Consider the following 114,916-nt stretch of genomic DNA (forward strand, 5'->3'; position numbering starts at 1 on the left):
CTACCTGTCGAGCATGCTGTTCAGCGATTTGTTCACCGACCAGGAAACCCAGGCCTGATCGGTTCTTCGTGGCAAGAAGGCTTGTTGTGGCGAGCGGGCTGGTTGTGGCGAGCGGGCTGGTTGTGGCGAGCGGGCTTGCCCCGCGTTGGGCTGCGAAGCAGCCCCCAAAACCTGATGCCGCGGTTTATCAGTTGCACCGCGGCGTCTGAAGTGGGAGCGCTGCGCGCTCCAACGCGGGGCAAGCCCGCTCGCCACAACAAGCCCGCTCGCCACGACAGCCTGCAAGCCACAACCAGCCCGCAGGCCACGACAAACCCGCCAGCCACAAGGCCCCCAGGGTGTTGATTTATGTCAGCCGGTCGGCCTGGGCCTTCTGCATAATGGCCCAAGTGTTTATCATGGCCGGCTGCTACGTCTGGTTCCCGTCGACGGGAGGCTGTTGGCCAGGCGCTTATTTCCAGGAGTTGCTGCATGACCTTTTCTTTGGCCGCCAAACTGTCGGTGTTGCTGTTGTTTATCGGCAGCACGCTGTATGTGCACCTGCGTGGCAAGGCGCGTTTGCCGATGTTGCGTCAGTTCGTCAACCATTCGGCGCTGTTCGCACCCTATAACGCCCTGATGTACCTGTTCTCGGCCGTGCCGTCCAAACCGTACCTGGACCGCAGCAAGTTCCCGGAGCTGGATGTGCTCAAGGACAATTGGGAAGTGATCCGCGAAGAGGCCATGCACTTGTTCGACGAGGGTTACATCCGCGCCGCCGAAAAGAACAACGACGCCGGTTTCGGTTCGTTCTTCAAGAAGGGCTGGAAGCGTTTCTACCTCAAGTGGTACGACAAACCGCTGCCATCGGCCGAGGCGCTGTGCCCGAAAACCGTGGCCCTGGTCAGCAGCATCCCCAACGTCAAGGGCGCGATGTTCGCGCTGTTGCCGGGCGGCAGTCACCTCAACCCGCACCGCGACCCGTTTGCCGGTTCCCTGCGCTATCACCTCGGGCTGTCCACGCCAAACTCCGACGATTGCCGCATCTTCGTCGATGGTCAGGTCTATGCCTGGCGTGACGGTGAGGACGTGATGTTCGACGAAACCTACGTGCATTGGGTGAAGAACGAAACCGACCAGACCCGCGTGATCCTGTTCTGCGACATCGAACGCCCGCTGAGCAATCGCCTCATGACCCGCGTCAACCGTTGGGTCAGCATGCAGTTGGGCCGCGCAACTGCGCCGCAGAATCTGGATGATGAACGTGTTGGCGGGATCAACCAGGCGTATGCCTGGAGCAAAACCTTCAGCGACAAGTTCAGCGGCGTGGTCAAGCAATGGAAACGCAAGCACCCCAAGGCCTACCGCATTGCGCGGCCGGTGCTGGCGGTGGTGGTGCTGGTGCTGCTGTGGAAGTGGTTGTTCAGCTGATTTGAAAGGTTAAACACAGGTTGATATGTGGGAGGGGGCAAGCCCCCTCCCACATTGGTTTTGCAGTGTTGCTTAAGAGGCGATCAACTGGCGCAGCACATAGTGCAAGATGCCGCCCGCCTTGAAGTATTCCACTTCATTGAGGGTGTCGATCCGGCACAGCACCTCGACCTTCTCGCTGCTGCCATCCTCGCGCGTAATCACCAACGTCAGGTTCATGCGCGGCTCGATCTCGGCATGGGTCAGCCCAAGAATGTCGATCTTCTCTTTGCCGGTGAGTTTGAGCGCCTTGCGGTTCTGATCCAGCTTGAACTGCAACGGCAGCACGCCCATGCCTACCAGGTTGGAACGGTGAATCCGCTCGAAGCTCTCGGCGATCACCGCCTTGACCCCCAGCAGGTTGGTGCCCTTGGCTGCCCAGTCGCGGCTGGAACCGGTGCCGTATTCCTGGCCGGCGATCACCACCAGCGGTGTGCCCGACGCCTGGTATTTCATGGCCGCATCGTAGATCGGCATCTTCTCGCCGGTGGGGATGTACAGCGTGTTGCCGCCTTCTTCGCCGCCGAGCATTTCGTTGCGGATACGGATATTGGCAAACGTGCCGCGCATCATCACTTCATGGTTGCCCCGGCGTGAGCCGTAGGAGTTGAAGTCACGCGGCTCCACGCCCTGCTCGCGCAGGTAGCGCCCGGCGGGGCTGTCGGCCTTGATGTTGCCAGCAGGGGAGATGTGGTCGGTGGTTACCGAATCGCCCAGCAAGGCCAGTACATTGGCGCCTTTGACGTCCTCGATCACCGGCAGTGGCCCGGCGATGTCGTCGAAGAACGGTGGGTGCTGGATGTACGTAGAGTCTTTCTGCCATACGTAAGTCGCCGCTTGCGGCACTTCAATCGCTTGCCACTGCTCATCGCCGGCAAACACCTCGGCATATTCCTTGTGGAACATGCCGGTGCTGACTTGGGCCACGGCGTCGGCGATTTCCTGGCTGCTTGGCCAGATGTCTTTCAGGTACACCGGCTGGCCGTCTTTGCCTTCGCCCAGCGGCTCGCGGCTGATGTCGATGCGCACCGTGCCGGCCAACGCGTAGGCGACCACTAGGGGCGGCGAGGCCAGCCAGTTGGTTTTCACCAGGGGGTGTACGCGGCCCTCGAAGTTACGGTTGCCGGACAGCACCGAGGCGACGGCGAGGTCGGCTTTCTGGATGGCTTTTTCGATCGGTTCAGGCAATGGCCCCGAGTTACCGATGCACGTGGTGCAGCCGTAACCCACAAGGTCGAAGCCCAGTTGGTCAAGGTATTGGGTGAGGCCCGCTGCCTTGTAATAGTCGGTGACCACTTTGGAGCCAGGCGCCAGCGAGGTTTTTACCCAGGGTTTGCTGGTCAGGCCTTTTTCCACGGCTTTTTTTGCCACCAGGCCTGCGGCCATCATTACGCTGGGGTTGGATGTGTTGGTGCATGAGGTAATCGCGGCAATCACCACGGCGCCGTTTTTCAGGCGATAGGTGTGGCCGTCGTATTCATAGTCGGTTTCGCCCACCAAGTCGGCGTTGCCCACGGCGACACCGCCGCCGCCTTCGCTTTCCAGGCGGCCTTCTTCTTTGCTGGTTGGTTTGAATTGCAGGTCGAGGAAATCGCTGAAGGCCTGGCCCACATTCGGCAGCGACACACGGTCCTGCGGGCGTTTCGGCCCGGCAAGGCTGGCTTCGACGCTGCCCATGTCCAGCGCCAGGGTGTCGGTGAACACCGGCTCCTGGCCGGCGTTGCGCCACAGGCCCTGAGCCTTGGTGTAGGCCTCCACCAGCTTGACGGTTTCGGCAGGGCGGCCGGACAGGCGCAGGTAGTCCAGCGTCACTTCATCCACCGGGAAAAAGCCGCAGGTGGCGCCGTATTCAGGAGCCATGTTGGCGATGGTGGCGCGGTCGGCCAGCGGCAGGTCGGCCAGGCCGTCGCCGTAGAACTCGACGAACTTACCCACCACGCCTTTTTTACGCAGCATCTGGGTCACGGTCAGCACCAGGTCGGTGGCGGTGATGCCTTCCTTGAGTTTGCCGGTGAGCTTGAAGCCGATCACTTCCGGAATCAGCATCGACACCGGCTGGCCGAGCATCGCCGCTTCTGCTTCGATGCCGCCCACGCCCCAGCCGAGTACGCCCAGGCCGTTGATCATGGTGGTGTGCGAGTCGGTGCCTACCAGTGTGTCCGGGAAGGCGTAGGTGCGGCCGTCTTCGTCCTTGGTCCACACGGTGCGGCCCAGGTATTCAAGGTTGACCTGGTGGCAGATGCCAGTGCCCGGTGGCACCACGCTGAAGTTGTCAAAGGCGCTTTGGCCCCAACGCAGGAAGGCGTAGCGTTCGCCGTTGCGCTGCATTTCTATGTCGACGTTTTGCTCAAACGCGCTGGTGCTGCCGAATTTGTCGACCATCACCGAGTGGTCGATGACCAGGTCCACGGGGAGAGCGGGTTGATGCGCTGCGGGTCGCCACCGGCCTTGGCCACGGCGGCGCGCATGGCGGCCAGGTCGACCACGGCGGGCACGCCGGTAAAGTCTTGCATCAGCACGCGGGCCGGGCGGTATTGGATTTCGCGGTCGGACTGGCGCTCTTTGAGCCAGGCGGCGATGGCCTTGAGGTCGGTGCCGGTGACGGTTTTGCCGTCTTCCCAGCGCAGCAGGTTTTCCAGCAGCACCTTGAGGGACATCGGCAGCTTATCCAGGTCACCCAGGCTCTTGGCGGCTTCGGGCAAGCTGAAGTAGTGGTAAGTCTTGTCGTCGATTTGCAGGGTTTTAAGGGTTCTCAGGCTATCAAGGGATGACATTACATGACTCCTTATGGTCCGCACGGCTACGGACCTGACGGGACGAACAGAGCTTTCAACTTAGCCCTGTTTTCATTAGCAGGCTAATAACTGGACTCTATCGTTAAGTCCAAGGTTCCGAACTCGGCTATCATGCGCGCGTTTTCATGACAGGTAGTGCGATAGCGCAATGCCGGTTGATTCACCAGGAGAGTTGATGAACACCCTTTTTATGCACTGCCGGCCGGGTTTTGAAGGCGAAGTCTGTTCCGAGATCGCGGAACACGCCGCGCGCCTGAACGTTTCCGGCTATGCCAAGACCAAGACCGGCAGCGCCTGCGCCGAATTTGTCTGCACCGTCGAGGACGGCGCCCAGCGCCTGATGCACGGCCAGCGCTTTGCCGAGCTGATCTTCCCGAGGCAGTGGGCGCGCGGGGTGTTCATCGACCTGCCGGAAACCGACCGTATCAGCGTGATCCTCGCGCACCTGCAAGGCTTCCCGGTGTGCGGCAGCCTGTGGCTGGAGATGGTCGACACCAACGACGGCAAGGAACTGTCGAACTTCTGCAAGAAATTCGAAGTGCACCTGCGCAAAGCCTTGTTGAATGCCGGCAAGCTGGTCGATGAACCGAGCAAGCCGCGCCTGCTGCTGACCTTCAAGAGCGGCCGCGAAGTGTTCATGGGCCTGGCCGAGTCGAACAACTCGGCGATGTGGCCGATGGGCATCCCGCGCCTCAAGTTCCCGCGTGAGGCGCCCAGCCGCTCCACCCTGAAGCTGGAAGAGGCCTGGCACCACTTTATCCCCCGCGACCAGTGGGATGAGCGCCTGCACAGCGACATGACCGGCGTCGACCTCGGCGCAGCGCCCGGCGGTTGGACCTGGCAACTGGTCAACCGTGGCATGCTGGTGACCGCCATCGACAACGGCCCAATGGCCGAAAGCCTGATGGACACCGGCCTGGTTCAGCACCTGATGGCCGACGGCTTTACCTTTGTGCCCAAGCAGCCGGTGGACTGGATGGTCTGCGATATCGTCGAGAAGCCGGCGCGTAACGCGGCCCTGCTGGAAACCTGGATTGGCGAAGGCTATTGCCGTGAGGCGGTGGTGAACCTGAAATTGCCGATGAAGCAGCGTTACGCCGAGGTGAAGCGTTTGCTGGAACGCATTGAAGACGGCTTCAAGGCGCGTGGTATTCGTGTTGAGATCGGCTGCAAGCAGCTGTACCACGACCGTGAGGAAGTGACCTGCCACTTGCGTCGGCTGGTGGATGTGAAGAAGCAGAAGTCCCGCTGACACCTTGAGGTAACCACAAGACCAATGTGGGAGCGGGCTTGCTCGCGAAAGCGGTATAACAGTCGAAATTTATGTTGAATGTGCCCGCGTCTTCGCGAGCAAGCCCGCTCCCGTATGTTGAGCGGCGCCCGTTTCAGGAGTGATGTATGAATCAGCCCCTCGATTTGCCGGCAGACGCCGTGCTCGACGCCACCGGCCTCAACTGCCCGGAGCCGGTGATGATGCTGCACCAGCACATCCGCGACTTGCCGCCCGGCGGCTTGCTCAAGGTGATCGCGACCGACCCGTCCACCCGCCGCGATATTCCCAAATTCTGCGTGTTCCTTGACCACGAACTGGTGGATCAGCAGGAACAGGCTGGTACGTACCTGTACTGGATTCGCAAGAAGGCCGATTAAACCAGGCGAATCCGCCGGCGCGCGCTGCGTGTCAGGCGGATCACCAGCATCGCGGCGGCGCAGCTCAAGCCCACGATCAGTCCCTGCCACAGGCCGCTGGGTCCACTGGCGGCGCCCAGCCAATCGGTCAGCCCCAGCGCGTAACCCACCGGCAACCCCACGCCCCAATACGCGAACAAGGTCAGCACCATGGTCACCCGTGTGTCCTGATAACCCCGCAGCGCGCCAGCGGCCGTGACCTGGATCGCGTCCGAAAACTGGAACAGCGCCGCAAACACGATCAGCATCGACGCCACGTGGATCACCGACGGGTCAGGCGTATAGATCGTGGCAATCTGCTCGCGAAACAGCAGCATCAGGCTGCAGGACAGGCACGCGTAAGTCAGTGCCGTGCCCATGCCGACCCCAGCGGCAAAACGCGCTTCACGCGGCTCACCACGGCCCAGGGCCTGGCCGACTCGCACGGTAACGGCCATGCTCAGCGAGTAAGGGATCATGAACACCAGCGAGCTGAAGTTCAGCGCGATCTGGTGCCCGGCCACTACGCTGGCGCCCAGGCTGCCGATCAGCAGGGCGATCACCGCAAAGATGCTCGATTCGGCAAACACCGCAATGCCGATCGGCAGGCCAATGCTCAGCACACGCTTGATCACCGACCATTTTGGCCAGTCGAAATGCTTGAACAACTCGCTGCTCTGATAGGCCGGTGCCCAGCGGGTCCAAGCGGCCAGGCCGAGCATCATCACCCACATCACGATTGCCGTGGCCCAGCCGCAACCCACGCCGCCCATGGCCGGCACGCCGAAGTGGCCATAAATGAACACGTAGTTCAGCGGAATATTCAGCGCCAGCCCGCACAGACCCATGACCATGCTCGGCCGCGTGCGACCCAGGCCGTCGCTGAAGCAGCGCAGCACGTAATACAGGGCGATGGCCGGCATGCCGGAGGCGATGCCGTGCAAGTAGGCCATGCACGGTTTGATCAGCTCGGGGTCGACATTCATCGCATGCAGGATCGGCTCGGCGCTGACCAGCATCAGCAGCGCGGTGAGCCCGACCACCACGGCCAGCCACAACGATTGACGCACCAGCGGGCCGATCTCGGAGTAGTGGCCGGCACCGAAGCGCTGGGCGACCTTGGGCGTGGTGGCCAGCAAAGTGCCGGTCATCAGCAGGTACACCGGAATCCAGATCGAGTTGCCCAGGGCCACGGCTGCCAGGTCTCGCGGGCTCACACGCCCGGCCATGACCGCGTCGACGAAGCCCATGGCGGTGGTCGCGAGTTGGCCGATCATGATCGGCAGGGCCAGGGTCAGCAGGCTGCGCACCTCGCGGCTGACGCGGGCGGGGCGGGAGAGGGCGGTGGTGGCGGTGTTCACGTGCGAGTGTCCAGTAAAAGTGTTGCAAAGGACGGCGCAGTCTACGCGCTGACGCACCGGTCAGGAAAAAACCTGTGTTAGCGATTTGTAAGCGCTCCTGCGGCAGCCGCATTAATCCTGTGTGGACTGGCTTATGTGGGAGCTGGCTTGCCTGCGATGCAGACGCCTCGGTCTATCAGCTGTACCGAGGTGATGCTATCGCGGGCAAGTCTGGCTCCCACATCAGCACTGCTCACCCGGCATCTGCGGTGTTACACAGATCGCATCCCTGTACACTGCTGGTCCGCGAAAGGAGCCTGCCATGCTGATTGTTGCCGACGAAAATATCCCGCTGCTCGATGCATTCTTCGAAGGGTTTGGCGAGATTCGCCGGGTGCCAGGCCGGTCCATCGACCGCGCCACGGTCGAGCAGGCCAACGTGCTGCTAGTGCGCTCGGTGACCAACGTCAATCGCGCGTTGCTGGAAGGCACACAGGTTCGGTTTGTCGGCACCTGCACCATCGGCACCGACCATCTGGACCTCGACTACTTCAAGCAGGCCGGCATCACCTGGTCCAGCGCGCCGGGCTGCAATGCGCGTGGCGTGGTGGACTATGTGCTGGGCAGCCTGCAGACCCTGGCCGAAATTGAAGGCGTCGACCTCAATCAGCGCACCTACGGCGTTGTCGGTGCCGGTGAAGTCGGCGGGCGGCTGGTCAAGGTGCTCAAGGGCCTGGGCTGGAACGTGCTGGTGTGCGACCCGCCGCGCCAGATCGCTGAAGACGGCGATTACGTCAGCCTCGAACAGATCATCCAGCAGTGCGACGTCATCAGTCTGCACACGCCGCTGACCAAATCCGGCAACGGCTCCACCTGGCATTTGTTTGACCGCGAGCGCCTCAACCGCCTCAAGCCTGGCGCCTGGCTGATCAACGCCAGCCGTGGCCCGGTGGTGGACAATGCTGCCCTGCGTGAAGTGTTGCTGGAGCGTGAGGACCTGCAAGCGGTGTTGGACGTGTGGGAAGGCGAGCCCGAAGTGGATGTCGATTTGGCTGACCTGTGTGTGCTGGCAACCCCACATATCGCCGGTTACAGCCTCGACGGCAAGCAGCGCGGCACTGCACAGATTTATCAGGCGTTCTGCGCCCATCTGGGCCAGGCGCCGAGCATCCAGCTAAGTGATCTGCTGCCGCAGCCGTGGCTGGCCGAGGTGCACTTGAACGCTTCGACCGACCCGGCCTGGGCGTTGGCGACCTTGTGCCGCAGCGTGTACGACCCGCGCCGTGATGACGCGGATTTGCGCCGTAGCCTCGTAGGCTCTGTGGACGAGCAGCGCAAGGCGTTCGACCTGCTGCGCAAGCATTACCCGCAGCGCCGAGAGATTGACGGCTTGAAGGTGCGAATCAATGGCGACTCTGCCGCGCTGTCGGCGATCGTCACCGCCCTGGGCGCCGAACTGCTCTGACGCGCGGCGCCGGCAAGGGGCGTGCGCATACGCGCGGCATAAAAAACCCGGCCACAGGGGCCGGGTTTGAAAGAGCTCGGGCGTATCAGCCTTGCTGCGCAGGCTTGACCAGGCGCTGTTCCAGTTCGCGGCACGCTTGCTGGATCATCTCTTCGGTAATCTGCACTTCGCGGCCTTGAGCGTCGATCACGGAGCAAGGCAGATGCTGCGGTTGGCGGATCACTTCAATCTTGGCATCGCTGCTGTTTTGCAAGGTCATGGCCTGTCTCCTCATCAGGTTGTGTACCTACTGTGTTTCTTACATTAAGCCCCCCCCGCGTGACCAAGCTATTACAACTCCTTACAAAGTCACCGGTTCGAACAACCAGTCCACCAGAAAGCGATACAAATTTCCAGCGGGGGGTTAGACCGATAACCTCTAGGGATCAGCATCGGCGGGCATAATTAACCTGACTCATTGTTATTTACTCAAGTTCCCCCAATGTTGTGGTGTAGATACTTATCTCCCCTGCGCAGGTGATGCCCTCCATGTTCTCAGTCCGTCAACGCCGTGCGATCCGCTTGGCCAGCCGCTTTATCGCGCCCTACCGTTGGCAGGCACTGGGTGCCTTGCTGGCGCTGATCGTCACGGCGGGCATCACCTTGTCCATGGGGCAGGGCATTCGCCTGCTGGTCGACCAGGGCTTCATGACGCAATCGCCACACCTGCTCAACCAGTCCATCGGCCTGTTCATGATTCTGGTGCTGGGCCTGGCCGTGGGTACGTTTGCGCGGTTTTACCTGGTGTCGTGGATCGGCGAACGGGTGGTGGCGGATATTCGCCGGCAGGTGTTCAACCATTTGATCTACCTGCACCCCGGCTTTTACGAAAACAATCGCAGCTCGGAAATCCAGTCGCGGTTGACCACCGACACCACCTTGCTGCAATCGGTGATCGGCTCCTCGCTGTCGCTGTTCCTGCGCAATGCCCTGATGGTCATCGGCGGCATCGTGCTGTTGTTTGTCACCAACCCCAAGCTCACCAGTATCGTGGTGATCGCGCTGCCACTGGTGCTGGCGCCGATCCTGATTTTCGGCCGGCGTGTGCGCAGCCTCTCGCGCCTGAGCCAGGACCGCATCGCTGACGTCGGCAGTTATGTGTCTGAGACCCTCGGCCAGATCAAGACCGTGCAGGCCTACAACCATCAGGTCCAGGACGAGCAGCGTTTTGCCGTTACCGTGGAGGAGGCCTTTGCCACGGCGCGCAAGCGTATCGTGCAACGCGCCTGGCTGATTACGCTGGTGATCATGCTGGTGCTCGGCGCCGTTGGCGTGATGCTGTGGGTGGGCGGGATGGACGTGATTGGCGGCCGTATTTCCGGCGGTGAGCTGGCCGCGTTCGTGTTTTACAGCCTGATCGTCGGCAGCGCGGTCGGCACGTTGAGCGAAGTGCTTGGCGAACTGCAACGCGCCGCCGGTGCTGCCGAGCGGATTGGCGAGTTGTTGCAGTCGAGCAACGAAATCCAGGCCCCCGCCGATGGCACCGTACAGTTACCGGAGCGCGTCAGCGGCCGCATGGAACTGCAAGACCTGCGCTTTTCCTACCCGTCGCGCCCGGACAGCTACGCCATCGATGGTTTGAGCCTGACCATCCATCCCGGCGAAACCCTGGCACTGGTCGGCCCATCCGGCGCCGGTAAGTCCACGATCTTCGACCTGCTGCTGCGTTTCTATGACCCCCAGCACGGCCGCATCCTGCTCGAAGGCCACCCGCTGACAGCGCTCGACCCGATGGACCTGCGCCGCCACTTCGCATTGGTGTCGCAAAGCCCGGCGCTGTTTTTCGGCAGCGTCGAAGAAAACATCCGCTACGGCAACCCGTCCGCCACCACCGCGCAGGTCGAGGCCGCGGCGCGCATCGCCCATGCGCACGACTTCATCCTGCAAATGCCCCAGGGCTATCAGACCCACCTTGGCGACGGCGGCATGGGCCTCTCCGGCGGCCAGCGCCAACGCCTGGCCATCGCCCGTGCGTTGTTGGTGGACGCGCCGATCCTGCTGCTGGACGAAGCCACCAGCGCACTGGATGCCCAGAGCGAGCATTTGATTCAGCAGGCGTTGCCGCAACTGATGCAGGGCCGCACCACCTTGGTGATTGCGCATCGATTGGCAACGGTGAAAAACGCCGACCGCATTGCGGTGATGGACCAGGGCAAACTGGTGGCGGTTGGCACGCATCAGCAGCTGATCGCGAGCAATCCGCTGTATGCGCGGTTGGCGGCGTTGCAGTTCAATGAGGGTGATGAGGTCGCGAAAAGCGAGGGCTAGCCGGCCTGCATTGTGCTGTTTTTGTGGCGAGCGGGCTTGTTGTGGCTAGAAGGCTTGGTGTGGCGAGCGTGCCTGTTGTGGTGAGCGGGCTTGCCCCGCGTTGGGCTGCGTAGCAGCCCCAAAACCTTTGTACTCGGTTTGAGCGGTTATACCGAGGCGCCTGAATGGGAGCGCTTCGCACTCCAGCGCAGGGCAAGCCTGCTCGCCACATCAAGCTTGCTCACCACAACAGGCCTGCTGGCTACATTTACCCCGCTGGCCACACCAAGCCCCCGCACCAGAAAACCCGCCACAGGCTCTTCGTCAGTCAGCCTTACTGATCATCAAAATACCGCTCATGCCAATCCACCAGCGGCTGCGGTGAGTTGAGCTTTTGCCCGTAGATCACCGAATAAGACAGCACGTTCTGCACGTACTGGCGGGTTTCGTCGAACGGGATGCTTTCCACCCACACATCAAAACTCAGGTGATCAGCACCGCGCAGCCATTGGCGTACGCGCCCTGGGCCCGCGTTGTAGGCGGCGGAGGCAAGCACGCGGTTGCCGTTGAACTGGCTGTGCACCTGGCTCAGGTAGGCGGCGCCAAGCTGGATGTTTTTGTCCGGGTCCAGCACTTGGGCCGGGGAGGCCAGCGGGATGCTGAACTTGCGCGCGGTTTCCTTGGCGGTGCCGGGCATCAGTTGCATCAGGCCGCTGGCGCCGACGCCGGAGCGTGCGTCGTCCATGAAGGCACTTTCCTGGCGGGTGATGGCAAACACCCAGCTGGAATGCAGGCCACGCACCTTGGCTTCGCGCACCAGGGTGTCACGGTGGGCCATCGGGAAGCGGATATCCAGGTCATCCCAGTATTGGGCCTGGCTGATGGTGCGGATCGCCGGGAAGTACCACTTCATGTCGTAGGCCAGCTTGGCCTGGGCGACCATTTCATCGCGGTTGAAGTGGCGGCTCACGTGGTACCACTCGCGGCGGCCATCGACAATCTGGCCACGTGCATAAAACTCCAGCGCGCGGCGTACACCGGGCGTGTTACGGACCTTGTTGACCAGCGCCTGGCTCATCACCAGCGGCTTGTTTTTCAGCTGATAGGGCGCTTTGGAGCGGTCGGCGGCGAGGAAACCGTAGAAATCCCGTTCCTGCGCGAGGTTTTTGTACAGCACCAGCGGCTGCGGGTTTTTCGGCTCGGCCAGCTCCAGGCTGCGCGCTTGCCAGTAACGCCAGCGGTTGGTGGTCGCCAGGTCTTGTGGGAGTTTGCGGGTCAACTGGTAGGCATCTTCCCAGCGTGCCAGGCGCAGCAGCAGGCGCAGGCGCCATTCAGAGACGGTGTTATCACGCAGCTCCGGGTCGTATTTGGTCATCACGTCCAGCGCGCGCGGGTCGTAGCGGCGTGCCAGGGTCAAGCCGATTTCGCGGGCGATCGACACTTTTTCGTCACGGGAGAAGTGCATGCTGCTGGCGTAGCCGTCGAGCAGCGCCATGGCCTTGTCCGGGTCCTGGCGTGCCAGGCGACGCAGGCCCAGGCCGACGGCGTCAGACATCGCCTCGTTGGCCGGCAGGAAGCGCGACGGGTCGCTGAGCATGTCCGGCTTTTGCGCCACGTCGACCATCAGGCGGCCTTGGGCGCCGAGGGTTGGCAGGGTTTTCACCAGGCTGTTGGCCAGGGCGTAGTTGCGTGCTTCGGCGGCGAGCTTGGCGCGGTCCCAGATTTTTTGTTCAGTGAGTTGACCGTCGGCGGCCCACTGGCCGAACGTGGCATCACACGCGGCGGGTTGGGATTTGCCGGTCAGCCAGAGTTTTTCGGTGGTCTTGTAGCCTTCGGCTTTCAAGTTATGGGTGAGCTGGTACTGACCATGCAGGCAGTCCAGTTCGACGAAATTGAGTTTGGCGTCGTAGTACTTTTCAAACGTCTGCCAGTCGCCACGGTCGGCCAGCCAGCGCAACCAGCGCAGCTTCATCCAGTTGGCCTGGGCAGGTCGCCGTTTTTAGCGAGGAACTGTTCGATTTCCTCGTTGCTCGCGGTTTTCAGGCGCGCGGTCAGCTCGTCATAGGCCAGGTACGGCGTGAGCGGGTAGTCGGCCAGGGCCTGGCTGTATTGCATGTAAGGCCCGCTGTCGCCTTTGGCGAGGGCGCGTTTGGCTTCATCGTAATATTGACGTTGGGTGGTGAGGTCCACGGCCTGGGCGGATTGAACGGCGGTGGCGGAAAGAAGCAGACAAGATAAAAAGTTGAAAAGGCGACTGCGCATGAGACGTCCGTGCAGAGAAATCACGACTAGCACCGGCACCGCCGACACTGATTGCCCCTAGCTTAGCCTTTTGCCAGCGACCGGCGAAAGCTTTGCCGGCCGGCTGGCTGAAGTTCATCGTAAATGTCCTGCAGAACGTGTCGCCAGCGAAAATGCCGGCCGCATCCCACCCTCAAGTCAGGTAGAATGCGCGCCCAGTTTTTGGAGAAGCGTATGACCCTGCTCAAATTCAGCGATGTGTCCCTTGCTTTCGGCGCTATGCCGTTGTTGGACAAGGTGTCCTGGCAGATCGCCCGTGGTGAGCGGGTGTGCATCATCGGCCGCAACGGCACCGGCAAGTCCAGCATGATGAAGCTGGTAAAAGGCGATCAGAAGCCCGATGACGGCTCTGTTTGGCGTGCCCCGGGCCTGAAGATCGGCGAATTGCCGCAAGAATTGCCGGTGGCCGACGGACGGACAGTGTTCGACGTGGTCGCCGAAGGCCTGGACGGCGTCGGCGAGTTGCTCGCGCAATACCACCACCTGGCGCAGAACTGCGTCACCGAAGAGGACCTGGACAAGCTGATGCACGTCCAGCAAGACCTCGAAGCCCGTGACGGCTGGCGCTTGCAGCAACTGGTCGACAGCACCCTGAGCCGCCTGCAACTGCCGGCCGACAAGACCCTCGCCGAGTTGTCCGGCGGCTGGCGTCGTCGCGTGCTGCTGGCTCAGGCGCTGGTGTCCGAGCCGGACTTGTTGCTGCTCGACGAACCAACCAACCACTTGGACATCGGCGCAATCGCCTGGCTGGAAGAAGCCCTCAAGGATTTCCAGGGCGCCGTGCTGTTCATCACGCACGACCGTTCCTTCCTGCAGAACCTGGCCACGCGCATCCTCGAACTGGACCGTGGCGGCCTGATCGACTGGAACGGCGACTACGCCAGCTTCCTGGTGCACAAAGAGGCCACGCTGGCCGCTGAAGAAACTGCCAACGCGCTGTTCGACAAAAAGCTGGCCCAGGAAGAAGTCTGGATCCGCCAGGGCATCAAGGCCCGGCGCACCCGTAACGAAGGCCGTGTACGCGCCTTGAAAGCCCTGCGCGTTGAGCGCAGCGAGCGCCGTGAACGCACCGGCAAGGCCAATATCCAGCTGGATACCGCCGATAAGTCGGGCAAGCAGGTGATGGTCCTGGAAAACGTCAGCTTCCATCACCCGGACGGCCCGTTCCTGATCAAAGACTTCTCGATGGTCCTGCAGCGCGGCGACCGTATCGGCCTGCTGGGCGCCAACGGCACCGGCAAGACCACCTTGCTCAAGCTGATGCTCAATGGTCTGCAACCGACCAGCGGTACGGTGGAAGAGGGCACGCGCATCGACGTGGCCTACTTCGACCAGCTGCGCCATCAGTTGGACCTGGAAAAAACCGTGATCGACAACGTCGCCGAAGGCCGCGACTTTATCGACATCGACGGCCAGAGCCGCCACGTGCTGAGCTACCTGGGCGACTTCCTGTTCAGCCCACAACGCGCACGTACGCCGGTGAAAGCCCTGTCCGGTGGTGAGCGTGCGCGCCTGCTGCTGGCCAAGCTGTTCAGCAAGCCGGCCAACCTGCTGGTGCTCGACGAGCCGACCAACGACCTCGACGTGGAAACCCTCGAATTGCTGGAAGAGGTCTTGCTGACCTTCAACGGCACCGTGCTGATGGTCAGCCACGACCGGGCATTCCTCGACAACGTGGTCACCAGTACGCTGGTCTTCGAAGGTGAAGGCAAGGTGCGTGAATACGTCGGTGGTTACCAGGACTGGCTGCGTCAGGGCGGCTCGCCGCGCCTGCTGGGCGTGACCGAGAGCAAGTCCGGCAAGGCCGACCTGACCTCCGCCGTCGTTGCGCCAGTGGCTGCCGCTGCTGCTCCGGCCCAGGACGCTGCACCGTCGACCAAGAAGAAGCTCAGCTACAAGCTGCAACGTGAGCTGGAAGCCTTGCCGGGCGATATCGACGCCAAGGAACAGCAGATTGCCGCAGTAGAAGCAGAAATGGCTGACGCAGGTTTCTACCTGCGTCCGGCGGCGGAAACCGCCAAGGTCATTGCGTCCCTGGAAACGTTGAACCAGGAGCTGGAAGTGTTGGTTGAGCGTTGGGCCGAGCTGGATGCCTGATTGATTCAAGCGCACTAAAAAAGCCCGGCGCCCATCTGTATGAACGCCGGGCTTTTTATATGGAATGCGATTAAAAATGTGGGAGCGGGCTTGCTCGCGAAATCGGTACATCAGTCGCCAGATGCGTCAACTGACAGAATGCTTTCGCGAGCAAGCCCGCTCCCACAGTTGTTTGGCGCCGTTCTTAAGTATTTTTTACCAGTTTTACCGCCAGCACATCACACGGCGCGCCGTGCAGTACGTCATTGGCGGTCGAGCCCAGCAGCAGCGCCAGGCCATGACGGCCGTGGCTGCCGACCACGATCAGGTCGCAGCCCTGTTCCTTGGCCAGGTGGTGGATTTCCTGACGAGGCTGGCCGTAGGTGAGGTGGGAGTTTTCCTTGGTCACTTCCGGGTACTTGAGGATCAACCGGTCCAGGCGCTCTTTGGCCTGGTCAAATTGTTGTTGCTGCAACTGGGAAAGGTCCATCGGCACGTCGCCACCAAACGCCATGGCCATAGGCTCGACGATATGCACGAGTGACAGCTTGGCGCCGTTGGCGATTGCTGAAGCCTGCGCGCGCTTGATCACTGGGTCGCACTCTTCGGTCAGGTCGACAGCGACCAGGATATGTTTGTAGGAGTGTTCGTTGGACATGGCGCGTTCCTCCAGGGGACTGCAATAAGTTCAGTATGGCTGCTTTCAAGCGGATGGGGTTGCGTCAGGTCAAATCCGCTCATCTAGAAATTCGGGAGTACACATATGACGGTCTGGATAGTGGTGTCAATCCTTCTCGTGGTACTGAGCCCTCTGGCATGGTTGCGCCCCTCGCGCCATCAGAGCGGGCGCATGGCCCTGCGGATGGAGGCGCGCCGCATCGGCCTGGCCATGCAATTGGCGCCGCAGGACTGGCCGTACTGGCTCAAGCACGAGCCGCCAAGCCCTTGCGCGCAGTACTGCCGACCGCGCCGCGCAAGTGCGCCGGCCCTTTGGTGTTACTGGCAGCTGGAGCCCGGGGTTTGGGTCAATCAGTGGCGCGAAGTGTGCGTCGATGAGACGTTGTTGGCGCACTTCGCGACCCTGCCGGATAACGTCTACAAGGTCGAGGCGGACAAGCAGATGATCGCCCTGTACTGGGGCGAGAAGGGCGAGGCGAGTGTGTTGAAGGACATTGATGCGCTGCTCAAGGCCCTGGCTTGATGCCTGTCGGATAAAACGCAGGCAATAAAAAGCCCGACATCATCATCGGGCTGGAGTTGGCCAGGCAGGCCGGTAAATCTGTGATGCATGCGTCGGATGTTCATCCAGGCGCATTAAGGTTGTCGCTAGCCTAGCGGCATATCCTGTTCTGTACAGCCTTTTCCTACAAAATTTCCATTATTGATTTCGTGAATAGTTGAATATTGGCCAGGCGTAAGCCGTGGGCCTGGGTTCTGAACTGACTGGAAAGTCGCGTTTTTCCTAGCCTTTCGAGCGATTGACAATTGCCCGGAATTGGATGAAGGTGACGTACCCAAATCAAACGGGCGTATGAATTGAGCGTTTGTCTGTCAGACCGCTCATACAGAACCCCGACTAGCGCGTTGGCGGGTGTGCCTGGCGGATTGGCATGAGCATTGACCCAATAATCAATGTCCAACCAGAGGCCAGCGTCCAATGTGTACTGTTCAGCTTCCATATCGTGGAGATCAGTTGATGATTTACGAAGGTAAAGCCATCACGGTTAAGGCTCTTGAAAGTGGCATCGTCGAATTGAAATTCGACCTCAAGGGTGAGTCCGTCAACAAGTTCAACCGTCTAACCCTGAATGAATTGCGTCAGGCCGTAGACACCATCAAAGCAGATGCTTCGGTCAAGGGCGTGATCGTCTCCAGCGGCAAGGACGTGTTTATCGTCGGCGCTGACATCACCGAATTCGTCGACAACTTCAAGCTGCCCGATGCCGAGCTGGTGGCTGGCAACCTCGAAGCCAACAAGATTTTCAGCGATTTCGAAGACCTCAACGTGCCAACCGTTGCCGCGATCAATGGCATCGCGTTGGGCGGCGGCCTGGAAATGTGCCTGGCCGCAGACTTCCGTGTCATGTCGGCGACCGCCAAAATCGGTCTGCCTGAAGTCAAACTGGGCATCTACCCAGGTTTTGGCGGCACCGTGCGCCTGCCGCGCATCATCGGTGCCGACAACGCCATCGAGTGGATTGCCGCCGGCAAGGAAAACAAAGCCGAAGACGCGCTGAAAGTCGGTGCCGTCGATGCTGTGGTTGCCCCGGACAAACTGGCCGGAGCTGCACTGAACCTGATCAAAGGCGCCATCAGCGGCGAATTTGACTACAAGGCCAAGCGTCAGCCAAAGCTCGAAAAACTCAAGCTCAACGCCATCGAACAAATGATGTCGTTCGAAACCGCCAAAGGTTTCGTGGCAGGCCAGGCCGGCCCGAACTACCCGGCGCCGGTTGAAGCGATCAAGACCATCCAGAAAGCCGCGAACTTCGGTCGCGACAAAGCCCTGGAAGTGGAAGCTGCAGGCTTCGTCAAACTGGCGAAAACCTCGGCTGCCCAGAGCCTGATCGGCCTGTTCCTGAATGATCAGGAGCTGAAGAAAAAGGCCAAGGCCTACGACGAAATCGCCAAAGACGTGAAACAGGCTGCCGTACTCGGCGCCGGTATCATGGGCGGCGGTATCGCCTATCAGTCGGCCTCCAAAGGCACGCCGATTCTGATGAAAGACATCAACGAACACGGCATCGAGCAAGGCCTGGCGGAAGCCGCCAAGCTGTTGGTGGGCCGCGTTGATAAAGGTCGCATGACCGCAGCGAAGATGGCTGAAGTGCTTAACGGCATTCGTCCTACGCTGTCCTACGGCGATTTCGGCCACGTCGACCTGGTGGTCGAAGCGGTTGTCGAGAACCCGAAGGTCAAGCAAGCCGTACTGGCCGAAGTAGAAGCCCAGGTTAAAGAAGACACCATTCTGGCCTCGAACACTTCGACCATTTCCATCAGCTTGTTGGCCAAGGCCCTCAAGCGTCCGGAAAACTTCGTCGGCATGCACTTCTTCAACCCGGTGCACATGATGCCGCTGGTGGAAGTGATCCGTGGCGAGAAGTCCAGCGAGCTGGCGATTGCTACTACCGTTGCCTACGCCAAGAAAATGGGCAAGAACCCGATCGTCGTTAACGACTGCCCGGGCTTTTTGGTCAACCGCGTGCTGTTCCCGTACTTCGGCGGTTTCGCGAAGCTGGTCAGCGCCGGTGTGGACTTTGTGCGTATCGACAAGGTCATGGAAAAATTCGGCTGGCCCATGGGCCCGGCGTACCTGATGGACGTGGTCGGCATCGACACCGGCCACCACGGTCGCGACGTCATGGCTGAAGGCTTCCCGGACCGCATGAAAGACGACCGCCGTTCGGCGATCGACGCGCTCTACGAAGCCAAGCGCCTGGGCCAGAAGAACGGCAAGGGCTTCTACGCCTACGAGGCCGACAAGAAGGGCAAGCAGAAGAAAGTGGCCGACCCTTCGGTGCACGAAGTGCTCGCGCCGGTCATCTACGAGCAGCGTGAGGTGTCCGATGAGGACATCATCAACTGGATGATGATCGCCCTGTGCCTGGAAACCGTGCGTTGCCTGGAAGACGGTATCGTTGAAACCGCCGCCGAAGCCGATATGGGCCTGGTGTACGGTATTGGTTTCCCTCCATTCCGTGGTGGTGCGCTGCGTTACATCGATTCGATCGGTGTGGCCGAGTTCGTTGCCCTGGCTGACAAATACGCTGATCTGGGCCCGCTGTACCACCCGACCGCGAAGCTGCGTGAAATGGCCAAAAATGGCCAGAGCTTCTTCGGTTAAGCGCCCAGACGACTAGAGCGAGAATATTTATGAGCTTGAATCCAAGAGACGTGGTGATTGTCGACTTCGGTCGCACACCGATGGGCCGCTCCAAGGGCGGCATGCACCGCAACACCCGCGCCGAAGATATGTCGGCGCACCTGATCAGCAAGTTGCTGGAACGTAACGTCAAGGTTGACCCGAACGAAGTCGAAGACGTGATCTGGGGCTGCGTCAACCAGACCCTGGAGCAGGGCTGGAACATCGCGCGCATGGCGTCGTTGATGACCCAGATCCCGCACACCGCCGCTGGCCAGACCGTCAGCCGCCTGTGTGGCTCCTCGATGAGCGCGCTGCACACCGCTGCCCAAGCGATCATGACCGGTAACGGCGATGTGTTCGTGGTCGGCGGCGTGGAGCACATGGGCCACGTCAGCATGATGCACGGCGTCGACCCTAACCCGCACATGTCGCTGTACGCGGCAAAAGCCTCGGGCATGATGGGCCTCACCGCAGAAATGCTCGGCAAAATGCACGGCATTACCCGCGAATCCCAGGACGCGTTCGGCCTGCGCTCCCACCAGCTCGCCCACAAGGCGACGGTGGAAGGCAAGTTCAAGGATGAAATCATCCCGATGAACGGCTATGACGAAAACGGTTTCCTGAAACTGTTCGACTACGACGAAACCATTCGTCCGGACACCACCCTGGAAAGCCTGGCGGCCTTGAAACCTGCCTTCAATCCAAAGGGCGGCACCGTGACAGCCGGTACTTCGTCGCAAATCACCGACGGTGCTTCGTGCATGATCGTGATGTCGGCGCAGCGTGCCCAGGACCTGGGTATCCAGCCGATGGCCGTGATCCGTTCGATGGCCGTGGCGGGTGTGGACCCGGCAATCATGGGCTATGGTCCAGTACCGGCCACACAAAAAGCCTTGAAGCGCGCGGGCCTGACCATCTCCGATATCGACTTCTTCGAGCTCAACGAAGCTTTCGCCGCACAGGCCCTGCCAGTGCTGAAAGATTTGAAAGTACTCGACAAGATGAACGAGAAGGTTAACCTGCACGGCGGTGCGATTGCCCTGGGCCACCCATTCGGTTGCTCCGGTGCACGTATTTCCGGCACTTTGCTTAACGTGATGAAGCAAAATGGCGGCAACCTTGGGGTTGCAACCATGTGCATTGGTCTCGGCCAAGGCATTTCCACCGTCTTCGAACGCGTCTAAGCGTTGGGTTGACGGAAGCCGGGGCCCAGTGCCCCGGTTTTTGTTTTTTGGAATTTTTAATATTTTTTTTCAACAAATTTTACAAGAGGGCCAGAGCATGAAAGTCGAACCAGGGCTCTACCAACATTATAAGGGGCCGCAGTACCGCGTTTTTAACGTGGCGCGGCACTCCGAGACCGAAGAGGAAGTGGTGTTTTACCAAGCACTGTATGGCGATTACGGCTTTTGGGTGCGCCCATTGAGCATGTTCCTGGAGACTGTCGAAGTTGACGGCGAGCAGGTCCCGCGCTTTGCTTTGGTCCAGGCCGAACCCAGTCTTTTTTCAGGGCAATAACGGCAGGTCGCGCAGAATGCTGCGCTTGACCTCACCTTGTTGCCACTATATATAGCGTTGCCGCGACAGGCGCCAACTGCCTTTCACTTCTCGAATTCAGGAATTTTCCGATCCATGGGCAAATCGCTGGTCATTGTGGAATCCCCGGCTAAGGCCAAGACCATCAACAAGTACTTGGGCAACGAGTACGTGGTGAAGTCGAGTATCGGCCATATCCGAGACCTGCCCACCAGCGGTTCGGCTAGCGCCAGCAAGGAGCCTGCCGCCAAGCGCGGCAAGGCGGCTGCGGGCGAAGGTCCGGTGCTCACGCCTAAAGAGAAAGCGCGCAAGCAGCTGGTCTCGCGCATGGGTGTAGACCCGGAACATGGCTGGAAGGCCAAGTACGAGATCCTTCCCGGCAAGGAAAAGGTTATCGAAGAGCTGCGCCGGCTCGCCAAGGATGCTGACACCATCTATCTCGCGACGGACTTGGACCGCGAAGGGGAAGCCATTGCCTGGCACCTGCGCGAAGCCATCGGCGGTGATGACAGCCGCTACAAGCGTGTGGTGTTCAACGAAATCACCAAAAAAGCCATCCAGGAAGCCTTCTCCAAGCCGGGCGAACTGGACATCGACCGTGTAAACGCCCAGCAGGCCCGTCGTTTCCTCGACCGCGTCGTGGGCTACATGGTCTCGCCACTGCTGTGGGCCAAGATCGCCCGTGGCCTGTCGGCCGGTCGTGTGCAATCGGTGGCGGTAAAGCTGGTGGTGGAGCGTGAGCGCGAGATTCGTGCGTTCAACCCCGAAGAATACTGGGAAGTCCACGCTGACCTCGGCACCGCCAAGGGCGCCAATGTGCGCTTTGAAGTGGCCCGCGAGAAAGGCGAGGCTTTCAAGCCGCTGAACGAAGCCCAGGCCATGGCCGCGCTGGAGAAGCTCAAGGCTTCCAGCTACAGCATCGTCAAGCGTGAAGACAAACCGACCAGCAGCAAGCCGTCGGCGCCGTTCATCACGTCCACCCTGCAACAGGCCGCGAGTAACCGCCTGGGCTTTGGCGTGAAGAAAACCATGATGATGGCTCAGCGTCTGTATGAAGCTGGCTACATCACGTATATGCGTACCGACTCCACCAACCTGTCGCAAGACGCGGTGGCGATGGCGCGTACTTATATTGAAACCGAATTCGGCAAGAAGTACCTGCCGGAGAAGCCGAACGTCTACAGCAGCAAGGAAGGCGCACAGGAGGCTCACGAAGCGATTCGTCCTTCCGACGCCAATACCGAGCCAAGCAAGCTGACCGGCATGGAGCGCGACGCTGAGCGCCTTTACGAGCTGATCTGGCGCCAGTTCCTGGCCTGCCAGATGCTGCCGGCGCAATACCTGTCCACCACCGTCAGTGTCGGTGCGGGCGACTTCGAGCTGCGTGCCAAGGGCCGTATCCTCAAGTTCGACGGCTACACCCGCGTAATGCCGCAAATCGCCAAGCCAGGCGATGACGATGTGCTGCCGGACATGGCCCAGGGCGACACGTTGAAGCTGATCAAGCTCGACCCGTCCCAGCACTTCACCAAGCCGCCGGCGCGTTATTCGGAAGCCAGCCTGGTAAAAGAGATGGAGAAACGCGGTATCGGTCGTCCTTCGACTTACGCGGCAATCATTTCGACCATCCAGGACCGTGGCTATGTCGCGCTGCACAACCGTCGCTTCTACTCGGAAAAGATGGGCGACATCGTTACCGAGCGCCTGTCCGAAAGCTTCTCCAACCTGATGGACTACGGCTTCACCGCCGGCATGGAAGAGAACCTCGATGACGTGGCCCAGGGCGAACGCGACTGGAAAAACGTACTGGATGAGTTCTACGGCGACTTCAAGAAGAAGCTCGAAGTAGCCGAAAGCCCTGAAAGTGGCATGCGTGCCAACCAGCCGGTGATGACCGACATCCCGTGCCTGACCTGCGGCCGTCCGATGCAGATTCGTACCGCGTCTACCGGCGTGTTCCTCGGTTGCTCGGGCTACAGCCTGCCGCCGAAAGAGCGCTGCAAGGCCACCGTCAACCTGGTGCCGGGCGATGAAATCGCTGCTGACGACGAGGGTGAATCCGAGTCGCTGGTATTGCGTGGCAAGCACCGCTGCCCGATCTGCAGCACGGCAATGGATGCCTACCTGCTCGATGAGAAGCACAAGTTGCACATCTGCGGTAACAACCCTGACTGCGACGGCTACGAGATCGAAGAGGGCAGCTACCGCATCAAGGGCTACGAAGGCCCGAGCCTGGAATGCGACAAGTGCGGCAGTGAGATGCAGCTCAAGACCGGCCGTTTCGGCAAGTTCTTCGGTTGCACCAACCCGACGTGCAAGAACACTCGCAAACTGCTGAAAAGCGGTGACGCGGCGCCGCCGAAGATGGACCCGGTGAAGATGCCTGAACTCAAATGCGAGAAGGTCAACGACACCTACATCCTGCGTGACGGCGCCTCGGGCTTGTTCCTGGCCGCCAGCCAGTTCCCGAAAAACCGCGAGACCCGTGCGCCGCTGGTGCTGGAAATCGTGCCGCACAAGGACGAGATCGATCCCAAGTACCACTTCCTGTGTGAAGCGCCGAAGAAGGATCCCGACGGTCGCCCGGCCGTGATCCGCTACAGCCGCAAAACCAAGGAGCAGTACGTGCAGACCGAAGTGGACGGCAAGCCTACGGGCTGGAAAGCGTTCTACGACGGCGGCAAGTGGAGGGTCGAGGACAAGCGCCAGGGCGCTTGATCGACTACGTTGCGAAATACAAAGGCCGCCTGCATAGGCGGCCTTTTTTTGCGCTTGCAGGAGTCTCGGCTGATCCGTGACACTGTTGAGCCAGCATCCGGCTTATTTCGTTGTGGAGACTGCCGTTATGGCCAACGAACTCTATACCCGTACCAATCAGAAAATTTACTTCGCGGGTTTGTCCCTGGAAGCCCTTGGTCGTGCCGAGGTAGGGAAGGAGATGAATGCCATCGCGCTGGTGCAGGCGGGACGCGAGGCTGCATTGTTCCATCTCTACGGCGCTCTGTTGGGGCTGTGCCATGAAATCGCCGGGTTCTACCGTTTGCCCCAGGCCGGTTCGCCGCGTGCAGAACTGATCATGAACCGCGAAGTGCTGGAAAGCATGGCCATTCCTGAGCTGGCCGAGCTGGTGGAAATGGCCCAAAGCCCCGACAGCTGGGTGGCCCGCCTGCTCAAGGCACATGCCGACATGTTCCAGCCGCCACGCGTGCCGCATGTGCCCAAGGGGGACGTGACGCAGCCGCTGATTGTCGCTGTTGCGGTGGAGGAGGATGAGCCCAAGCCGTTGAGCCGCGAAGAACTGGAGAGCTGGCGCCAAGAGCTGAAGAAGATGGCGTTGCGGTTTCGCGAAGGTTTGAACGAGTGCTAAGAAGCCGTCACTGACGTATGCGATCAAAAATGTGGGAGCGGGCTTGCTCGCGAAAGCGGTCTATCAGCTGGCCTATGCATCAACTGACAGATTGCTTTCGCGAGCAAGCCCGCTCCCACAGTTGAACCGAGTTGCACAGAAAGTCCAGCACGCGGCTCAATGAGCACCATTCATCAAGCCGTAGAGAAACCTGTTCAGATCCTCTGCGAGGCTGGGTGGATGACTGATATAATCCCGGCCTTTCGTGGAGAACAGACTTTTATGCCAACGTCCTTTCTGGAAATTGTTGAATTGCCTGACGGCCGAATCGAGCTGCGTCGGGCTGAGGACGAGGGTTCTCTGGTTATCTTGGATTTTTCCGAAGACGCAAAAGCATTCCTGCAAGGCCAGCACGTGGAAGTGGCGAAAGCCATGTTGAGCGTCGGTGTGCAGATGGCGGGTCGCCTGGCAGAAGGCGAACCGGAGAAGGACGACGGGCCGCGGGTTCTGCACTGAGTTTTGCAGTTAAGTGCACTTTTCGTTGTAGGCGGGCTTGTTGTAGTGAGCAGGCCTATGCAGCAAGCAGGCCTCTGAGGTGAGTGGGCTCGCTGTTGTGGGCGGGCTTGTCGTGGCGAGCGGGCTTGCCCCGCGTTGGGGCGCGAAGCGGCCCTGATGGATTAACGCGGTATATCAGGTATTCCACGGTGCTTGGTTTTGGGGCTGCTTCGCAGCCCAACGCGGGGCAAGCCCGCTCGCCACAACAAGCCCGCTCGCTACATAAGTCCGTTTTGCCACAGAAGCAAGCTCTGCACAGATACCTGTCTGTCACCTACGCAATCAGCCAGTTCCCTGTTACCCCAATCGAATATTCAAGCTCTGCGCATCGCCCGTCCGTGCAGCGCTGATCAGTTGTTGCTTGGCCGCAGTGTTCAGCGGGTTCAACCAGCTCACCACCGTATGGCTACGGCCCAGACGCAAGGCTTCGCAGGTCAACTGTTGAGCACTTTGCGCGCCGCGCGGTTGCAGCAGCAGGATACGCTCGCGGTTGAGGCCGGCGTCTCGCAGCCAGGCCTGGGTCAGGCTGGCAGGTGGAGCGATCAGCGTCAGCCAGCGTGCGTCCTGCTCCTCGCTCAGTTCACGAAGGATCGGCGCCAGCAGGCTCAGGCAGCTTCCAGCTGCACCGCGCAACGACAATTCACTGAACGCCTCAGGTTCGGAGCCCCACGGGGCCTCGACCGTTTCCTTGAGGATAGGCGCAAGAGGTTGAGCCATGAAGGCCTCGAACAGCGACAGTTGTGTGTGTTGTGGGGTGTGCACGAGCTGCATGGTGCCTCCTTTAGCGGCGAATGACGCCGACGCTCAAGCCTTCGATCACCAGGTCCTGATCTTTCAGGTTCACTTCAATCGGGGCGAACTCAGGGTTTTCGGCCATCAGCCAGACCTTGCTGCCTTCGCGCTTGAAGCGTTTGACGGTGACTTCATCGCCGATACGCGCAACGACGATCTGGCCATTACGGGCTTCACGGGTGGTGTGGACGGCCAGCAGATCGCCGTCGAAAATGCCCACGTCCTTCATACTCATGCCGTGTACACGCAACAGGTAGTCGGCGCGCGGATGGAAGAAGGTCGGGTTGATGTTGCAGGATTCCTCGACGTGCTGTTGCGCCAGAATCGGCGCACCGGCGGCGACGCGGCCAATGATCGGCAGGGTCGATTCGTCGGCCTTGGCTTCAAAGCCAGGGATGCGAATACCGCGAGAAGCCCCTGGGGTCATCTCGATCGCGCCTTTGCGAGCGAGGGCCTTGAGGTGTTCTTCAGCAGCGTTTGGGGACTTGAACCCCAGCTCCAGCGCAATTTCTGCTCGTGTCGGCGGGTAGCCGTTGTCATCGAGGCAGCGCTTGATAAAAGCCAGAATCTCAGCTTGGCGTGGCGTCAGTTTTAGCATGTTGATCGCTCTGTCTTTTTATACAGTGACTGGGATTATATACAGTGAACTGCGCTTGGCAATCATCCTTTTTGAGCACACCGCTGGACGGTCATTCGTCAGCCGTCCTACAAGGCAGAAACAGCGCTGCCTACAGACCAGGAAGGATGTGATTAAATAGCGGTTAAATAGATGACTGCCCGGCCGGAAAACGGACTCGCAGGCTTGACAAGACACACACTGAAACGTATGTTTCAAACAAGTGTTTGTCAGGCGGAGTAGCCATGGCCCAGTCGGAAACCGTTGAACGCATTCTCGATGCTGCCGAGCAATTGTTCGCGGAAAAAGGATTTGCTGAAACTTCATTGCGGCTGATCACCAGCAAGGCTGGGGTTAACCTTGCCGCAGTGAATTACCATTTCGGCTCAAAGAAAGCCCTGATCCAGGCGGTGTTTTCGCGCTTTCTGGGGCCGTTCTGCGCCAGCCTCGACCGTGAGCTGGAGCGCCGCCAGACCAAGCCTGATAACAAGCCGAGCCTGGAAGACTTGCTGGAAATTCTGGTTGAGCAAGCGCTGGTGGTTCAACCACGCAGCGGCAATGACCTGTCGATCTTCATGCGTTTGCTCGGCCTGGCGTTCAGCCAGAGCCAGGGTCACTTGCGGCGTTATCTGGAAGACATGTACGGCAAGGTGTTCCGCCGCTACATGTTGCTGGTCAACGAAGCCGCCCCGCGTATTCCGCCGATCGAACTGTTCTGGCGCGTGCACTTCATGCTCGGTGCTGCGGCGTTCAGCATGTCCGGGATCAAAGCCTTGCGCGCAATTGCCGAGACCGATTTCGGTGTGAACACCTCCATCGAACAAGTGATGCGCCTGATGGTGCCGTTCCTTGCCGCCGGCATGCGCGCCGAAACCGGTGTGACCGACCAGGCCATGGCGGCCGCGCAGTTGCGCCCACGCAGCAAATCCACGCCGGCCGTCGCCAAGGCGTGATTGCCCCGGGTGTGCGCGGCCGCTTGCATCCGCTAAGCTAGCCGCCATGCCGATTTCAGCTATTTACTCGCAACCCGTTGTGCTCACTGCGCTTATCGCGCCAGGTGAGGGCAACGGGTTGTGTGCGTTATTTAAGGAAGGTTTATGACTGCTGCCCTGCAAGGTTCTTTGATGGTTGATGTGGCCGGTACCTGGCTGACGGCCGAGGATCGTCACCTGTTGCGTCAGCCGGAAGTGGGCGGCCTGATCATTTTCGCGCGCAACATCGAGCACCCACGCCAGGTGCGCGAGTTGAGCGCGTCGATCCGTGCCGTGCGTCCCGACCTGCTGCTGGCCGTTGACCAGGAAGGCGGGCGCGTGCAGCGCCTGCGCCAGGGCTTTGTGCGTCTGCCGGCCATGCGTTTGTTGGCGGATAAGCCGAATGCCGAATACCTGGCCGAGCAGTGCGGCTGGATCATGGCCACAGAAGTGCTGGCGGTCGGCCTTGACCTGAGCTTCGCCCCGGTACTGGATTTGGATTACCAGCGCAGCGCCGTGGTCGGCACCCGCTCGTTTGAAGGCGACCCCGAGCGCGCCGCCGTGCTTGCCGGTGCCTTCATTCGCGGCATGAACAGCGCGGGCATGGCCGCCACCGGTAAACACTTCCCGGGTCACGGCTGGGCTGAGGCCGATTCCCACGTCGCCATTCCCAATGACGAGCGTAGCCTGGAACAGATTCGCGCAAATGACCTGGTGCCTTTCGCACGGCTGAGCAAGCAATTGGCCGCCGTCATGCCCGCACACGTCATCTATCCGCAGGTGGATGCCCAGCCGGCTGGTTTCTCGCGGCGCTGGCTGCAGGACATCCTGCGTGGCGAGTTGCAGTTTGATGGGGTGATTTTCAGTGATGACCTGTCCATGGCCGGGGCGCATGTGGTCGGTGATGCGGCCAGCCGGATCGAAGCGGCGCTGACCGCGGGTTGCGACATGGGCTTGGTGTGTAACGATCGTGCAGCTGCCGAGCTGGCACTGACGGCGGCGCAGCGCATGAAGGTTACGCCTTCGGCGCGGATTGCGCGGATGCGTGGGCAGGCGATTGCTTCGACGGACTATAAGCAGGATCCGCGTTGGCTGGCGGCGCTTACCGCGTTGCGGGATGCTCAATTGATCGGCTGAAAACCGTGGTGCGCCTATCGCAGGCAAGCCAGCTCCCACACTTGAATGTATTCACACATCAGAATGTGGGAGCGGGCTTGCCCGCGATAGCAATCTGAAGGTCAGCGCTTCTCTTGCTTATTGGGCAACGGCGCAAACAACGCCTCGATATCCTCGTTGCCCAGCTGCCAATCTCCCGTCGTACGCCCATCCAGTACGCCCGCCGCCAGGTCGGACTTTTCCTTTTGCAGGTGTTGGATTTTCTCCTCCACCGTGCCCCGCGCAATCATTTTATAGACGAACACCGGCTTCTCTTGACCGATGCGATACGCGCGGTCAGTCGCCTGGTTCTCCGTGGCCGGGTTCCACCATGGGTCATAGTGGATCACTGTATCGGCTTCTGTCAGGTTCAAGCCCACACCGCCAGCCTTCAAGCTGATCAGAAAAATCTGCAACTTGCCGCTCTGGAAGTCCTTCACCGGTGTGCGGCGGTCGCGGGTCTGGCCGGTCAGCAGTGCGTAGGCCACGCCGCGCTTTTTCAGTTCGACTTCGATCAGGCTCAGCATCGAAGTGAACTGCGAGAACAGCAGAATCCGGCGCCCTTCGGCAAACAGCTCTTCGAGCATTTCCATCAGGCTGTCGAGCTTGCCCGAGCTGCTGCCGCGCGCGGGCAGGGCGGCGTCGTTGACCAGGCGCAGGTCGCAGCACACCTGGCGCAACTTGAGCAGCGCTTCAAGAATAATGATCTGGCTACGCGCCACGCCCTTGCGGGTGATTTCGTCGCGCACCTTCTTGTCCATGGCCAGGCGCATGGTTTCGTACACATCACGCTGGGCTTCGTTGAGATCGACCCAGTGGATGATTTCAGTCTTGGGCGGCAATTCCGTGGCCACCTGTTCCTTGGTACGGCGCAGCAAGAAGGGTTTGATCCGACCGTTGAGGTGCTGCAGTCGTACATCACTGGCGCGCTTTTCAATGGGCACGCGGTAATCGCGGTTGAAGCTTTTTACGTCGCCCAGCCAGCCCGGCAGCAGGAAGTGGAACAGCGACCACAGCTCACCCAAGTGATTTTCCAGCGGTGTACCACTCAGGCACAGGCGCTGGCGCGCATTGAGCTCGCGCGCGGCCTGAGCGGCCTTGCTGTTGGGGTTCTTGATGTACTGGGCTTCGTCGAGGATCAGCACGTGCAAGGGCAGGGCGGCGAGTTGCTCGATGTCTTTGGGCAGCAGCGCATAAGTCGTCAGCAGCAAGTCGTAGTCCTGCAGGTTGGCGAAGTGCTTTTTGCGTGTCGCGCCATACAGCGCCACTACCTTGAGTTGCGGCGTAAAGTGCGCGGCTTCGTCGAGCCAGTTCGGGATCAGGCTGGTAGGCATCACCACCATGCACGGACGATCCAGGCGCCCGGCGATTTTTTCACTGAGGATATGCGCCAGCGTCTGTAGGGTTTTGCCCAGGCCCATGTCATCCGCAAGAATCCCGCCCACGTCGAGTTGGCGCAGCGACTGCATCCAGCTCAAGCCTTCGAGTTGATAAGGGCGCAGTGTCGCGTTCAAGCCTTCGGGCGCCATGCAGGTGAAGTCCTTGATGTCGCGCAGGCGCTGGGCGAAGTTGCGGATCTTCTCGCCGCCTTCCCATTGCAGCGGCAGGTCTTCCAGCGGGTTGAGGCGAATCGCATCGGCCTTGGCCAGGCGCAAGGTGGTGGTGCCCGCTTCCTGCAGGTAAAACTCGCCAAGGGTGGCCAGCACCGGTTTCAAGCGGCCGTAGGGCAGCGCCACTTGCAGCGGCCCGTGGCCGTTGGGCAGGCCGGGGATGTTCACCAGGATCAGCTCGTCATCGCGGCGCCGGGCGAGCTTTTCCGGGTTGAGGATCTCGGTGTGCGAGCGCATCAGGTTCAACAGAATCGGCAGCAGGCTCAGGCGCTCGCCGTTGACGATGATGCCCAGTTCCAGGTCAAACCAGTCGCGTTCCGGGCCTTCATCGACGGTCGCGTACCAGTCATCGACGGCGCTCAAGTCGAAACCGAAATCCTCATCGATCTGCAACTCCCAGCCCTCGGCGCGCAAGGTCGGCGAGGCGTTGAGGGTGAAGTTCAGCCAGGCGCTGTCGTTGACCATCTCGAACAATTCGCCGGCGCTTTCCGGCAATGCCTTGCTCTGGCGCGTGGCGATCTTGAAGCCGAGCAGGCGCAGTTGCTCTCGGTACGGTTGCTCCAGCTCCGGATGGCGCTTGATGCGCAGGCTCTGAGTTTCCTGGCGCACGACGATGTCGGCATTTTTTTGCCCGCTGACATAGTTGCCCAGGTAGTTGAACGACAACGCCGCACGGTGCTGGATGTAACGCTGCATCTTGCCATTGCGCGGTTCAAACGCGCTGAACTCGACACTCGCCAGCCACAGGCGCGGCACCGGTCGCACATCCTCCATCACCACCTGCGGCAGCACCACGCGGTTATCCAGCACGGCCTGAAGTTTTTCCAGCAGCTCGGCATCTTGCGCAGCCGCCGGGTAAGCCAGGGTTTCCTGGACCTTGAGCAGCACCGCCGCGATGTGCTTGCAGTTGGTGTGCACCGGGCACGTGCAGCGGCTGTCCACCAAAATCAGCATGCCCTTGGCTGATTCGCGCAGCGAGATGGTCTGCCGGTAAACGTTGCCGGCCGAGCCTTCGCAGCTGGCAACAATGGTGCTGTCGCCGGACTCGACGATACGCACGCGGTTTTCCAGGGCGTAGCGGCGCCCGCGCTCAAGGCTTTGCTCTTTAAAGCGATTGGCCCACGAAGGGGCCAGGGGTTTGGTCAGTGACGATGTCAGGGGCATGGCGCTGGATCAGTCCTGAGCGTCGGGCGGTGGTGCGCTGGGTGGTTTGGCGGTCAGCGAGGTGATCTTGATCAGCAGGGCCAAGTGGCCGCCGTCCAGGTAGTTGAGCTGGTTGTTCTTGGTGCGCACGCCTTGCTGGCTCAAGTGTTCGCTGGCGATGACGCTGCCGTTGGCGTCGAACTGGTTGATCCAGAAGTCTGCGTCGATATCGGTAAAGCGCCCCAGTTGCAGGTTCAGCGTGCCTTCGATGGGAAACTGGCCAAACTGCTCCTGGCCATCGCTGATGGCCAGCTTCACCGGCTGCTCGCCCAGGTTCTGGTCCCAGGCCCGGTGCAGCAGCACCGTGTAACCGGTGTCGGCACTGAGCTTGTCGACGATGTTGCCCAGCCGCGGCGGGCTGATTTTGTCCGCCGGCAGCCGTGGTGCCCCGGCGTCCCAGTTTTCCGGCGCCGCGCGGCTATTGATCACCGGCTCGGCGTTCTGGCGCACCAGAATCATTTCCACCAGATAGGGGCTGTCGGCAAACGCCGAAGGAGCAACGACCACCAACAACAAGCTCAAAATGCGGAACAGGCGCATTGGGGCGTCCTTCAAGCAGATTTCGGGATGAGGCGCTCAAACAGCGCCTCTAATGTATTAAAGCGTTCTTCGGCACGTTCCATCGGCACCATGAACTTGAACAGCGTAGCCCCTTCGAACTTGTAGCGGTTGGGCTGGCCCTGAATCAGCTTGATCAGCACCAGTGGGTCCACCGGCGTTTGCGCTTCGAACTCGATACGCCCGCCTTGCGGCCCGGCGTCGACCTTCTTGATGCCCAACTGCTCGGCCTGCAATTTGAGCAGGGTCAGGCGCACCAGGTTCTTGGTCGGTTCCGGCAACAGGCCGAAGCGGTCGATCATCTCCACCTGCAGGTCCTTGAGACCTTCTTCGTCGGTGGCCGAGGCGATGCGCTTGTACAGAATCAGCCGCGCGTGCACATCCGGCAGGTAGTCTTCGGGAATCAATGCCGGCAAGCGCAGATTGATTTCCGGGCCGCCACCCAAGGGTTGATCGAGGTTCGGTTGTTCGCCCTTGCGGATGGCTTTCACTGCACGCTCGAGCATCTCCATATAGAGGGTGAAACCGACGGCCTGGATCTGCCCGCTCTGGCCGTCGCCGAGCAGTTCGCCGGCGCCACGGATTTCCAGGTCGTTGGTGGCCAGCACAAAACCGGCACCCAGGTCCTGGGTGTTGGCGATGGCTTCCAGGCGCTTTTCAGCGTCGGAGGTAATCTGCTGGCGCGGCGGCGTCAGCAAGTAGGCATAGGCCTGGTGGTGACTGCGCCCGACGCGGCCGCGCAACTGGTGCAGCTGCGCCAGGCCGAACTTGTCGGCGCGCTCGATGATGATGGTGTTGGCGCTCGGCACGTCGATGCCGGTCTCGATGATGGTTGAGGCGATCAGCACGTTGAAGCGCTTGTGGTAGAAGTCGCTCATCACCTGTTCGAGTTCGCGTTCGCGCATCTGCCCGTGGCCAATCGCGATGCGGGCTTCCGGCACCAGTTCGGCGAGGTCGGCGGCGCATTTCTCGATGGTTTTGACGTCATTGTGCAGGTAGTACACCTGGCCGCCGCGCAGCAGTTCACGCAACAGCGCTTCCTTGACCGTGCTTTTGTTCTGTTCCATCACGAAGGTGCGCACCGACAGGCGACGTGCCGGCGGCGTGGCGATGATCGACAGGTCACGCATGCCCGACACGGCCATGTTCAGCGTGCGCGGAATCGGCGTGGCGGTGAGGGTGAGGATGTCGACTTCGCTGCGCAGGTTCTTCAGCTGTTCTTTCTGACGCACACCGAAGCGGTGCTCTTCGTCGATGATCACCAAACCGAGGTTTTTGATCTTTACATCGTCCGACAGCAGCTTGTGGGTGCCGATCACGATATCGATCTTGCCTTCGGCCAAGTCGGCGACGGCGGCATTCACTTCCTTGGCGGACTTGAAGCGGCTCATCACTTCCACGCTCACCGGCCAGTCGGCAAAGCGGTCGCGGAAGCTGTTGTAGTGTTGTTGGGCGAGCAGGGTGGTCGGCACCAGAATCGCCACCTGCTTGCCGCCATGCACCGCGATAAAGGCGGCGCGCATGGCCACTTCGGTTTTGCCGAAGCCCACGTCGCCGCACACCAGGCGGTCCATCGGCTTGGGCGCGAGCATGTCGGCGCGCACGGCTTCGATGGTGGTTTGTTGGTCCGGGGTTTCTTCAAACGCAAAGCCGGCGCTGAAGGTGGCGTAGTCGGCTTTCGGGTCGGCAAACGCGTAGCCTTCGCGGGCTGCGCGGCGTGCATAAATGTCGAGCAGTTCGGCGGCGACGTCGCGCACCTGTTCGGCGGCTTTGCGCTTGGCTTTCTGCCAGGTCTCGGAGCCCAGGCGGTGCAACGGCGCCAAGGCGTCGTCGCTGCCGGTGTAGCGCGCGATCAGGTGCAGGCTGGCCACCGGCACGTAAAGCTTGGCGCCCTCGGCGTATTCCATGGTGAGGAATTCGGCGGCCTGGTTGTCGATCTCCAGGGTTTGCAGCCCGAGGTAGCGACCCACGCCGTGGTCGATATGCACCACCGGCGCGCCTTCGCGCAGCTCGGTCAGGTTCTTGATCACTGCGTCGTTGTTGATGTCGGCGCGTTTTTCACGGCGGCGGCGCTGCATCACGCGCTGGCCGAACAGCGGGCTCTCGGCGATCAGCGCCAAGGCTGGGTCATCCAGCAACAAACCTTCATCCAGCGGCGCGATGGTGATCGCCAGGCGGTCTTTGCTCTTAACAAAGTCCGGCCAGCTGTCGACGGTTTTCGGGCGCAGCTTCAGGCGTTCCAGCAGTTCCAGCAGCACTTCGCGACGGCCGGCGGATTCGGCGGTAAACAGCACGCGGCCGGGGAAGTCGCCGAGGAAGTTGGATAACGCTTCCAGCGGCTGCGTGGCTTTGGCCTGGATCGCCAGGTCCGGCAGTGTGCTCGCCGGGAAGCGCTCGCGGCCGCTGCCGGCGTCCACGTCCTGTTGGCTGGCGACGACGCGCGGCCAGTTTTTCAAGCGGGCGAAGCAGTCTTCCACCGGCAGAAACAGCTCGGCTGGCGGCAATAAAGGCCGCGATGGATCGACGCGGCGCTCTTCATAGCGATTGCGCACATCGTTCCAGAAGTTTTCCGCCGCCTGCTCAATACCTGGCAGCGAGAACACCTGGGTGTCCTGAGGCAGGTAGTCGAACAGGGTGGAGGTTTCGTCAAAGAACAGCGGCAGGTAGTACTCGATACCGGCCGGTGTAATCCCGCTGCTCAGGTCCTGAAAGATCGGGCAGCGCCGGAAGTCCACGTCGAAGCGTTCGCGAAAGCGGGCCTTGAAGCGTGTGACGGCGTCTTTTTGCAGCGGGAATTCCCGCGCCGGCAGCAGCTTGATCGACTCGACTTTATCAATCGAGCGCTGGTTCTCCGGGTCGAAGGTGCGCAGTGTCTCGATTTCGTCGTCGAACAGGTCGATGCGGTACGGCAGTTTGCTGCCCATCGGGAACAGGTCGATCAGCGCGCCGCGCACGGCGAACTCGCCGTGTTCGTACACCGTGTCGACGCAGCGGTAGCCGCTGGCTTCAAGGCGCGTGCGCATCTGTTCCACATCGAGCTTCTGGCCGATATCCAGCACCAGGCTGCTGCCCAGCAGAAACTTGGTCGGCGCCAGGCGATGCAGGGCCGTGGTGATCGGCACCACCAGCACGCCGTGGGCCAGTTCCGGCAAGCGGTACAGGCTGGCGATGCGCTGGGAAATGATGTCCTGGTGCGGCGAAAACAGGTCGTAAGGCAGGGTTTCCCAGTCGGGAAAGTGCAGCACCGGCAAATCGGGGGCGAAGAAGCTCAGCTCCTGCTCCAGTCGCTCGGCGCTTTGGCTGTCGGCGGTGAGCAGCAGGGTAAAGCGCTTGGCTGCGCTGGCAGCCTCGGCGATGGCCAGGCTCAGGGCGGCACCGGGCAGGTTGCCCCAGTGCTGTTTACCTGCCGCAGCAGGGAGAATCGGTAGACGCAGAACGGGCACGGAAGGTTGAGCTCCAAGCGTTGCGACAAAGTCGGTAATTGTAACGGCCCGAGGTGCCGCCTGTCAGTTGCTGACTGAGCCTATTACGGTTTGCAGGAAATGTAGTGGCTAAGACAAACAATGGTGGGTTTTGACTCAATATGTAGTGCCAAAAAGTGCGGATGTTTCGGAGGGTTACGGACAAGTTGGCGGCGTGGCGCCATTGGTGGCCTTCTGGAACCCGCGTATTTACTGGGCTGTAGCGGGGTGGTGTTTTTTTGCAAGCGCTTTTTGTTGTGGTTGGCGCATTGCTCAACGGCCGGTCGGACGACATAATGTAGCCCCTTTTTTCTGCCCCTACATGTGGAAGGTTCCCGTGACTCAGAAGCCCGACCAGTGTCTTGGTGAATGGATCGACCGTGAAGCACTCGCTGAAGCGATGATTCCGCTTATCGGTCAGCTGTACCGCAATAACAATGTGGTGAGCTCGATCTATGGCCGCAGCCTGATCAACCAATCAGTCATCGCGATTCTCAAGGCGCATCGCTTTGCTCGCCATCGTTCCGCCGACGACAGCGAACTCTCCGTCCACGAAACATTCCCTCTGCTTAAAGCCATGAGCGAGCTCAAGCTCGGCGCGGCCTCGGTAGACCTGGGCAAGTTGGCTTACAAATTCCGCAAAGAAGGTGCTGGCCGTACCGCCGAGCAGTTCGTGCGTGAAGAAATGGCCGATGTGGTTGGCCAGCAAAACGCCGCTGCCCGCAAAGGCACCGACGTTGTGCTGTACGGCTTTGGCCGTATCGGCCGCCTGCTGGCGCGCATCCTGATCGAAAAAACCGGTGGCGGCGACGGCCTGCGCCTGCGCGCTATCGTTGTGCGCAAAGGCGCCGAGAACGACCTGACCAAACGCGCCAGCCTCTTGCGCCGCGACTCGGTACACGGTCCGTTCAACGGCACCATCGTCATCGACGAAGAAAACAACACCATCACCGCCAACGGTAACCTGATCCAGGTGATCTACGCGAAGAACCCGTCTGAGGTGGATTACACCCAGTACGGCATCAAGGACGCCCTGCTGGTAGACAACACCGGCGTATGGCGTGATGCCGAGGGCCTAGGCCAACACCTGGCCTGCCCGGGTATCGACCGCGTTGTGCTGACGGCGCCTGGCAAAGGCAAGCTGAAGAACATCGTTCACGGTATCAACCACGGCGAAATCACCGCTGACGACAAGATCGTGTCGGCCGCTTCCTGCACCACCAACGCCATCGTGCCGGTGCTGAAGGCTGTGAATGACAAGTTCGGCATCGTTAACGGTCACGTTGAAACGGTTCACTCGTACACCAACGACCAGAACCTGATCGACAACTTCCACAAAGGCGATCGCCGTGGCCGTAGCGCCGCGTTGAACATGGTCATCACCGAGACCGGTGCTGCCACCGCTGCTGCCAAGGCCCTGCCTGAGCTGGCCGGCAAGCTGACCGGTAACGCGATCCGCGTGCCGACGCCGAACGTGTCGATGGCCATTCTCAACCTGAACCTTGAGAAAGCCGCTACCCGTGAAGAAATGAACGAGTACCTGCGCTACATGGCGCTGCACTCCGACCTGCATAAGCAGATCGACTTCGTTAATTCGCAGGAAGTGGTGTCGACCGACTTCGTGGGCTCGCGCCACGCCGGTGTGGTGGATGCCGAGGCGACCATCACCCAGGACAACCGTGTTGTGCTGTACGTCTGGTACGACAACGAGTTCGGTTACAGCTGCCAAGTGGTTCGCGTGATGGAAGACATGGCTGGGGTTAACCCGCCTGCGTTCCCGCGCTAAGCATTAGCGGTCAATGAAAAAGCCCCGACTGGTTCGGGGCTTTTTTATGGCTGCTGTTTTTGTGGTGAATGTTCGGGCCTCATCGCGGGCAAGCCCGGCTCCCACAGTGTTGACGTGTGAATACAGTCAAAGGTGGGAGCTGGCTTGCCTGCGATAGCGGTCTATCAGGCGCCGCCAACCACCGAGGCCTGCGCAGTGCGCAGTTCATGCCGATTGCCCTTGAACAGTATCAATGTAGCGATCAAGCCGAGTATCGCCGCACCACTGAGCCAGATCCCAGGCGCGGCCTTGTTGTCCAGCACATGGATCAGGTAGGTGCACGCCGCTGGCGTAAACCCACCAAAGGTCGCCGTCGCCAGGCTGTAGGCCAGGGAAAACCCGGTAGTGCGCACTTCCACCGGCATGATCTCGGTAAGCGCCACCACCATCGCACCGTTGTACGAGCCATACAGGAACGACAGCCACAGCAGCACGATCAGCAGATGGCTGAAGCTCGGATTGGCCACCAGCCACGACAACGCCGGATACGCGGTAAGAATCGCCAGAATCGTCGCGCCCAGCAGCAGGGGTTTGCGGCCGATCTTGTCGGACACCGCGCCCATCACCGGCAGCCAGATGAAATTGGAGATGCCCACGCACACGGTCACCAGCAACGCGTCGAAGTCCGACAGGTGCAGCTCGGCCTTGCCGAAAGTCGGGGTGTAGGCGGTGATCAGGTAGAACGACACGGTGGTCATCACCACCAGCGCCATGCCGGCGATGACGATGCCGAAGTTCTGACCGATCGAGCGCACGATTTCCTGCAGGGTAGGGCGGTGCTTACGCGCCTGGAACTCAGGGGTTTCTTCCAGCGAGCGGCGAATCACGAAGATCACCGGCACGATCAGGCAGCCGATCAGGAATGGCACGCGCCAGCCCCAGTCGCCCATCTCCTGCGGGCTGAGCCAGTGGTTCAGGCCCACGCCGAGCAACCCGGCGAACACCACCGCGGCTTGCTGGCTGGCGGACTGCCAACTGACGAAGAAGCCCTTGCGCCCGGGTGTGGCGATCTCTGCCAGGTACACCGACACACCGCCCAGCTCGACGCCGGCGGAGAAACCTTGCAGCAAGCGACCAAACAGCACCAGCAACGGCGCCGCCACGCCCAGGGTGGCATAGCCTGGGACGCAAGCGATGAGGACGGTGCCGGCGGCCATCATGGCCAGGGTGATGACCAGGCCTTTCTTACGGCCGTGACGGTCGATGTAGGCGCCGAGGAAGATCGCGCCCAAAGGCCGCATCAGGAAGCCGGCGCCGAAGGTCGCCAGGGACAGCATCAGCGAGGCGAAGGCGCTGTCGGTGGGAAAGAAGGTTTTGGCAATGGCCGTGGCGTAGAAGCCGTAGACCATGAAGTCGAACATCTCGAGGAAGTTGCCGCTGACAACGCGAAAAATCGCCCTGCCTTTGCCCGTGGTAGTGGACATGTCATGCACTCATTTTGGCTATCTTATTAGTGATCCCTGGTCATCACTCGTCCTTGCTGCGCTTTTGTAACCATATGTGTATTAGCCACTACCGGCAATAGAAAGCGATAGCAAGCTGACTAAATGCGCAGGTGTCTTGGCGGGTAAAAATCACTGTGGGAGCTGGCAAGCCAGCTCCCACAGGATTTTGTGTTGATCAGTTGAGGAGGGAGTTGCGCAAGCTGTCGGACAAGCCCTTCGGCGCCAGCCAAATGCCGAGATAGGCTTTTGCCAATTCCTCATCGCGGCTGCTGAACACCACCTTGTCGTTGATCTCCAGATTCAACCCACGCCCAGGCCGAACGTCGAGGGCATACCGATCGCCACTGCGGATATCGCGGAAGCTCGCGTGCAGCCGATCCAGTTCGGGCTTCAAGCGGGCGAGGGTGGCGCTGCTGTGCTGGCGCTCCAGGGTCGTGGTGGCCGCCTTGATCACGTCATTACGGTCGATGTCGCGAAAGTAATACAGCGCCAGGCGCAGATTCTTTTGCTGATCCCAGGCGGCTCTCGCACTGGTATCGGCGGGGGCATACACCGCTGCCGCATACACATCCGCCCAGAGATACACCAGCACCGCCTGGTTTTTCAGCACCAGGTCATGAGATTGCGCAGCAAAACCGGCCTGCTTCAGGCGCTCCGCCTCACTGGCCTGCACTGCCACGCAGAAAATCAGCAATAAACAGAAAACGACATGCCGCATAATGGCTCTTCCTGCAAACGGTGCGTGTCAGCAGTCTAATTGCAATTTGCGGGTTCTGTAGTTAAGGCAAGACTGGCCTACGACGCGACCAAGGGTTAATGTTCGCGGCGTTGAGCCTTCTATAGACTGTGCCCCGGCTCACACACTTGAGCCAAATTGTCCTTCATGCCCGCTGGCCGCGGCATGATTTAGCCAGGCGTCCAACCGTACGCCTGGCCTGTTCTGAGGAGTACGCATGGCTGTCTACAACTACGACGTGGTGGTACTGGGTTCCGGCCCGGCTGGAGAAGGTGCGGCGATGAACGCCGCCAAAGCTGGGCGCAAGGTGGCGATGGTCGATAGCCGTCGCCAGGTCGGCGGTAACTGCACCCACCTGGGTACCATCCCGTCCAAGGCCTTGCGTCACTCGGTGCGCCAGATCATGCAGTTCAACACCAACCCGATGTTCCGGGCCATTGGTGAGCCGCGCTGGTTCTCGTTCCCGGACGTATTGAAAAGCGCCGAAAAAGTCATCTCCAAGCAAGTCGCGTCGCGCACCGGCTACTACGCCCGTAACCGCGTCGACCTGTTCTTTGGCACCGGCAGTTTTGCCGACGAGCAAACCGTCGAAGTGGTCTGCGCCAATGGCGTGGTCGAGAAGCTGGTGGCCAAGCACATCATCATCGCCACCGGTTCGCGCCCGTATCGCCCGGCCGATATCGATTTCCACCACCCGCGTATCTACGATAGCGACACCATCCTGAGCCTGGGCCACACCCCGCGCAAATTGATCATCTACGGCGCCGGCGTGATCGGCTGTGAATACGCCTCGATCTTCAGCGGCCTGGGTGTATTGGTGGAGCTGGTGGATAACCGCGACCAGTTGCTGAGCTTCCTCGACTCGGAAATTTCCCAGGCGTTGAGCTACCACTTCAGCAACAACAACATCACCGTGCGCCACAACGAAGAGTACGAGCGGGTCGAAGGCCTGGACAACGGTGTGATCCTGCACCTCAAGTCCGGCAAGAAGATCAAGGCCGACGCCTTGCTGTGGTGCAACGGCCGTACCGGCAACACCGACAAGCTGGGCATGGAAAACATCGGCGTGAAGGTCAACAGCCGTGGCCAGATCGAAGTCGACGAGAACTACCGCACCTGCGTGACCAATATCTATGGCGCCGGCGACGTGATCGGCTGGCCAAGCCTGGCCAGTGCCGCGCATGACCAGGGCCGTTCAGCGGCCGGCAGCATTGTCGACAACGGCAGCTGGCGCTATGTGAACGACGTGCCAACCGGTATCTACACGATTCCGGAGATCAGCTCGATCGGCAAGAACGAGCACGAACTGACCAAGGCCAAGGTGCCTTATGAGGTCGGCAAGGCGTTCTTCAAGAGCATGGCGCGTGCGCAGATCGCCGGTGAGCCGCAAGGCATGCTCAAGATCCTGTTCCACCGCGAGACCCTGGAAGTCCTCGGCGTGCATTGCTTCGGCTACCAGGCCTCGGAGATCGTGCACATCGGCCAGGCCATCATGAACCAGCCGGGTGAGCAAAATACTCTCAAGTATTTTGTGAACACCACGTTCAACTACCCGACCATGGCCGAAGCCTATCGGGTAGCAGCTTACGACGGCCTCAACCGGCTTTTTTGAGCGGCTCCGGCCGGTGGCCTGAGCCGGCCGGGGAGACCGATTTCAGTAATTCTCGAGGGTGGCAGTGGCCAAACCGGGAAAGTCTGTAATCAGGCTATCTACGCCGAAGTCAGCGAGCCTGCGCATCAGCGCCGGTTCGTTGACCGTCCACACGGACACGTGCAAACCCTGGCGCTGGGCTTTTTCCAGACGCTCGGGGGTGCACAGCGTCCAGTTCAATGCCAGGTATTCACAGCCGTAGTTTTGCGCGACCTTCAGCGGGTCGAGCCAGGCGTATTCGGCGACCAGGCCGCGTGACAGATCCGGGGTGAGTTCAACCGCCGCTTTCAAGACTTCCCGCGAACTTGAGGTCACGGTGACCTTGTCCATCAGGCCATGACGCACAGCCATCTCGCGGATTGCCAGTACGGTCGTCGCGGCGCGGGTGCGCGAAGCGCTTTTGACTTCGAGCTGCCAGTGATCGAAGTCGCATTTTTCGAACAACTCTTCAAGGCGTGGGATCGGGCAGGGGCTGACCCAACCCGGGCCGCCTTTGCGCGCGTCCATCTTCACAAGGTCGGCTGCCGAATACTCGACGACTTTGCCGCGCCGGTCGGTGGTGCGTTTGAGGGTCGGGTCGTGGATGACCATCAACTCGCCGTCCATGGACAGGTGCAAATCCAGTTCGCAGCGGCGTACGCCGTGCTTGAGGCACTCCTGAAAGCTGGTCAGGGTGTTTTCCGGTGCTTCGCCTTTGGCACCGCGGTGGCCATAAATCAGGGTCACAGTTGCTCCTTTGCGCCAGATAGCCCGGCGGGGTCATACGAGATTCAGGTGTCTTGGGCGTCGCTTTGTTCCCGCGCCAGGCGTCGTTCCTGGGCTTGTTTCTGCAGGATGTAGCGCGCCAGCAATTGGCGTTGGGCATCGGTCATCGATTCGAATTCCGTGCCCACGTCAAAGCCGTCGCCCTTGGCGTCGCAATGCGTCACGCGGGCACGCAGCAGCAAGCCGAGCGCCTGGGGCATCAATACCAGCTTGACCGCCAGGTGCGTGTCGGGCGCCAGCGGCGTTGGGTGCTGGAAGTCGATACCGCCTTCGGAAAGGATCACCGGCTGCGGCGCGCCCACCTCATCGAGCAGGCCGCGGGCCATGATCTGGCTGAGCAGGTCCACGCGTTTGTTCTGGACTTTGAGGAAGGCGGCCAGGCTGCGATCTTTCTCGCTGATCTGGCGCAGCAGGTGCTGGGCTTCGAATTCGCTGAGGTGCAATTCGCTGAGCAGGTTGAACAGCGGCGAATCATCCAGCAACACTTCCTTGCTCGCCGCTTCGGGGGCAGAGAGGGTGCTGATTTGAAGTGCGATCATGTCGTCGATACGGTAGTATTCGCGGCGCTCTTCTTCATCTAATGTCGACATGGCGAACCCAAAGTAGCGGTAATGGTCTGAGTGTAAAGCTGCTTACCTGACCCCGCCACCGGGACGTCTTCTTTTCCTCCGAACAAGCCCCGACATGTTCAGACCTCTCTTCGTATTTATCGGCACGCGTTATACCCGTGCAAAGCGTCGCAATCATTTTGTGTCGTTCATTTCCCTGACCTCGATGATCGGGCTCGCCTTGGGCGTGGTCGTGATGATCGTGGTGCTGTCGGTGATGAACGGCTTCGATCATGAGATGCGCACCCGCGTGCTGGGCATGGTGCCGCACGCGACCATCGAGGGCGATTCGCCCATCAGCGACTGGCCAAGCCTTGCCGACAAGGTCAAGCAGAACCCCAAGGTGGTGGCCGTTGCGCCGTTTACCCAGATGCAGGGGCTGCTGACCAACGACGGCAAGGTGCAGAAAATCCTGCTCAATGGCATCGACCCGGCCCAGGAACGTAACGTGTCGATCATCGACAAGTTCATGTTGCAGGGCAAACTCGACGACCTGGCGCCTGGCAGCTTTGGCATCGTGATCGGCGATAAGGCGGCGGCCAAGCTCGGCGTGAACATCGGCGACAAGCTGACCTTCGTCGCCCCGGAAGTCACCGTGACACCGGCCGGCATGTTCCCGCGCATGAAGCGCTTCACTGTGGTCGGCACCTTCCACGTCGGCGCCGGCGAGATCGATGGCTACCTCGGCCTGACCAACCTCACCGACCTGGCGCGCCTGCATCGCTGGAAGCCGGATCTGGTGCAGGGCCTGCGCCTCAAATTCAACGACCTGTTCGACGCCCCGCGCGGCGCCTGGGAAATCGCCCAGCACCTGGGTGAATCCCAGTATTACGCCCGCGACTGGACCCGCACCCACGGCAACCTCTACCAGGCCATCCGCATGGAAAAAGCCATGATCGGCCTGCTGTTGCTGCTGATCGTCGCCGTGGCCGCGTTCAACATCATCTCCACCCTGGTGATGGTGGTGAACGACAAGAAAGGCGACATCGCCATCCTGCGTACCCTGGGCGCCACGCCGGGGCAGATCATGGCGATCTTCATGGTGCAGGGCACCGTGATCGGCGTGGTCGGCACCTTGATCGGCACCGCGGTCGGCATCCTGGCCGCGCTGAACGTCAGCGCCGCCATCGCCGCGCTGGAAAAAGTCATCGGTCACAAGTTTCTCAACGCCGACGTCTACTTCATCGACTACTTGCCGTCCCAGGTTCAGGCCCAGGACGTGTTGATGGTAGGCGGCGCCGCGTTGGTATTGAGCTTCCTTGCCACCCTGTATCCAGCCTGGCGCGCGGCACGTACCCAGCCAGCACAGGCCTTACGTTATGAGTGAATCGGGCATGAGTGAAAAAGCAATCCTGAGCTGCCGCAACCTGGGCAAATCCTACGAGGAAGGTCCGGAGTCGGTAGTGGTGTTGTCCAACCTGCAACTTGAGCTGCACCCGGGCGAACGCGTGGCAATCGTCGGCAGTTCCGGCTCCGGCAAAAGTACCTTGCTCAACCTGTTGGGCGGCCTGGATACGCCGTCCCAGGGCAGCGTGTGGCTGGCTGGCGAAGAGCTGTCGGCCCTGGGTGAGAAGGCGCGTGGCCAACTGCGTAACCGCTCGTTGGGTTTTGTGTACCAGTTCCACCACCTGCTGCCGGAGTTCACCGCGCTGGAAAACGTGTGCATGCCGCTGCTGATCGGCAAGACCGCGATCCCGGAAGCCCGCCAGCGCGCCAAGGCATTGCTGGAGCGCGTCGGCCTCGGTCATCGCCTGGAGCACAAGCCGGCCGAGTTGTCCGGTGGCGAGCGCCAGCGTGTAGCGATTGCCCGTGCCCTGGTCAACAACCCAGGCCTGGTGATGCTCGATGAGCCAACCGGCAACCTCGACTCCCACACCGCCCAGGGCATCAAGGATTTGATGCTCGAACTGAGCACCCAGATGCGCACCGCGTTCCTGGTGGTGACCCATGACATGAGCATGGCCCGCCAGATGGACCGCGTGCTGCACCTGCAGGAAGGTCACTTGGTCGCCATCTGACCCGTTTCAAGCCCGGCGCCTGGCGCTGGGCTTTTTCATTTTTTTAAACGGTGCCCGCGAATGTTCAGACCGTTATCGATTTTCATCGGCACGCGCTATACCCGCGCCAAGCGCCGCAACCGTTTTGTTTCGTTTATCTCGATGACCTCGATGATCGGCCTCGCCTTGGGCGTGTTGGCGATGATCGTGGTGCTGTCGGTGATGAACGGCTTCCAGCGCGAAATGAGCTCACGCATCCTCGGCATGGTGCCCCATGTGACCATCGTCGGCGTGAACCCGATTGATGACTGGCAGCCGGTGGCCGCCGCCGCCATGAAGAACCCGCAAGTGACTGCCGCCGTACCATTCACGCAGATGGACGGGATGTTCTCCTACAAGGGCGCGATGCAGCCGATCGAGATCAGCGGCGTAGACCCGGCCCAGGAAGGCAAAGTTTCGATCGTGGCCCAGCACATCGTGCGCGGCAAACTGGACGACCTGAAGGCCGGCGAGTTCGGTGTGGTCATCGGCGACATCACTGCACGGCGCTTCCGCCTGAACGTGGGTGACAAGCTGACCCTGATCGTGCCGGAAATCAGCACGGCGCCGGGTGGCATCACCCCGCGCATGCAGCGGCTCAACGTGGTCGGTATCTTCAAGGTCGGCGCCGAGCTGGATGGCTCCATGGCCCTGATCCACATGGCCGACGCCGCCGAAATCCAGCATTGGCAGCCGAACCAGGTGCAAAGCGTGCGCCTGGCGGTGAAAGACCTGTACGCGGCACCGAAGGTCTCGGCAGACATCGCCGCCAGCCTCGGCGCGGCCTACAAGCCGGATGACTGGACCCACACCCAGGGCAGCCTGTTCAGCGCGATGAAGATGGAAAAGACCATGATCGGCCTGCTGCTGCTGATGATCGTCGCCGTCGCCGCGTTCAACATCATCGCCACCTTGATCATGGTGGTGAACGACAAGGGCGCCGACATCGCGATCTTGCGCACCATTGGCGCCACGCCACGGCAGATCATGGCGATCTTCATGGTGCAGGGCACCGTGATCGGCATCGTCGGCACCTTGATCGGCGGCGTGCTGGGCGTAATTGCGGCGCTCAACGTGAGCGAACTGGTGGGTTGGCTGGAGCGCGTGACCGGGCAACATATCTTCAGTTCGGACGTGTATTTCGTCAGCAACCTGCCTTCGGAACTGCAGGGCGGCGACGTGCTGCTGATTTGCACGGCCGGGTTTGTGTTGAGCTTTTTGGCGACGATTTACCCGGCGTATCGGGCGGCGAAGATTGAGCCGGCGCATGCGCTCAGGTATTCGTAAGGTCTGAGACCGCTATCGCAGGCAAGCCAGCTCCCACATTCGAATGTATTCACACATCAAAAATGTGGGAGCGGGCTTGCCCGCGATAGGGCCGGAGCAGCTTGCATCAATCCCCCTTGGGCAACTCAATCACAAACCGCGTCCACCCAGCTTCAGACTCACCATAAATCCTCCCCCCATGCGCCCGCACAATCGACTGGGTAATCGCCAGCCCCAGCCCCGCATGCTCACTGCTGCCTTCACGGCGCGCCGGGTCCGCCCGATAAAACCGATCAAACAACCGCGGTAACAACGCCTCCGGAATACCTTCGCCCGTATTCTCCACGGTCAGCGTCACACCCCGCGCGGTTTCAGCCATCCGCACCCGCACCTCGCCGCCGGCCGGGGTAAACCTGAGCGCGTTATCGAGCAAATTCGACAACGCCCGGCGCAACATGCCGCGATCACCCGCCGTATGCGCCGTGCCCTCGCGCACCAGGCTGACGTGCGCGTCCTCGGCCAGCAACGCGAAGAACTCGATCAACGCTTCCACTTCATCGTCCAGCACCAAAGCTTCGCGCTTGGGCATCAGCAGGCCGTGGTCGGCCTTGGCCAGGTACAACATGTCATTCACCAGCTGGGCCATCCACTGCAACTCTTCCAGGTTGCTGTGCAGCGCCTCGCGGTAGTCCTCCAGCGGGCGCGGCTGGGTGAGGATCACTTGGGTGTGGGTGAGCAGGTTGGAGAGGGGCGTGCGCAGTTCGTGGGCGATATCGGCGGAGAAGGCCGAGAGGCGCTGGAAGGCGTCGTCCAGGCGCCCGAGCATGGCGTTGAAGGCCTGGGCCAGTTCAGCCAACTCCACCGGCATGTGCTGTTGCGGCAGACGTTGGGTCAGCGAGTGCGCCGACACGCTGGCGGCCACTTCACCCATGCGCCGTAGCGGCCGCAACCCGCTGCGCGCGGCCCAGGCGCCGAGCAGCGCAGTGGCCAGGGCCGAGAGGCCGACGGTCAGCCAGATCAGGTGCTGCATGCGTTGCAGGAAGTGCTGGTGATGGGTGATGTCGAGCATCAGCGTCAATTGCGGCGAGCCGGGTTGGCCGGCGACCAATGGCGCGTTATACACGCGATACTCAGTCCCAGCGTTTTGCAGGCTGTGCAAGCCCGGTGCTTCAGGCAGGCTGATGCCGGGCGCGCCGTCAAACCAGCGCTGGCCTTGGGCAGTAACGCGCAGCGCCAGTTCGGGTTGGCGATTGAGCTCGGCGCGCAGTTGCGCTTCGCGTTGCGCAAATAATTGTGGCGAGTCGACCCCCTGCAAAGTGCTGCGCAGCGCCACCAGTTGGCTGTCGAGTTGTTGCTGGTCCAGCTCGATAAAGTGCGCCTCACTGGCGTGGTTGAACAGCACGCCGGCGAGCAACGAAACCACGGCGGTGCACGCCGCAAACAGCAGCGCCAGACGGCTGGCCAGGGACAGGCGCTTGATCAATTGCACCGCTCCTCCAGCACATACCCCATGCCGCGCACGGTGTGGATCAGTTTGTTGGGGAAGTGGTCGTCGACTTTCAGGCGCAAACGGCGGATCGCCACTTCGATGATGTTGGTGTCGCTGTCGAAGTTCATGTCCCACACCTGCGAGGCGATTAGCGACTTGGGCAGTACTTCGCCCTGGCGGCGTAGCAGCAGTTCCAGCAGGGAAAATTCCTTGGCGGTGAGGTCGATGCGCTGGCCGTCGCGTTCGACACGGCGGCGGATCAGGTCCAGGCGCAGGTCGGCCAGTTGCAGCGCGGTTTCCTGTGGCGCGCTGCTGCCCCGGCGTAACAGGCTGCGCACGCGGGCCAGCAGTTCGGAAAAGGCAAAAGGCTTGACCAGGTAATCGTCGGCGCCCAGTTCCAGGCCGTGCACGCGGTCTTCCACGGCATCGCGGGCGGTGAGGAACAGCACCGGAATGTCCAGGCCGGCGCTGCGTACCGCTTGCAGGATTTGCCAGCCGTCGCGGCCCGGCAGCATCACGTCGAGGATCAGCAAGTCGTAATCACCGGTCAGTGCCAAGTGTTGCCCGGTGGTGCCGTCGGCCACCAGCTCGGTGGTAAAGCCCGCCTCGCTCAGGCCCTGGCGCAGGTAATGGCCGGTTTTCGGTTGGTCTTCGACGATCAGCAGTTTCATGGGCGACTCTTGGCAGCGGTGAGCAACGGGCTTTATACCGTGGGTGCCAGGGCAGGGGCGCAACCTGACAAAGTTGTAATCTAGCAGTCAGCTGGCTGGCAGCGGCGCCATCTTAGAGTGCTGACAGAGCTGTTCACACACTTTTGGAGAATCGAGATGGCGCTGCGTACACCTCTGATATTGGCGGGTTGCCTGTTGGCATTGAGTTTTGATGCGCTGGCGGACACGGCCCACACCTTTGCGTTCGGCCAGCCGGCAGCTGCCGATAAAGCCACGCGCACGGTGGAAGTGGTGCTGCAGGACATTTCCTTTTCGCCCAAGGCGTTGGACGTAAAAACCGGTGAGACCGTGCGCTTTGTGCTGGTGAATAAAGGCCAGCTGCTTCACGAATTCAACCTGGGCGACGCGGCGATGCACGCCGAACACCAGAAAGAAATGCTCAAGATGCAAGCCAGCGGCATGCTCACCGCCACCGGCATGGGCAAGATGGACCACAGCGCGATGGGGCACGGCGATATGGCGGGCATGCGGCATGACGATCCCAACAGCGTATTGGTCGAGCCGGGCAAGACCGCTGAGCTGACCTGGACCTTCACCAAGGCCACGGGGCTTGAGTTTGCCTGCAATATTCCGGGGCATTATCAGGCGGGCATGGTCGGCACGCTGACCGTTGAGTGAGGCGATTCTTAAGGGCGGGAGCAAAGGCTGGTAGACTGGCGCGGTTTATTTAGCCAGGTTTCCGCCATGCATCCCGCAGCCGAACATTCGCCGCTGGGCAAGTCCAGTGAATACATCTCCACTTACACCCCATCGTTGCTGTTCCCGATCCCTCGCGCCGCCAAATGGGCCGAGCTGGGCCTGAGCGCCGACACCCTGCCTTACAAGGGTGTGGATTTCTGGAACTGCTTCGAGCTGTCCTGGCTGCTGCCGTCGGGCAAGCCGGTGGTGGCCATCGGTGAGTTCAGCATCCCGGCCGACTCGCCGAACATCATCGAGTCCAAGTCTTTCAAGCTGTACCTCAATTCGCTGAACCAGACCGCGTTTGCCGACACGGCCAGCCTGGAAGCGACACTGCGCACCGACCTCAGCGCTGCCGCTGGCAAGCCGGTCAGCGTGCGTATCCGCAGCCTGGCCGAGGTTGAGGCCGAAGGCGTGCAAGCCCTGCCGGGCGCGTGCATTGACGACCTCGACATCAGCGTCAGCAACTACGAACACCCGCGCCCGGAACTGCTGCGTTGCGATGACTCGCGCATCGTCGAGGAGAGCGTGCACAGCCACCTGCTCAAATCCAACTGCCCGGTCACCAGCCAGCCGGATTGGGGCAGTGTGGTGGTCGAGTACCGTGGCCACGCGCTGGATCACGCCAGCCTGCTGGAATATATCGTCAGCTTTCGCCAGCACTCGGACTTCCATGAGCAATGTGTGGAGCGGATCTTTCTCGACCTGCAGCGCTTGCTCAAGCCGCAGAAGCTGACCGTGTATGCGCGCTATGTGCGCCGCGGCGGGTTGGATATCAACCCGTATCGCAGCACTGAGGCTGTGCAGTTCCAGAACCTGCGCCTGGCCCGCCAGTAGCCTTCACGCAAAACAACTGTGGGAGCGGGCGTGCCTGCGATAGCGGTCTTTCAGTCATACATCTGGCGACTGATACACCGTCATCGCAGGCAAGCCAGCTCCCACATTTTGGTTGTGTGTTCGGCTTGGGCTCGGGTTAGATCCCGATATTGCCCAAGGTCACCACAATATTGCGCAAGGTCCCGGCAATGCCCGGGTGGTCCAGCTCGAAGCGTTCCACCGCCAGGTTCACGCCATCGGCAATGCTGGGGTCCTGAATCGCGCCTTCCAAAGGCTCTTGAACTTCAAGTTCGGCAATCAATGCTTCGAGTTCGTCGCGTTTCTCCGCCGACATCAGCAGGTCGCTATTCAATTGCTCGCGCAATTCTCTGACTTGGTCTTTCAGCTGTTCGCGGGCAGGCATGGCGTTCTTCCTTTTATCGATAGGCACTGGCATAGACCGCGGCACGCCGGGAAAGGTCTACGGGCTGACCAGTAGATTAATCCACCGGCGCCGACCGTGCATGATCTCGATCAGGGCTTCTCGCCTTTGAGCTGGCGCAGGCTGATGTCCGCCAGGCAGGTGCCGAGCTCGCCGAGGTGATCGATCACCGAATGCACGCCCAGCCCATACAGCGCCACCGTGGCCTTGCCGCGCTTGTGCTCGCGTTGCTGCTCGGTCAGCGCCTGCCATTGTTCGGGCGCCAGGCCGCACAGTGAGCCGCAGGACGCCAGGCCAATGGTCCACAACCCGGCATTCAGGCCCGATTGCAGCAGGCGCGGTTCGCCGCTGACCAGCACGCAGCCTTCAAGGCGTTCGATGTTCAATTCCATCAAGGCCTGCCAGCACGCATGCGGCGCCGGCCAGCGAATCGAGGAGGGCGATGCTGCTTTGAGCCAATCAGGCAGCACGGCGGCCAGAGGGGTGGTGACCGCGGCAGGCAGTTCATCCAGCCAGGCGCAGGGCACGCCCTGGTCTTTGAGGCTGCGCAGAATCTTCAGCGCGCCAGGTGTGGCGTGAGAGTCGGGGCAAGGGCTGTCGGTGCGCGCTTGGGAACCAAAATCCACCAGGCAGCCACTAAGGCCAAACAGTACGGCAGTCAAGGCGGGTGCGCTGGCGACGGCAATCTCGGCGTGAGGCATTTTCAACATCCCTGAAATAGCTGTGACGCTATCGAGGCTGGATGACAAGCGCGTGACATCGGCCGTAATTGTAGGAAATTTGTGCATTTCCTATGAGAGCGATCCTACTGGATGCCTTATTCGACACTTCCGTCATATACTGACGGCCTTATTCAGGGCATAGCGCCCATGACAGACCATTCAAGGAGCAAAAGCTATGCGCTGGAGCCACTATTTCGCTCAGCTATCTGTGTGTGCCACTGTTCTTTTGGCCCCGTTCGCCGCTAACGCTGCGTCCGAAGACGATCCATGGGAAGCCGTTAACCGTCCGATCTTCACCTTCAACGACACCGTTGACACTTACGCGCTCAAGCCATTGGCCCAGGGCTATCAGTTTGTCACCCCGCAATTCGTCCAGACCGGCATCCATAACTTTTTCCGCAACATCGGTGATGTCGGCAACTTTGCCAACGACGTTTTCCAGCTCAAGCCACACGCGGCTGGTGTCGACACCGCCCGTTTGCTGATGAACACCACCTTTGGCGTGTTGGGCTTTATTGATGTCGGCACCAAAATGGGGCTGCAACGCAACGATGAAGACTTCGGCCAGACCCTCGGTTACTGGGGCGTCGGCAGCGGTCCTTACGTGATGCTGCCGCTGCTCGGCCCAAGCACCTTGCGTGATGCGCCGTCCAAGTACGTCGACAGCTACACCCAACCGTACCGCTACATGAACGACATCGGCTGGCGTAACAGCACCTTCGGCCTGAACATTGTCGATACCCGTGCCAGCCTGCTCGACAGCGAGAAGCTGATCACCGGTGACAAGTACACGTTCATCCGTAACGCTTACCTGCAAAACCGCGAGTTCAAGGTTAAAGACGGCAAGGTCGTCGACGATTTTTAAGCCGTGACGTTTTGAAATGAAAAAGGCGACCCGAGCGGTCGCCTTTTTTGTGCCCGGCTTTTAGTGCATTTTCAGGATCTTGAGGCCCAGGTGCTGGCGCTCGCCCTCGTTTTTGGTCCACACCACTTCGGTATCTGCCTCCAGGCCCGCAAGGGCGGCGTGCTCTGAGTCAATGCGCACGGTCAGCCGGTCGCCTACCTGAAACTGGCGGGGTGCCTCAACCTGCATGCCGGAGCTGGAAAGGTCCACGCAGACCCCGGCAATCTCCTGTCCAGCGTGGATCAGCGACACATCGGCATCTACTCGCATGCGGATGAAATCGCGTTTTTCGGCGTAGTCGCGCTCGTGTTCGCTCACGGGTTCCATCCTTACTTTGTGTTGTGGTCGTGGGTGTTCTTATAACTCCCGGTGATTTGCGGTGTAAAGACGCCCGGCGACCATCGGCATGAGCTTGAAACCCCTGACGGATGGGAGTACCGTCTGCGCCTTAGAAGGGCACCTCTGCTTTACCGTTGTGCATGGGCAAAATCCCAATGCTTTGTAGGACAGAGTGGCTAGAAAGCGAATCCAGTACGTGAGCCCGGCCATTGTCGAGCCGCCTACGCCAACCTAATTCTGGCGCCGTTTGCCCACATGCAAAAAACCAGTGCCACGCTGCTGATAATCGATGACGACGAAGTAGTGCGCGCGAGCCTCGCGGCCTATTTGGAAGACAGTGGCTTCAGCGTCCTGCAGGCCAGCAATGGCCAACAGGGTCTCCAGGTATTCGAGCGCGACAAGCCCGACCTTGTGATCTGCGACCTGCGCATGCCCCAGATGGGCGGCCTCGAGCTGATTCGCCAGGTGACTGAGCTTGCCCCGCAGACGCCGGTGATTGTCGTGTCCGGTGCCGGCGTGATGAACGATGCCGTCGAGGCCCTGCGCCTGGGCGCCGCCGATTACCTGATCAAGCCCCTGGAAGACCTGGCCGTGCTGGAGCACTCGGTGCGCCGCGCACTCGACCGTGCCCGCCTGCTGCTGGAAAACCAGCGCTACCGCGAAAAGCTCGAAACCGCCAACCGCGAACTCGAAGCCAGCCTCAACCTGCTTCAGGAAGACCAGAACGCCGGTCGCCAGGTGCAGATGAACATGCTGCCGGTGAGCCCCTGGACCATTGATGAGTTCAAGTTCGCACACCAGATCATCCCGTCGTTGTACCTGTCGGGTGATTTTGTCGATTATTTCCGTGTGGATGAGCGGCGCGTGGCGTTCTACCTGGCCGACGTTTCCGGCCACGGTGCATCCTCAGCTTTTGTGACCGTGTTGTTGAAGTTCATGACCACACGGCTGTTGTTCGAATCCAAGCGCAATGGCACCTTGCCGGAGTTCACCCCCTCCGAGGTGCTGGGCCACATCAACCGAGGCCTGATCAGCTGCAAGCTGGGCAAGCACGTGACGATGGTCGGCGGCGTTATAGATGAAGAAACCGGTCTTTTGACTTACAGCATCGGCGGTCACCTGCCGATGCCGGTTTTATACACTCCAGACAGTGTGCGTTACCTGGAAGGCCGTGGTCTGCCGGTGGGCTTGTTCAATGAAGCCACCTATGAAGACCACATCCTGGAACTGCCGCCGACCTTCAGCCTGACGCTGATGTCCGACGGCATCCTGGACCTGCTTCCAGAGCCTACACTCAAAGAGAAAGAAGCCGCCTTGCCTGAAAAGGTCAGGTCGGCGGGCGGCAGCCTGGATGGCCTGCGGCAGGTTTTTGGATTGGCCACGCTAGGGGAGATGCCGGATGATATCGCCCTATTGGTGTTGAGCAGGAATCTTTGATGAGTACCGGAAGAATCCAATTCGCCGAGCAAGACGGGACCTTCGTCCTGAAGTTTGTCGGTGAAGTGCGCCTGACCTTGTGTTCGGCGCTGGATGCAACGATTGAGCGGATTTTCACTGCCCTGAATTTCTCGGCGATCGTGATCGATCTGACCGAAACCCGCAGCATCGACAGCACCACCCTGGGCCTGCTGGCCAAGTTGTCCATTCTGTCTCGGCAGAAGGTCGGCCTGTTGCCGACTGTGGTCACCACCCACGAAGACATCACCCGGCTGCTGCAGTCCATGGGTTTTGACCAGGTGTTCAACATCGTTGACCGCCCGATCCCGTGCCCGGAATGCCTGACCGACCTGCCATCGCAAGACCAGTCTGAAGAAGTGGTACGGGTCAAGGTGCTCGAAGCGCACAAGATCCTGATGGGCCTGAACGAGTCCAACCGCGAAGCCTTCCACGACCTCGTGAACGCCCTGGAACGCCACTAAGCCTCCAGTCGACACCGCTCAAATGTGGGAGCGGGCTTGCCCGCGATAGCGGTGTATCAGCCACCTATTCATTTCTGACCCACCGCTATCGCAGGCAAGCCAGCTCCCGTGTGACCGGCATGAGATCAGCGAAAGGCACAAAAAAGGGCGGCACCCGCGAGGGTGCCGCCCTTTTTGCTACCGCCGCTTTTACAGCTTGGCAGTCAACAGCGCCTCAAGCTTCTCCTGGTCCCGAGCAAACTGACGAATCCCCTCCGCCAGCTTCTCAGTCGCCATCGCGTCCTCGTTGGACTCCCAACGGAACTGCGCTTCGGTCAAGTGCACGCGCGCTTCACCGGCATGGCCTGGCGCCAACTTGCGCTCCAGCTTGCCTTCATCGGCCGCCAGCTTCTCCAGCAGGTCCGGGCTGATGGTCAGGCGATCACAGCCGGCCAGCTCTTCAATCTGGCTCAGGTTACGGAAGCTCGCACCCATCACGACCGTTTTGTAGCCATTGGCCTTGTAGTAGTTGTAGATGCGCGTCACCGACTGCACGCCCGGATCATCCGAGCCGGTGTAGTCGTTACCGTTGGCCTTCTTATACCAGTCGTAGATACGGCCCACGAACGGCGAAATCAGGAACACCCCAGCCTCGGCACAGGCCACGGCCTGGGCAAACGAGAACAGCAGCGTCAGGTTGGTTTGAATGCCTTCTTTTTCCAGCTTCTCTGCCGCGCGGATGCCTTCCCAGGTGGAGGCGATCTTGATCAGCACACGGTCACGGCTGACGCCGGCTTTGTCGTACAGGTCGATCAGACGGTGCGCACGCTTGAGAATAGCGGCTTCATCGAACGACAGGCGCGCATCCACCTCAGTGGAAATACGGCCCGGCACGACTTTCAGAATCTCTTGACCTACCGCCACCGCAAAACGGTCGCTGGCCAGGCCCACGTCGCCGTTGCAGTCCTTCACGCACTCATCCAGCAGCTTGGCATAGCCTGCGATCGACGCGGCCTTGAGCAGCAGGGAAGGGTTGGTAGTGGCGTCTTGCGGCTTGAGCTTGGCGAGGGTTGAAAAGTCGCCGGTATCGGCTACAACGGTGGTGAATTGCTTGAGTTGTTCCAGCTTGGAAGTCATGGGCGTGCTCTGTCCTGTGGGTCTGATGACATTACCCGAGCGCCGGCAGGCGCTCAAGGGCGCAAATGCGTTCGATCGTTTGCGAGGGCAACAACCTGAAAACAGCCGTTTGAATCACCGGCCGTACTGCTAACTAGGAGACCAAAACCGCCGACAGGTTCAACCCAACTGCCCTACGGACAACGCGGCCCTATAGAAGCCGCCTTCCTGTGGCTAACTGGCGTGGTGTGGAGAGTGAGCTTCCTGTGGAGAGCAAGCTTGGTGTGGAGAGCAGGCTGCCTGTGGCGAGCAGGCTTGCCCTGCGTTGGGGCGCGCAGCGGCCCCAGTAAGGCTGATGCGACTTTTCAGTTAAAACGCATTCATAGGTTTAGGGCCGCTTCGCACCCCAACGCAGGGCAAGCCTGCTCGCCACAACAGCCCAGCCACCCTGACACCCATCACCCAAAACTGTGGGAGCGGGCTTGCTCGCGAAAGCGGCCTGTCAGCCCCAAATAACCCAACTGACACTCAGAAACCATCACCGCCCCTCCAACAACTCCCCAGCCTGATCCAACAACGCCAGCGGATCACTCGCCTTATGAATATCCACCGACAACAACTGCCGAAACTTACGCGCCCCCGGAAACCCAGTCCCCAGCCCCAGCACATGCCGGGTAATGTGATGCATCACCCCACCACTGGCCAAATGCTCCGCAATATAAGGCCGCAACTGCGCCAACGCCTGCGCCCGACTAATCACCGGCGCCGCACTGCCAAACAACCGCTGATCCACCTCCGCCAGCAAATACGGATTGTGATAGGCCTCCCGCCCCAACATCACCCCATCAAACACCTGCAAATGCGCCTGGCACTGCTCCAGCGTCTTAATCCCGCCGTTGAGATTAATCTCCAACTCCGGAAAATCCTGCTTCAACTGCGCCGCCACGTCATAGCGCAACGGCGGAATGTCGCGATTCTCCTTCGGCGACAACCCCTCCAGAATCGCAATCCGCGCATGCACCGTAAAACTGGTGCACCCCGCATCCCTCACCGTCCCAACGAAATCACACAACTCGGCATAACTGTCGCGCCCATTGATCCCGATACGATGCTTCACCGTCACCGGAATCGACACCGCATCACGCATCGCCTTCACGCAATCCGCCACCAGCGCAGGGTGCGCCATCAAGATCGCGCCGATCATATTGTTCTGCACCCGATCACTCGGGCAGCCGACGTTCAAGTTCACTTCATCGTAACCGGCTGCCTCGGCCATACGCGCGCAGGCAGCCAGGTCAGCGGGGACACTGCCACCCAACTGCAACGCGAGTGGATGCTCAGCTTCGTTGTGACGCAGGAAGCGCTCGTGGTCGCCATGCAGGATCGCGCCGGTGGTGACCATCTCGGTGTAGAGCAGGGCGTGCTTGGAGAGCAGGCGCAGGAAGAACCGGCAGTGGCGGTCGGTCCAGTCCATCATGGGGGCAACGCTAAAGCGCCGAGACAGTGCGGGGCTTGATTCTGCTGGGCTAAAGCTGTGTTTATCTAGCATTTTACTCAACGTGTTCTGGGCGTGTTTTTGGGCGTTTTCCGGCGTTTTTACAGCCTCGGTGGTACGATGTACCACTCAAAAACTGACGCGTACCACTTTCTTTATGGCGACCATCAGGGCAAGAAAACTGGCAGATGGGACGGTGAGCTACACGGCTCAAATCCGCATCAAGCGCGATGGAGTGCAAGTCTACCAAGAGAGCCAGACCTTCGCCCGAAAACAGGCCGCCCAGGCTTTGGCGCGGAAGCGAGAGACGGAGTTGGATGAGCCTGGTGCGTTTTAGCGGGCGAGCTGCAAGGGCGCGACGGTTAAAGAGATGAATGCTCAGTATCTGGTGGAGGTTGAGAACCTGCCACGCGACAGCTCGTTGTGCCCGGCCCAGCGCTGTACCACTTACGTCACTGTTCGCACCTCATAGCCATAGGTGAAGGCGAACTGACGGAAATTACTGCCGCGCTCGATCGGTCGCGCTTGGATCGGGCGCTTTTCAGTGGCTTGGCTAATGGTTGATGTGTTCCTAGTTGGTTAAGATCTACTCATTACCCATAAGCGTATTTATTCAAAATGCAGAAAAAGTCTCTCGACGCCGTGCTTGAACGCTTGATGACGGTTTTTGCAGTTGACATTGATGACGAGTTGGCACGCAAGCTGGACGTTAATCGGCAGACCTTAGGGGGCTAGCGTAGGCGGCAATCAATTCCTTATGCGTTATGCGTAAACGTGAGCGAAATTGAGGGCGTTTCCTTGGCTTGGTTGCTTACAGGGGAAGGGACGATGATACGGGGCGCTGCGTCTCCGGCGTCCCCCGGGCCTGTTGCGAGTCCGCAGGAGGACGCAATTCTGGCTTTATTCAGGTCTTTGGAAGAGACCGAAAGGCGGGGGATACCGTGCGCTGCTGAGGAAAAGAAACGCATAAGGGGTATCGAGCAGCGTCTAAAGGATTTGACCGAGGTCCTCGCAGCCACTAAAAGGCCAGCATGGTCTGTACCTATTAAGTACACTGGTGTTAAAGTAAAAAAACCGTTTTAGGCTTGTTTAGATTGCGGAATGCCAATTTTGACATGCTTAGAAATTTAGTAATTGCATAGGAGTGCGAACTTGTCTCGGGCAAACAGTAAAGATGCTCTAATTAAAAAGGATTTGAATGTTGCCGATCTTCAGTTTGATCCAGCAAATCCTAGATTTGCAATTGAGCTCGCTTCAGGGCCGTTGGACAAGCTGTTAGAACGAATGATTCGAGACGAGCGTTTACAGGAGTTAATGCAGAGTATTGGCCTTCAAGATTATTTTGATGGCGAACCACTGCTTGTCACTGACGCTGGAAAAGGCAAGTATTATGTTGTCGAGGGCAATAGGCGATTAGCTGCACTAAAGCTTCTAAATGGTGAGCTAAATCCTTCAAAGCCTTTGCCTACAATTAATGCTATTCGGACGGAAGCGGTCCATAAGCCAAAAAAAGTTCCTTGCATAATTTTTCCAGAACGCAAGCAGATTTTACGATATTTGGGGTTTCGGCATATTACTGGTATTAAGGCTTGGGGGCCATTAGCGAAAGCCAGATATTTGGAGCAGTTGAGGACTGACTGGTATCCTGACCTAGACGAGAATGAACAACTGCGACAACTTGCAAAGGAAATTGGCAGTCGTTCTGACTATGTTGGCCAGATGCTTGCTGGTTTGAATTTATATAACGTAGCAAAAAACAATGATTTTTTTGACCTTCAGCACGTTACAGAAGAGAAAATCGAATTCACTCTACTCACGACTGCTCTAAGTTATACAAATATAGTTGAGTTTATTGGTCTTGAAAGTAGGCAAGATCTTGAAGCTGAAAATTTAGTTCGTGATAATCTTAAGGATTTGTTTACATGGTTGTATGCTCAGGATCAAAAGGGCGACACAATTGTACCGAACTCACGAAACCTTAAGGAGTTAGCGAAAGTCGTTGCGAGTAAGCCAGCGTTGGCAAAGCTGAGAAAAACTGGCGATCTTGCTGATGCTTTTATTCTCACTGAGGGCCCTCAGTTGGCGTTCAGTAAGCTGCTTTCTGATGCAAATAAAAAACTTTCAGCGATATATAATGTTATACCGAGTGTGCCGGAAATTAACCCCCAACACGATGCGCAAATTGACGAAATAATATTGCTCACCAAGAGGATTAAGGCCCTTATTCTGGTAGAAATAAATGAATAAGCCTGAGTCGAAGAAGAAGCCCAAGCCCAAAAAAATCTTGGATAACCTTGCTGAGTATCCGAGGCTTAATGATATTTTCGTCTGGAGCGATTATGTGGAAATTAGATGCTTCGTCCATCCGGATGGTCTTTTTTCTAGGAGCTCTTTGTCTGAAACAACGGAGGAAATGGAAGAGGTAGTTGGTGATATAGATCTAGAAGTACCCGATGAAGAACTAGAAGAGGATGAGGAAGAAGCGCGCGACGATGAAGGTCTCGATGATTCTCCCCCCGAAAGACAGGACAGGAGATCCCGAAAGGCGGCAGAAGTTTTTTCCCATATTCGTGTTCGCTCCCATTTGTTCGGGGATGATCTATATCCTTTCATCATTGATGATGAGTCAAAATCAATTTCTTTGAAAGAAGAATTGACTGAGTGGCATCATGCTTATCTTCAACTCTTAATATCTTCAGCTTTGCGTTATGTGCCGCATACACGAAGACAAGAGGTTACCGATAAATTTGAAGTGGTAAGTCACGAAATATTCAAGCAATTGATGCCGACTGGTTGGGAAGTTCACCAGTTTGGCAAAAACTCTTCGGTCCGTTATACGGGTCATCTGTTTGATAAGCTCACAGCTTTGGCCGCTGATGTCCGAGGCATGATTACTTGCTTGCGGAAGGACTTCGATGAGAATGATCGAGGAGATGGCGGGCTTGATCTTGTAGCATGGCACCCAATGGGAGATTCCCGTAGATCAATGCCAATTGCCTTCGCACAGTGTGGCTGCACAGCTGATAGCTATGGCCCTAAAACTTTAGATGCGTCCCCAGCGATGTTAGGTAATAAAATTGCCGTAGCTCACAGTTGGGCTACATATTACTTTATGCCCCAGTCTTTGCATGATGGGGACGACTGGATTGGCTTCAAAAAGTTTGGAAGTGCGATCGTTCTTGATCGATACCGCATACTTATGCTCGCTCATCAGTATGCGGTTAACGCTTCTACTCTCTATGTACCTGCATTAATTACTGAGGCGAGAGCTCTGTCCTATTCTTAATCCCAGATATTAGGTAATGCACCTGCTACCGCTTCAAATAGTGGTGGCGGGACTGCATTTCCAACTACCGTATAACGCTGCGTTTGGGACGCGTACCTCGTCTCGGGAAAAACGAGATCTCCAAATCCTTGTAGTCTAGCGGCTTCTCTATAGCTAAACCTTCGTGCTGGTGCTTCGTGGGCGAATGTCCAAACGTTGTGCTCCAATTTAATCATTGGAGGGCTCATCGGGTGTAGGGGCATGTGCCTCGGGTTGGCCACTATGGTCCGTGATGCTTCATTCCAATCATTACGCCTATCTCTAGAGAGATAGTACCAGTGAAAAGGTAAATCATAGAACTCGCCTTCTGGCCAGGCGGGCATGTCCTGAATGGCGTCCCGAATTGTAACTACAGGCTGCGCACAATCATTACCATGAGTAGGCTTAGGAAACTCATATTCAATTCCGAAATCATTTCGTATGCCAACGATGAATATTCGGCGGCGCTCTTGGGCGACTCCAAACTCTGCTGCGTTTAACACGTTCGCTTTAACGTTGTAGCCAGCCTCTCTAAATACCCTGAGTTGATCCTCAAGTAGATGTCGAAAATTTTTACGTATCATTCCAGAGACATTTTCGACAATGAACGCTTTTGGCTTTATCTGTACTAACGCACGAGCGAATTCAAGATATAGAGTATTTATTTTTTTGTCAGGATTTCTGAGCCCACCCTGGCTAAAACCCTGACATGGATAACAACCAACTAATAATTCAGCGGCAGGAAAGTTTTCGATACTGGCTATATTGGCGCGGATATAGTCCGTTTCAGGATGGTTGGCAAGATAGACCTCACGCGCGTAATGCATGATGTCATTTGCCATGAGCACGTCAAAGCCTGCGCGAAGAATTCCCGCATCTGACCCACCACATCCTGAAAATAATGAAACAGCTGTTGGCATTCGTATTCCCCTTGAGCGCCGGCGATTATACGGATTCGCAACGGTTAAAACAGGCTGTGAGCAATATTAACCTGATTGATTACGACTGGCGATGTGCCTTCATATGACTCGATTCTCGCTCAGCGGCACGCTTGGCTGTCCTCTTGCTGGCATACAGCCAACGCGGTCGCCTACGCCATCAGGCGCAGTGCATTCAGGCTTAAAACGCTGCCGGCCAGCTCCGGGAGAATGATGCCGGGGAGGGTGATGGTGTCTTCGCCACGGCCTACAAACTGCATCGCTGGGGACTTACCGACGCGGCTGTTGGTGGCATGGCGCCAATTGGTCTGACGCTGCAGCTCTTGGTAGGTGAGGGTCGATAGGCTGAATACGAACATGCCGAGGCTGAGCATCATGGTGATTAATCTCAATCCGATAACTTACTGGGCTGACGGGCGCGCTTTTCGCAATCAATTTTGTTGAGCATCGCCCGTAGGCTTTTCTCCATCATTTGCATGTCCATGCCAGACGCCGCTGCAATGGTGATTTGGTAGGTGTCGTGGCTGTCGTAAACCGCCGATGCGCCCGCGATGCTAATCGGAGGTCGATCATCGACGGCCAGTGTCGGCATAACCGGCCTAGCGTCATCAATCAGCCAGGTGAGTTCTTGATACATCTCTTCGGTGATCCTGGTGTCGAGTACTCCGACCTTGATGGCGAAAGTACCCGGCACGCCCTGCTGGGTTGTCTGCCACCACTCCAGCACCTCAATCAGGTAGCCCAGCGGCTCTACGACGCGGCGCAGTGCCCCGATGGTGTCCTTGCGCGAGGGGTATCGGTGTCAGACCACGATATACGAGAGATATCGGGGTCAGACCATGATTTCGCTAGGAGCTTTCCCACATCCTTATAGGCTTGCCCGTCGGACTTTCTCTAGCTAACCTCCTCAAGCCGCTGCAAACCCCGCGGCCGGAGGTGGAAGTCCGTATTGCTAAGGCGTTTTAACTCCCGAAAGTATTTGGAGCTTCGCCCATGCCTAACAAATCACGCAATTCGTATGTCGATCACAACGCTGCACCTGTCGACGCCAAGCTTCACGCAGCGGCCGAACGAGCAAATCATCATTACTTGCCGCCATCTGATGACGACGCAATTTCTGAACTCGCGCCCGGCAAACTTTTCCGCGTCAGCCCCAACATCGACACCGAAACCCTCCTAGCCAACGCCGCCGAAAACCTCGACTCCGCCAACCAAATGGCCGCCACCCTGGCCTTCGACCTCGAAGACCCTCACCGCGCCATCCTCCTGGGCATCCAGCAACTCATCGACCTAAGCGCTCTACTCGTCGCCCGAGCCCAAGACCAAGTTGCGCCTGCCGCCACAGCCTGACCCTCAACCTCCGCCGCCTCACCCCAAGGCGGCAACCTGAACCCATCCTGTCACCCAGCAAAGTTTCATAATTCCCCGCACCTTTGAGGACTACGCTCCCATTTAAGAGAGGACCCCCGCACCTCCAGCCCACAGGGAATTGAAAACATGATCTCGAACCTGGTTAAAGTCGCGCTGATTGCTGGCACGTTGCTGTTGGGCGCTTGTTCGACGGGGTCGTCGGGCGGGAGTGGTGACCCTTGTTTCTCTGGCGGATGCCAGGCGTTTGGGGACCATAGCCCGAGCAAGGCTGCCAAGATGAATTTTGGCGGGAGTGGGTTGGGGAGTAGTTATGGGGAGTATGGGTCGGGATTGTTGCATGATGATTGATGGGGTGGTGGGGCAGTCATTTGTTGGTTGACTGACCCACCGCTATCGCGGGCAAGCCCGCTCCCACATTAGAGTTTCCACATTGGGTTGTGGTGGTGTGGGAAATATCAGTGGCCGCCCCTCATGCGGCGGGCCATCAGGTAGATGCCCAGGCCGACGAGTGCTGTGGCGGCGCCGATGTAGCCGGTGCTGGTCCAGCCATAACCCGCCGTGATCGCCATGCCGCCAAACCACGGGCCCAGCGCGTTCGCCAGGTTGAATGCCGCATGGTTGGACGCTGCCGCCAGGCTAGGGGCTTCGTGGGCGATGTCCATCAGGCGGATTTGCAGCGGCGCGGCCATGGCAATCATGGTGCCGACCAAACCGATGCCCAGCAGTACGCTCCACAGCGCACTGGCGGCGAAGGTGAAGAAGATCAGCACGGCCATCGACCACACCATAATCCAGCCCACGGCGCGAAATTGCAGGCGGTCGAACAGTTTGCCGCCGGCGATGTTGCCGATAATGCCGCCGACGCCAAACGCGGCGAGGCCGAAGGGAATCCACTGGGGCGAGACTTTGGTGACTTCGAGCAGGGTCGGGGCGAGGTAGCTGAACACGCAGAACATGCCGGCAAAGCCAATCGCGCCGATGGACAGGGCCATCCACACCTGCGGTTTGGTGAAGGCGCGCAGTTCTTTGCGCGGGTCGCTGCGTGGTTCGTCGTGGCGGTCCGGTACGAATTGCCAGACCAGCGCGATGGTGCACAGGGCGATGGCGCTGACCAGGGCGAACGCCGAGCGCCAGCCCAAGTGTTGGCCCAGGAAGGTGGCGATGGGATTGCCGAGCAGCATCGCCAGGGTGAGGCCCATCATCACCCGGGCCACGGCGCCGGCGCGTTTGTCGTTGGGCACCATGCTGGAGGCGACGACGGCGGCGATGCCGAAGTAGGCACCGTGGGGCAGGCCGCTGATAAAGCGGAAGGCCACCAGCGAGCCGAAGGTAGGGGTGAAGGCGGTGGCGAGGTTGCCCAGCGCGTACAGGCCCATCAGCAATAAGAGCATGTGTTTGCGCAGCAATTTGGCGCCGAGGATGGCCAACAGTGGCGCGCCGACCATGACGCCAAGGGCGTAGGCGCTGATGGCGTGGCCGACTTGGGGTTCGCTCAAATTCAAATTGTGGGCGATGTCGGGCATCAACCCCATGATGGCGAATTCGCCGGTGCCGATCGCGAAGGCGCCCACGGCCATGGCAGCTTCCATTTTGGCGGCGCTGCGCGCGGGCAGTACGTGCCCGGGTGTTTGCTGGATAGTCATGGGTAACTCGTTTGGAAGGATTGCACGAAGGACAGCCGCCGATGCTACGCAAGCAGCGGCGAAGGTGTCTAGAACAGCCGTTTGCAGCAGAGTTCAGTTTCATCTGGCCACCTGTGACGCCACGTCGCGCCTGCCTGGCTTGACAGCGGCGCGTTAAAAGCCGCGATTTAGAGCTGTCAATTGGCCAAACGGCGCATAAACGCTCTTTGGCGTGATATTCTGCGCGCCGTCTTGGTCTGGTCTTTCCCGGCACGTACACCCGTATACGTCCCGGCGATTGGCTGTCGCCCAGGTAGCTGAAGCCAATAATGATAAAAAGTCAGCGCAGAAGGGACATAAACAGTGAGGTCGATACGTCGGCCTTGTGTGCCCACCCTGCGGCTCTCTCGTGAATGTGCAAACCCCGCGGCGCGCTGCCTGGCGCGGCGTGATAAAGGGTTGCCCATGCTCAGGGGCGGTAGGGCGGATGGCGTTTTATCATAGGTGCTACTGATGTTTAAAAAAGTAAACACTGCCCTGCTGGGGCTGGCTTTGTCGATGGGGATCACCTCCGTTCACGCGGAAGAGGCAAAGAAAGTCGATGTGCTGCTGATCGGCGGCGGCATCATGAGTGCGACCCTGGGTGTATGGCTCAACGAGCTGCAGCCGGACTGGTCGATGGAGATGGTTGAGCGCCTGGATGGCGTGGCCGAAGAAAGCTCCAACGGCTGGAACAACGCCGGTACCGGTCACTCGGCTTTGGCTGAGCTGAACTACACCCCGGAAAACAAGGACGGCACCGTTGAGATCCCGAAAGCGGTCGAGATCAACGAAGCGTTCCAGATCTCGCGTCAGTTCTGGTCCTGGCAGGTCCAGCAGGGCGTGTTGAAGAACCCACGTTCGTTCATCAACTCCACACCGCACATGAGCTTCGTGTGGGGCGATGACAACATCAAATTCCTGAAAAAACGCTACGAAGCCCTGCAAGCGAGCCCGCTGTTCGCTGGCATGCAGTACTCCGAAGACCCGGCGCAAATCGCCAAGTGGGTTCCGCTGATGATGGAAGGGCGTGACCCGAACCAGAAAATCGCGGCCACCTGGACCCCGATCGGCACCGACGTGAACTTCGGCGAGATCACCCGCCAGTTCGTTGCCCACCTGCAAACCACCCCTAAGTTCGACCTGAAACTGTCGAGCGAAGTGCAGGACATCACCAAAAACGCCGACGGTTCGTGGCGTGTGAGCTACAAAAACCTGAAAGACGGCACCAAGACTGAAACCGACGCCAAGTTCGTGTTCATCGGCGCCGGCGGCGGTGCACTGCACCTGCTGCAGAAGTCGGGCATTCCAGAAGCCAAGGAATACGCGGGCTTCCCAGTGGGCGGTTCGTTCCTGGTGACCGATAACCCAACGATTGCCGAGCAGCACCTGGCCAAGGCCTACGGTAAAGCTTCGGTTGGCGCGCCACCGATGTCGGTTCCGCACCTGGACACCCGCGTGCTGGATGGCAAGCGTGTGATTCTGTTTGGCCCATTCGCAACCTTCTCGACCAAGTTCCTGAAAGAAGGCTCGTACCTGGACCTGCTGACCAGCACCACCACCCACAACATCTGGCCAATGACCAAAGTCGGTATTCGTGAATACCCACTGGTCGAGTACCTTGCCGGCCAACTGATGCTGTCGGATGACGACCGCTACAACGCCCTGAAAGAGTACTTCCCGAACGCCAAGAAAGAAGACTGGCGCCTGTGGCAAGCCGGTCAGCGCGTGCAGATCATCAAGCGTGACGAAGAGCAGGGCGGCGTCCTGAAACTCGGTACCGAAGTGGTCAGCTCCGCCGACAACACCATCGCAGGCCTGTTGGGTGCATCGCCAGGCGCGTCGACCGCGGCTCCGATCATGCTGACCGTGCTGCAGAAAGTGTTCAAGGACAAGGTCGCGACCCCTGAGTGGCAGACCAAACTGCACCAGATCGTGCCGAGCTACGGCACCAAGCTGAATGACAGCCCTGAGGCTGTTGCGAAGGAGTGGGCTTACACTGCCGGCATCCTGCAACTGACCCCACCGCCTGCGATTCCGCAGTTGAACGCGCCAAAGGCGACCGAAGCCACCGAGGCTGCCAAGCCTGCGGCTGAGCCGAGCAAGCCGGCGTCTGACCTGGCGCTGTAAGCCAAAGGTCAAACCGCTGTAAGAAGCCCGCTGAACCGGTCACGGTCAGCGGGCTTTTTTGTGCGCGCGTGTTCAGCCGCGCACGCGTTCGACCGGCGGCAGTTCCACCGTGCGTTCGGCAGCTGCCAGCGCCGCAGTTAAACCCGCTTGGTCCAGCGGCACGCAGTACGCAGGTTTTGCCCGCTCAAAACGCCAGCTTTCATCCAGCCCTCCTGCGTCTACGGCGTCGAAACCGAGCTCGTCGAGCAGCTTGATTACTTGCGCCTTCGCTGCGGCGTCATCGGCGGCCACCGGCAGTGCACGGCGGGCGGGCACGCCGTGGGGGCGGGCGTCTTGCGTCAGGTCGGGGGCAAAAATCGCATTGAACACCTTGACCACGTGGGAATGCGGTAGATGCTCGGCGAGCAGCCGGCTGGTGGTGGTTTCAAAGCGGTCCAGCACGGCGATATGCCCGTCGCGGTTGGGGTAGTAATTGTTGGCGTCCAGCACCGTTTTGCCTTCCAGCCATTGCGCGGGCACGCTGCGGTAGTGTTCAAACGGAATGGCCACCAGCACGACGTCGCCAAACCGGGCGGCGTCCTCGGCACTGCCCACCTCAACGCCGAGTAGGCCGCTGAGCACGCTGCTCATGGTCTGCGGGCCACGGGAGTTGCTTAACATCACCTCATGCCCGGCGGCCAGCGCCAGCTGTGCCACGGCTCGCCCGATGAAACCTGCTCCAATCACGCCGATCTTCATGGTCTTGCTCCTCGTAAGTCATCGAGCAGTTATGATGATTGGCAACTAGCTGGCGATAAATGAGCGTTTTGGCGTGGGTGTTGTTACTGGGAGTAGGGAATGATGGACCGTCTTTCAAGCATGCATGCCTTTGTGATGGCCGCCGAGTTGGGCTCCTACGCCCGCGCCGCCGAGCGTTTGAACATGTCCGCGCAAATGGTTGCCAAGCATGTTGCCGCCCTGGAGCAACGCCTCGGCGCGCGCTTGCTTAACCGCACCACGCGTCGGCAAAGCCTGACGGAACTGGGGCACGCGTACTACGAACGCTGCAAACATATCCTGACGGAGGCTGAGGCTGCTGATTCGCTCGCCCAGATCATGAATGACACGCCACGCGGAAAGCTGAGAGTCACCGCTCCGGTCACCTTCGGTTCCTACAGCCTGATGCCGCTGATTACCGCGTTTTTGCGTGACAACCCGGACGTAGAAATTGACCTGCACCTCACGGATCGTTTCGTCGACTTGGTGGAGGAAGGCTATGAGGCGGCGTTCCGTATCGGCCCTTTGGCCACCACCGGTTTAACGGCCCGGCCCTTGGCACCTTATCGCTTGGTGGTGTGCGCGGCGCCGGCGTATCTGGCGGTGCGAGGGACGCCACAGTACCCGGCAGACCTGGCGCAACATGAATGCCTGGGCTACGCCTTTTGGTCACGCCCGGCGGACCGTGAATGGGTCTTCCACCAAGGCGCGACGCCCTACACGGTGCAGGTCGCCAGTCGCCTTCAAATCAACGAAAGCCGGGCGTTGATGTCGGCGGCACTGGATGGCTTCGGCATCGTGCTGGGCGCCGAAGACTTCCTGCGTCCGGCCTTGGCCCGGGGCGAGTTGGTGCGGGTACTGCCGGCATTTGAGGCGCCCAGCCGCCCCATGCACTTGGTTTACACCGCCAACCGGCAGCGCACCGCCAAGTTGCGGCGGTTTGTCGAGGCGGTGCTGGCGCGCTTCGGCCAGGCGTGAGGGCTCAAATGTGGAAGCCCTGTTTTACCTGCGCATACAGATGCAGGGCCAGTGCATTGCTGCTGTCGCACAGCAGGTACAGATGATGCACCGGCAGTGGGGGTAACTCGAACCCTGCAACCTTTTGCGTCAGCCCACTGCCCATGCGGCTTTCTTCGATCAACCCCACCGCCACGCCGCTGCGGATACAGGCCTCGACCGCCGTGGAATTGGGGCTCTCCAGCAATACCCGGTGGTAAATCCCGTGATCCTTCAGCGCCTGCAACGCCGCCGCACGGTACGGGCAGCCGGCAACCGGCACGGTGATCGGCAGCGCCGCATTCGGCGCGCAACTGAAGCCCTCGGCCGCCACCCACAACGGCTGCACCGGCCCCAGGCGTTCGCCCTGGGCCAGCGGTTGTGCGCTGACGGTGATGGCCAGGTCGAGCTGGTTGGCCATAAACATATTCAGCAGCTCACCGCTGGTGCGCGCTTCGACTTCCAGTTCCAGCAAGGGGTTGTCGGCGATCAAGCGCGGCAAAAACGCCTGCATGAACGCCGGCGCATAGGTATCGGGAATGCCCAGGCGAATCTTGCCCTGCATGCGCTGTGGCATCAGCGCGATCAGCAGGCGGTCATGGCTCTTGAGAAACTCGGTGGTTTCACCGAGCAGCTTCTGGCCATACAGGGTCAGCTCGACGCCCTGGTTGCTGCGGCTGAACAGGCGCTGGCCGATTTGCTCCTCGAGCTTTTGAATTTGTGTGGTCACGGTCGATGCGCTGCGGTGCACATGCTCGGCCGCCTCGTTGAAGCGCCGAAAGCGCGCCACGGCGTGAAAAGTGCGTAACAAGTCGATGTTCAGTTGTTTGGCCATGATTCCACTATTGCGAATTTGTGGTGCGAGTAATTCAAATATACGGAAGCATGCGCGGCCCTTAGCCTTTCAGTCAACGTGCACTGACGGGAGGCTTCATGACGCGATCAACCTTAAAACGGCTGCTGTTGCAGGTGGCATTCGTGCTGTCCTGGAGCTCCGGCTACATCGGCGCCAAGTTGGGTACGCAAGGCAGCGGCGCATTCAACCTGCTGTTCTGGCGCTTCCTGCTGGTGTCGGTGTGCCTGGGGCTGTTTTTGAACGTGAAGCTGTTGAAGGTGAGCTGGGCTCAGGTTCGCCACTACGCCGTGATCGGCTTCCTGTCGCAGTTCCTCTACCTCAGTTGTCTGTATGTGGCGATCCAAAATGGTTTGCCACCCGGCATTGCGGCCATCATCGCGGCGCTGCAGCCGCTGATGACGGCGGCATTGTCGACCGGCAGCGCTGCCGAGCGCAGCGGTGGCTGGCAGTGGATCGGGTTGATGATCAGCTTTATCGGCGTCTCCATCGTGATTGCCGGGCAGTACAGCAGTGGCGGGCAGAGCGTCGGCTTTGTCATGTACTTGTTGCCACTGGCCGCAGCGCTGGGGCTGACGCTGGCGACCTTGTATGAGCGCCGTACCGCGCAGCGCCAGCACGCGGGGCTGGTGTTGCCGCTGTTCATCCAGTCGCTGCTGACGCTGATCGGCTTTTCCGGCGCCGTGCTCTATACCGGCACCTTCAGTGTTCCTCATGACTCGGACGTGTTGATCTCAATCGTCTGGCTGACGGTGTTTTCCACATTCGTCGCTTATTTGAGCTTGTGGATGTTGTTGCGGGTAATGACAGCGACCCACGTGGCAGCGCTGGTCTATCTGGAGCCACCGGTCACCCTGGTGTGGGCGGCGTTGATGTTTGGCGATGCGATCCAGGGCTCAACCTACGCCGGTATTGCGGTGGTGGTGACGGGGTTGGTGCTGGTGCGTCTGAAACAACCGACCGTCGCCTGTGCTTCCTGAGGTCTGCAGGTTCAGCAAGCCGACAGACATCACCTGTTAAAAAGATCCCATAGCCAAGCAGGAGCGCGGCTGAAACATGGGGGCATTTTTTATTGGTGCAGGTGCTGGGCGTACGCGCCCGAGGGTTTTGTATGTTGCTACGTTATGCGGCATTGGCGGCGGTTGTCGTCGCAGCGTCCGGGTGTGTGCAAGAGCGTGTGGTGCATGAGCGCGGGCCGGTACAGCGTGAGTATGTCGAAGTGGTCGCGCCGCAACCGCCGCCGGTTCAAGTGATCGAGGTGGAACCTGCGCCGCGCTACGGTTATGTCTGGTCACGCGGCTACTGGCGCTGGGCTGGCGGGCGATACGTCGCGGTGCACGGCCATTGGGAGCAAGTGCGCGAAGGCTATCGTTATGTGCATCCGCACTGGGTGCAGCGCAATGACGGTTACCACTGGCAGGGCGGTGGCTGGGTTCGCTGAACCCTGGCCGAACGCCTGGCCGCAGGCGTGAGCGGGTTCGCGCCTGCAAAAAACCGCTAGGTCGGCTTTTGGGTGCCCAGCAGCCGAACCTCCCGCAGCAACGCGGCACCGAGCTGATCGGTGCCCAATTCCTTGTAGCCCACGGCCTTGATCTCACCGTTTTCTTCGGCCTGGATGATGATCACCGGCGTTTCCTTGCCGGTGGCTTCGTCCACATGCAGGGCGTACTGGGGAATATCCAGCTTGATCGGCGTGCCCGCCGCCTTGCCTTGAACATTGATCAGGAACGCCGCGCAGCCAGTGTCGACATCCACACTGGTGGCGGGCCGGCCGCTGACGAAGCAGGTTTTCGGCAGGTCGGGCCAGGCGATGGTGTCGGCCAGGGTAAAGGTCGGCGTCAGTGCCAAGGCTGCGAGCAAAAGCGTGCGCACGTTGGGTGTCTCTCGATCAAGGGTAGAGGCGGTTTTTACCAAAGCCCGCAATTCGCTGCAACGCTGCCGGTCAGGCCAAGCGCTTCATCCCGGTGGCCTTGGCCGCGTTGACGTCAAAGGTGGCGGTGTATTCACAGCCTGCCGCATGGGCACAGCGCTCTATCAGATAGTCGGCGAACTCGGCTTTGCCCGCCGTGAATCGTCGCAGTGCCTGCCAGATGAGCTCGGCATGTTCGACGGTCAATTCACGCGTACGCAGCAGCGTTTCCAGAACCGTCACCACATCACTCTTGGCCGATTGGTAGCAGCTTTGTAACACCCATACCAGTTCCACCACGCACACCAGGCTGACGAAACCCGGCGAAAGCGTGGTGAGCGATTCGATCAGCTCGGACGCCTTGGAGGACTGAACGGGATCATCCTGGGTGACATAACGCACCAGCACATTGGTATCCAGGCCGATCATTGCGCTTTTGCTCCCTGCGCAGCGATGGCGCGGTTCATATCGTCAATCGACACGGCCTGGGCGGGCTTGCGGATCAACCCTTTGAGGTCCTGAACGGTTTTGCTCGCGGCAATGATGGAAAACTTGCCGTCTTCCGTTTCGACAAACTCAACCCGGTCGCCGGTTTCCAGACCCAGTGCGGTCCTGACTTGGACCGGGATGGTGATTTGCCCTTTTGAAGTCAGTGTGGCGGTCGCCATAGTGAAGATCTCCATCGTAATGTTCCTTACCCTAAGGTAAGGATTGATGAAGGACAAGATCCGTTGGTCCATAGGTCGCTCGCTGGTAGACGTGGGTGGGAACAGGTAAAACCCTAGCTCGACGTTTTCACGTTCACACGCTTTTCAGAGACCCTAAGAGATACAAGCTATGACCGACCGCCACCGCATCATCCCGCCCGCCATGCAACCCATCGTAGAGCGCGCGGGCTACGTGCCTGCCGTAAAAGTTGGCAACACTTTGTATTGCGCAGGCCAGGTCGGCCGCACGCCGGAATTGGCCGTGATAGAAGATCCCGAGGCGCAATTCATCGCCGCCTGGGAGAACCTGCGGCACGTATTGGAGGAGGGCGGCTGCGGTTTTGAAGACGTGGTCGACATGACCACGTATCACGTTGATATGAGCCAGCACATGGCGGTTTTTCGCGAGGTGAAAAACCGCCTGTTCCCACGCGGGCATTGCGCCTGGACGACCATTGGCGTGTCAGAACTGGCGCATCCCGGGTTACTGGTGGAAATCAAATGTGTGGCGGTACAGCGCTAATTCATTGCACCACGCGATAACACGGCACATACGCGGCACCGCCCGGCAGCTTCATGCGGTGCTGGGCGACAAACGCCTGCAGCAGCTCGTCCAGCGGTTTCATGATGGCCGGGTCGCCGTGGATTTCGTACGGGCCGTGTTGCTCGATCAGGCGAATGCCCTTGTCCTTGACGTTACCGGCCACGATCCCCGAGAACGCGCGGCGCAGGTTGGCGGCCAGTTCATGGGGCGGCAGAGTGTGGCTCAGTTGCAGGCTGGCCATGTTTTCGTGGGTCGGGTCGAACGGGCGCTGGAAGCCTTCGTCGATCTTCAGCAGCCAGTTGAAGTGGAAGGCGTCGTTGCGCTCGCGGCGGAACTGCTTCACGGCCTTGAGCCCGGCCGTCATCTGGCGCGCCACTTCGGCCGGGTCGTCGATGATGATCTGGTAGTGCGCCTGCGCCGCTTCGCCGAGGGTGGCGCCGACGAAGGCATGCAGTTGTTGCAGGTACGGCGCCGCGTGTTTCGGCCCGGTGAGGATGACCGGGAACGGCACGTCGCGGTTGTCCGGGTGCATCAGGATGCCCAGCAGGTACAGGAACTCTTCAGCCGTACCGGCGCCGCCCGGGAAGATGATGATGCCGTGGCCGACGCGCACGAAGGCTTCCAGGCGTTTTTCGATGTCCGGCAGAATCACCAGCTCGTTAACGATCGGGTTTGGCGCTTCCGCAGCGATGATGCCCGGCTCGGTCAGGCCCAGGTAGCGGCCGCCGGTGATGCGCTGTTTGGCGTGGGAAATGGTCGCGCCTTTCATCGGACCTTTCATCACGCCGGGGCCGCAACCGGTGCACACGTCGAGGCTGCGCAGGCCCAGTTCGTGGCCGACTTTCTTGGTGTATTTGTATTCTTCGGTATTGATCGAGTGGCCGCCCCAGCACACCACGATTTTCGGCTCGACACCCGGACGCAACGTACGGGCGTTGCGCAGCAGGTGGAACACGTAGTCGGTGATGCCCTGGGAATTGCTCAGGTCGATGCGTTGACTGTCCAGCTCGTTCTCGGTGTAGACGATGTCGCGCAGGGCGCTGAACAGCATTTCGCGGGTGCTGGCGATCATTTCACCATCGACGAAGGCGTCGGCCGGCGCATTCAACAGTTCCAGGCGTACGCCGCGATCCTGTTGATGGATACGCACTTCAAAGTCTTTATAGGCGTCGAGGATGGTCTTGGCGTTGTCGATGTGCGCGCCAGTGTTAAGGATGGCCAAAGCGCACTGGCGGAACAACGTGTAGATGCTGCCGGTACCGGCTTCGCTCAGTTGCTGGACTTCACGCTGGGACAGGGTTTCGAGGCTGCCCTTGGGGCTGACGGAGGCATTGATGACTTGACGTTGGGGCATTCTGATTCCTTGAAAGCACAGCCACCGCACCCGCCAGGGGTGGCGATGGCTGGAGAATGGTGAGCGCCGAACTCGGTCGCACGAGACGCACAGTTTGGCAGGCATGAGGCCGTGCGCAAACTCCGTCCAGCACCATCATGCCGCAGAACTTACTGAATCAGCTTCCAGTTTTTGTAGAAAACCCGACGCAGGGTAAACACCAGCCCGGCAAAGCCCGAGATCACGGCGTTGAGCACGGAGGGCAGCAAGGTCGGCCGCACGATATCGATGAACAGGCAGTAACGCTTTGCGTCGTTCTTGTTGAAGGACGCGTGCATCAGCGTGTCATCGAAGATAAACAGCGGGTCGTCGTGCCAGTAATGCTTGTGTTTGCCCACCTGGATGTAAACACCCTCGTGGTGCGGCGCCGGTGCCATGTTGTAGAGCACCCGGAACATCATGCGCAGCGGGCCGAAGTGGAACGACGTCGAGCGGTTTTCGTTGAACACCGACACCCCGATGGTCTTCACGAACGGCAGTTTTTTGCGCAGCTGCGGGATGTCCAGCGTGGTTTCGATCGGGCGGCCGTACCATTGGAAAAACAACATGCCGCGCTTTTTTTCGGCCATGCGTTCGTCCAGGTAACCGATGATTTCGTCCTTGTGGGCCATGGCGTCGTCGATTACCTGTTGCAGGTCTTCACGCCAGGCGGGCGGCAGGTCGCTCATGGTGTAGACGTGGCGGTTGCGCAGGCTGAACAGGTCGAACAGGGTATTGAACGGCGCCAATATCCAGGTGTTGCGGCCGTTGCCAACGAAGTATTTCTTGATCGTGTCGCGGTCGTACAGGCCGTTGCGCAGGAAGTCATAAATGCCGCAGAACAGCACCAGCAACAGAAATACCAGGCTGGTGCGCGGGAAGCAGTACATGAACAACAGAACGCCCAGCACCCAGGCGGCTGAGACCAGCTTTTTTTGAACAGCACTTTTACTCATGAAGCGTGGCTCCGAACCTGAAACAAAGCGAAACAATGTTGCCATGATAGTGGGTTCCGGCGGCGCTGGGCGTTTTAAATATTGCGAAATTGTGAAGGCCTGGCACAGTTTTTAACCCGCGCGTTGGCGTATCCGGCCTTTTGTGGATTGGATTTTGTAAACAGAAGATTTGCGACTATCGTGACGCTTCGGTTTTTTGGACGTCATAGACCGGTACGATTAAGTTGAATGGCCACCATTGGCCTTCGGCACCTTGGAAGAGGCAGAAATTTTATGATCATCAAACCGCGGGTTCGTGGCTTTATCTGTGTGACCGCTCACCCTGTTGGCTGTGAAGCGAACGTCAAAGAGCAGATCGACTACGTCACCCAGCATGGCGTCATCGAAGGCGGCCCGAAGAAGGTGCTGGTCCTCGGCGCCTCCACCGGTTACGGCCTGGCCGCGCGCATCAGTGCTGCGTTTGGCTGCGGCGCCGATACCTTGGGTGTGTTTTTTGAGAAAGAAGGCGAAGAAGGCAAGCTGAGCTCCGCCGGCTGGTACAACAGCGCAGCGTTCGAGAAGTTTGCCGTTGAAAAAGGCCTGTACGCCAAGAGCATCAACGGCGACGCGTTCTCCGACGAGATCAAGCGCCTGACCATCGAAACCATCAAGAAAGACCTCGGCAAAATCGACCTGGTGGTGTACAGCCTGGCCGCGCCACGCCGTACCGACCCGCAAGGCGTGGTGCACACCTCCACCCTCAAGCCGATCGGCAAGGCCGTGACCCTGCGCGGTATCAACACCGACAAAGGCGTTGTGGTCGACACCACGCTTGAGCCTGCGACCCAGGAAGAAATCGACGGCACCGTGAAAGTCATGGGCGGCGAAGACTGGCAGCTGTGGATCGACGCGCTGCGTGACGCCGACGTGCTGGCGGAAGGCGCCAAGACCACCGCCTTCACCTACCTCGGTGAAAAGCTGACCCAGGATATCTACTGGAACGGCTCCATCGGCGAAGCCAAGAAAGACCTCGACAAGAAAGTCCTGACCCTGCGCGACAACCTCGCCGCACTCAAGGGCGACGCCCGTGTGTCGGTGCTCAAGGCTGTGGTCACCCAGGCCAGTTCGGCGATCCCGATCATGCCGCTGTACCTGTCGCTGCTGTTCAAAGTGATGAAAGAGCAGGGCACCCACGAAGGCTGCATCGAGCAGGTCTACGGCCTGTTCAAGGACAGCCTGTACGGCAAAGAGCCGAAGCTGGATGCCGACGGCCGCCTGCGTGCCGACCTGGCTGAACTGGAGCCCAAAGTCCAGGACGCCGTGGCGGCGCTGTGGAACCAGGTGACTGACGACAACGTTAACGAAATCAGCGACTTTGCCGGTTACAAGGCTGAGTTCCTGCGTTTGTTCGGTTTTGAAATCGACGGCGTGGACTACGACGCTGACGTAAACCCGACCGTGAAGATCAAAGGCCTGATCCAGGCCTAAAACACGGTCAAAAAAGGTGGGAGCGGGCTTGCTCGCGAATGCGGTATGTCAGTATCAAATACAGTGGCTGACACACCGCTTTCGCGAGCAAGCCCGCTCCCACATTTGCTTTGTGTGAAGTCAAAACCCTCCTGCAAGCCATCGCGCTCCCGCCACTGCCCTTAATCTGCCAGACTCCTACGGCTATCAAGCCACGCTAACGGAGGATCTGATGACGATTCGTGCAGTAGTTTTTGATTTCGGCGGTGTCCTGTTCGACTGGAACCCGCACCACCTGTACCGCCAGCTGATTGCCGACGATCACGAGCGGCAACACTTTCTCGACACCATTTGCACTCAAGCCTGGAACACCGAGCAGGACGCCGGTCGCAGCCTGGCCGAAGGCACTCGCCACCTGATCGAGCAGTACCCGGAACACGCACCCTTGATCCAGGCCTATTACGATCGTTGGCACGAAATGCTGCGCGGCGCGTTGCCCGAAGGTGTGGCGATTCTCGAGGCGTTGCATCAAGCCGATATGCCGCTGTTCGGGCTCACCAACTGGTCGGCTGAAACCTTTCCCTATGCGCGGGCCAATTACCCGTTCCTGCAGTATTTCCGCGACATTGTGGTCTCCGGCGAGTTGAAGCAAATCAAGCCGGACGCGGCGATTTATTACGCGAGCCTCGGCCAGGTGCGCGCCCATTTGCCGGATATTCAACCGGGCGAAGTGGTGTTTATCGACGACGTGGCGGGCAATGTCGAGGCCGCCGTGGCCCTCGGTTGGCAAGGCATCCACCACGTGTCGGCCGAGCGTACCGCGGCGCGCCTGCGGGCGTTGGGCGTGGGCTTCTAGCGCGCCCACTTTTCCATGGCGAAATCCACAAAGGCGCGCAGCTTGGGCAGGCGGTAGCGATCCTGTCTGTAAAGCAGGTGCATGGGGCGGCAGGGCAGCCTGTAGGCGGTTAACAAGGCTACCAACTTGCCGCTCTCCAGGTCCGGTTGCACCAGGGCGTCGGCCAGCATGATGATGCCCATGCCGTTTACGGCCGCCTGGCGCAGGCCCTGCGAGCTGTTGATGGTCAATGACCCGGACACCGGCACCTCCACCTCGCCTTCCTCGCCGGTCAGGCGCCACAGTTTGTCGGAGTCGCGCCAGTTATCGGTCGCCGGGTAGGCGAACGCCAGGCAGTCATGGTGCTGCAGGTCACTGGGTGTCTGCGGCGTGCCGCGGCGTGCCAGGTAATCCGGCGAAGCGCAGAGGGTGAGGGTGTAGGCCTGCATGGGCCGGGCGATCAGGCTGGAGGTTTCCAGCTCGCCAAGACGGATTGCTACGTCAAAGCCGCTGTCGACCAGGTCCATCCGCTCGTTGCTGAGCACCACGTAGAGGTTGATCAGCGGGTAGCGTTGGGAAAATTCGCTCAGGGCGGGCGTCAGGCGTTCGGTGCCGAATACCGGTGGCGCGGTGATGCGCAGGTTGCCTTTGGGCGTTTCGCTGTGGGCCTGCTCTGCCAACACTTCAGAGTCGGCTACCAGCCCCAGCACCTCCAGGCAGCGCTGGTAATACTGCCCGCCAAATTCGGTGAGGCTTTGCTTGCGCGTGGTGCGCTTGAGCAAGCTGACACCCAGGCGCTGCTCCAGGGCGCGCAAGTGATTGCCGACCATGGTGGTCGACATCCCGCACTCCTGTGCGGCAGCCGTCATGCTGCCAGTCTCGACCACTTTGACGTACACCGACATTGCCTGGAACAGATCCATTATCAAGCCTTGGTTTAAAGTCATTACAGGAATGCGCAGTTTATCCAGCTCGGGTGGCTAACGATACTGGTGCCATCACCATGATGCACTGGAGCTTGCCACCATGACCGCCGCCTGCCTGATGACCACGTATCAACCCTTGGCCCTGAGCTTCACCCGTGGCCTGGGCACGCGCCTGTGGGACCAGCAGGGCCGTGAATACCTCGACGCGGTGGCTGGTGTGGCGGTGACCAATGTCGGGCATTCCCACCCTCGGCTGGTGACGGCGATCAGTGAACAGGCGGGCCTGTTGCTGCACACCTCCAACCTCTACAGCATTGATTGGCAGCAACGGCTGGCCCAGCGCCTGGCCCAGTTGTCCGGCCTGGACCGTGCGTTCTTCAACAACTCCGGCGCCGAAGCCAACGAAACAGCGCTGAAACTCGCACGGCTGCACGGCTGGAAAAAAGGCATCGAAGAACCGCTGGTGGTCGTGATGGAGAATGCGTTTCACGGGCGCACCCTCGGCACCATGGCGGCCAGCGACGGGCCGTCGGTGCGCCTGGGGTTTCAGCGCTTGCCGGGGGATTTTCTCAAGGTCGGGTTTGGCGACCTGGCAGCGCTGGAAGCCATCACGCAACACTTCGGCCCGCGCATTGCCGCGGTGCTGCTGGAACCGATCCAGGGCGAAAGTGGCGTGCTGCCAGCGCCGCCTGGCTACCTGAAAGCCCTGCGCGAGCATTGCACGCGCCACGGTTGGCTGATGATGCTCGATGAGATCCAGACCGGCATCGGCCGCACCGGCGCCTGGTTTGCGTTCCAGCATGAAGGCATCGTGCCGGACGTGATGACGCTGGCCAAAGGCCTTGGCAATGGCGTGCCCATCGGCGCCTGCCTGGCCCGGTCCGCGGTGGCCCAGCTGTTCACACCCGGCAGCCACGGCAGCACATTCGGCGGCAACCCGCTGGCCTGCCGCGTGGGCTGCACGGTGCTGGACATTATTGAAGAGCAAGGCTTGCTGCAGAACGCCGCGCAACAGGGCGAGCGGCTGTTGGCACGGCTGCGTGTGGAGTTAAGCGAGCACCCGCAGGTGCTGGCGATTCGCGGGCAAGGCCTGATGGTTGGGATCGAACTGGCACAGCCTTATCGCGATCTGGCCTACCGCGCAGCGCACGAGCATGGGCTTTTGATCAATGTGACGCGCGGCAAGATCATCCGCCTGTTGCCGCCGCTGACGCTGGAGGCCAAGGAGGTGGAGATGATCGTAAGGGCCATCGCCCGCCTGCTGGATTGAACCCCGATCAAAATGTGGGAGCTGGCTGGCCTGCGATAGCATCACCTCGGTCTGACATTAAGACCGAAGCGCTTGCATCGCAGGCAAGCCAGCTCCCACACAAGTCCACATTGAATCGGTGTGACTTTCACAGATCTGGGCCATTGAGCCACTCCTGATTCATGGTTTCGGTATCGCCTAGGTACTCCAGCAACCAACTCATCGCCGGCGACAACTTGCTCTGCGCCCAGGCCACGCACGACGGGCTGGCCGGGAACGGCCGGCGCAATTGCAGCGCGACCAGCTCGCCGCGTTCGATCCACGGCAACACCTGATGCGCCGGCGCCATGCCGACGCACAGGCCATCGCGCAGGCAATCAAGCGCAGAGGACCAGTTGGGCACCACCAGCCGGCGTTGGTTATCCAGGGTCCAGGTGTCACGCTTGGGCAGGTTGCGCGAGGTGTCGGTCATGCACAGCGACGCGAACGGCCGCAGTTGATCGTCACTGAGCAAGCCGTCCAGCGCCGCCAGCGGATGCTTGGCGCTGACCACACACAGCCAGTTCAGCAGGCCCATGTCGCGAAAGGTGAAGTGGCTGGCCACCGGCACCGCACTGGTGGCGCCGATCACAATGTCGGTGCGTTCATCGGCCAGGGCATCCCATACGCCGTTGTACACCTCGTACTCCAACAGCAATTCCACCTCGGGAAACTGCCGATAGAAGTCCAGCACCAGCTGCCGACAGCGCTGGGGTTTGACGATGGAGTCCACCGCAACCTTCAATTGGCCGCTCCAGCCATTCGCCACCTGCTGGCACAAACGCCGTGTACCGAGCATTTTTTTCATCACGCCGCGGGCTTCGTCTATAAATAGACGGCCGGCCGGGGTCAGTTCCACGTCTCGATGGCGACGCACAAACAGCGGCACCGCCAGCCATTCCTCGAGCTGACGCACCGTATAGCTGATGGCCGAAGGTACGCGGTGCAGTTCCTGGGCGGCCGCACTGAAGCTGCCGTGGCGCGCCACGGCATCCACCACATCCAGCGAGTATTCGGACCACATGATGGTTGCCTTCAAAATATTTGATAGAGGTGTCCAATTATTATCGCTTCACACCCACACTGTCAGCTTCATAATGGGCGCCAGTCAGCAAATAGTTTGATGGCAAGATCAGCAAGGCTTCAATGAAAAATTCTTTTGGTTTCACGTGGTACCTGGCGGGGCTGAGCATGCTCGGTTATCTCGCCATGGATATGTACTTGCCGGCGTTCGGCGCCATGGGCGAGCAGTTGCAGATCAGTGCGGGCGCCGTGGGCGCGAGCTTGAGTATTTTCCTCGCCGGTTTTGCGGTAGGGCAGTTGTTGTGGGGGCCGTTGTCCGACCGCCTCGGGCGCAAGCCGGTACTGCTGGCGGGCCTGAGCCTGTTTGTAGTGGGTTGCCTGGGCATGTTCTGGGTCGAGACCTCGCCGCAACTGCTGGCGTTGCGTTTTATGCAGGCGATTGGCGTGTGTTCTGCGGCGGTGAGCTGGCAGGCGCTGGTGATCGACCGATACCCGGCCGACAAGGCGCATCGCGTGTTCGCCAGCATCATGCCGCTGATGTCGCTGTCACCGGCCCTGGCGCCGTTGCTGGGCGCCATGGTGTTGAATCACTTCGGTTGGCAGACGATCTTCGGTGTACTGCTGGGCGTGTCGCTGCTGTTGCTGCTGCCGACGTTGTTCCTGCGCAAAATGCCGAAACGTCGGGCAGAGGAGGGCGAGCCTTCGCGCCTCGGTTATGGGCAGTTGCTGACCTCTCGCGTGTTCACCGGCAACGTGATGATCTTCGCTGCCTGCTCGGCCAGTTTCTTTGCCTGGCTGACAGCCTCGCCCTTCATCCTGGGCGACATGGGTTACAGCCCGAATGACATCGGCCTGAGCTACGTGCTGCCGACGTTGGCGTTTCTAATTGGTGGTTACAGCTGCCGCAGCGCCTTGCAGCGCTATCAGGGCAAAACCCTGCTGCCCTGGTTGCTGGTGGCTTATTGCATCAGCATGGTTGCGTTGTACCTGGTTGCCACGTTGACCGTGCCCACCCTGACCACCTTGCTGATTCCGTTCTGCCTGATGGCGCTGGTCAACGGCGCCAGCTACCCGATTGTGGTGGCGAATGCGCTGATGCCGTTTGCGGAAAATTCCGGCAAGGCGGCGGCGCTGCAAAACACCTTGCAACTGGGGCTGTGCTTTCTCAGCAGCCTGCTGGTGTCGTCGATGATTGACCAGCCGCTGTTGATTACGGTGATTGTGATGCTGGCGACTGCGCCGTTGGCGGTGTTGGGTTATTGGTTGGCACGGCCGAAGACGGACAATTCGGAACTGGCAAACGCTTAAATCTGAAATGGGATCAAAAATGTGGGAGCTGGCTTGCCTGCGATGGCATCGACTCGGTGATGCTGAAGTACCGAGGTGTCTGCATCGCAGGCAAGCCAGCTCCCACAGTTGATTGGGTTTCTTCAGTGGCTAGAAGGTAACTTCCATATTCACTGTCGGCGTTGACGTCCGGGTCCCCCGGCCGCCGTCCACGCCGAATTTGTTGTGCCAGTACTCGTAACCCACGCCGAGATACAGGTTCGGCTTCACACTTTTACCCGGCCGTACCGCGACCATCAGCGCGGTGCGCATCAGCGTTTCTGGCGCGGTGTCGCGGCCATGGTAGTCCTCGCCTTTCTCCCCGACGTAATTGATAAAACCCTGGAATTTCGCCGCATGGTTGGCGATGTCGAACGGGCGCATCCACGTCAGGTTGAGCATGTAGGTGTCGTCAAACGTATGGTTTGACTCCTGCGCGCCGGGGATGCCGGTGTGGTTCTTTTCCTTGTAGTACATCAGGCTCAGGTCCAACACACCGACCGTGTTGAACTTCAACGTCGGGCCAATCACCACTGCGCGCTTTTTGGCTGAGGCGACGTTGTTGTTGCGGTTGGCATCAAAGCCCAGCGTCAGCGCGTAATCCTTGATCAGCCCGGTGCCGAGCGGCACATCAAACACCCGCGAGGCATACAGTTGATGCCGGTAAACGGCATAGACCTCACTGCCGCCATGGTCGGTGCCCTTGCGCGGGTCGTGGCTGTCGGACAGGAACACATCCAGGTTCAGGTAGTTGCTGCCGTATTGGTAGCCACTGGCGTGGGTGAAGCTGTAGATGCGTTTGCTGAAGTCATCGGGGTTATTCGGATTGGTGAAGTGTTGGCCGTAGCGAAATCCTACGCTGTTGTTCATCCATTCCACCGCGACGGCCTCCCCACCGCCGAGGAGGGTCAATGCAACGGTTGCGCCCTGTAATGCCTTTTTCATTGTTTTAGGTCCTTTGGCGTTCTGGCTCATGACGGCCGATTTGTTTTTGTAACGCCGATGGAGGGTATCTTGTTCGATTGATTGTATACAACTCTATGGACATACAGTCCAAACATTGCATACAGTGCTCGCACAACAAAAACAGAGAACCCCTCACCATGACTATCCCGAAGGCGTTACCGCAGCGGCCAGAAGATGAGAATCTTGGCGCCGCCGCCAACATGGCTTACGGCCTGCAGCATGTGCTCACCATGTACGGCGGCATCGTTGCCGTGCCGTTGATCGTCGGCCAGGCGGCCGGTTTATCGCCGGCGGATATCGGCCTGTTGATCGCCGCGTCGCTGTTTGCCGGTGGCCTGGCCACGCTGTTGCAGACCCTCGGTCTGCCATTTTTTGGCTGCCAGCTGCCGCTGGTGCAGGGCGTGTCCTTTGCCGGTGTGGCAACCATGGTGGCGATAGTCGGCAGTGATGGCGCCGGCGGGATACCGGCGATTCTCGGCGCGGTGATGGCCGCGTCGTTTATCGGTTTGCTGATCACGCCGGTGTTCTCACGGATCACCAAGTTTTTTCCGCCGTTGGTCACCGGCATTGTGATCACCACCATTGGCCTCACGCTGATGCCGGTGGCGGCACGCTGGGCCATGGGCGGCAACAGCCGCGCGGCGGACTTCGGCAGCATGGCCAATATCGGCCTCGCGGCGTTGACCCTGGTGCTGGTGTTGCTGCTGAGCAAGATCGGCAGCGCGACAATTTCGCGGCTGTCGATTCTGTTGGCGATGGTGATCGGCACGGTGATCGCGGTGTTTCTGGGCATGGCGGATTTCTCCGGTGTGGCCCAGGGGCCAATGTTCGGCTTCCCCACGCCGTTCCATTTCGGCATGCCGACCTTTCAGGTGGCGGCAATCATTTCCATGTGCATCGTGGTGATGGTCACCCTGGTGGAAACCTCGGCGGACATCCTCGCGGTGGGCGAGATCATCGACACCAAGGTCGATTCCAAGCGCCTGGGTAATGGCTTGCGCGCCGACATGCTGTCGAGCATGTTCGCGCCGATCTTCGGTTCATTCACCCAAAGCGCGTTCGCCCAGAACGTCGGCCTGGTGGCGGTGACCGGGGTAAAGAGCCGCTTTGTGGTGGCCACGGGCGGGGTGTTTCTGGTGGTGCTGGGGCTGTTGCCGTTTATGGGCCGGGTGATCGCGGCCGTGCCGACGTCGGTGCTCGGCGGCGCCGGGATCGTGCTGTTCGGCACTGTGGCGGCGAGTGGTATTCGCACGCTGTCCAAGGTGGATTACCGCAACAACATGAACCTGATCATCGTGGCCACGTCTATCGGCTTCGGCATGATCCCCATCGCTGCGCCGAACTTCTACGACCACTTCCCAACCTGGTTCGCGACCATTTTCCACTCGGGCATCAGCTCGTCGGCGATCATGGCGATCCTGTTGAACCTGGCGTTCAACCACTTCACTGCGGGTAACTCGGACCAGCAGTCGGTGTTCGTGGCGGGGACTGAGCGCAGCTTGTGCTTCCACGATGTGGCGGCATTGCGCGACGGGGATTACTTCAGCGGCGGCAAGTTGTTTGATGCCGACGGGAGAGAGATTCCGCTGGTGCCGGATGCGCCCAGGAAGGCCGTAAAACCTGAAACCACCGCAGTCTGAAACTGTAGGAGCGGGCTTGCTCGCGAATGCCGTGGATCAGTCGAACCCTTCATTGACTGACACACAGCATTCGCGAGCAAGCCCGCTCCCACAGGGGAAGTTAGCCCGCCTTGAGGACGTTGTGCGGCACTGAGCACACCTCATCCAGAAACTTCACCACGGTCCCCATGCACGCCTGGCGCTCTTCCACGTGGGGCATGTGGCTGGAATCTTCAAACAGCGCCCAGCGCACGTTCGCGATCTCATCCAGAAACGGCTTGACCACCAGCGGCGTCGCTTCGTCGTGTCGGCCGGAAATCACCAGGGTCGGCACATTGATCGCCGACAGGCGGCCAATCACATTCCAGTCCTTGAGGCTGCCAATCACGTGAAACTCGGTCGGGCCGCTCATGGCGTGGTACACCGTCGGGTCGGCGTCCACCGCTGCGAAGGTGCGGGCCACTTCTTCCGGCCACGGGATGACGCGGCACACGTGGTGGTCGTAAAAAATCCGTGAGGCGGCGAGGTATTCCGGGTCCTGGTAGGTGCCGGCCTGTTCGTGTTTGAGCAGGGTTTCATGCACGCCTTCAGGCAGCAGTTTGCGCAGGCGGTTGGCCTCGCTGACCCACGTGCGCATGCAGGTGGGCGAGTTGGCCGGGATAAACGCGCGCAAGCCCTTGGGCTGCAGAATCGCGTGCTCGCTGCCGAGCATGCCGCCCCAGGACTGCCCGAGGATCGCGTAGTTGTCGCTGATCTGCAGGTGGTCCAGCAGGTTGTTCAACTCTTCAAGGAACAGGCCAATGGTCCAGAACGACGGGTCTTTGTCCGGCAAGTGGGTGGAGCGTCCATTGCCCAGTTGGTCGTAGTGAATCACCGCATGGCCGCTGGCAGCCACGTCTTTAAAGGCGTCGACATAGTCATGGGTGCAGCCGGGGCCGCCGTGGATGATCACCAACGGTGTACGGCCGGTGGTCAGGTCGCCAGTGACGCGGTACCAGGTCTGGTAGGCGCCGAATGCCGCATAACCTTCGCGCACTTTCTCGATGAAGTCCATTTCGTACCCTGCTCTGAAAAAAAGGATCAGGGCTACGATAGTCCGCACGTGAAGTTTAAGTAACTAGCAAAACAGCTAGGTTTTGCCCACGGGTCAGTCTTCCAGCAAGCGGTAATGCGTGGCGCGAACCACCGCCTGCACGCGGTTCTTGGCCCCCAACTTGTGCATCGCCGAGGCCAGGTGCAGGGTGACCACCGCCAGCGAGCGGCTCAACTGGGTGGCGATTTCGGCAGCGGTCAGGCCGTCGGCAGCCCATTTCAGGCATTCACGCTCGCGTTTGGTAAGGTGAATATGCGGGTAAGTGCGCAGTTCTTTGCTGAACAGCGGGTAGGCCGCTTCCTGCAGGGCATGGGTAATCAGGCTGAAATCCGCCAGGGTCTGCTGCGCATCCTTCAACACTGTACTGGCCTTGCCGGTGCGCAAACCGGTCAGTGACGCGAAACCGCCGCGGGGCAGGTGAATCGGCACGCTGACGCCGCAGGTCAGTTGGCGTTCATGCAGGTAAGAGGACACGGGAGCGTGGCAGGGGTCGATGATTTTTTGCAGCACGGTCTGGGCTTTTGCCTCGTAGGACCATACGAACGGGGACACCGTGCTCAGGGCCAGGTGTTGCACCGGGTCGATCTGGTAAAACCCTTCGCTGCACCATAACGCATGCCAGTCGGGCGGCGTGTTGCGCAGCTCCAGCACCGAGGGCGTGATCAGCGAGCCGTCCTGGTCGATGGGCACCGGCGTGTAGTCGTACACCAGCGCGTCGAAGCCCAGTTGCTGGGCCAGGATAAAGGTATTGTCCATCTGCTCATCCAGGCTCCTGCCCGGCATCAGACGATTATTGAAGGCAGTCAGCCTGGTCAGCATCCGTTCTGCTCCCGAATTCATTTGAATCTCGACTTGCGGCAAGTAGAATGCCACGCCCCGGCGAAGGACTGCCAGGCCAAACCTATAAGAAATACTAGGTTATGGACGCACGGCATCCTCGGTAGTGTTGGCCAGATTAACGGCCGCTACCTGCCAGGCCGATACAACACAAGGAATGTATGCATGTGGCGTGAAGTTGCCCCCGACCAGCAGTACAACGTGCAAGTCGACGGCCATAACCTCGTGGTCTACAGCTTTGGCGCTGGCGATGAGGTGCTCTTGTGTCTCAATGGCGGCCCGGGCCTGCCGTGTGACTACTTGCGCGACGCCCATGGCTGGCTCAAAGAGCATAACCTGCGAGTGGTTGCATTCGACCAGCTTGGCACCGGCGCATCAGCCAGACCGACTGATGTTTCTTTGTGGGAAATCAGCCGTTATGTCGAAGAAGTCGAAACCGTGCGCAAGGCCCTCGACCTGGGCCGCGTGCACCTGCTCGGGCATTCCTGGGGCGGCTGGCTGGGCATCGAGTACGCCATCCATTACCCCGATGCGCTGAAAAGCCTGATCCTCGAAAATACCGTCGGCGACATTCCGCACCTGTCCCAGGAACTCGAACGCCTGCGCGGCGCCCTCGGCAGCGAAACCGTGGCCATGATGCAGCGTCATGAAGCCATGGGCACTCTGGACCACCCGCAGTACCAGGCCGCCATCACCTTGCTTAATTACCGCCACGTCTGCCGCCTGGACGAATGGCCAGACCCGGTCAAACGCTCGCTCGGCGACTGGAACATGGGCCCGTACGAAACCATGCAAGGCCCCAACGAATTCCTCTATATCGGTAACCTCAAGGACTGGAACCGCATCCCCGAGATGGCCGAGTTCAAGATGCCGATCCTGATCACCACTGGCCAGCACGATGAGCTCACGCCCGCCTGCGCCCATCGCATGAAGCTGGCCGCCAGGCATGCCGAGTTGCACGTGTTCCCCAACAGCAGCCACATGCCTTTTTATGAGGAGCCCCACGCGTACTTCCCGGTGCTGCTGGACTTCCTCGCGCGCCACCGGGCTGACGGATGAACCTGGCGCGCTACCGTTTTGTGCTGTCCCGGCCGCTGCAATTGCTGCCGGTGCTGTTTGGCATCAGCCTGATCACCTTTGTGCTGGTGCGCTCGATCCCGGGCGACCCGGCCCGGGCCTTGCTCGGCTCGCGCAGTACGCCGGATGCCTTGTTGAAAATCCGCGCCCAATACGGCCTGGATCAGCCGTTGTGGCTGCAATACTTCTACTTCCTGAAGAACCTGCTCAAGGGCGACCTCGGCCAATCGCTGCTGTACAAAGTCGATGCCTTGAAGCTGATCGTCACCCGCATCGAGCCGACCCTGGTGCTGGTGCTTGGTAGCGTGCTGCTGGCGCTGTTGATTGCGCTGCCGCTGGCGACATGGGCGGCGCGCAATAAAGGCGGCTGGGCGGACAACCTGATCCGCGTGTTCACCACCGTCGGCCTGGGCATGCCGGCGTTCTGGCTGGGCTTGATGTTGATTCTGTTGCTGAGTGTGAAGTGGGGCCTGTTCCCGGTGTCTGGCTACGGCCGCACCTGGCTGGACAAGGCCCACCATATGCTGCTGCCGTGCCTGACCATCGCCCTGGCGCTGTCGGCGGTGCTGGTGCGCAACCTGCGCGCGAGCATGCTGATGGAGTTGCAGGCCGATCACGTCACCGCCGCGCGGGCGCGCGGGCTGTCGGAGGCCGCCGTGTTCCGTCGGCATGTGTTGCCCAATTCGCTGGTGCCGGCGGTCAACCTGCTGGCGGTGAACATCGGCTGGCTGATCAGCGGCACGGTGGTGATCGAGAGCCTGTTCGCCATTCCCGGTATTGGCCAATTGCTGGTGCGCGGCATTTTCACCCGTGACTACATGGTGGTGCAGGGCGTGGCCATGGTGCTGGCCTGTGCGACGGTGGTGGTCAACTTCGTCGCCGATGTGGTGACGGTCGCCCTCGACCCACGGGTGAACATGCAATGAGCAGCCGCCCACTGATTGCCCCGTGGCGTTTGCGCCTGCGTTTCGGGTTTCGCAATGGCCGGCTGACGGCGGCGTGGGGCCTGCTGATCCTGCTGGTGTGGTTGGCCCTGGCGCTGTTTGCACCGTGGGTCGCACCGTTTGACCCGATCGCGCAGAACACTAACATCAGTTTGCTCGGACCTAGCCTGGCGCACCCGTTCGGCACGGATAACTACGGGCGGGACATCCTTTCGCGGGTGATCTGGGGCGCGCGCATCGACCTGCAACTGGCCATTGTCGGGGTAATTTTCCCGTTCATGATCGGCACCTTCATCGGCGCGGTTTCCGGCTACATCGGTGGGCGCTTCGACAGCTTCTGCATGCGCGTGATCGACGTGATCCTGGCATTCCCGTTTCTTGTGCTGATGCTGGCGATCATGGCGATTCTCGGCCCAGGCTTGAAAAGCTTTTATATCGCCATGGCGCTGGTGGGCTGGGTGTCGTATGCGCGGCTGATCCGCTCGCAGATCCTGGTGCTCAAGGAAAGCGAGTTTGCGCTGGCCGCCAAAAGCCTGGGCTTTGGCCATGGGCGCATTCTGTTCCGGCATTTGCTGCCCAATGCCATGTTCGGTTCGATTGTGTTTTCCATGTCTGACGCCGTGCTGGTGCTGCTCAATGGCGCCGCCGTGAGTTACCTGGGCCTGGGCGTGCAACCGCCGACCGCCGAGTGGGGCACGATGGTGGCCGAAGGGCAGGCGTTTATCACCACGGCCTGGTGGATTTGCACCTTTCCGGGCCTGGCCATCGTCACGCTGGCCATGGGCTTCAGCCTGCTCGCCGATGGCGTGGCGCAAGTGTTGGGGGATCGCGCATGAGCCTGCTGCAAGTGCGTGACCTCAGCGTGATCGCCAACAATGCCGGGCACGATGTCACCTTGGTCGACCGCGTGTCCTTTGACTTGGCCGAGGGTGAAATCCTCGGCCTGGTGGGCGAGAGTGGCTCGGGCAAGACCCTGACCTGTCGCGGGTTGATGCGCCTGCTGCCATCGCCCAACTTGCGCGTGCAAGGCGCTGCTGTGCGCCTGGCCGGGCAGGATCTTCTGACGCTGGACGATGCCGGCATGCGCGCCGTGCGCGGCGGGCAACTGGGCATGATCTTCCAGAACCCCAGCAGCCACCTGGACCCGTTGATGCGCATCGGCGAGCAGATCGCCGAGGGCATTCGCCTGCACCAGGGCGCGTCGAAAAAAGACGCGCGCCTGCAAGCCATCGACGTGCTGCGCCAGGTCGGCATTCCCGATCCCAAGGCGCGGGTCGACAACTACCCCCACGAGTTTTCCGGTGGCATGCGTCAGCGCGCGATGATCGCTGTGGCGCTGGGCTGCAACCCGAAAGTGCTGATTGCCGACGAGCCGACCACCGCCCTTGATGTCACCGTGCAGGCGCAGATCCTGCGCCTGTTACTGGAGCTGCGCGACCAGCGCGGCCTGTCGATCATCATGATCACCCACGACCTCGGTGTGGTGGCGCAAACCTGTGATTCCATCGCGGTGATGTACGCCGGGCGCCTGTGCGAGCACGGCAGCAAATACGAGTTGCTGGCCAACCCGCAACACCCGTACACCGCCGGCCTGATTGATTGCCAGCCCGCCCACAGCAGTGGGCACGCGTTGCTGCGCACGATTCCCGGCCAGCCGCCGTTGCTGGACGCACTGCCGCAAGGGTGTCGCTTCAACCCGCGCTGTGCGCAGGCGGGCGCCTTGTGCACGCAGTTGTTGCCGGAAGGCGCGCGGGTGGCGTGTCACTATCCCTTGGGAGACCGATCATGAGCCTGTTGCAGATCAAGGATCTTGAGGTGCGTTTCGCAGCGTCCGGTACCGGTGTGTTCGGCCTGAATAAACAGTGGGTGAGGGCGGTCAATGGTGTCTCGCTGAACCTGGCCGCCGGTGAAACCCTGGGGCTGGTGGGCGAGTCCGGCAGCGGCAAGAGCACGCTCGGCCGGGCGATTCTGCACCTCAACCCGATCAGCGCTGGCCAAGTGCTGTTCGATGGCGTGGACATGGCCCACGGCAGCGCTATTGATATCGCCCGCCTGCGCCATGAAACCGCGATGATCTTCCAGGACCCGTACGCCGCGCTGAACCCGCGCCACACCATCGGCGAAACCCTTGCCGAAGTGTTGCGCGTGCAGCGCAAAGTCGCGCCGCAGCAGATACCGGCCCGCGTGAATGAACTGCTCGATCTGGTCGGCCTGCGCCCCGAATTGGCCAGTCGCAAACCCGGCTCTCTAAGCGGCGGTCAGTGCCAGCGTGTGGGTATCGCGCGGGCGCTGGCGGTGGAACCGCGCTTGATCATCGCCGATGAATGCGTGGCGGCGCTGGATGTGTCGATCCAGGGCCAGATCATCAACCTGTTGCTGGAACTGCAGCAGCGCATGAACCTGGCGATCCTGTTTATCGCCCATGACCTGGCCATCGTGCGGCGCCTGTGCGACCGCGTCGCCGTGATGTACCTGGGCAAAATCGTCGAGGAAGGCCCGGTGGAAGCGGTGTTTACCGCACCGCGCCATCCGTACACGGCGGCGCTGATCGAGGCGATCCCCGAGATCGATCCGCATCGGCCGTTGCCTGCAGAACCTTTGCCCGGTGAGCCACCGAGCCCGCTGAATTTGCCCACAGGCTGTGCCTTTCACCCGCGTTGCCGGTACGCCCGAACGATGTGTTCCGTGGTGTTGCCGCCGACGCATTTCCTGCACGAGCATCGATACAGTTGCGTGCTTGAAGCGCCATTAACCCTTTCTGCCGTCCTAAACAAGGAGTTATGACATGCAATCCCGCCATTTGAAGTTGCTCGCCGCCGCTACGTTGACCGCTTGGTCCCTTACTGCCGGCCTGGCCCAGGCCGCCGGTGTGCTGACCATCGGCTGCCGTGAAGACAGCACCACGTTCGACCCGATCAAAAGCGCGCAAAACCGCGACACCTGGGTGTTTGCCAACGTCTACGACACGCTGGTGCGCGTGGATAACCTGGGCACCAAGATGGAGCCGGGCCTGGCAGAAAGCTGGGACATTTCCAAGGACGGCCTGACCTACACCTTCAAGCTGCGCGAGGCGAAGTTTTCCGACGGCTCGCCGATCACCGCCGACGACGCAGCGTTCAGCCTGTTGCGTATTCGCGACAACAAGGCCTCGCTGTGGAGCGACCCGTTCAGCCTGATCAACACCGCCAAGGCGTCGGACCCGCGCACCCTGGTGGTCACCCTGAAAACTCCGGCTGTGGCCTTTCTCTCGCAATTGGCGTCGCCGACGGTGTCGATCCTGTCGGAAAAAGCCATGACCAAGATGGGCGAAGACGCTTACTCGGAAAACCCGGTGACGTCCGGCGCGTTTACCGTGGACGAGTGGCGTAAGGGCGACCGGGTGATTTTGAAGAAGAACCCGAACTTCTGGCAGGCTAACAACGTGAGCCTGGATGGTGTTGAGTGGGTGTCGGTTACCGACGACAACACGCGCATGCGCATGGTGCAGAACAACGAGCTCGACACGGCGATCTTCGTACCGTTCTCCCGCGTGGAAGAGCTGAAAAAAGACAAGAACGTGGTGATCCACTCCGACCCGTCGACCCGCGAAGACCACTTGCTGATCAACCACGCCCACGGCTTGCTGGCCAAACCGCAAGTGCGCGAGGCGCTGGACATGGCCATCGACAAACAATCGCTGGTCAAGACCGCCACTTACGGTCAGGGCACCGTGGCCTATTCCTACATCCCGAAAGGCTCGCTGTACCACTACGCCAACAACCTGCAACGCCCGTATGACCCGACCGCCGCCAAGAAGCTGCTGGAGGAGGCCGGGGCCAAGGACTTGAAGCTCAACTACGTGGTCAACGCCGGCAACGAAGCCGACGAGCAGATTGCGGTGATCATCAAGGACCAGTTGGCCAAGGTCGGCGTGACCGCCAACCTGCAGAAAGTCGACCCGACCCAAAGCTGGCAGATGCTGGTGGACGGTGAGTACGATATTTCGGTGATGTACTGGACCAACGACATCCTCGACCCGGACCAGAAAACCACCTTCGTGCTCGGCCACGACACCAACCAGAACTACATGACCCGCTACAAGAACGACAAGGTCAAGGCACTCGTGGCGGCCGCGCGGATCGAGGCTGACCCGGTCAAGCGTGAGCAGATGTACGTCGAGTTGCAGAAGCTGGCGAAACAGGATGTGAACTGGATCGACCTGTACTACAGCCCGTACATCAATATCTCACGCAAGAATGTGAGCAACTTCCTGCAGAACCCGCTGGGGCGTTTCACCCTGGAAGAAGTGGTGAAAAACTAACCCCCCAAGATACACCGCAAACCAATGTGGGAGCTGGCTTGCCTGCGATGGCATCAACTCGGTATGTCAGATACACCGCGGTGATGCCATCGCAGGCAAGCCAGCTCCCACTTAAACCCGGTTCCACAGTTTGATTTGTGCTGTGTCAGGTTTTACTGCGCATCAAACGCCTGCCCATTAATGCCCGCACTGTCCGGCCCCATCAGGTACAGGTACACCGGCATGATTTCTTCCGGCGCCGGCCTTTCCATCGGGTTTTCCCCTGGGTATGCCTGAGCGCGCATGCTGGTGCGCGTGCCGCCTGGGTTGATGCTGTTGGAACGCACCGACGCGACATCCTCCAGCTCATCGGCCAGGGTTTGCATCAAGCCTTCAGTCGCAAACTTCGATACGCCGTACGCGCCCCAGTAGGCACGGCCCTTGCGCCCGACGCTGCTGGAGGTGAACACCACCGACGCATCCTGGGACAGCTTGAGCAGCGGCAGCAACGTGCTGGTCAGCATGAACATCGCGTTGACGTTGACGTGCATCACCCGCATGAAATTCTCACCGGACAGCTGCTCGATCGGCGTGCGCGGGCCGATGATCGAGGCGTTGTGCAGCAGGCCGTCGAGGCGGCCGAACGCCTTTTCGATCATCGCGGCCAGCTCATCGTATTGATGGGGCAGGGCGGTCTCGAGGTTGAACGGGATCACCACCGGTTGCGGTTGGCCTGCCGCTTCGATTTCGTCATACACCTGAGCCAGGTTGGCTTCGGTTTTGCCCAGCAACAGCACGGTAGCGCCATGGGCGGCGTAGGTTTTTGCCGCCGCCGCGCCAATCCCGCGACCGGCGCCGGTCACCAGGATCACCCGGCCTTTGAGCAGTTCTGGACGTGCGCAGTAATCAAACATAAATAGCCTCGACAGAATTCAAGATGTTGCAGCTCTTGAAGTGGAATCCATTTCAGGTGGGAGCTGGCTTGCCTGCGATAGCAGAGTGCCTGTCTCCAGATGTGCTGGCTGGCAGACCGCTATCGCAGGCAAGCCAGCTCCCACATTGATCTCAGTGTTGGCGAGATCGTCTAACAATCAGCAACTGCACAGTGCGTTATCCAGCACCTTGCGCAGTTCCAGCGGGTGGTCCACCACGACATCGGCGCCCCAGTTGCGGGGGTTGTCGTCCGGGTGGATGTAGCCGAACGTGACCGCTGCGGTACGGGTGCCGGCGTCGCGGCCGGATTCGATATCGCGCAGGTCATCGCCCACGAACAGCACGCTGGCCGGGTCCAGGTCGAGCATCTTGCACGCCAGGATCAGCGGCTCCGGGTCTGGCTTGCTGTTTTTCACGTGGTCCGGGCAGATCAGCAGCGCCGACCGCTCGGCCAGGCCCAACTGCTGCATGATTGGTTCGGCAAAGCGCAGCGGCTTGTTGGTGACCACGCCCCAGACCAGGTTGGATTTTTCGATGTCCTGCAGCAGTTCTTCCATGCCGTCGAAGAGCTTGCTGTGGATCGCGCAGCCCTTGAGGTAGCGCTCCAGAAACTCCAGGCGTAGCGCTTCAAAACCTGGGGATTCCGGGTCCATCGAGAAGGTCACGGCAACCATCGCCCGCGCGCCGCCGGAGATTTCATCGCGGATGTGCTGGTCGTTGATCGGCGCCAGGCCGCGGTCGGCGCGCATCGCCTGGCAGATCGCGATGAAGTCCGGCGCGGTGTCCAGCAATGTACCGTCCATATCGAAGAGAACCGCTCGCAACTTCACAGGCTTACTCCTCGCGCAGGGTCTGGATCATGTAGTTGACGTCAACGTCGTTGGCCAGCTTGTAGTGCTTGGTCAGCGGGTTGTAGGTCAGGCCGATGATGTCTTTGACGGTCAGCCCGGCCTGGCGGCTCCAGGCGCCCAGCTCGGAAGGGCGGATGAATTTCTTGAAGTCGTGGGTGCCGCGCGGCAGCAACTTCATGATGTATTCGGCGCCGATGATCGCGAACAGGTAGGCCTTGGGGTTGCGGTTGATGGTGGAGAAGAACACCTGGCCGCCTGGCTTGACCATGCGGAAACAGGCGCGGATCACCGAGGAGGGGTCTGGCACGTGCTCGAGCATCTCAAGGCAGGTGACCACGTCGAACTGCTCGGGCATTTCCTCGGCCAGGGCTTCGGCGGTGATCTGGCGGTATTCCACGTTTACGCCGGATTCCAACTGGTGCAGTTGCGCGACGGCCAGCGGGGCTTCGCCCATGTCGATGCCCATCACGGTGGCGCCACGCTGGGCCATTGCTTCGCTGAGGATGCCGCCGCCGCAACCGACGTCGAGTACCTTTTTGCCGGCCAGGTTGACGCGTTCGTCAATCCAGTTGACCCGCAGCGGGTTGATGTCGTGCAGGGGTTTGAACTCGCTTTCGCGGTCCCACCAGCGGTGAGCCAGGGCTTCGAATTTGGCGATTTCGGCGTGGTCGACGTTGCTCATGGTGAATCCTCTAAATCGGATAAATCGGTTTGCAGGTGTTCAAGCGTAGGTGCAAACCCTGCGTTATTCGCTGTGCCCGCTGATGCGTTGGCCCCAGGCAATGGCCGTGGCGGTCAACTGTTGTTCATCCATGCGGGTCAATTGCCGGTCGTCGAGCAACTGCTTGCCGGCGACCCAAAGGTGTTTCACGCAATCGCGTCCGGTGGCATAGATAAGCTGTGAGACCGGATCGTAGATCGGTTGTTGCGCCAGCCCCGAAAGATCAAAGGCCACGATGTCGGCAGCCTTGCCGACCTCCAGTGAGCCAATCTCGCTTTCCAGGCCCATGGCGCGCGCGCCATTGAGCGTGGCCATGCGCAGGGCGCGGTGGGCATCCAGGGCGGTGGCCGAACCGGCGACGGCCTTGGCCAGCATGGCGGCGGTACGGGTTTCGCCGAGCAGGTCGAGGTCATTGTTGCTGGCGGCGCCGTCGGTGCCGATCGCCACGTTGACGCCAGCCTGCCACAGACGCTCCACCGGGCAAAAGCCGCTGGCCAGTTTCAGGTTCGATTCCGGGCAATGGATGACGCTGGTGTTGCTTTCTACCAGCAAAGCCAGGTCGTCCTCGCTGATTTGGGTCATATGAACGGCCTGGAAGCGCGGGCCAAGCAGGCCGAGACGGCCCAGGCGCGCGAGTGGGCGTTCGCCGGTCTGCTCGACGGCCTGCTGCACTTCGAAGGCGGTTTCGTGCACGTGCATGTGGATCGAGGCGTCCAGCTCTTCGGCAATTATCCGGATCTTTTCCAGGTTTTCATCGCACACGGTGTACGGCGCGTGGGGCCCGAAGGTGATCCGGATGCGCGGATGGTGCTTGAGGTCGCCGAACAGCTCGATGCCCTGGCGAATCGCCTCGTCGGCCGTGCTGGCGCCGGGAATCGGGAAGTCGAGGATCGGAATCGCGATCTGCGCGCGCATGCCGCTGTTGTGCACGCAGTCGCTGGCGACCTTGGGGTAGAAGTACATGTCGCAGAAGCAGGTGATGCCGCCCTTGAGCTGCTCGGCGATGGCCAGGTCGGTGCCGTCGCGCACGAAGGCTTCATCGACCCACTTGGCTTCGGCGGGCCAGATGTGTTTTTCCAGCCAGGTCATCAGCGGCAAATCGTCGGCCAGCCCGCGAAACAGGCTCATCGCCGCATGGCCGTGGGCGTTGATCAAGCCCGGGCTGAGCAGCATGCCCGGCAGCTCGCGCACCTCGGTGGCGGCCAGCTTCAATGCCGCGGCCCGTGGCCCGATAAAGGCGATGCGACCATCACGGATGCCCAGGCCATGTTCCTTGAGCACCACGCCGGCAGGTTCGACAGGTACCAGCCAGGTCGGCAGCAGCAATAAGTCGAGCGGGGCGGCAGTGGAGGTCATCGCAGGCTTCTTCCCGGGCAGCTATAAAAGAAGGGCGAAGTATACCCGAGCGTCCTGGCTGGCGGATCGCTATAATCGGCGGCTTTTGTTCATGAGTGCGGGGTAAGGGATGCGCGAGCGACTGTTAGCAGCGGAGAAAGTGAAAGCCATCGAATGGCGTGATGGCGCGCTGCACCTGCTCGATCAGCGTGCCTTGCCGTCTCGGGAAACCTGGGTTGCCTGCACCTCTGTGGCTGAAGTGGCCGATGCCATACGCACGATGGTGGTGCGCGGCGCGCCGGCCATTGGTATCAGCGCCGCCTATGGCCTGGTGCTCGCCGCGCGTGAACGCATCGCTGAAGGCGGCGACTGGCAGGCCGCGTGGGAAGAAGACTACGCGCTGTTGGCTGATAGCCGTCCGACAGCCGCGAACCTGTTCTGGGCCTTGAAGCGCATGCGCGATCGCCTGGACCGCATCAAGAAGCACGCCGACCCGGTGGCGGCGCTGGAGGCGGAAGCGATTGCGATCCATGAAAGTGATCGGGAGGCCAATGTGGTCATGGCCCAGTTGGGCCTCGAGCGGATTCGCAAGCACCAGGGCAACGCCCAGGCGATCCTGACCCACGGCAATGCCGGCGCACTGGCCACAGGCGGCGTCGGCACGGCCCTCGGGGTGGTTCGCGCCGCGTTTCTGGAGGGGTTGGTCGAGCATGTCTATGTCAACGAGACGCGCCCTTGGCTGCAAGGTTCGCGGCTGACGGCGTGGGAGCTGGCAGGCGAGGGTATTGCGGCGACGGTGAATGCTGACTCGGCTGGCGCGCATATCCTCAAGACCAAGGGCGTGACCTGGGTGATCGTCGGCGCCGACTGCATTGCTGCCAACGGTGATGTGATCGGCACGATCGGCACGTACCAGTTGGCCGTGTGCGCGATGCACCATGGCGTGCGCTTTATGGTGGTGGCGCCAAGCTCGACACTCGATTTGATGATGGCCACGGGTGAAGACGTCGCCCTGGAGGAGCGTGATCCCGGTGAGTTGCTGGAGGTCATGGGGCAACGGTTGGATGTGGCTGCTTTGAATTCCGTGTTCGACGTAACCCCGGCTGATCTGATTGATGTGATCGTGACCGAAAAAGGCATCGTTGAGCGCCCGGACACCGCCAAGCTGGCCAAGTTGATGTGCCGTAAGCGCCTGCATTGAGGGGTTGGCGACTGTCAGACGGCTATCGGGGGCAAGCCCCCTCCCGCATTTTGATTGTGTTCACACTTCGAGTGTGGGAGGGGCTTGCCCCCGATTGGTCTTATAAGTCAATAAAACCCTTGGATCTGCCCTCAAAAAACAGCACCACCCTACCTCTGAGCCCCTCTCGTCGCCCTCAGGCCCGTCATCCGTCAACTAACTATGCTCCATGCGCATCTGGGGGATAGGTGCGTGGCGGCGATTGTGATAACATCCGGCGGTTTCCAGGGCTGCCTCAAGGGGCTGCCCATAACGTGCAGATCCGTGTCATAACTCGTTGATTTGTCGTAAGTCGTTGTCAGGCACTCTGCCGGCAGCGGCGAGCTTCGTTCGTCCCATAGGATGTGACGAGGTTTCACCCGAAAAAGGAATCAGGCTTCTCATGGGCGAACTGGCCAAAGAAATCCTCCCGGTCAATATCGAAGACGAGCTGAAACAGTCCTACCTCGACTACGCGATGAGCGTAATTGTCGGTCGAGCACTGCCTGATGCGCGCGATGGCTTGAAGCCCGTGCACCGGCGTGTGCTGTTCGCGATGAGCGAGCTGGGTAACGACTGGAACAAGCCGTACAAGAAATCTGCCCGTGTTGTCGGTGACGTGATCGGTAAGTATCACCCTCACGGCGACACTGCGGTGTACGACACCATCGTTCGGATGGCGCAGCCGTTTTCCCTGCGCTACCTGCTGGTAGACGGCCAGGGCAACTTCGGTTCGGTCGACGGCGACAACGCTGCGGCCATGCGATACACCGAAGTGCGCATGACCAAGCTGGCGCACGAGCTGCTGGCCGACCTGCACAAAGAAACCGTGGACTGGGTGCCGAACTACGACGGCACCGAAATGATCCCGGCCGTCATGCCGACCAAGATCCCCAACCTGCTGGTCAACGGCTCCAGCGGTATCGCCGTGGGCATGGCCACCAACATCCCGCCACACAACCTCGGTGAAGTCATCGACGGTTGCCTGGCGCTTATCGACAACCCTGAGCTGACCGTCGATGAGCTGATGCAATACATCCCCGGTCCGGACTTCCCGACCGCCGCGATCATCAACGGTCGCGCCGGTATCATCGAAGCCTACCGCACCGGTCGCGGCCGCATTTACATGCGCGCCCGCTCGATCATCGAAGACATCGACAAGGTCGGTGGCCGTCAGCAGATCGTCATCACCGAACTGCCTTACCAGTTGAACAAGGCGCGTCTGATCGAAAAGATCGCCGAGCTGGTTAAAGAGAAGAAGCTGGAAGGCATCACCGAGCTGCGCGACGAGTCCGACAAAGACGGTATGCGCGTGGTGATCGAGCTGCGTCGTGGCGAAGTGCCTGAGGTGATCCTCAACAACCTCTACGCCCAGACCCAGCTGCAAAGCGTGTTTGGCATCAACGTGGTTGCACTGATCGACGGCCGTCCGCGCATCCTGAACCTCAAGGATCTGCTGGAAGCCTTCGTGCGTCACCGCCGCGAAGTGGTTACCCGCCGTACCGTGTTCGAACTGCGTAAAGCGCGCGAACGTGGTCACATCCTGGAAGGCCAGGCCGTTGCCCTGTCGAACATCGACCCGGTCATCGCCCTGATCAAGGCTTCGCCGACGCCGTCGGAAGCTAAAGAAGCGCTGATCAAGATGCCGTGGGAATCCAGCGCCGTTGTGGCGATGGTTGAGCGTGCCGGCGCCGATTCGTGCCGCCCCGAGACCCTCGACCCGCAATACGGTCTGCGTGACGGCAAGTACTTCCTGTCGCCGGAACAGGCCCAGGCCATTCTGGAACTGCGCCTGCACCGCCTGACCGGTCTGGAGCACGAGAAGTTGCTGGCCGAGTACCAGGAAATTCTCAACCAGATCGGCGAGTTGATCCGCATCCTCAGCAGCGCCGTGCGCCTGATGGAAGTGATCCGCGAAGAACTGGAAGTGATCCGCGCCGAATACGGCGATGTGCGTCGCACCGAAATCCTTGATGCGCGCCTCGACCTGACCCTGGGTGACATGATCCCGGAAGAAGAGCGCGTGGTGACCATCTCCCACGGTGGCTATGCCAAGACCCAGCCGCTGGCTGCGTACCAGGCCCAGCGTCGTGGTGGTAAAGGCAAATCGGCTACCGGCGTGAAGGATGAGGACTACATTGCTCACCTGCTGGTCGCCAACAGCCACACCACGCTGCTGCTGTTCTCCAGCAAAGGCAAAGTGTACTGGCTGAAAACCTACGAAATCCCGGAAGCCTCGCGTGCCGCCCGTGGTCGCCCGTTGGTCAACCTGCTGCCGCTGGACAGTGATGAATACATCACCACCATGCTGCCGGTCGAGGAATACACCGAAGGTCACTTCATCTTCATGGCTACCGCCAAAGGCACCGTGAAGAAGACCCCGCTGGAATCCTTCAGCCGTCAGCGCAGCGTGGGCCTGATCGCCCTGGAGCTGGACGAAGGCGACGTGCTGATCTCCGCTGCCATCACCGACGGCGAGCGTGAAGTCATGCTGTTCTCCGACGGCGGCAAAGTAACGCGCTTCAAGGAATCCGACGTGCGTGCCATGGGCCGTACTGCCCGCGGTGTGCGCGGTATGCGTCTGCCAGAAGGGCAGAAGCTGATTTCGATGCTGATTCCGGAAGAAGGCAGCCAGATCCTCACCGCTTCGGCGCGTGGTTATGGCAAGCGCACTGCGATCACCGAGTTCCCGGAGTACAAGCGTGGCGGCCAGGGCGTTATCGCCATGGTCAGCAACGATCGCAACGGCCGTCTGGTCGGCGCGGTCCAGGTGCTCGATGGCGAGGAAATCATGCTGATTTCCGACCAGGGCACCCTGGTGCGTACCCGTGTGGCCGAAGTGTCGAGCCTGGGCCGTAACACCCAGGGTGTGACCCTGATCAAGCTGGCCAAGGATGAAAAACTGGTCGGCCTGGAGCGTGTGCAGGAACCGTCGGAAGTTGAAGGCGAAGAGCTGGAAGAAGGTGAAGAGTTCGACGGCGAGGTGATCGCAGCTGGCGATGACAACGTCGACGAGCCAACCCTCGATGCTGCCGCAGACGAAGAAGAACCGCAGGAATAAGCGGACACACAGGGGGCGGATGAAGATTCGCCCCCTTGTTGTTTGTCCGAACGGAAATATCGACAGCTGTGGAGATCGAGTGTGGGAGCGGGCTTGCTCGCGAAAGCGGACTGACATTCACCAGAGATGTCGCCTGTTGGATCGCTTTCGCGAGCAAGCCCGCTCCCACATTGGATTGGGTGTCGGCTGATATGTTTGTGTGACTACCACCAGATCAGAGTGAGATTGGATGTGAGCAAGAGAGCCTATAACTTCTGTGCCGGTCCCGCGGCGCTTCCTGAAGCAGTCCTGCAGCGCGCGCAGGGTGAACTCCTCGACTGGCATGGAAAAGGCCTCTCCGTGATGGAAATGAGCCATCGCAGCGATGAGTTCGTGTCCATTGCCACCAAGGCCGAGCAGGATCTGCGCGACTTGCTGGACATCCCCTCCCACTACAAAGTGCTGTTCCTGCAAGGCGGCGCCAGCCAGCAGTTTGCTCAACTGCCGCTTAACCTGCTGCCCGAAGATGGCACGGCCGACTATATCGACACCGGTATCTGGGGGCAGAAGGCCATTGAAGAGGCCTCGCGTTACGGTCACGTCAACGTGGCGGGCACTGCCAAGCCTTACGACTACTTCGCCATCCCTGGTCAGAACGAGTGGAAGCTCTCGAAAGACGCGGCCTATGTTCACTACGTAGCGAACGAAACCATCGGCGGCCTGGAGTTCGACTGGGTGCCGGAAGTGGGTGATGTGCCGTTGGTGTGCGACATGTCCTCGGACATCCTCTCGCGTCCGATCGATGTGTCCAAGTACGGCATGATCTACGCCGGGGCGCAGAAGAACATCGGCCCGAGCGGCATCCTGGTCAACATCATCCGTGAAGACCTGCTGGGTCGCGCCCGTTCGGTGTGCCCGACCATGCTCAACTACAAGGTCGCGGCCGATAACGGCTCGATGTACAACACGCCGCCGGCGTTCGCCTGGTACCTGTCTGGCCTGGTGTTCGAGTGGCTCAAAGAGCAGGGCGGTGTCGCCGCCATGGGCAAGCTCAACGAAGAGAAGAAGCGCACCCTGTACGACTTCATCGACGCCAGCGGCCTGTACAGCAACCCGATCAACCTGACCGACCGCTCGTGGATGAACGTGCCGTTCCGTCTGGCTGATGATCGCCTGGACAAGCCATTCCTGGCCGGCGCCGACGAGCGCGGCCTGCTGAACCTCAAGGGCCACCGTTCGGTCGGTGGCATGCGCGCCTCCATCTACAACGCTGTCGACATCAACGCGATCCACGCGCTGGTTGCCTACATGGCAGAGTTCGAAAAGGAACACGGCTAATGTCTGAGCAAGAACTCAAGGCCCTGCGTGTACGCATTGACAGCCTGGACGAGAAAGTCCTGGAGCTGATCAGTGAGCGCGCGCGGTGCGCCCAGGAAGTGGCACGGGTAAAAATGGCGTCCCTGGCTGAAGGCGAAGTACCGGTTTTCTACCGGCCTGAGCGTGAAGCGCAGGTGCTCAAGCGCGTGATGGAGCGCAACAAGGGGCCATTGGGCAACGAAGAAATGGCGCGGTTGTTCCGTGAAATCATGTCCTCGTGCCTGGCGTTGGAGCAGCCGCTCAAAGTGGCTTACCTCGGCCCTGAAGGCACCTTCACGCAAGCGGCGGCCATGAAACATTTCGGGCACGCAGTGATCAGCAAGCCAATGGCGGCGATTGACGAAGTGTTCCGTGAAGTGGCGGCCGGTGCGGTGAACTTTGGCGTGGTGCCGGTGGAAAACTCCACCGAAGGCGCGGTCAACCACACGCTGGACAGCTTCCTTGAGCACGACATGGTGATTTGCGGCGAAGTCGAGCTGCGTATCCACCATCACCTGCTGGTGGGCGAGAGCACCAAGACCGACAGCATTAGCCGCATCTACTCCCACGCCCAATCCCTGGCCCAGTGCCGCAAGTGGCTGGACGCACATTACCCGAATGTCGAGCGCGTGGCGGTGTCCAGCAACGCCGAAGCGGCCAAGCGGGTCAAGGGTGAGTGGAATTCGGCGGCAATCGCCGGCGATATGGCAGCGGGCCTGTATGGCCTGACGCGCCTGGCCGAGAAAATCGAGGACCGCCCGGACAACTCCACGCGCTTCTTGATGATTGGCAGCCAGGAAGTGCCGCCGACCGGCGACGACAAGACTTCGATCATTGTCTCCATGAGCAACAAGCCCGGTGCGCTTCATGAGCTGCTGGTGCCGTTCCACGACAACGGGATTGACCTGACGCGAATCGAGACACGTCCTTCGCGCAGCGGTAAATGGACTTATGTGTTCTTTATCGACTTCATCGGCCATCACCGCGACCCACTGGTCAAGGGCGTGCTGGAGAAAATCAGTCAGGAAGCCGTGGCACTCAAGGTGCTGGGCTCTTACCCGAAAGCGGTTTTGTGAGGCTTTAACATGAGTGGCAACTTCCTCGCCCTGGCTCAGCCGGGCGTGCAACAACTGTCGCCTTACGTTCCAGGCAAGCCTGTGGACGAGTTGGCGCGTGAGTTGAACCTGGACCCGTCGAAGATCGTCAAGCTGGCCAGTAACGAAAACCCGCTGGGCCCGAGTCCCAAGGTATTGGCGGCGATTCGTGATGAGTTGGCTGAGCTGACCCGCTACCCGGACGGGAATGGTTTTGCCCTCAAGTCTCTGCTGGCGCAAAACTGCCGGGTCGAGCTGAACCAGGTGACCCTGGGCAACGGCTCCAACGACATTCTTGAATTGGTCGGCCGTGCTTACCTGGCGCCTGGCTTGAATGCGGTATTCAGCGAGCACGCGTTTGCCGTTTACCCGATCGTCACTCAGGCAGTCGGCGCCGACGCACGTGTTATTCCGGCCAAGGACTGGGGGCACGACCTGCCGGCCATGCTGGCGGCCATCGACGCCCAGACCCGCGTGGTGTTTATCGCCAACCCGAATAACCCGACCGGCACCTGGTTCGATGCGCAAGCGTTGAACGACTTCCTGCAAGACGTGCCGGAGCATGTGCTGGTGGTGCTGGACGAGGCCTACATCGAGTACGCAGAAGGCAGCGACCTACCGGATGGTCTGGATTTTCTCGCGGCGTACCCGAACCTGCTGGTGTCGCGCACTTTCTCCAAGGCTTACGGCCTGGCGTCGTTGCGGGTTGGCTACGGCTTGTCGACGGCGGTGGTGGCCGATGTGCTGAACCGCGTGCGCCAACCGTTCAACGTCAACAGCCTTGCCTTGGCGGCGGCGTGTGCGGCGGTGAAAGATGCCAAGTACCTGGAAGAGGGTCGTCGCATCAACGAAAGCGGCATGCTGCAACTGCAGGAAGGTTTTCGTGAGCTGGGTCTGGGCTGGATTCCATCCAAGGGCAACTTTATTTGCGTCGACCTTGCTCAAGTCGCCGCCCCGGTATTCCAGGGGCTGCTGCGCGAAGGCGTGATCGTGCGCCCGGTGGCCAACTACGGCATGCCGAACCACCTGCGTATCACCATCGGATTGCCGGCGGAAAACAGCCGCTTCCTGGAGGCGTTGGCCAAGGTTCTGGCTCGTGGTTGATGTCACTGCATTGCAACCTGCTGTGCCTATGATCGGTCGCCTGGTGGTGGTGGGTCTGGGATTGATCGGCGGCTCGTTTGCCAAAGGCCTGCGTGAAAGCGGGCTGTGCCGCGAAGTGGTCGGTGTGGACCTGGACCCGCAATCGCGCAAGTTGGCGGTTGAGTTGGGCGTGGTGGATCGCTGTGAAGCAGACCTGGCGCTGGCTTGCCAGGGTGCGGACGTGATCCAGCTCGCGGTGCCGATTCTGGCGATGGAGAAGCTGCTGGCCTTGCTGGCCGGCATGGACTTGGGGCAGGCGATTCTCACGGATGTCGGCAGTGCCAAGGGCAACGTGGTGCGCGCGGCGCAACGGGCGTTTGGCGGCATGCCGGCGCGTTTTGTACCGGGTCACCCGATTGCCGGCTCCGAGCAGAGTGGTGTCGAGGCGTCCAATGCGCAGTTGTTCCGTCGTCATAAAGTGATCCTGACGCCGCTTGAGCAAACCGATCCGACCGCTTTGGCTGTGGTCGATCGCCTGTGGCGTGAACTGGGTGCGGATGTCGAGCACATGCAGGTCGAGCGTCACGACGAAGTGCTGGCGGCGACCAGCCATTTGCCGCATTTGCTGGCTTTTGGCTTGGTGGATTCGCTGGCTAAACGTAACGAGAATCTCGATATTTTCCGCTACGCCGCCGGTGGTTTCCGCGATTTCACGCGTATTGCCGGCAGTGATCCAGTGATGTGGCATGACATCTTCCTTGCCAATCGCGAGGCGGTGTTGCGCACCCTGGACACCTTCCGCAGCGACCTCGACGCCTTGCGCGACGCGGTGGATGCCGGGGACGGCCATCAATTACTGGGCGTGTTCACCCGTGCGCGGGTGGCGCGTGAGCACTTCAGCAAAATTCTGGCGCGCCGGGCCTATATGGAAACTGCTGTGAACGCCGATGAGCAGACCTTCCTCGCCAACCCGGGTGGCCGCCTGAGCGGACAGATTCGGATGCCGGGCGACAAGTCGATCTCCCATCGCTCGATCATGCTCGGCTCACTGGCTGATGGCGTGACAGAGGTTGAAGGTTTCCTTGAGGGCGAAGATGCCCTGGCGACCTTGCAGGCGTTTCGCGACATGGGCGTGGTGATTGAAGGGCCGCACCATGGGCGCGTGATCATCCATGGCGTTGGCCTGCATGGCTTGAAGCCGGCGCCGGGGCCGATCTACCTGGGCAACTCCGGAACGTCGATGCGCCTGTTGTCCGGCTTGCTGGCGGCGCAGCGCTTCGACAGTGTGTTGACCGGCGATGCTTCGCTGTCCAAGCGCCCGATGAGCCGCGTGGCCAAGCCACTGCGCGAAATGGGCGCGGTGATTGAGACCGGGCCGGAAGGGCGTCCGCCGTTGACTATTCGCGGAGGTCAGGCATTAAAAGGCTTGACCTATACGCTGCCAATGGCCAGCGCGCAGGTTAAATCCTGCCTGTTGCTGGCGGGTTTGTATGCTGAGGGTAAAACCTCGGTGACCGAGCCTGCACCGACCCGTGACCACACCGAACGAATGCTGCGCGGCTTCGGTTATCCGGTGCAGGTGCAGGGCGCTACGGCGTCGGTTGAGTCGGGCCATGCGTTGACCTCCACGCATATTGAGGTGCCGGGGGACATTTCTTCTTCTGCATTCTTTCTGGTCGCGGCGTCGATTGCCGAGGGTTCCGAGCTGTTGCTGGAGCATGTGGGGATCAATCCGACACGGACCGGTGTGATCGATATCCTGCGGCTGATGGGCGCGGACATCACGCTGGAAAACCTGCGTGAAGTCGGCGGTGAACCAGTCGCCGATTTGCGCGTGCGTGCTGCTGCGCTGAACGGCATCGAGATTCCTGAGGCGTTGGTGCCGCTGGCGATTGATGAGTTTCCGGTGTTGTTCATCGCGGCGGCCTGCGCTCAGGGCCGTACCGTGTTGCGCGGCGCTGCAGAGCTGCGCGTGAAGGAGTCCGACCGTATCCAGGTAATGGCCGACGGTCTGCTGGCGTTGGGCGTGAAGTGTGAACCGACACCCGATGGGATTATCATTGACGGTGGCCTGATAGGCGGCGGCGAGGTGCATTCCCATGGCGATCACCGAATTGCCATGGCCTTTAGTGTGGCGTCCCTGCGGGCGACAGCGCCGATTCGTATCCGTGACTGTGCCAATGTGGCTACATCTTTTCCGAACTTTCTTACACTGTGTGCCCATGTCGGCATTCGTGTTGCCCAAGAGGCTCAATTGTGAATATCAAAGCACCGGTGATTACCATCGACGGGCCAAGCGGCTCGGGCAAAGGCACGATTGCCGGCATTTTGGCCAAGCGCCTGGGCTGGTGCCTGCTGGATTCCGGCGCGCTGTACCGTTTGCTGGCCTTTGCCGCGCGTAACCACGGCGTCGACCTGACCAACGAAGAATCCTTGAAGCTGCTGGCGGCGCATCTTGATGTGCAGTTCGTCGGCGCGACGGAAGGTCATCCGCAACGCATCATCCTCGAAGGCGACGATGTGACCGATGATCTGCGTAACGAACAAGTTGGCTCCTGGGCCTCCCAGGTTGCCGCGCTGCCGGCCGTGCGCGACGCGCTGCTGCAGCGCCAGCGGGCGTTTCAGGAACCGCCGGGCCTGGTCGCGGATGGTCGCGACATGGGCACCGTGGTGTTTCCAGACGCGCCGTTGAAGATTTTCCTGACCGCCAGCGCCGAAGAGCGGGCGCGCCGCCGTTACTTGCAGTTGAAGGGCAAAGTCGATGGTGTTAGTCTGTCGAGTCTGCTAGATGAGATCCGTGCACGCGATGAGCGTGATACCCAGCGTGCGGTAGCCCCGCTCAAGCCGGCGGCTGACGCCATACAGCTGGATTCCACGGAGTTATCCATCGAGCAGGTGCTGGAACGCATCTTGAGTGAAATCGCCATTCGCGATATCACCGGGTGACCAAGAAGGCTGCAGGGGACCAGTCATAGTCCTGCGGTGCTTCTTTTAATTGAAACTGACCCACACCGTCTGGGGTGTGGAGATGGGCGTATTCTTCGCCCTTATCAACAGGAATTAAAATGAGCGAAAGCTTTGCGGAACTCTTTGAAGAAAGCCTAAAAACCCTGAACCTTCAGGCAGGCTCCATCATCACCGGTGTTATCGTTGATATCGATTACCAAGCTCGCTGGGTAACCGTTCACGCTGGTCTGAAGTCTGAAGCTCTGATCCCGCTGGAACAGTTCTACAACGATGCTGGTGACCTGACTATCAATGTCGGTGACGAAGTTCACGTTGCTCTGGACTCGGTTGAAGACGGTTTCGGTGAAACCAAGCTGTCCCGTGAAAAAGCCAAGCGCGCTGAATGCTGGATTGTTCTCGAAGCAGCCTTCGCAGCTGAAGAAGTGGTCAAGGGCGTTATCAACGGTAAGGTTAAAGGCGGCTTCACTGTCGACGTTAACGGCATCCGTGCGTTCCTGCCAGGTTCTTTGGTCGACGTTCGTCCAGTGCGCGACACCACGCACCTGGAAGGCAAAGAACTCGAATTCAAGGTCATCAAACTCGACCAGAAGCGCAACAACGTTGTCGTTTCCCGTCGCAGCGTCCTGGAAGCAGAGAACTCCGCCGAGCGTGAAGCTCTGCTGGAATCCCTGCAGGAAGGCCAACAAGTCAAAGGTATCGTCAAGAACCTCACCGATTACGGCGCATTCGTCGATCTGGGTGGCGTCGATGGCCTGCTGCACATTACCGACATGGCTTGGAAGCGTATCAAGCATCCTTCTGAAATCGTCAACGTTGGCGACGAGATCGATGTCAAGGTTCTGAAGTACGATCGTGAGCGTAACCGCGTTTCCCTGGGCTTGAAGCAGCTGGGCGAAGATCCATGGGTTGCTATCAAAGCTCGTTACCCAGAAAGCACTCGCGTAACCGCGCGTGTTACCAACCTGACCGACTACGGCTGCTTCGCAGAGCTGGAAGAAGGCGTGGAAGGCCTGGTACACGTTTCCGAAATGGACTGGACCAACAAAAACATCCACCCTTCGAAAGTCGTACAAGTCGGCGACGAAGTGGAAGTTATGGTTCTGGACATCGACGAAGAGCGTCGTCGTATCTCCCTGGGCATCAAACAGTGCAAATCTAACCCATGGGAAGATTTCTCTGGCCAGTTCAACAAGGGCGATAAAATCTCCGGCACCATCAAGTCGATCACCGATTTCGGTATCTTCATTGGTCTGGACGGCGGCATCGACGGCCTGGTTCACCTGTCCGACATCTCCTGGAACGAAGTTGGCGAAGAAGCTGTTCGTCGTTTCAAGAAGGGCGACGAGCTGGACACCGTTATCCTGTCGGTTGACCCAGAGCGCGAGCGCATCTCCCTGGGTATCAAGCAACTGGAAAGCGATCCGTTCTCCGAGTACGTTCAAGAGAACGACAAAGGCGCAATCGTTAAAGGCACTGTGAAAGAAGTTGACGCTAAAGGCGCCATCATCACTCTGGCCGACGATATCGAAGCGACTCTGAAAGCCTCCGAAATCAGCCGTGACCGCGTTGAAGACGCACGTAACGTTCTGAAAGAAGGCCAGGAAGTAGAAGCCAAGATCATCAGCGTTGACCGCAAGAGCCGTGTAATCCAGCTCTCCATCAAGTCGAAAGACGAGATCGAAGAGAAAGAAGCCATTCAGAGCCTGCGCGACAAGCCAGCCTCTTCTGAGCCTTCTGCTGGTCCTACCACTCTGGGCGACCTGCTGCGTGCACAGATGGAAAAACAGAACTAAGTTCTGTCAGACCATAGAAAAAGGGCGACTTCGGTCGCCCTTTTTTGTGCCTGAAATTCGTTGAATCAATACCGAGAACCAAGGTGCGCAGCACAGTGTCAGAACTGGCTATAGTTTTATTAAAAGCACGGTTGTCAGTGATGTTGTTTCAATAAGGATTTCGATGAACAAGTTTATTTTAATCTTCGCCGCAGTCATGCTTGCCGGCTGCTCTACCACCAGCGCCAAAACTCACGTCAAGCGCGGTGTCAGTGGTATCGAGGTCGACTGCTCGGGCCTCGGTGGCAATTGGAGCAAGTGCGAGAAGCGCGCTGCCCGCGAATGCAAGATGCAAGGCTATAAGGTCATCACTCGATCCAGCGATGCGAAGGACGAAGAGGGCGACTATCCGTTCGGCTGGAATCCCGCCGGCGCTGTAACTCGCACTATGCTGGTGATCTGTAATTGAGGCTCAAAGGCGCATGTTGCGGGTGTCCGCCTGTGCAGCAGATAAGTTGTCGAGTGGGCTGTTCAAATTCATCAAGTCATGCTAAAACCTTTGAAGCGCTTTTCCTAGCTGCTTGAAAAAGAAGGGAAAAATATGACGAAGTCGGAGTTGATCGAACGAATTGTCACCCATCAAGGGCTGCTTTCATCCAAGGATGTAGAGCTGGCTATCAAGACTATGCTTGAGCAAATGTCCCAATGTTTGGCTACTGGGGATCGGATTGAGATTCGTGGTTTTGGCAGCTTCTCCTTGCATTACCGCGCACCGCGCGTCGGCCGTAACCCAAAAACCGGGCAGTCGGTCAGCCTTGATGGCAAGTTTGTACCTCACTTCAAGCCTGGAAAGGAATTGCGGGACCGGGTGAACGAAGACGAGGAAGAAGGCGTCTGAGTCTTTTTGGGGTAGGAGAAATTTATGCGTGGGGTAAAGCGCGTTGTTCTGGTGCTGGCGGCATTGATTGTTGCGCTAGTAATTTTAGGCTTTGTGCTGGAAAACCAGCAGGGCATGGCCCTTTCATTCCTGGGCTGGACGACTGTACAGATGCCAGTGTCGGTGTTTGTAGTGGTCGCGTTGATCATCGGGATGTTGATCGGTCCACTGTTAGGGGTTGGGCTGGCGCGTAGCCGGCGCCATAGGTCGACCTCGGCAGTGCGCGGTTAACCTCCTATCCTGGATGCCAAAGGTGTGCGGTGAGGTCGTTGTCTAACCGCTAGAGCTCTATCACGTGGGCTTACGGGTCTGTAGTGCTGTAGTTAGATATCTTGAGGTATTAGCCATTCTAATGCTTCTTCTTTGGGTATTCAGTGCGCCGCACTCTGATTACTCGGATATGTACTACACATATGTCTGACCTGTTAGGCGTTAGATTCAGGGTGAGCGGGAAATGCTGCTGAAAGATGGCGCATAGCGCACCCTCATTTGGTAGAAGCACCAGGTCATAGATAGTGTAACAACGCCTGGAAGTGAAAAACTCTACACTCTTCTTGCAAAACTGCCCTCTGCGCAGCTTCAACTCGTTTTACCTCAAAGAAAATCTCGGTCGTTAGTGTCTCGGATGGCGGCATCTGCGGTCGCCAGTATTCCTTGTGATCGCCCTTGAATACGAAGCAAGTAGCGACTATTGCTCTGGAACGATTAACGAATCCACCGCCTTCGATCGAGCAACGGGCAAAGGAGCAGGCGTCTGGAGCGAAGACTCGGTGAGCGCGCCGTTTGGTGTGCGTATTTTCTGTAGGCTCATTATTGAAAGCTGTTGAAAGTCTTATACACCTAATAAGTTAGCGAGCTATTTAATTGGTTGCGCACTAATGGGGTGTGGCAGATCAGTACCATTGTGGGCAACTCTTTCAGCATTAGTCGCTTTTTCATCATTCAGTTTTGTTGAATTAGAGAATAGGCGCTGTATCATCAACGCCCCAGCGTTTTGTTAACACATACGCGCCCAGTTAAAGACGGAAAGTTTTGCGGATCCGATCGATCAAGCGTGACGCTTTGGAGAGATCAGGTATCGCAGCCCGGATTTCCGATCCTAGTCGGATCAAAGAGGGCATGAATTTGTGGTGGTGCAGAGACCTTCTGTGCCTTCACGCACCTAATAACGAAGCACCTACGTCAGGTATTTTTGATGATTCAATTTCTCGATCTAAAGTCATTGAACAAGGCTCTCCGTGAAGAGCTCGTCGAGGCGGCCACACGTGTCATCGACTCGGGCTGGTACATTCAGGGTGAGTTCCTCAAGCGCTTCGAGGAAGAGTTTTCCATTTATACCGGCGCCAGCCACACCGTCGGCGTTGCCAACGGCCTTGATGCTCTGACACTGACTATTCGTGCCTGGAAAGAGCTGGGAAAGCTCAAGGATGGCGATGAAGTCATTGTTCCGGCCAACACCTACATCGCAACGCTACTGGCTGTAACGGAAAACAACCTGAAGCCGGTTTTGGTCGAGCCTGACGAAAGCACCTACAATCTTTGTCCTGAGAATCTCGAGCGTGCGCTGACGGCCAAAACTCGGTTGATCCTGCCGGTCCATCTCTATGGGCAACTGGCCGATATGCGCGCAATCAATACGATTGCCAAGCGTGAGAATCTACTGGTACTCGAGGACTGTGCCCAGGCTCATGGTGCGCAGATCGACGGCAGAAGTGCCGGCAACTGGGGTGATGCGTCCGGTTTCAGTTTCTACCCAGGTAAAAACCTCGGAGCGTTGGGTGACGCAGGCGCGATCACGTCCAACGATGCTGAGTTGGTGAACATGATTCAGGCTCTGCGAAACTACGGCTCACACGAAAAGTATAAGAATTTGGTGCAAGGCGTAAATAGCCGTCTGGATGAGATTCAAGCCGCAATGTTGAGCGTCAAGCTCAAGTATCTGCAGGCACAGACAGAGGCTCGTCGTCGTGTGGCAAGCCTTTATATGAATGGAATTAAAAATCCCTTGATTAAACTGCCCTTGGGCAGCGACGTCGATGTAATGAAACATTTTTCCCACGTCTGGCATCTGTTCGTGGTGCGCTCCGAGGTTCGGGAAAAGCTGGTACGTCATCTCAACGCGTCGGGTATTCAAACATTAATTCACTATCCGATTCCACCTCATCAGCAACAGGCCTATGCGAGCGCCGATTTTTATAACCAGTCGCTTCCTGTTACGGAGCGCATCCACAGCGAGGTATTGAGCCTGCCGATGAGCCCGATCATGACCGATTCAGAAGTTCACAGTGTCATTGAGGCCTGCAACGCTTTCTCTATAGACGCCTGAATATGACGCTGCTCAGAACAAGCTTCCTCAACGGTATCGCGGTCGTTATCAAGATGCTCACCTTGCTGGGCATCAATAAAATGTTGGCCATCTATGTAGGTCCATCGGGCTACGCTGCCTTAGGGCAGTTTCAGAACGCCGTGCAGATGGTAACGACGTTCTCGACAGGGGCCATCAGTACTGGCGTTACGAAGTACACTGCTGAATATCAAAATGATGAAGATGCGCAGCGCCGGGTATGGCGCACGGCGGGTACGATTGCCTGTATAGGATCTGTATTGACATCGGTGCTTATCGTTATATTCAGCAAGCCGTTGGCTGTGTGGTGTTTTAATGATGAGGCCTTATATAGCGTATTTGTCTGGTGCGCAGCCACCGTCATATTCTTTTCATTTAATACATTGCTGCTTGCGATCCTCAATGGCAAAAAAGAAATTAATCGATACATACTGGCTAATATTGGTGGAAGTCTCCTTTCTCTACTAGTCATTATCATTATGGTGAGGCAGTTTGGTCTATATGGTGCGCTGATTTCATTGGTGCTGTATCAGTCTATCGCTTTCTTCGTGACATGCCTGCTGTGTTACAAAACCGAATGGTTCCGATTTTCCAGTCTGCTCGGCAAGTTAGACAGGCAAATTGCGATCAACCTGACAAAGTTCACGGCGATGGCGCTCACGACTGCTGCATGCGTGCCCGTTAGTCATATCCTGGTGCGTAATTATCTAGGTGCGGAGTTCGGCTGGGAAACCGCCGGGTATTGGGAGGCCATGTGGCGTCTGAGTACCGCTTATCTTCTGTTAGTGACTACAACGCTGGGCTTGTATTTTTTACCCAAGTTGTCAGAGCTGGTCAATCCGCTGGATATCAAGAGAGAGATTCTTCAAGGTTATAAACTGATTCTTCCTGTCGCGATGGTCTGTGGGGTGGTGATCTATAGCTTGAGGGATTTTATTATCGGCTTGCTTTTCACCCAAGCGTTCAGTCCGATGCGGGATTTTTTCGCATGGCAGATGCTGGGAGACACACTTAAAATTGCCAGCTGGATACTTGCTTACCTGATGCTGGGTAAGGCAATGGTTAAAATGTATATTCTCACAGAGATATTTTTTGCACTCAGTTTTTACGTGCTTACGGTGTTGCTGACGAAAGTGGGCGGTCCGGTGGGTGTTACGTGGGCTCACGCAGCTAATTACGGTATGTATTTGATAGTCATGTACTTTCTTATTTATAGAAAACTAAATAAAAATAACGCAGGATGAGGATGTTTTGCCCATGAGTCGCTTGCTATCTTCAATCCGCGATTTAATTCTAATGCAAAAAGATGTTAACAAGAGCGTCGATTTAGCGGAGGTGTATGGGGCAATATTGTGGGCGGTTGATAAAGGTATTTACGACGATCCCGAACTGGAGGAAATATTAACTGCTCGATGCATGAGTGTGTTGTCAGTTGGCGAAATTCACTCGCCGTCGAAGGATTGTATCCATCTGATCTCTGAGCCGTATCTCATTGGTGGGCACACGCGGCTTATGGAACAGCTTTCGACAATGCATACGGAAAAGCCTGCTCTGCTGATAACGCGTAAAAGTGCCGAGCGTGCGATTGAGCGAACTCAAGGTTTTTTTTCCAAAAGCACCCTGATCAGTGCTTACACACCCATCGAAAAAATTGCTGAAATCATTCAGTACCTAAAACCGTATAAAAGAGTGGTGTTGCATATTCACCCAGATGATATGGTTTCTGTCATCGCATGCAAGATTCTAAAGACTGTCAGCACGACGAAGATCTATTTCGTAAACCATGCTGATCATGTGTTTACTTACGGCAGTTCGGTAGCAGATATATACTTTGAACTGAGCACGTTTGGCCGTCGTCGAGACCTGAAGAAAACGATCTTTGGAAGCAAGTCTTTTCTAGGGATTCCGTTGACTAGTAAGTTGTTATCAAAGCATCACAGCCTGCCCAATAAAAATAGCACATTAAACTTTTTCAGTGCGGCGTCGCCCTTCAAGTTTAAACCGGTCAAAGACTATGATCTCAGGCCAGCTATACGCAAAGTGCTAGCTGAGTTTAAACACTCAACCTTCTGGGTCGTCGGCGCCAACCCGCTTACCAATACGTGGTGGTGGCCAATAAAATTGCGGTATTGGAATAGGTTTAAAGTAGTTTCCTCGTTGCCTTACGAAAGCTACCTGGCACTCTTGGAGCGCGCAGATTTTTACGTCGACAGTTACCCCACGCCGGGCGGGACTGCCTTTGCGGAGCAACTCTTCAATGGCCGCCGTTGTGTCGGGTTACGCGCGCCTATACAAGGTTATTCACCGGCCGATAATTTGAAGCGTGACAGTGTAGAGGCGTTTATTAACAGCATTTTTCAGGGGAGCAATGATAGAGCTGTTATTGCGTCAGTGCTGGCTGTTAACGGGTATGAGGCAGTTAAGTCCCGCTATCTGGCTTGTCTCTACGAAGATATCATGTGTGCCAACGAGATGGAGAAGCACGTGGCGTGGACGGGAGATATTAGCGTCTACGAGCAGCCGGGAAAAATAACCTCGGCAATTCCGCCGGAGGTCGTTTCCAGATTAATTGAATTTGATAAAAAATTTATGCGTGCTCTATTTCTCGAACTCAGCGCCACGCAAAAAATCAAAGTAGCCCTTAAGCTGGCGCGTTTGAAAATCAACGAACTTCGCTTTAAAGAAAGCCGGACGGGTAAAGCATGAGGGCGTTAGGTATACGCTTACTTCTGATAATGCTCATACTCTCGGACTACGTCATTTTAACGCTTCACGCCCCTAGTGTCGTTGGAGCCTGGCGCGAAGGTATTGTGCTAGCGTATGTTCTTCTCACTGTGCTAATCACTTTTTTCCAAGTGGGAACCCGGTATACGATTCCTCGACGGTATAAAGAACAGCTTCTGATCATCCTGTTTTTTGTAATATTTTATTGCATCTGCGGCGAGTTTTCCGAAGCATCGTTCCGAATATTCCGATCATTCGCCATGCCGATTCTCTTTGCGCTGATGATCAATGCAGTGTGCCTGGGTCTGGCGCTTGAAACAAAGTTGCGTATTATATTTTCCACGCTCGTCGTAATGACTTTTGTCTCAGGCGCATATGCTATTTATCAATACCTGACAATCAGCGATGCGGGACAATTCTGGTATTGGCCTCTACTGTCCGAGAAAGGTTTCGAACTGGAGATCTATAATTCGATGAGAGATGGAAATCCGAGGATGTCAGGTTTCTTCACGGGCACCCTTGAGTTTTCGGCCTTTATTTTGAACACCACGCTCTTTGCGTGTTGCCTGCTTGTGCAAGCCTTCAGGAAGAGGACCTATGATCGAAGCTTTTTCCTGTATCTGTTGGTGGCCCTGTTTTCCACTGTGCTGATTATTTATGGTTCGGTGAGGACGGCAGCTATCGGTATGGTTTCAGCTGTTTTTTTCCTGGCAGTGTTACAGTTATTACGTCGAAGCATTTTTATCGGGCTTCTAGGATATAGTTATTTTATTTGCGTGACGGGCTCTATTTTTCTATACCTGGCACTCGGATATACAGAGGATCTCTCCGCTCTTGACAGGGTTCGGCAGTGGTCGGTGGTACTTGAATCGCTCAATACAATGCCGTTGGGTCTTGGTTTCGGGGCTATTGGGCCAGGTCAGACATATTGGTTTGACTCGCTGTGGTTGAATCTGCTGGCGTCCTCTGGTTATCTGGGCGTTGCTTTAATGCTCGGGTTGATCTGTTTCTATAGCAAGATTGTCATCGCTACTCAACAGCTGCGTATCGGGGGGAATGTATTTATCAGGGGAGTGGCTGATTATATGGTAATCAGCTACCCTTTTTTCCTTAGCAGCTTTTTCTTTCAGTCATATACAAATAGCGTAGTGCTGTACCTGTTCGCGTCAATTACAGTGGTGGTGATGTATGAGTCGAAATATCGTGCAAACTAAGATTTCGATATTGATCGTTCTTTATAAAAGGCATTATAAAGAATCTGCTGCCATCACAACATTATTGAGTAATGTCGACATCTTCGATGCGCAAGGTATCAGCGTTGAATTTTTCGTGTGGAATAATACGCCTCAATGCTCGCCGGCGTTGTCGAGCGAA

Annotated in this window: 99 protein-coding genes and 5 pseudogenes (2 of these 104 running past the window's edge); 63 read left to right on the forward strand and 41 right to left on the reverse strand. The window is 59.4% G+C overall.

Annotation, left to right across the window (positions count from 1 at the left end):
• Positions 1-58 carry the final stretch of a cysteine synthase A gene (gene cysK / locus AB5I78_RS08205; protein ID WP_145163016.1) on the forward strand. The gene continues 917 nt to the left of window position 1, outside the view, so 58 of the gene's 975 nt are visible here — the last part of the coding sequence; its start codon lies beyond the left edge, outside the window; its stop codon occupies positions 56-58.
• Between the two features lie 413 nt (positions 59-471).
• Positions 472-1,410: an aspartyl/asparaginyl beta-hydroxylase domain-containing protein gene (locus tag AB5I78_RS08210; RefSeq protein WP_145163021.1), complete on the forward strand. Its 939-nt coding sequence runs from the start codon at positions 472-474 to the stop codon at positions 1,408-1,410.
• A 72-nt stretch (positions 1,411-1,482) separates the two neighbouring features.
• On the opposite strand, the pseudogene acnA reads toward AB5I78_RS08210, so the two are convergent.
• Positions 1,483-4,223, reverse strand: a pseudogene (gene acnA, locus AB5I78_RS08215) (aconitate hydratase AcnA).
• A 196-nt stretch (positions 4,224-4,419) separates the two neighbouring features.
• On the opposite strand from acnA, the gene rlmM reads away from it, so the two are divergent.
• Both rlmM and tusA read left to right on the forward strand, forming a co-directional pair.
• Positions 4,420-5,496, forward strand: coding sequence for a 23S rRNA (cytidine(2498)-2'-O)-methyltransferase RlmM (gene rlmM / locus AB5I78_RS08220; protein ID WP_369300631.1), 1,077 nt, complete (start codon positions 4,420-4,422; stop codon positions 5,494-5,496).
• 146 nt (positions 5,497-5,642) lie between these two features.
• Positions 5,643-5,894 carry a sulfurtransferase TusA gene (gene tusA / locus AB5I78_RS08225; RefSeq protein ID WP_145163027.1) on the forward strand — a complete coding sequence of 84 codons (252 nt, stop codon included), beginning with the start codon at positions 5,643-5,645 and terminating at the stop codon, positions 5,892-5,894.
• Here the strand turns inward: tusA and AB5I78_RS08230 are convergent.
• On the reverse strand, positions 5,891-7,273 hold the full coding sequence (locus AB5I78_RS08230; protein WP_242193962.1) for an MATE family efflux transporter: 1,383 nt from the start codon (positions 7,271-7,273) through the stop codon (positions 5,891-5,893). The genes tusA and AB5I78_RS08230 overlap by 4 nt on opposite strands.
• A 301-nt stretch (positions 7,274-7,574) precedes the next feature.
• On the opposite strand from AB5I78_RS08230, the gene pdxB reads away from it, so the two are divergent.
• Positions 7,575-8,717, forward strand: a complete 1,143-nt coding sequence (gene pdxB / locus AB5I78_RS08235) for a 4-phosphoerythronate dehydrogenase PdxB (protein WP_242193960.1) — start codon at positions 7,575-7,577, stop codon at positions 8,715-8,717.
• A gap of 85 nt (positions 8,718-8,802) precedes the next feature.
• Here the strand turns inward: pdxB and AB5I78_RS08240 are convergent, their stop codons facing one another.
• A complete protein-coding gene (locus AB5I78_RS08240) occupies positions 8,803-8,976 on the reverse strand; it encodes a PA1571 family protein (RefSeq protein WP_027604248.1) in 174 nt (57 codons plus the stop codon).
• A gap of 260 nt (positions 8,977-9,236) precedes the next feature.
• Here AB5I78_RS08240 and AB5I78_RS08245 point away from each other — a divergent pair, with 260 nt between their 5' ends.
• A complete protein-coding gene (locus tag AB5I78_RS08245; protein WP_369300629.1) occupies positions 9,237-11,024 on the forward strand; it encodes an ABC transporter transmembrane domain-containing protein in 1,788 nt (595 codons plus the stop codon).
• 313 nt (positions 11,025-11,337) lie between these two features.
• Here the strand turns inward: AB5I78_RS08245 and AB5I78_RS08250 are convergent.
• A pseudogene (locus AB5I78_RS08250) lies at positions 11,338-13,265 on the reverse strand (transglycosylase SLT domain-containing protein).
• Positions 13,266-13,478: 213 nt separating this feature from the next.
• Here AB5I78_RS08250 and AB5I78_RS08255 point away from each other — a divergent pair.
• Positions 13,479-15,401 carry an ATP-binding cassette domain-containing protein gene (locus AB5I78_RS08255; protein WP_145163036.1) on the forward strand — a complete coding sequence of 641 codons (1,923 nt, stop codon included), beginning with the start codon at positions 13,479-13,481 and terminating at the stop codon, positions 15,399-15,401.
• Between the two features lie 184 nt (positions 15,402-15,585).
• On the opposite strand, the gene AB5I78_RS08260 is transcribed toward AB5I78_RS08255, so the two are convergent.
• A complete protein-coding gene (locus AB5I78_RS08260; RefSeq protein ID WP_145163038.1) occupies positions 15,586-16,038 on the reverse strand; it encodes a universal stress protein in 453 nt (150 codons plus the stop codon).
• Between the two features lie 105 nt (positions 16,039-16,143).
• On the opposite strand from AB5I78_RS08260, the gene AB5I78_RS08265 reads away from it, so the two are divergent.
• From AB5I78_RS08265 to AB5I78_RS08295, 7 genes are all read left to right on the forward strand, one after another.
• Positions 16,144-16,581: a hypothetical protein gene (locus AB5I78_RS08265; RefSeq protein ID WP_106576938.1), complete on the forward strand. Its 438-nt coding sequence runs from the start codon at positions 16,144-16,146 to the stop codon at positions 16,579-16,581.
• A 495-nt stretch (positions 16,582-17,076) separates the two neighbouring features.
• Positions 17,077-19,224 carry a fatty acid oxidation complex subunit alpha FadB gene (gene fadB, locus AB5I78_RS08270; RefSeq protein ID WP_369300627.1) on the forward strand — a complete coding sequence of 716 codons (2,148 nt, stop codon included), beginning with the start codon at positions 17,077-17,079 and terminating at the stop codon, positions 19,222-19,224.
• A gap of 29 nt (positions 19,225-19,253) precedes the next feature.
• A complete protein-coding gene (fadA, locus tag AB5I78_RS08275) occupies positions 19,254-20,429 on the forward strand; it encodes an acetyl-CoA C-acyltransferase FadA (protein ID WP_369300626.1) in 1,176 nt (391 codons plus the stop codon).
• 97 nt (positions 20,430-20,526) lie between these two features.
• Positions 20,527-20,763 (forward strand): DUF1653 domain-containing protein, encoded by a 237-nt coding sequence (locus AB5I78_RS08280; RefSeq protein WP_021490990.1) that lies wholly within the window; start codon positions 20,527-20,529, stop codon positions 20,761-20,763.
• A 114-nt stretch (positions 20,764-20,877) separates the two neighbouring features.
• Entirely contained in the window at positions 20,878-23,499 is a 2,622-nt protein-coding gene (gene topA / locus AB5I78_RS08285) for a type I DNA topoisomerase (RefSeq protein ID WP_369300624.1), read from the forward strand.
• 127 nt (positions 23,500-23,626) lie between these two features.
• Positions 23,627-24,148 (forward strand): DUF6586 family protein, encoded by a 522-nt coding sequence (locus AB5I78_RS08290; RefSeq protein ID WP_369300623.1) that lies wholly within the window; start codon positions 23,627-23,629, stop codon positions 24,146-24,148.
• Between the two features lie 261 nt (positions 24,149-24,409).
• Positions 24,410-24,643 carry a hypothetical protein gene (locus tag AB5I78_RS08295; RefSeq protein ID WP_053255041.1) on the forward strand — a complete coding sequence of 78 codons (234 nt, stop codon included), beginning with the start codon at positions 24,410-24,412 and terminating at the stop codon, positions 24,641-24,643.
• A 336-nt stretch (positions 24,644-24,979) separates the two neighbouring features.
• Here AB5I78_RS08295 and sulA read toward each other — a convergent pair whose 3' ends face one another.
• Positions 24,980-25,453: an SOS-induced cell division inhibitor SulA gene (gene sulA / locus AB5I78_RS08300; RefSeq protein ID WP_106576933.1), complete on the reverse strand. Its 474-nt coding sequence runs from the start codon at positions 25,451-25,453 to the stop codon at positions 24,980-24,982.
• Between the two features lie 10 nt (positions 25,454-25,463).
• Positions 25,464-26,072, reverse strand: coding sequence for a transcriptional repressor LexA (gene lexA / locus AB5I78_RS08305; RefSeq protein WP_017137423.1), 609 nt, complete (start codon positions 26,070-26,072; stop codon positions 25,464-25,466).
• Positions 26,073-26,335: 263 nt separating this feature from the next.
• Between lexA and AB5I78_RS08310 the strand changes: the two genes are divergently transcribed.
• A complete protein-coding gene (locus tag AB5I78_RS08310; RefSeq protein WP_106576932.1) occupies positions 26,336-27,043 on the forward strand; it encodes a TetR/AcrR family transcriptional regulator in 708 nt (235 codons plus the stop codon).
• 144 nt (positions 27,044-27,187) lie between these two features.
• Positions 27,188-28,198, forward strand: coding sequence for a beta-N-acetylhexosaminidase (nagZ, locus tag AB5I78_RS08315; RefSeq protein ID WP_145163042.1), 1,011 nt, complete (start codon positions 27,188-27,190; stop codon positions 28,196-28,198).
• 101 nt (positions 28,199-28,299) lie between these two features.
• On the opposite strand, the gene AB5I78_RS08320 is transcribed toward nagZ, so the two are convergent.
• The 3 genes from AB5I78_RS08320 to mfd are packed head-to-tail and all read right to left on the reverse strand — an operon-like array spanning position 28,300 to position 35,030.
• On the reverse strand, positions 28,300-30,990 hold the full coding sequence (locus AB5I78_RS08320; protein WP_369300621.1) for a DEAD/DEAH box helicase: 2,691 nt from the start codon (positions 30,988-30,990) through the stop codon (positions 28,300-28,302).
• 9 nt (positions 30,991-30,999) lie between these two features.
• Complete coding sequence (locus AB5I78_RS08325) at positions 31,000-31,569, reverse strand: CsiV family protein (RefSeq protein ID WP_124416717.1); 570 nt, start codon at positions 31,567-31,569, stop codon at positions 31,000-31,002.
• A gap of 11 nt (positions 31,570-31,580) precedes the next feature.
• A complete protein-coding gene (mfd, locus tag AB5I78_RS08330; RefSeq protein WP_106576928.1) occupies positions 31,581-35,030 on the reverse strand; it encodes a transcription-repair coupling factor in 3,450 nt (1,149 codons plus the stop codon).
• A gap of 340 nt (positions 35,031-35,370) precedes the next feature.
• On the opposite strand from mfd, the gene AB5I78_RS08335 reads away from it, so the two are divergent.
• On the forward strand, positions 35,371-36,834 hold the full coding sequence (locus AB5I78_RS08335; protein ID WP_023659083.1) for a glyceraldehyde-3-phosphate dehydrogenase: 1,464 nt from the start codon (positions 35,371-35,373) through the stop codon (positions 36,832-36,834).
• A gap of 164 nt (positions 36,835-36,998) precedes the next feature.
• Here AB5I78_RS08335 and AB5I78_RS08340 read toward each other — a convergent pair whose 3' ends face one another.
• Both AB5I78_RS08340 and AB5I78_RS08345 read right to left on the reverse strand, forming a co-directional pair.
• On the reverse strand, positions 36,999-38,297 hold the full coding sequence (locus AB5I78_RS08340) for an MFS transporter (RefSeq protein ID WP_145163047.1): 1,299 nt from the start codon (positions 38,295-38,297) through the stop codon (positions 36,999-37,001).
• Between the two features lie 196 nt (positions 38,298-38,493).
• Positions 38,494-39,036, reverse strand: coding sequence for a chalcone isomerase family protein (locus tag AB5I78_RS08345; RefSeq protein ID WP_369300620.1), 543 nt, complete (start codon positions 39,034-39,036; stop codon positions 38,494-38,496).
• A 235-nt stretch (positions 39,037-39,271) separates the two neighbouring features.
• On the opposite strand from AB5I78_RS08345, the gene sthA reads away from it, so the two are divergent.
• Positions 39,272-40,666, forward strand: coding sequence for a Si-specific NAD(P)(+) transhydrogenase (gene sthA, locus AB5I78_RS08350; protein WP_005786183.1), 1,395 nt, complete (start codon positions 39,272-39,274; stop codon positions 40,664-40,666).
• A gap of 42 nt (positions 40,667-40,708) precedes the next feature.
• Here the strand turns inward: sthA and AB5I78_RS08355 are convergent, their stop codons facing one another.
• Positions 40,709-41,431: a glycerophosphodiester phosphodiesterase family protein gene (locus AB5I78_RS08355; protein WP_106576925.1), complete on the reverse strand. Its 723-nt coding sequence runs from the start codon at positions 41,429-41,431 to the stop codon at positions 40,709-40,711.
• A gap of 44 nt (positions 41,432-41,475) precedes the next feature.
• Entirely contained in the window at positions 41,476-42,060 is a 585-nt protein-coding gene (locus AB5I78_RS08360; RefSeq protein WP_242193941.1) for a PilZ domain-containing protein, read from the reverse strand.
• 94 nt (positions 42,061-42,154) lie between these two features.
• On the opposite strand from AB5I78_RS08360, the gene AB5I78_RS08365 reads away from it, so the two are divergent.
• Genes AB5I78_RS08365 through AB5I78_RS08375 form a run of 3 tightly spaced genes read left to right on the forward strand, consistent with a single transcriptional unit; the run spans position 42,155 to position 45,401 of the window.
• The gene (locus AB5I78_RS08365; RefSeq protein ID WP_369300617.1) at positions 42,155-43,405 is read left to right on the forward strand and encodes a lipoprotein-releasing ABC transporter permease subunit; all 1,251 of its coding nucleotides are present in this window, start codon (positions 42,155-42,157) and stop codon (positions 43,403-43,405) included.
• A 7-nt stretch (positions 43,406-43,412) separates the two neighbouring features.
• Positions 43,413-44,096 (forward strand): lipoprotein-releasing ABC transporter ATP-binding protein LolD, encoded by a 684-nt coding sequence (lolD, locus tag AB5I78_RS08370; RefSeq protein ID WP_017477213.1) that lies wholly within the window; start codon positions 43,413-43,415, stop codon positions 44,094-44,096.
• 60 nt (positions 44,097-44,156) lie between these two features.
• Positions 44,157-45,401 carry a lipoprotein-releasing ABC transporter permease subunit gene (locus tag AB5I78_RS08375; protein WP_369300616.1) on the forward strand — a complete coding sequence of 415 codons (1,245 nt, stop codon included), beginning with the start codon at positions 44,157-44,159 and terminating at the stop codon, positions 45,399-45,401.
• Between the two features lie 106 nt (positions 45,402-45,507).
• Here the strand turns inward: AB5I78_RS08375 and AB5I78_RS08380 are convergent, their stop codons facing one another.
• Together AB5I78_RS08380 and AB5I78_RS08385 are read right to left on the reverse strand one after the other, a co-directional pair.
• A complete protein-coding gene (locus AB5I78_RS08380) occupies positions 45,508-46,863 on the reverse strand; it encodes a heavy metal sensor histidine kinase (RefSeq protein WP_369300790.1) in 1,356 nt (451 codons plus the stop codon).
• Positions 46,860-47,540, reverse strand: coding sequence for a heavy metal response regulator transcription factor (locus AB5I78_RS08385; RefSeq protein ID WP_145163057.1), 681 nt, complete (start codon positions 47,538-47,540; stop codon positions 46,860-46,862). Before AB5I78_RS08385 ends, AB5I78_RS08380 begins: the two co-directional genes overlap by 4 nt.
• Positions 47,541-47,696: 156 nt before the next feature.
• On the opposite strand from AB5I78_RS08385, the gene AB5I78_RS08390 reads away from it, so the two are divergent.
• Both AB5I78_RS08390 and queF read left to right on the forward strand, forming a co-directional pair.
• Positions 47,697-48,218, forward strand: coding sequence for a plastocyanin/azurin family copper-binding protein (locus AB5I78_RS08390; RefSeq protein ID WP_369300615.1), 522 nt, complete (start codon positions 47,697-47,699; stop codon positions 48,216-48,218).
• Positions 48,219-48,284: 66 nt separating this feature from the next.
• Positions 48,285-49,115 (forward strand): NADPH-dependent 7-cyano-7-deazaguanine reductase QueF, encoded by an 831-nt coding sequence (gene queF / locus AB5I78_RS08395; RefSeq protein ID WP_369300614.1) that lies wholly within the window; start codon positions 48,285-48,287, stop codon positions 49,113-49,115.
• Between the two features lie 136 nt (positions 49,116-49,251).
• Here the strand turns inward: queF and AB5I78_RS08400 are convergent, their stop codons facing one another.
• Both AB5I78_RS08400 and AB5I78_RS08405 read right to left on the reverse strand, forming a co-directional pair.
• Positions 49,252-49,518, reverse strand: coding sequence for a DUF4404 family protein (locus AB5I78_RS08400; RefSeq protein ID WP_369300613.1), 267 nt, complete (start codon positions 49,516-49,518; stop codon positions 49,252-49,254).
• 110 nt (positions 49,519-49,628) lie between these two features.
• On the reverse strand, positions 49,629-50,237 hold the full coding sequence (locus AB5I78_RS08405; RefSeq protein ID WP_145163061.1) for an HAD family phosphatase: 609 nt from the start codon (positions 50,235-50,237) through the stop codon (positions 49,629-49,631).
• Positions 50,238-50,433: 196 nt separating this feature from the next.
• Between AB5I78_RS08405 and AB5I78_RS08410 the strand changes: the two genes are divergently transcribed.
• Positions 50,434-51,123 (forward strand): VacJ family lipoprotein, encoded by a 690-nt coding sequence (locus AB5I78_RS08410; protein WP_106576915.1) that lies wholly within the window; start codon positions 50,434-50,436, stop codon positions 51,121-51,123.
• A 60-nt stretch (positions 51,124-51,183) separates the two neighbouring features.
• Here the strand turns inward: AB5I78_RS08410 and AB5I78_RS08415 are convergent, their stop codons facing one another.
• On the reverse strand, positions 51,184-51,480 hold the full coding sequence (locus AB5I78_RS08415; RefSeq protein ID WP_242193930.1) for a PilZ domain-containing protein: 297 nt from the start codon (positions 51,478-51,480) through the stop codon (positions 51,184-51,186).
• Positions 51,481-51,756: 276 nt separating this feature from the next.
• On the opposite strand from AB5I78_RS08415, the gene rssB reads away from it, so the two are divergent.
• Positions 51,757-52,938, forward strand: a complete 1,182-nt coding sequence (gene rssB, locus AB5I78_RS08420; RefSeq protein ID WP_145163067.1) for a two-component system response regulator RssB — start codon at positions 51,757-51,759, stop codon at positions 52,936-52,938.
• Positions 52,938-53,420 (forward strand): anti-sigma factor antagonist RssC, encoded by a 483-nt coding sequence (gene rssC / locus AB5I78_RS08425; RefSeq protein ID WP_003172602.1) that lies wholly within the window; start codon positions 52,938-52,940, stop codon positions 53,418-53,420. Before rssB ends, rssC begins: the two co-directional genes overlap by 1 nt.
• A 189-nt stretch (positions 53,421-53,609) precedes the next feature.
• Here rssC and tal read toward each other — a convergent pair whose 3' ends face one another.
• Together tal and dusA are read right to left on the reverse strand one after the other, a co-directional pair.
• The gene (gene tal / locus AB5I78_RS08430; protein WP_145163069.1) at positions 53,610-54,536 is read right to left on the reverse strand and encodes a transaldolase; all 927 of its coding nucleotides are present in this window, start codon (positions 54,534-54,536) and stop codon (positions 53,610-53,612) included.
• 517 nt (positions 54,537-55,053) lie between these two features.
• Positions 55,054-56,064 carry a tRNA dihydrouridine(20/20a) synthase DusA gene (dusA, locus tag AB5I78_RS08435; RefSeq protein ID WP_369300789.1) on the reverse strand — a complete coding sequence of 337 codons (1,011 nt, stop codon included), beginning with the start codon at positions 56,062-56,064 and terminating at the stop codon, positions 55,054-55,056.
• Between the two features lie 103 nt (positions 56,065-56,167).
• Between dusA and AB5I78_RS08440 the strand changes: the two are divergent.
• The 3 genes and pseudogenes from AB5I78_RS08440 to AB5I78_RS08450 form a co-directional block, all read left to right on the forward strand.
• Positions 56,168-56,410, forward strand: a pseudogene (locus AB5I78_RS08440) (site-specific integrase); the annotation flags it as partial.
• A gap of 752 nt (positions 56,411-57,162) precedes the next feature.
• A complete protein-coding gene (locus AB5I78_RS08445) occupies positions 57,163-58,257 on the forward strand; it encodes a ParB N-terminal domain-containing protein (protein WP_369300611.1) in 1,095 nt (364 codons plus the stop codon).
• Positions 58,250-59,296, forward strand: a complete 1,047-nt coding sequence (locus tag AB5I78_RS08450; RefSeq protein ID WP_369300610.1) for a hypothetical protein — start codon at positions 58,250-58,252, stop codon at positions 59,294-59,296. The genes AB5I78_RS08445 and AB5I78_RS08450 overlap by 8 nt, the downstream gene beginning before the upstream one ends.
• Here the strand turns inward: AB5I78_RS08450 and AB5I78_RS08455 are convergent.
• From AB5I78_RS08455 to AB5I78_RS08465, 3 genes and pseudogenes are all read right to left on the reverse strand, one after another.
• Positions 59,293-60,234 carry a DNA cytosine methyltransferase gene (locus AB5I78_RS08455; protein WP_369300608.1) on the reverse strand — a complete coding sequence of 314 codons (942 nt, stop codon included), beginning with the start codon at positions 60,232-60,234 and terminating at the stop codon, positions 59,293-59,295. The genes AB5I78_RS08450 and AB5I78_RS08455 overlap by 4 nt on opposite strands.
• Positions 60,235-60,407: 173 nt before the next feature.
• Positions 60,408-60,629: pseudogene (locus AB5I78_RS08460) on the reverse strand (phage tail protein); the annotation flags it as partial.
• Positions 60,630-60,844: 215 nt separating this feature from the next.
• Positions 60,845-61,042 (reverse strand): annotated as a pseudogene (locus AB5I78_RS08465) (phage tail protein I); the annotation flags it as partial.
• Between the two features lie 203 nt (positions 61,043-61,245).
• On the opposite strand from AB5I78_RS08465, the gene AB5I78_RS08470 reads away from it, so the two are divergent.
• Both AB5I78_RS08470 and AB5I78_RS08475 read left to right on the forward strand, forming a co-directional pair.
• Positions 61,246-61,602, forward strand: coding sequence for a hypothetical protein (locus AB5I78_RS08470; RefSeq protein WP_369300607.1), 357 nt, complete (start codon positions 61,246-61,248; stop codon positions 61,600-61,602).
• A gap of 147 nt (positions 61,603-61,749) precedes the next feature.
• Positions 61,750-61,971 (forward strand): hypothetical protein, encoded by a 222-nt coding sequence (locus AB5I78_RS08475; protein ID WP_106576908.1) that lies wholly within the window; start codon positions 61,750-61,752, stop codon positions 61,969-61,971.
• Between the two features lie 107 nt (positions 61,972-62,078).
• On the opposite strand, the gene AB5I78_RS08480 is transcribed toward AB5I78_RS08475, so the two are convergent.
• Positions 62,079-63,266 (reverse strand): MFS transporter, encoded by a 1,188-nt coding sequence (locus AB5I78_RS08480; protein WP_369300606.1) that lies wholly within the window; start codon positions 63,264-63,266, stop codon positions 62,079-62,081.
• Between the two features lie 492 nt (positions 63,267-63,758).
• Between AB5I78_RS08480 and mqo the strand changes: the two genes are divergently transcribed.
• A complete protein-coding gene (gene mqo / locus AB5I78_RS08485; RefSeq protein WP_242193916.1) occupies positions 63,759-65,414 on the forward strand; it encodes a malate dehydrogenase (quinone) in 1,656 nt (551 codons plus the stop codon).
• Between the two features lie 72 nt (positions 65,415-65,486).
• On the opposite strand, the gene AB5I78_RS08490 is transcribed toward mqo, so the two are convergent.
• Positions 65,487-66,152 carry an NADPH-dependent F420 reductase gene (locus AB5I78_RS08490; protein WP_369300605.1) on the reverse strand — a complete coding sequence of 222 codons (666 nt, stop codon included), beginning with the start codon at positions 66,150-66,152 and terminating at the stop codon, positions 65,487-65,489.
• Between the two features lie 99 nt (positions 66,153-66,251).
• Here AB5I78_RS08490 and AB5I78_RS08495 point away from each other — a divergent pair, with 99 nt between their 5' ends.
• On the forward strand, positions 66,252-67,148 hold the full coding sequence (locus tag AB5I78_RS08495; RefSeq protein ID WP_369300603.1) for a LysR family transcriptional regulator: 897 nt from the start codon (positions 66,252-66,254) through the stop codon (positions 67,146-67,148).
• Between the two features lie 4 nt (positions 67,149-67,152).
• Here AB5I78_RS08495 and AB5I78_RS08500 read toward each other — a convergent pair whose 3' ends face one another.
• Positions 67,153-68,001 (reverse strand): LysR substrate-binding domain-containing protein, encoded by an 849-nt coding sequence (locus AB5I78_RS08500; protein WP_124416776.1) that lies wholly within the window; start codon positions 67,999-68,001, stop codon positions 67,153-67,155.
• A 98-nt stretch (positions 68,002-68,099) separates the two neighbouring features.
• Here AB5I78_RS08500 and AB5I78_RS08505 point away from each other — a divergent pair, with 98 nt between their 5' ends.
• Both AB5I78_RS08505 and AB5I78_RS08510 read left to right on the forward strand, forming a co-directional pair.
• Entirely contained in the window at positions 68,100-68,999 is a 900-nt protein-coding gene (locus AB5I78_RS08505) for a DMT family transporter (protein ID WP_369300602.1), read from the forward strand.
• Between the two features lie 131 nt (positions 69,000-69,130).
• Positions 69,131-69,460, forward strand: coding sequence for a YXWGXW repeat-containing protein (locus tag AB5I78_RS08510; protein ID WP_106576901.1), 330 nt, complete (start codon positions 69,131-69,133; stop codon positions 69,458-69,460).
• Positions 69,461-69,516: 56 nt separating this feature from the next.
• On the opposite strand, the gene AB5I78_RS08515 is transcribed toward AB5I78_RS08510, so the two are convergent.
• The 3 genes from AB5I78_RS08515 to AB5I78_RS08525 form a co-directional block, all read right to left on the reverse strand.
• Positions 69,517-69,891, reverse strand: coding sequence for a hypothetical protein (locus tag AB5I78_RS08515; RefSeq protein ID WP_145163093.1), 375 nt, complete (start codon positions 69,889-69,891; stop codon positions 69,517-69,519).
• A gap of 70 nt (positions 69,892-69,961) precedes the next feature.
• Positions 69,962-70,357 (reverse strand): PIN domain-containing protein, encoded by a 396-nt coding sequence (locus tag AB5I78_RS08520; protein ID WP_369300600.1) that lies wholly within the window; start codon positions 70,355-70,357, stop codon positions 69,962-69,964.
• Entirely contained in the window at positions 70,354-70,611 is a 258-nt protein-coding gene (locus AB5I78_RS08525) for an AbrB/MazE/SpoVT family DNA-binding domain-containing protein (RefSeq protein ID WP_106576898.1), read from the reverse strand. The genes AB5I78_RS08520 and AB5I78_RS08525 overlap by 4 nt, the downstream gene beginning before the upstream one ends.
• 154 nt (positions 70,612-70,765) lie before the next feature.
• Here AB5I78_RS08525 and AB5I78_RS08530 point away from each other — a divergent pair, with 154 nt between their 5' ends.
• The gene (locus tag AB5I78_RS08530) at positions 70,766-71,158 is read left to right on the forward strand and encodes a RidA family protein (protein ID WP_369300599.1); all 393 of its coding nucleotides are present in this window, start codon (positions 70,766-70,768) and stop codon (positions 71,156-71,158) included.
• A 1-nt stretch (position 71,159) separates the two neighbouring features.
• On the opposite strand, the gene ppnN is transcribed toward AB5I78_RS08530, so the two are convergent.
• Both ppnN and AB5I78_RS08540 read right to left on the reverse strand, forming a co-directional pair.
• Positions 71,160-72,533, reverse strand: coding sequence for a nucleotide 5'-monophosphate nucleosidase PpnN (gene ppnN / locus AB5I78_RS08535; RefSeq protein ID WP_369300598.1), 1,374 nt, complete (start codon positions 72,531-72,533; stop codon positions 71,160-71,162).
• A 149-nt stretch (positions 72,534-72,682) separates the two neighbouring features.
• Positions 72,683-73,507, reverse strand: a complete 825-nt coding sequence (locus AB5I78_RS08540; protein ID WP_369300596.1) for an aspartyl/asparaginyl beta-hydroxylase domain-containing protein — start codon at positions 73,505-73,507, stop codon at positions 72,683-72,685.
• Between the two features lie 273 nt (positions 73,508-73,780).
• Between AB5I78_RS08540 and fabV the strand changes: the two genes are divergently transcribed.
• Both fabV and AB5I78_RS08550 read left to right on the forward strand, forming a co-directional pair.
• Positions 73,781-74,974 (forward strand): enoyl-ACP reductase FabV, encoded by a 1,194-nt coding sequence (gene fabV / locus AB5I78_RS08545; protein WP_369300595.1) that lies wholly within the window; start codon positions 73,781-73,783, stop codon positions 74,972-74,974.
• A 211-nt stretch (positions 74,975-75,185) separates the two neighbouring features.
• Positions 75,186-75,809, forward strand: a complete 624-nt coding sequence (locus tag AB5I78_RS08550; RefSeq protein WP_369300594.1) for an HAD family hydrolase — start codon at positions 75,186-75,188, stop codon at positions 75,807-75,809.
• Here the strand turns inward: AB5I78_RS08550 and AB5I78_RS08555 are convergent.
• Positions 75,806-76,711, reverse strand: a complete 906-nt coding sequence (locus AB5I78_RS08555; protein ID WP_262207558.1) for a LysR family transcriptional regulator — start codon at positions 76,709-76,711, stop codon at positions 75,806-75,808. The genes AB5I78_RS08550 and AB5I78_RS08555 overlap by 4 nt on opposite strands.
• A 103-nt stretch (positions 76,712-76,814) precedes the next feature.
• Here AB5I78_RS08555 and AB5I78_RS08560 point away from each other — a divergent pair, with 103 nt between their 5' ends.
• A complete protein-coding gene (locus AB5I78_RS08560) occupies positions 76,815-77,984 on the forward strand; it encodes an aspartate aminotransferase family protein (protein ID WP_369300592.1) in 1,170 nt (389 codons plus the stop codon).
• A gap of 127 nt (positions 77,985-78,111) precedes the next feature.
• Here the strand turns inward: AB5I78_RS08560 and punR are convergent, their stop codons facing one another.
• The gene (gene punR / locus AB5I78_RS08565) at positions 78,112-79,026 is read right to left on the reverse strand and encodes a DNA-binding transcriptional activator PunR (protein ID WP_145163111.1); all 915 of its coding nucleotides are present in this window, start codon (positions 79,024-79,026) and stop codon (positions 78,112-78,114) included.
• Positions 79,027-79,148: 122 nt separating this feature from the next.
• Between punR and punC the strand changes: the two genes are divergently transcribed.
• Positions 79,149-80,333: a purine nucleoside transporter PunC gene (gene punC, locus AB5I78_RS08570; RefSeq protein WP_369300591.1), complete on the forward strand. Its 1,185-nt coding sequence runs from the start codon at positions 79,149-79,151 to the stop codon at positions 80,331-80,333.
• Positions 80,334-80,462: 129 nt separating this feature from the next.
• Here the strand turns inward: punC and AB5I78_RS08575 are convergent, their stop codons facing one another.
• Entirely contained in the window at positions 80,463-81,296 is an 834-nt protein-coding gene (locus tag AB5I78_RS08575) for a nucleoside-binding protein (protein WP_369300590.1), read from the reverse strand.
• A gap of 158 nt (positions 81,297-81,454) precedes the next feature.
• On the opposite strand from AB5I78_RS08575, the gene AB5I78_RS08580 reads away from it, so the two are divergent.
• Positions 81,455-82,957 carry a nucleobase:cation symporter-2 family protein gene (locus AB5I78_RS08580; protein WP_369300588.1) on the forward strand — a complete coding sequence of 501 codons (1,503 nt, stop codon included), beginning with the start codon at positions 81,455-81,457 and terminating at the stop codon, positions 82,955-82,957.
• A 100-nt stretch (positions 82,958-83,057) separates the two neighbouring features.
• Here AB5I78_RS08580 and AB5I78_RS08585 read toward each other — a convergent pair whose 3' ends face one another.
• Together AB5I78_RS08585 and AB5I78_RS08590 are read right to left on the reverse strand one after the other, a co-directional pair.
• Positions 83,058-83,990, reverse strand: coding sequence for a proline iminopeptidase-family hydrolase (locus tag AB5I78_RS08585; protein ID WP_369300587.1), 933 nt, complete (start codon positions 83,988-83,990; stop codon positions 83,058-83,060).
• 93 nt (positions 83,991-84,083) lie between these two features.
• Complete coding sequence (locus AB5I78_RS08590; RefSeq protein WP_369300586.1) at positions 84,084-84,848, reverse strand: LuxR family transcriptional regulator; 765 nt, start codon at positions 84,846-84,848, stop codon at positions 84,084-84,086.
• A 183-nt stretch (positions 84,849-85,031) separates the two neighbouring features.
• Here AB5I78_RS08590 and AB5I78_RS08595 point away from each other — a divergent pair, with 183 nt between their 5' ends.
• Genes AB5I78_RS08595 through AB5I78_RS08620 form a run of 6 tightly spaced genes read left to right on the forward strand, consistent with a single transcriptional unit; the run spans position 85,032 to position 91,187 of the window.
• Positions 85,032-85,925 (forward strand): proline iminopeptidase-family hydrolase, encoded by an 894-nt coding sequence (locus AB5I78_RS08595; RefSeq protein WP_370004349.1) that lies wholly within the window; start codon positions 85,032-85,034, stop codon positions 85,923-85,925.
• The gene (locus tag AB5I78_RS08600; RefSeq protein WP_145163125.1) at positions 85,922-86,869 is read left to right on the forward strand and encodes an ABC transporter permease; all 948 of its coding nucleotides are present in this window, start codon (positions 85,922-85,924) and stop codon (positions 86,867-86,869) included. Before AB5I78_RS08595 ends, AB5I78_RS08600 begins: the two co-directional genes overlap by 4 nt.
• Positions 86,866-87,723 (forward strand): ABC transporter permease, encoded by an 858-nt coding sequence (locus AB5I78_RS08605; RefSeq protein ID WP_369300583.1) that lies wholly within the window; start codon positions 86,866-86,868, stop codon positions 87,721-87,723. The genes AB5I78_RS08600 and AB5I78_RS08605 overlap by 4 nt, the downstream gene beginning before the upstream one ends.
• Positions 87,720-88,676, forward strand: coding sequence for an ABC transporter ATP-binding protein (locus AB5I78_RS08610; protein WP_369300582.1), 957 nt, complete (start codon positions 87,720-87,722; stop codon positions 88,674-88,676). The genes AB5I78_RS08605 and AB5I78_RS08610 overlap by 4 nt, the downstream gene beginning before the upstream one ends.
• Entirely contained in the window at positions 88,673-89,671 is a 999-nt protein-coding gene (locus tag AB5I78_RS08615) for an ABC transporter ATP-binding protein (protein WP_262207572.1), read from the forward strand. The genes AB5I78_RS08610 and AB5I78_RS08615 overlap by 4 nt, the downstream gene beginning before the upstream one ends.
• A gap of 1 nt (position 89,672) precedes the next feature.
• The gene (locus tag AB5I78_RS08620) at positions 89,673-91,187 is read left to right on the forward strand and encodes an ABC transporter substrate-binding protein (RefSeq protein WP_369300581.1); all 1,515 of its coding nucleotides are present in this window, start codon (positions 89,673-89,675) and stop codon (positions 91,185-91,187) included.
• Between the two features lie 152 nt (positions 91,188-91,339).
• Here the strand turns inward: AB5I78_RS08620 and AB5I78_RS08625 are convergent, their stop codons facing one another.
• The 4 genes from AB5I78_RS08625 to AB5I78_RS08640 form a co-directional block, all read right to left on the reverse strand.
• Positions 91,340-92,080, reverse strand: a complete 741-nt coding sequence (locus AB5I78_RS08625) for a YciK family oxidoreductase (protein ID WP_242193874.1) — start codon at positions 92,078-92,080, stop codon at positions 91,340-91,342.
• A 177-nt stretch (positions 92,081-92,257) separates the two neighbouring features.
• The gene (mupP, locus tag AB5I78_RS08630) at positions 92,258-92,929 is read right to left on the reverse strand and encodes an N-acetylmuramic acid 6-phosphate phosphatase MupP (protein ID WP_106576876.1); all 672 of its coding nucleotides are present in this window, start codon (positions 92,927-92,929) and stop codon (positions 92,258-92,260) included.
• Positions 92,930-92,933: 4 nt separating this feature from the next.
• Entirely contained in the window at positions 92,934-93,632 is a 699-nt protein-coding gene (ubiG, locus tag AB5I78_RS08635) for a bifunctional 2-polyprenyl-6-hydroxyphenol methylase/3-demethylubiquinol 3-O-methyltransferase UbiG (protein ID WP_010211967.1), read from the reverse strand.
• Between the two features lie 63 nt (positions 93,633-93,695).
• Positions 93,696-95,027: a TRZ/ATZ family hydrolase gene (locus tag AB5I78_RS08640; RefSeq protein ID WP_242193869.1), complete on the reverse strand. Its 1,332-nt coding sequence runs from the start codon at positions 95,025-95,027 to the stop codon at positions 93,696-93,698.
• A gap of 109 nt (positions 95,028-95,136) precedes the next feature.
• On the opposite strand from AB5I78_RS08640, the gene mtnA reads away from it, so the two are divergent.
• From mtnA to AB5I78_RS08720, 16 genes are all read left to right on the forward strand, one after another.
• Complete coding sequence (gene mtnA, locus AB5I78_RS08645; protein WP_369300580.1) at positions 95,137-96,207, forward strand: S-methyl-5-thioribose-1-phosphate isomerase; 1,071 nt, start codon at positions 95,137-95,139, stop codon at positions 96,205-96,207.
• A gap of 421 nt (positions 96,208-96,628) precedes the next feature.
• Positions 96,629-99,286 (forward strand): DNA gyrase subunit A, encoded by a 2,658-nt coding sequence (gene gyrA / locus AB5I78_RS08650; RefSeq protein ID WP_145163138.1) that lies wholly within the window; start codon positions 96,629-96,631, stop codon positions 99,284-99,286.
• 231 nt (positions 99,287-99,517) lie between these two features.
• Positions 99,518-100,603, forward strand: coding sequence for a 3-phosphoserine/phosphohydroxythreonine transaminase (gene serC, locus AB5I78_RS08655; RefSeq protein ID WP_145163139.1), 1,086 nt, complete (start codon positions 99,518-99,520; stop codon positions 100,601-100,603).
• Positions 100,603-101,697 carry a prephenate dehydratase gene (gene pheA, locus AB5I78_RS08660; protein WP_053132458.1) on the forward strand — a complete coding sequence of 365 codons (1,095 nt, stop codon included), beginning with the start codon at positions 100,603-100,605 and terminating at the stop codon, positions 101,695-101,697. Before serC ends, pheA begins: the two co-directional genes overlap by 1 nt.
• 9 nt (positions 101,698-101,706) lie before the next feature.
• Complete coding sequence (gene hisC, locus AB5I78_RS08665; protein WP_369300576.1) at positions 101,707-102,819, forward strand: histidinol-phosphate transaminase; 1,113 nt, start codon at positions 101,707-101,709, stop codon at positions 102,817-102,819.
• A 28-nt stretch (positions 102,820-102,847) separates the two neighbouring features.
• Positions 102,848-105,058, forward strand: a complete 2,211-nt coding sequence (locus AB5I78_RS08670) for a bifunctional prephenate dehydrogenase/3-phosphoshikimate 1-carboxyvinyltransferase (protein ID WP_369300579.1) — start codon at positions 102,848-102,850, stop codon at positions 105,056-105,058.
• Positions 105,055-105,744 carry a (d)CMP kinase gene (cmk, locus tag AB5I78_RS08675; RefSeq protein ID WP_145163144.1) on the forward strand — a complete coding sequence of 230 codons (690 nt, stop codon included), beginning with the start codon at positions 105,055-105,057 and terminating at the stop codon, positions 105,742-105,744. The genes AB5I78_RS08670 and cmk overlap by 4 nt, the downstream gene beginning before the upstream one ends.
• A 119-nt stretch (positions 105,745-105,863) precedes the next feature.
• A complete protein-coding gene (gene rpsA, locus AB5I78_RS08680; protein WP_064451489.1) occupies positions 105,864-107,558 on the forward strand; it encodes a 30S ribosomal protein S1 in 1,695 nt (564 codons plus the stop codon).
• A gap of 163 nt (positions 107,559-107,721) precedes the next feature.
• Complete coding sequence (locus tag AB5I78_RS08685) at positions 107,722-108,006, forward strand: hypothetical protein (protein ID WP_242193867.1); 285 nt, start codon at positions 107,722-107,724, stop codon at positions 108,004-108,006.
• A gap of 132 nt (positions 108,007-108,138) precedes the next feature.
• The gene (ihfB, locus tag AB5I78_RS08690) at positions 108,139-108,435 is read left to right on the forward strand and encodes an integration host factor subunit beta (protein WP_003218804.1); all 297 of its coding nucleotides are present in this window, start codon (positions 108,139-108,141) and stop codon (positions 108,433-108,435) included.
• Positions 108,436-108,459: 24 nt separating this feature from the next.
• A complete protein-coding gene (locus AB5I78_RS08695) occupies positions 108,460-108,705 on the forward strand; it encodes a lipopolysaccharide assembly protein LapA domain-containing protein (protein ID WP_369300575.1) in 246 nt (81 codons plus the stop codon).
• A 964-nt stretch (positions 108,706-109,669) separates the two neighbouring features.
• Positions 109,670-110,800 carry a DegT/DnrJ/EryC1/StrS family aminotransferase gene (locus AB5I78_RS08700; protein ID WP_369300573.1) on the forward strand — a complete coding sequence of 377 codons (1,131 nt, stop codon included), beginning with the start codon at positions 109,670-109,672 and terminating at the stop codon, positions 110,798-110,800.
• A 2-nt stretch (positions 110,801-110,802) separates the two neighbouring features.
• Entirely contained in the window at positions 110,803-112,062 is a 1,260-nt protein-coding gene (locus AB5I78_RS08705) for an O-antigen translocase (RefSeq protein WP_242193861.1), read from the forward strand.
• Positions 112,063-112,075: 13 nt separating this feature from the next.
• Positions 112,076-113,524: a hypothetical protein gene (locus AB5I78_RS08710; protein ID WP_369300572.1), complete on the forward strand. Its 1,449-nt coding sequence runs from the start codon at positions 112,076-112,078 to the stop codon at positions 113,522-113,524.
• A 278-nt stretch (positions 113,525-113,802) separates the two neighbouring features.
• A complete protein-coding gene (locus AB5I78_RS08715; RefSeq protein ID WP_369300571.1) occupies positions 113,803-114,756 on the forward strand; it encodes a hypothetical protein in 954 nt (317 codons plus the stop codon).
• Positions 114,746-114,916, forward strand: the beginning of a protein-coding gene (locus AB5I78_RS08720; protein WP_369300570.1) for a hypothetical protein. Its footprint extends 708 nt past the window's final position; 171 of the gene's 879 nt are visible here — the first part of the coding sequence; it begins with the start codon at positions 114,746-114,748; its stop codon lies beyond the right edge, outside the window. The genes AB5I78_RS08715 and AB5I78_RS08720 overlap by 11 nt, the downstream gene beginning before the upstream one ends.

The sequence above is a fragment of the Pseudomonas sp. N2-3-1-14 genome, from assembly GCF_041228395.1.
Lineage (GTDB): Bacteria > Pseudomonadota > Gammaproteobacteria > Pseudomonadales > Pseudomonadaceae > Aquipseudomonas.

Coding starts and splice junctions, on each gene's coding strand:
- AB5I78_RS08210 (WP_145163021.1), top strand. CDS start 472: ATGACCTTTTCTTTGGCCGCCAAACTGTCGGTGTTGCTGTTGTTTATC.
- rlmM (WP_369300631.1), top strand. CDS start 4,420: ATGAACACCCTTTTTATGCACTGCCGGCCGGGTTTTGAAGGCGAAGTC.
- tusA (WP_145163027.1), top strand. CDS start 5,643: ATGAATCAGCCCCTCGATTTGCCGGCAGACGCCGTGCTCGACGCCACC.
- pdxB (WP_242193960.1), top strand. CDS start 7,575: ATGCTGATTGTTGCCGACGAAAATATCCCGCTGCTCGATGCATTCTTC.
- AB5I78_RS08240 (WP_027604248.1), bottom strand. CDS start 8,976: ATGACCTTGCAAAACAGCAGCGATGCCAAGATTGAAGTGATCCGCCAA.
- AB5I78_RS08245 (WP_369300629.1), top strand. CDS start 9,237: ATGCCCTCCATGTTCTCAGTCCGTCAACGCCGTGCGATCCGCTTGGCC.
- AB5I78_RS08255 (WP_145163036.1), top strand. CDS start 13,479: ATGACCCTGCTCAAATTCAGCGATGTGTCCCTTGCTTTCGGCGCTATG.
- AB5I78_RS08260 (WP_145163038.1), bottom strand. CDS start 16,038: ATGTCCAACGAACACTCCTACAAACATATCCTGGTCGCTGTCGACCTG.
- AB5I78_RS08265 (WP_106576938.1), top strand. CDS start 16,144: ATGACGGTCTGGATAGTGGTGTCAATCCTTCTCGTGGTACTGAGCCCT.
- fadB (WP_369300627.1), top strand. CDS start 17,077: ATGATTTACGAAGGTAAAGCCATCACGGTTAAGGCTCTTGAAAGTGGC.
- fadA (WP_369300626.1), top strand. CDS start 19,254: ATGAGCTTGAATCCAAGAGACGTGGTGATTGTCGACTTCGGTCGCACA.
- AB5I78_RS08280 (WP_021490990.1), top strand. CDS start 20,527: ATGAAAGTCGAACCAGGGCTCTACCAACATTATAAGGGGCCGCAGTAC.
- topA (WP_369300624.1), top strand. CDS start 20,878: ATGGGCAAATCGCTGGTCATTGTGGAATCCCCGGCTAAGGCCAAGACC.
- AB5I78_RS08290 (WP_369300623.1), top strand. CDS start 23,627: ATGGCCAACGAACTCTATACCCGTACCAATCAGAAAATTTACTTCGCG.
- AB5I78_RS08295 (WP_053255041.1), top strand. CDS start 24,410: ATGCCAACGTCCTTTCTGGAAATTGTTGAATTGCCTGACGGCCGAATC.
- sulA (WP_106576933.1), bottom strand. CDS start 25,453: ATGCAGCTCGTGCACACCCCACAACACACACAACTGTCGCTGTTCGAG.
- lexA (WP_017137423.1), bottom strand. CDS start 26,072: ATGCTAAAACTGACGCCACGCCAAGCTGAGATTCTGGCTTTTATCAAG.
- AB5I78_RS08310 (WP_106576932.1), top strand. CDS start 26,336: ATGGCCCAGTCGGAAACCGTTGAACGCATTCTCGATGCTGCCGAGCAA.
- nagZ (WP_145163042.1), top strand. CDS start 27,188: ATGACTGCTGCCCTGCAAGGTTCTTTGATGGTTGATGTGGCCGGTACC.
- AB5I78_RS08320 (WP_369300621.1), bottom strand. CDS start 30,990: ATGCCCCTGACATCGTCACTGACCAAACCCCTGGCCCCTTCGTGGGCC.
- AB5I78_RS08325 (WP_124416717.1), bottom strand. CDS start 31,569: ATGCGCCTGTTCCGCATTTTGAGCTTGTTGTTGGTGGTCGTTGCTCCT.
- AB5I78_RS08335 (WP_023659083.1), top strand. CDS start 35,371: ATGTGGAAGGTTCCCGTGACTCAGAAGCCCGACCAGTGTCTTGGTGAA.
- AB5I78_RS08340 (WP_145163047.1), bottom strand. CDS start 38,297: ATGTCCACTACCACGGGCAAAGGCAGGGCGATTTTTCGCGTTGTCAGC.
- AB5I78_RS08345 (WP_369300620.1), bottom strand. CDS start 39,036: ATGCGGCATGTCGTTTTCTGTTTATTGCTGATTTTCTGCGTGGCAGTG.
- sthA (WP_005786183.1), top strand. CDS start 39,272: ATGGCTGTCTACAACTACGACGTGGTGGTACTGGGTTCCGGCCCGGCT.
- AB5I78_RS08360 (WP_242193941.1), bottom strand. CDS start 42,060: ATGTCGACATTAGATGAAGAAGAGCGCCGCGAATACTACCGTATCGAC.
- AB5I78_RS08365 (WP_369300617.1), top strand. CDS start 42,155: ATGTTCAGACCTCTCTTCGTATTTATCGGCACGCGTTATACCCGTGCA.
- lolD (WP_017477213.1), top strand. CDS start 43,413: ATGAGTGAAAAAGCAATCCTGAGCTGCCGCAACCTGGGCAAATCCTAC.
- AB5I78_RS08375 (WP_369300616.1), top strand. CDS start 44,157: ATGTTCAGACCGTTATCGATTTTCATCGGCACGCGCTATACCCGCGCC.
- AB5I78_RS08385 (WP_145163057.1), bottom strand. CDS start 47,540: ATGAAACTGCTGATCGTCGAAGACCAACCGAAAACCGGCCATTACCTG.
- AB5I78_RS08390 (WP_369300615.1), top strand. CDS start 47,697: ATGGCGCTGCGTACACCTCTGATATTGGCGGGTTGCCTGTTGGCATTG.
- queF (WP_369300614.1), top strand. CDS start 48,285: ATGCATCCCGCAGCCGAACATTCGCCGCTGGGCAAGTCCAGTGAATAC.
- AB5I78_RS08400 (WP_369300613.1), bottom strand. CDS start 49,518: ATGCCTGCCCGCGAACAGCTGAAAGACCAAGTCAGAGAATTGCGCGAG.
- AB5I78_RS08405 (WP_145163061.1), bottom strand. CDS start 50,237: ATGCCTCACGCCGAGATTGCCGTCGCCAGCGCACCCGCCTTGACTGCC.
- AB5I78_RS08410 (WP_106576915.1), top strand. CDS start 50,434: ATGCGCTGGAGCCACTATTTCGCTCAGCTATCTGTGTGTGCCACTGTT.
- rssB (WP_145163067.1), top strand. CDS start 51,757: ATGCAAAAAACCAGTGCCACGCTGCTGATAATCGATGACGACGAAGTA.
- rssC (WP_003172602.1), top strand. CDS start 52,938: ATGAGTACCGGAAGAATCCAATTCGCCGAGCAAGACGGGACCTTCGTC.
- tal (WP_145163069.1), bottom strand. CDS start 54,536: ATGACTTCCAAGCTGGAACAACTCAAGCAATTCACCACCGTTGTAGCC.
- dusA (WP_369300789.1), bottom strand. CDS start 56,064: ATGCTAGATAAACACAGCTTTAGCCCAGCAGAATCAAGCCCCGCACTG.
- AB5I78_RS08450 (WP_369300610.1), top strand. CDS start 58,250: ATGAATAAGCCTGAGTCGAAGAAGAAGCCCAAGCCCAAAAAAATCTTG.
- AB5I78_RS08455 (WP_369300608.1), bottom strand. CDS start 60,234: ATGCCAACAGCTGTTTCATTATTTTCAGGATGTGGTGGGTCAGATGCG.
- AB5I78_RS08470 (WP_369300607.1), top strand. CDS start 61,246: ATGCCTAACAAATCACGCAATTCGTATGTCGATCACAACGCTGCACCT.
- AB5I78_RS08475 (WP_106576908.1), top strand. CDS start 61,750: ATGATCTCGAACCTGGTTAAAGTCGCGCTGATTGCTGGCACGTTGCTG.
- AB5I78_RS08480 (WP_369300606.1), bottom strand. CDS start 63,266: ATGACTATCCAGCAAACACCCGGGCACGTACTGCCCGCGCGCAGCGCC.
- mqo (WP_242193916.1), top strand. CDS start 63,759: ATGTTTAAAAAAGTAAACACTGCCCTGCTGGGGCTGGCTTTGTCGATG.
- AB5I78_RS08490 (WP_369300605.1), bottom strand. CDS start 66,152: ATGAAGATCGGCGTGATTGGAGCAGGTTTCATCGGGCGAGCCGTGGCA.
- AB5I78_RS08495 (WP_369300603.1), top strand. CDS start 66,252: ATGATGGACCGTCTTTCAAGCATGCATGCCTTTGTGATGGCCGCCGAG.
- AB5I78_RS08500 (WP_124416776.1), bottom strand. CDS start 68,001: ATGGCCAAACAACTGAACATCGACTTGTTACGCACTTTTCACGCCGTG.
- AB5I78_RS08505 (WP_369300602.1), top strand. CDS start 68,100: ATGACGCGATCAACCTTAAAACGGCTGCTGTTGCAGGTGGCATTCGTG.
- AB5I78_RS08510 (WP_106576901.1), top strand. CDS start 69,131: ATGTTGCTACGTTATGCGGCATTGGCGGCGGTTGTCGTCGCAGCGTCC.
- AB5I78_RS08520 (WP_369300600.1), bottom strand. CDS start 70,357: ATGATCGGCCTGGATACCAATGTGCTGGTGCGTTATGTCACCCAGGAT.
- AB5I78_RS08525 (WP_106576898.1), bottom strand. CDS start 70,611: ATGGAGATCTTCACTATGGCGACCGCCACACTGACTTCAAAAGGGCAA.
- AB5I78_RS08530 (WP_369300599.1), top strand. CDS start 70,766: ATGACCGACCGCCACCGCATCATCCCGCCCGCCATGCAACCCATCGTA.
- ppnN (WP_369300598.1), bottom strand. CDS start 72,533: ATGCCCCAACGTCAAGTCATCAATGCCTCCGTCAGCCCCAAGGGCAGC.
- AB5I78_RS08540 (WP_369300596.1), bottom strand. CDS start 73,507: ATGAGTAAAAGTGCTGTTCAAAAAAAGCTGGTCTCAGCCGCCTGGGTG.
- fabV (WP_369300595.1), top strand. CDS start 73,781: ATGATCATCAAACCGCGGGTTCGTGGCTTTATCTGTGTGACCGCTCAC.
- AB5I78_RS08550 (WP_369300594.1), top strand. CDS start 75,186: ATGACGATTCGTGCAGTAGTTTTTGATTTCGGCGGTGTCCTGTTCGAC.
- AB5I78_RS08555 (WP_262207558.1), bottom strand. CDS start 76,711: ATGGATCTGTTCCAGGCAATGTCGGTGTACGTCAAAGTGGTCGAGACT.
- AB5I78_RS08560 (WP_369300592.1), top strand. CDS start 76,815: ATGACCGCCGCCTGCCTGATGACCACGTATCAACCCTTGGCCCTGAGC.
- punR (WP_145163111.1), bottom strand. CDS start 79,026: ATGTGGTCCGAATACTCGCTGGATGTGGTGGATGCCGTGGCGCGCCAC.
- punC (WP_369300591.1), top strand. CDS start 79,149: ATGAAAAATTCTTTTGGTTTCACGTGGTACCTGGCGGGGCTGAGCATG.
- AB5I78_RS08575 (WP_369300590.1), bottom strand. CDS start 81,296: ATGAAAAAGGCATTACAGGGCGCAACCGTTGCATTGACCCTCCTCGGC.
- AB5I78_RS08580 (WP_369300588.1), top strand. CDS start 81,455: ATGACTATCCCGAAGGCGTTACCGCAGCGGCCAGAAGATGAGAATCTT.
- AB5I78_RS08585 (WP_369300587.1), bottom strand. CDS start 83,990: ATGGACTTCATCGAGAAAGTGCGCGAAGGTTATGCGGCATTCGGCGCC.
- AB5I78_RS08590 (WP_369300586.1), bottom strand. CDS start 84,848: ATGCTGACCAGGCTGACTGCCTTCAATAATCGTCTGATGCCGGGCAGG.
- AB5I78_RS08595 (WP_370004349.1), top strand. CDS start 85,032: ATGTGGCGTGAAGTTGCCCCCGACCAGCAGTACAACGTGCAAGTCGAC.
- AB5I78_RS08600 (WP_145163125.1), top strand. CDS start 85,922: ATGAACCTGGCGCGCTACCGTTTTGTGCTGTCCCGGCCGCTGCAATTG.
- AB5I78_RS08605 (WP_369300583.1), top strand. CDS start 86,866: ATGAGCAGCCGCCCACTGATTGCCCCGTGGCGTTTGCGCCTGCGTTTC.
- AB5I78_RS08610 (WP_369300582.1), top strand. CDS start 87,720: ATGAGCCTGCTGCAAGTGCGTGACCTCAGCGTGATCGCCAACAATGCC.
- AB5I78_RS08615 (WP_262207572.1), top strand. CDS start 88,673: ATGAGCCTGTTGCAGATCAAGGATCTTGAGGTGCGTTTCGCAGCGTCC.
- AB5I78_RS08620 (WP_369300581.1), top strand. CDS start 89,673: ATGCAATCCCGCCATTTGAAGTTGCTCGCCGCCGCTACGTTGACCGCT.
- AB5I78_RS08625 (WP_242193874.1), bottom strand. CDS start 92,080: ATGTTTGATTACTGCGCACGTCCAGAACTGCTCAAAGGCCGGGTGATC.
- ubiG (WP_010211967.1), bottom strand. CDS start 93,632: ATGAGCAACGTCGACCACGCCGAAATCGCCAAATTCGAAGCCCTGGCT.
- AB5I78_RS08640 (WP_242193869.1), bottom strand. CDS start 95,027: ATGACCTCCACTGCCGCCCCGCTCGACTTATTGCTGCTGCCGACCTGG.
- mtnA (WP_369300580.1), top strand. CDS start 95,137: ATGCGCGAGCGACTGTTAGCAGCGGAGAAAGTGAAAGCCATCGAATGG.
- gyrA (WP_145163138.1), top strand. CDS start 96,629: ATGGGCGAACTGGCCAAAGAAATCCTCCCGGTCAATATCGAAGACGAG.
- pheA (WP_053132458.1), top strand. CDS start 100,603: ATGTCTGAGCAAGAACTCAAGGCCCTGCGTGTACGCATTGACAGCCTG.
- hisC (WP_369300576.1), top strand. CDS start 101,707: ATGAGTGGCAACTTCCTCGCCCTGGCTCAGCCGGGCGTGCAACAACTG.
- AB5I78_RS08670 (WP_369300579.1), top strand. CDS start 102,848: ATGATCGGTCGCCTGGTGGTGGTGGGTCTGGGATTGATCGGCGGCTCG.
- rpsA (WP_064451489.1), top strand. CDS start 105,864: ATGAGCGAAAGCTTTGCGGAACTCTTTGAAGAAAGCCTAAAAACCCTG.
- AB5I78_RS08685 (WP_242193867.1), top strand. CDS start 107,722: ATGAACAAGTTTATTTTAATCTTCGCCGCAGTCATGCTTGCCGGCTGC.
- ihfB (WP_003218804.1), top strand. CDS start 108,139: ATGACGAAGTCGGAGTTGATCGAACGAATTGTCACCCATCAAGGGCTG.
- AB5I78_RS08695 (WP_369300575.1), top strand. CDS start 108,460: ATGCGTGGGGTAAAGCGCGTTGTTCTGGTGCTGGCGGCATTGATTGTT.
- AB5I78_RS08700 (WP_369300573.1), top strand. CDS start 109,670: ATGATTCAATTTCTCGATCTAAAGTCATTGAACAAGGCTCTCCGTGAA.
- AB5I78_RS08705 (WP_242193861.1), top strand. CDS start 110,803: ATGACGCTGCTCAGAACAAGCTTCCTCAACGGTATCGCGGTCGTTATC.
- AB5I78_RS08710 (WP_369300572.1), top strand. CDS start 112,076: ATGAGTCGCTTGCTATCTTCAATCCGCGATTTAATTCTAATGCAAAAA.
- AB5I78_RS08715 (WP_369300571.1), top strand. CDS start 113,803: ATGCCGATTCTCTTTGCGCTGATGATCAATGCAGTGTGCCTGGGTCTG.